99 protein-coding genes, 1 tRNA gene and 1 pseudogene (1 of these 101 cut by a window edge) are annotated in these 115,343 nt (G+C 59.2%); 38 read left to right on the top strand and 63 right to left on the bottom strand.

What is annotated here, in order from left to right:
• Positions 1-11: the final stretch of a hypothetical protein gene (locus tag IB250_RS14590; RefSeq protein ID WP_007935641.1), read on the top strand. The gene continues 220 nt to the left of window position 1, outside the view; only the last 11 of its 231 coding nucleotides appear in the window; its start codon lies off the left edge, out of view; the stop codon is at positions 9-11.
• 23 nt (positions 12-34) lie between these two features.
• On the opposite strand, the gene IB250_RS14595 is transcribed toward IB250_RS14590, so the two are convergent.
• Positions 35-316, bottom strand: coding sequence for a hypothetical protein (locus IB250_RS14595; RefSeq protein ID WP_192344603.1), 282 nt, complete (start codon positions 314-316; stop codon positions 35-37).
• A 139-nt stretch (positions 317-455) separates the two neighbouring features.
• The gene (locus IB250_RS14600; protein ID WP_007900038.1) at positions 456-644 is read right to left on the bottom strand and encodes a hypothetical protein; all 189 of its coding nucleotides are present in this window, start codon (positions 642-644) and stop codon (positions 456-458) included.
• A 280-nt stretch (positions 645-924) separates the two neighbouring features.
• On the opposite strand from IB250_RS14600, the gene galU reads away from it, so the two are divergent.
• Positions 925-1,764, top strand: a complete 840-nt coding sequence (gene galU, locus IB250_RS14605; protein ID WP_007900040.1) for a UTP--glucose-1-phosphate uridylyltransferase GalU — start codon at positions 925-927, stop codon at positions 1,762-1,764.
• A 129-nt stretch (positions 1,765-1,893) separates the two neighbouring features.
• On the top strand, positions 1,894-3,252 hold the full coding sequence (gorA, locus tag IB250_RS14610) for a glutathione-disulfide reductase (protein ID WP_192344604.1): 1,359 nt from the start codon (positions 1,894-1,896) through the stop codon (positions 3,250-3,252).
• On the opposite strand, the gene IB250_RS14615 is transcribed toward gorA, so the two are convergent.
• The gene (locus tag IB250_RS14615) at positions 3,249-4,268 is read right to left on the bottom strand and encodes a DNA-binding protein (RefSeq protein WP_192344605.1); all 1,020 of its coding nucleotides are present in this window, start codon (positions 4,266-4,268) and stop codon (positions 3,249-3,251) included. The genes gorA and IB250_RS14615 overlap by 4 nt on opposite strands.
• A 178-nt stretch (positions 4,269-4,446) precedes the next feature.
• Here IB250_RS14615 and IB250_RS14620 point away from each other — a divergent pair, with 178 nt between their 5' ends.
• The 3 genes from IB250_RS14620 to ahpF all read left to right on the top strand — a co-directional run bounded on the left by IB250_RS14620 (position 4,447) and on the right by ahpF (position 7,776).
• A complete protein-coding gene (locus IB250_RS14620) occupies positions 4,447-5,385 on the top strand; it encodes a site-specific integrase (protein WP_192344606.1) in 939 nt (312 codons plus the stop codon).
• 138 nt (positions 5,386-5,523) lie between these two features.
• A complete protein-coding gene (gene ahpC, locus IB250_RS14625) occupies positions 5,524-6,087 on the top strand; it encodes an alkyl hydroperoxide reductase subunit C (RefSeq protein WP_007900047.1) in 564 nt (187 codons plus the stop codon).
• A 126-nt stretch (positions 6,088-6,213) separates the two neighbouring features.
• On the top strand, positions 6,214-7,776 hold the full coding sequence (gene ahpF, locus IB250_RS14630; RefSeq protein ID WP_192344607.1) for an alkyl hydroperoxide reductase subunit F: 1,563 nt from the start codon (positions 6,214-6,216) through the stop codon (positions 7,774-7,776).
• Between the two features lie 178 nt (positions 7,777-7,954).
• Here ahpF and gloA read toward each other — a convergent pair whose 3' ends face one another.
• A complete protein-coding gene (gene gloA, locus IB250_RS14635) occupies positions 7,955-8,476 on the bottom strand; it encodes a lactoylglutathione lyase (RefSeq protein ID WP_192344608.1) in 522 nt (173 codons plus the stop codon).
• Between the two features lie 156 nt (positions 8,477-8,632).
• Between gloA and IB250_RS14640 the strand changes: the two genes are divergently transcribed.
• The gene (locus IB250_RS14640; RefSeq protein ID WP_412548341.1) at positions 8,633-9,136 is read left to right on the top strand and encodes a DUF4946 domain-containing protein; all 504 of its coding nucleotides are present in this window, start codon (positions 8,633-8,635) and stop codon (positions 9,134-9,136) included.
• 172 nt (positions 9,137-9,308) lie between these two features.
• Here the strand turns inward: IB250_RS14640 and IB250_RS14645 are convergent, their stop codons facing one another.
• The 3 genes from IB250_RS14645 to IB250_RS14655 form a co-directional block, all read right to left on the bottom strand.
• The gene (locus IB250_RS14645; RefSeq protein ID WP_008075430.1) at positions 9,309-9,674 is read right to left on the bottom strand and encodes a histone-like nucleoid-structuring protein, MvaT/MvaU family; all 366 of its coding nucleotides are present in this window, start codon (positions 9,672-9,674) and stop codon (positions 9,309-9,311) included.
• Positions 9,675-9,907: 233 nt separating this feature from the next.
• Positions 9,908-11,443: an EAL domain-containing protein gene (locus IB250_RS14650; RefSeq protein ID WP_192344610.1), complete on the bottom strand. Its 1,536-nt coding sequence runs from the start codon at positions 11,441-11,443 to the stop codon at positions 9,908-9,910.
• A 101-nt stretch (positions 11,444-11,544) separates the two neighbouring features.
• Complete coding sequence (locus tag IB250_RS14655; protein WP_192344611.1) at positions 11,545-12,417, bottom strand: LysR family transcriptional regulator; 873 nt, start codon at positions 12,415-12,417, stop codon at positions 11,545-11,547.
• A 78-nt stretch (positions 12,418-12,495) separates the two neighbouring features.
• Here IB250_RS14655 and IB250_RS14660 point away from each other — a divergent pair, with 78 nt between their 5' ends.
• The gene (locus IB250_RS14660) at positions 12,496-13,443 is read left to right on the top strand and encodes a DMT family transporter (protein WP_192344612.1); all 948 of its coding nucleotides are present in this window, start codon (positions 12,496-12,498) and stop codon (positions 13,441-13,443) included.
• A 248-nt stretch (positions 13,444-13,691) separates the two neighbouring features.
• Complete coding sequence (gene hppD, locus IB250_RS14665) at positions 13,692-14,768, top strand: 4-hydroxyphenylpyruvate dioxygenase (RefSeq protein WP_192344613.1); 1,077 nt, start codon at positions 13,692-13,694, stop codon at positions 14,766-14,768.
• Between the two features lie 169 nt (positions 14,769-14,937).
• Here hppD and rarD read toward each other — a convergent pair whose 3' ends face one another.
• The 3 genes from rarD to IB250_RS14680 all read right to left on the bottom strand — a co-directional run bounded on the left by rarD (position 14,938) and on the right by IB250_RS14680 (position 18,585).
• Positions 14,938-15,825 carry an EamA family transporter RarD gene (gene rarD / locus IB250_RS14670; protein WP_192344614.1) on the bottom strand — a complete coding sequence of 296 codons (888 nt, stop codon included), beginning with the start codon at positions 15,823-15,825 and terminating at the stop codon, positions 14,938-14,940.
• 347 nt (positions 15,826-16,172) lie between these two features.
• Positions 16,173-17,186: an aldo/keto reductase gene (locus tag IB250_RS14675; RefSeq protein ID WP_192344615.1), complete on the bottom strand. Its 1,014-nt coding sequence runs from the start codon at positions 17,184-17,186 to the stop codon at positions 16,173-16,175.
• Between the two features lie 88 nt (positions 17,187-17,274).
• The gene (locus IB250_RS14680; protein WP_192344616.1) at positions 17,275-18,585 is read right to left on the bottom strand and encodes an MFS transporter; all 1,311 of its coding nucleotides are present in this window, start codon (positions 18,583-18,585) and stop codon (positions 17,275-17,277) included.
• A gap of 169 nt (positions 18,586-18,754) precedes the next feature.
• Between IB250_RS14680 and IB250_RS14685 the strand changes: the two genes are divergently transcribed.
• The 4 genes from IB250_RS14685 (at position 18,755) to IB250_RS14700 (ending at position 24,494) form a co-directional block, all read left to right on the top strand.
• A complete protein-coding gene (locus IB250_RS14685) occupies positions 18,755-19,885 on the top strand; it encodes a sugar diacid recognition domain-containing protein (RefSeq protein ID WP_192344617.1) in 1,131 nt (376 codons plus the stop codon).
• Positions 19,886-20,168: 283 nt separating this feature from the next.
• Entirely contained in the window at positions 20,169-21,317 is a 1,149-nt protein-coding gene (locus IB250_RS14690; protein WP_192344618.1) for a glycerate kinase, read from the top strand.
• 323 nt (positions 21,318-21,640) lie between these two features.
• Positions 21,641-23,266 (top strand): methyl-accepting chemotaxis protein, encoded by a 1,626-nt coding sequence (locus IB250_RS14695; RefSeq protein ID WP_192344619.1) that lies wholly within the window; start codon positions 21,641-21,643, stop codon positions 23,264-23,266.
• A gap of 40 nt (positions 23,267-23,306) precedes the next feature.
• Positions 23,307-24,494: a pyridoxal phosphate-dependent aminotransferase gene (locus IB250_RS14700; protein WP_192344620.1), complete on the top strand. Its 1,188-nt coding sequence runs from the start codon at positions 23,307-23,309 to the stop codon at positions 24,492-24,494.
• A 129-nt stretch (positions 24,495-24,623) separates the two neighbouring features.
• Here IB250_RS14700 and IB250_RS14705 read toward each other — a convergent pair whose 3' ends face one another.
• Complete coding sequence (locus IB250_RS14705) at positions 24,624-25,529, bottom strand: amino acid ABC transporter substrate-binding protein (protein ID WP_192344760.1); 906 nt, start codon at positions 25,527-25,529, stop codon at positions 24,624-24,626.
• 49 nt (positions 25,530-25,578) lie between these two features.
• The gene (gene potE, locus IB250_RS14710) at positions 25,579-26,919 is read right to left on the bottom strand and encodes a putrescine-ornithine antiporter (protein WP_192344621.1); all 1,341 of its coding nucleotides are present in this window, start codon (positions 26,917-26,919) and stop codon (positions 25,579-25,581) included.
• 234 nt (positions 26,920-27,153) lie between these two features.
• Here potE and IB250_RS14715 point away from each other — a divergent pair, with 234 nt between their 5' ends.
• Positions 27,154-27,519, top strand: a complete 366-nt coding sequence (locus IB250_RS14715; protein WP_192344622.1) for a histone-like nucleoid-structuring protein, MvaT/MvaU family — start codon at positions 27,154-27,156, stop codon at positions 27,517-27,519.
• 111 nt (positions 27,520-27,630) lie between these two features.
• On the opposite strand, the gene IB250_RS14720 is transcribed toward IB250_RS14715, so the two are convergent.
• Entirely contained in the window at positions 27,631-28,830 is a 1,200-nt protein-coding gene (locus tag IB250_RS14720; RefSeq protein ID WP_192344623.1) for an MFS transporter, read from the bottom strand.
• Between the two features lie 86 nt (positions 28,831-28,916).
• Positions 28,917-29,888 carry an alpha/beta hydrolase gene (locus tag IB250_RS14725; RefSeq protein ID WP_225603533.1) on the bottom strand — a complete coding sequence of 324 codons (972 nt, stop codon included), beginning with the start codon at positions 29,886-29,888 and terminating at the stop codon, positions 28,917-28,919.
• A gap of 284 nt (positions 29,889-30,172) precedes the next feature.
• On the opposite strand from IB250_RS14725, the gene IB250_RS14730 reads away from it, so the two are divergent.
• Entirely contained in the window at positions 30,173-31,090 is a 918-nt protein-coding gene (locus tag IB250_RS14730; RefSeq protein ID WP_192344625.1) for an AraC family transcriptional regulator, read from the top strand.
• Positions 31,091-31,234: 144 nt separating this feature from the next.
• Positions 31,235-31,759 (top strand): cupin domain-containing protein, encoded by a 525-nt coding sequence (locus IB250_RS14735; protein WP_192344626.1) that lies wholly within the window; start codon positions 31,235-31,237, stop codon positions 31,757-31,759.
• A gap of 332 nt (positions 31,760-32,091) precedes the next feature.
• Here IB250_RS14735 and IB250_RS14740 read toward each other — a convergent pair whose 3' ends face one another.
• The 4 genes from IB250_RS14740 to IB250_RS14755 all read right to left on the bottom strand — a co-directional run bounded on the left by IB250_RS14740 (position 32,092) and on the right by IB250_RS14755 (position 36,542).
• Positions 32,092-32,736, bottom strand: a complete 645-nt coding sequence (locus IB250_RS14740; protein WP_192344627.1) for a dTMP kinase — start codon at positions 32,734-32,736, stop codon at positions 32,092-32,094.
• A gap of 255 nt (positions 32,737-32,991) precedes the next feature.
• Positions 32,992-34,275, bottom strand: coding sequence for a salicylate 1-monooxygenase (gene salA, locus IB250_RS14745; protein ID WP_192344628.1), 1,284 nt, complete (start codon positions 34,273-34,275; stop codon positions 32,992-32,994).
• Between the two features lie 232 nt (positions 34,276-34,507).
• Complete coding sequence (gene gfa, locus IB250_RS14750; protein ID WP_192344629.1) at positions 34,508-35,086, bottom strand: S-(hydroxymethyl)glutathione synthase; 579 nt, start codon at positions 35,084-35,086, stop codon at positions 34,508-34,510.
• Positions 35,087-35,201: 115 nt separating this feature from the next.
• Positions 35,202-36,542 (bottom strand): MFS transporter, encoded by a 1,341-nt coding sequence (locus tag IB250_RS14755; RefSeq protein ID WP_192344630.1) that lies wholly within the window; start codon positions 36,540-36,542, stop codon positions 35,202-35,204.
• A 337-nt stretch (positions 36,543-36,879) separates the two neighbouring features.
• Between IB250_RS14755 and IB250_RS14760 the strand changes: the two genes are divergently transcribed.
• Together IB250_RS14760 and IB250_RS14765 are read left to right on the top strand one after the other, a co-directional pair.
• The gene (locus IB250_RS14760; RefSeq protein ID WP_192344631.1) at positions 36,880-37,782 is read left to right on the top strand and encodes a LysR family transcriptional regulator; all 903 of its coding nucleotides are present in this window, start codon (positions 36,880-36,882) and stop codon (positions 37,780-37,782) included.
• 348 nt (positions 37,783-38,130) lie between these two features.
• The gene (locus tag IB250_RS14765) at positions 38,131-42,963 is read left to right on the top strand and encodes a M10 family metallopeptidase C-terminal domain-containing protein (RefSeq protein ID WP_192344632.1); all 4,833 of its coding nucleotides are present in this window, start codon (positions 38,131-38,133) and stop codon (positions 42,961-42,963) included.
• A gap of 62 nt (positions 42,964-43,025) precedes the next feature.
• On the opposite strand, the gene IB250_RS14770 is transcribed toward IB250_RS14765, so the two are convergent.
• The 4 genes and pseudogenes from IB250_RS14770 to IB250_RS14785 all read right to left on the bottom strand — a co-directional run bounded on the left by IB250_RS14770 (position 43,026) and on the right by IB250_RS14785 (position 45,986).
• A complete protein-coding gene (locus IB250_RS14770) occupies positions 43,026-43,913 on the bottom strand; it encodes a DUF2950 domain-containing protein (RefSeq protein WP_192344633.1) in 888 nt (295 codons plus the stop codon).
• A 26-nt stretch (positions 43,914-43,939) separates the two neighbouring features.
• Complete coding sequence (locus tag IB250_RS14775; protein ID WP_192344634.1) at positions 43,940-45,403, bottom strand: DUF3300 domain-containing protein; 1,464 nt, start codon at positions 45,401-45,403, stop codon at positions 43,940-43,942.
• A 28-nt stretch (positions 45,404-45,431) separates the two neighbouring features.
• A pseudogene (locus tag IB250_RS29065) lies at positions 45,432-45,506 on the bottom strand (hypothetical protein); the annotation flags it as partial.
• Positions 45,507-45,530: 24 nt separating this feature from the next.
• On the bottom strand, positions 45,531-45,986 hold the full coding sequence (locus IB250_RS14785) for a YMGG-like glycine zipper-containing protein (protein ID WP_192344635.1): 456 nt from the start codon (positions 45,984-45,986) through the stop codon (positions 45,531-45,533).
• 230 nt (positions 45,987-46,216) lie between these two features.
• Here IB250_RS14785 and IB250_RS14790 point away from each other — a divergent pair, with 230 nt between their 5' ends.
• Entirely contained in the window at positions 46,217-46,870 is a 654-nt protein-coding gene (locus tag IB250_RS14790; protein ID WP_412548342.1) for an MliC family protein, read from the top strand.
• Between the two features lie 9 nt (positions 46,871-46,879).
• Here IB250_RS14790 and IB250_RS14795 read toward each other — a convergent pair whose 3' ends face one another.
• From IB250_RS14795 to IB250_RS14805, 3 genes are all read right to left on the bottom strand, one after another.
• On the bottom strand, positions 46,880-48,022 hold the full coding sequence (locus IB250_RS14795) for a patatin-like phospholipase family protein (protein ID WP_225603512.1): 1,143 nt from the start codon (positions 48,020-48,022) through the stop codon (positions 46,880-46,882).
• 238 nt (positions 48,023-48,260) lie between these two features.
• The gene (locus tag IB250_RS14800; RefSeq protein WP_074876618.1) at positions 48,261-48,896 is read right to left on the bottom strand and encodes a response regulator transcription factor; all 636 of its coding nucleotides are present in this window, start codon (positions 48,894-48,896) and stop codon (positions 48,261-48,263) included.
• Between the two features lie 4 nt (positions 48,897-48,900).
• Positions 48,901-51,177, bottom strand: a complete 2,277-nt coding sequence (locus IB250_RS14805; protein ID WP_192344636.1) for a PAS domain S-box protein — start codon at positions 51,175-51,177, stop codon at positions 48,901-48,903.
• Between the two features lie 230 nt (positions 51,178-51,407).
• Here IB250_RS14805 and IB250_RS14810 point away from each other — a divergent pair, with 230 nt between their 5' ends.
• The 6 genes from IB250_RS14810 to phaR all read left to right on the top strand — a co-directional run bounded on the left by IB250_RS14810 (position 51,408) and on the right by phaR (position 59,110).
• Complete coding sequence (locus tag IB250_RS14810; protein ID WP_192344637.1) at positions 51,408-53,030, top strand: acyl-CoA synthetase; 1,623 nt, start codon at positions 51,408-51,410, stop codon at positions 53,028-53,030.
• Positions 53,031-53,152: 122 nt separating this feature from the next.
• Positions 53,153-53,479 carry a DUF485 domain-containing protein gene (locus tag IB250_RS14815; protein ID WP_046049842.1) on the top strand — a complete coding sequence of 109 codons (327 nt, stop codon included), beginning with the start codon at positions 53,153-53,155 and terminating at the stop codon, positions 53,477-53,479.
• Entirely contained in the window at positions 53,479-55,149 is a 1,671-nt protein-coding gene (locus IB250_RS14820; protein ID WP_192344638.1) for a cation acetate symporter, read from the top strand. The genes IB250_RS14815 and IB250_RS14820 overlap by 1 nt, the downstream gene beginning before the upstream one ends.
• 64 nt (positions 55,150-55,213) lie before the next feature.
• The gene (locus IB250_RS14825) at positions 55,214-56,986 is read left to right on the top strand and encodes an acyl-CoA dehydrogenase C-terminal domain-containing protein (RefSeq protein WP_192344639.1); all 1,773 of its coding nucleotides are present in this window, start codon (positions 55,214-55,216) and stop codon (positions 56,984-56,986) included.
• Positions 56,987-57,114: 128 nt separating this feature from the next.
• Positions 57,115-58,383 carry an OprD family porin gene (locus IB250_RS14830; protein ID WP_192344640.1) on the top strand — a complete coding sequence of 423 codons (1,269 nt, stop codon included), beginning with the start codon at positions 57,115-57,117 and terminating at the stop codon, positions 58,381-58,383.
• Between the two features lie 178 nt (positions 58,384-58,561).
• Entirely contained in the window at positions 58,562-59,110 is a 549-nt protein-coding gene (gene phaR / locus IB250_RS14835) for a polyhydroxyalkanoate synthesis repressor PhaR (RefSeq protein WP_192344641.1), read from the top strand.
• A 35-nt stretch (positions 59,111-59,145) separates the two neighbouring features.
• Here the strand turns inward: phaR and phaP are convergent, their stop codons facing one another.
• Entirely contained in the window at positions 59,146-59,715 is a 570-nt protein-coding gene (gene phaP / locus IB250_RS14840) for a TIGR01841 family phasin (RefSeq protein WP_192344642.1), read from the bottom strand.
• 255 nt (positions 59,716-59,970) lie between these two features.
• Here phaP and IB250_RS14845 point away from each other — a divergent pair, with 255 nt between their 5' ends.
• Positions 59,971-62,436, top strand: coding sequence for a DUF3141 domain-containing protein (locus IB250_RS14845; protein ID WP_192344643.1), 2,466 nt, complete (start codon positions 59,971-59,973; stop codon positions 62,434-62,436).
• 25 nt (positions 62,437-62,461) lie between these two features.
• Here IB250_RS14845 and IB250_RS14850 read toward each other — a convergent pair whose 3' ends face one another.
• The gene (locus tag IB250_RS14850; RefSeq protein WP_192344644.1) at positions 62,462-63,499 is read right to left on the bottom strand and encodes an AraC family transcriptional regulator; all 1,038 of its coding nucleotides are present in this window, start codon (positions 63,497-63,499) and stop codon (positions 62,462-62,464) included.
• A 257-nt stretch (positions 63,500-63,756) separates the two neighbouring features.
• Between IB250_RS14850 and phbB the strand changes: the two genes are divergently transcribed.
• The 3 genes from phbB to phaC all read left to right on the top strand — a co-directional run bounded on the left by phbB (position 63,757) and on the right by phaC (position 67,527).
• Positions 63,757-64,503 (top strand): acetoacetyl-CoA reductase, encoded by a 747-nt coding sequence (gene phbB, locus IB250_RS14855; protein ID WP_192344645.1) that lies wholly within the window; start codon positions 63,757-63,759, stop codon positions 64,501-64,503.
• A 57-nt stretch (positions 64,504-64,560) separates the two neighbouring features.
• On the top strand, positions 64,561-65,739 hold the full coding sequence (locus IB250_RS14860) for an acetyl-CoA C-acetyltransferase (RefSeq protein ID WP_192344646.1): 1,179 nt from the start codon (positions 64,561-64,563) through the stop codon (positions 65,737-65,739).
• Positions 65,740-65,826: 87 nt separating this feature from the next.
• On the top strand, positions 65,827-67,527 hold the full coding sequence (gene phaC, locus IB250_RS14865; protein WP_192344647.1) for a class I poly(R)-hydroxyalkanoic acid synthase: 1,701 nt from the start codon (positions 65,827-65,829) through the stop codon (positions 67,525-67,527).
• Positions 67,528-67,659: 132 nt separating this feature from the next.
• On the opposite strand, the gene IB250_RS14870 is transcribed toward phaC, so the two are convergent.
• Both IB250_RS14870 and IB250_RS14875 read right to left on the bottom strand, forming a co-directional pair.
• The gene (locus IB250_RS14870) at positions 67,660-68,001 is read right to left on the bottom strand and encodes a hypothetical protein (protein WP_192344648.1); all 342 of its coding nucleotides are present in this window, start codon (positions 67,999-68,001) and stop codon (positions 67,660-67,662) included.
• A 146-nt stretch (positions 68,002-68,147) separates the two neighbouring features.
• The gene (locus IB250_RS14875) at positions 68,148-68,552 is read right to left on the bottom strand and encodes a RidA family protein (protein WP_192344649.1); all 405 of its coding nucleotides are present in this window, start codon (positions 68,550-68,552) and stop codon (positions 68,148-68,150) included.
• 144 nt (positions 68,553-68,696) lie between these two features.
• On the opposite strand from IB250_RS14875, the gene IB250_RS14880 reads away from it, so the two are divergent.
• Complete coding sequence (locus tag IB250_RS14880; protein ID WP_192344650.1) at positions 68,697-69,629, top strand: LysR family transcriptional regulator; 933 nt, start codon at positions 68,697-68,699, stop codon at positions 69,627-69,629.
• A 54-nt stretch (positions 69,630-69,683) separates the two neighbouring features.
• Here the strand turns inward: IB250_RS14880 and IB250_RS14885 are convergent, their stop codons facing one another.
• Positions 69,684-69,983, bottom strand: a complete 300-nt coding sequence (locus IB250_RS14885) for a general stress protein (RefSeq protein ID WP_123494700.1) — start codon at positions 69,981-69,983, stop codon at positions 69,684-69,686.
• 287 nt (positions 69,984-70,270) lie between these two features.
• Between IB250_RS14885 and IB250_RS14890 the strand changes: the two genes are divergently transcribed.
• Positions 70,271-70,828, top strand: coding sequence for an ATP-dependent Clp protease proteolytic subunit (locus IB250_RS14890; protein ID WP_123494699.1), 558 nt, complete (start codon positions 70,271-70,273; stop codon positions 70,826-70,828).
• A 32-nt stretch (positions 70,829-70,860) separates the two neighbouring features.
• Here IB250_RS14890 and IB250_RS14895 read toward each other — a convergent pair whose 3' ends face one another.
• The 4 genes from IB250_RS14895 to IB250_RS14910 all read right to left on the bottom strand — a co-directional run bounded on the left by IB250_RS14895 (position 70,861) and on the right by IB250_RS14910 (position 73,151).
• A complete protein-coding gene (locus tag IB250_RS14895; protein ID WP_192344651.1) occupies positions 70,861-71,145 on the bottom strand; it encodes a hypothetical protein in 285 nt (94 codons plus the stop codon).
• Between the two features lie 94 nt (positions 71,146-71,239).
• Positions 71,240-72,070 carry a DUF3618 domain-containing protein gene (locus IB250_RS14900; protein ID WP_192344652.1) on the bottom strand — a complete coding sequence of 277 codons (831 nt, stop codon included), beginning with the start codon at positions 72,068-72,070 and terminating at the stop codon, positions 71,240-71,242.
• Positions 72,067-72,510, bottom strand: coding sequence for a phage holin family protein (locus IB250_RS14905; RefSeq protein WP_123494695.1), 444 nt, complete (start codon positions 72,508-72,510; stop codon positions 72,067-72,069). The genes IB250_RS14900 and IB250_RS14905 overlap by 4 nt, the downstream gene beginning before the upstream one ends.
• Entirely contained in the window at positions 72,510-73,151 is a 642-nt protein-coding gene (locus tag IB250_RS14910; RefSeq protein ID WP_192344653.1) for a hypothetical protein, read from the bottom strand. Before IB250_RS14910 ends, IB250_RS14905 begins: the two co-directional genes overlap by 1 nt.
• 355 nt (positions 73,152-73,506) lie before the next feature.
• Here IB250_RS14910 and IB250_RS14915 point away from each other — a divergent pair, with 355 nt between their 5' ends.
• Positions 73,507-73,938, top strand: a complete 432-nt coding sequence (locus IB250_RS14915; protein WP_192344654.1) for a nuclear transport factor 2 family protein — start codon at positions 73,507-73,509, stop codon at positions 73,936-73,938.
• A 188-nt stretch (positions 73,939-74,126) separates the two neighbouring features.
• Here IB250_RS14915 and IB250_RS14920 read toward each other — a convergent pair whose 3' ends face one another.
• The 10 genes from IB250_RS14920 to fdnG form a co-directional block, all read right to left on the bottom strand.
• Positions 74,127-75,635, bottom strand: coding sequence for a tripartite tricarboxylate transporter permease (locus IB250_RS14920; RefSeq protein ID WP_192344655.1), 1,509 nt, complete (start codon positions 75,633-75,635; stop codon positions 74,127-74,129).
• 24 nt (positions 75,636-75,659) lie between these two features.
• A complete protein-coding gene (locus tag IB250_RS14925) occupies positions 75,660-76,151 on the bottom strand; it encodes a tripartite tricarboxylate transporter TctB family protein (protein WP_192344656.1) in 492 nt (163 codons plus the stop codon).
• A gap of 1 nt (position 76,152) precedes the next feature.
• Positions 76,153-77,118, bottom strand: a complete 966-nt coding sequence (locus IB250_RS14930) for a tripartite tricarboxylate transporter substrate binding protein (protein WP_192344657.1) — start codon at positions 77,116-77,118, stop codon at positions 76,153-76,155.
• A gap of 288 nt (positions 77,119-77,406) precedes the next feature.
• Positions 77,407-77,502 (bottom strand) — tRNA-Sec (locus IB250_RS14935).
• Positions 77,503-77,508: 6 nt separating this feature from the next.
• Positions 77,509-79,428, bottom strand: coding sequence for a selenocysteine-specific translation elongation factor (gene selB, locus IB250_RS14940; RefSeq protein WP_192344658.1), 1,920 nt, complete (start codon positions 79,426-79,428; stop codon positions 77,509-77,511).
• Entirely contained in the window at positions 79,425-80,855 is a 1,431-nt protein-coding gene (selA, locus tag IB250_RS14945) for an L-seryl-tRNA(Sec) selenium transferase (protein ID WP_192344659.1), read from the bottom strand. Before selA ends, selB begins: the two co-directional genes overlap by 4 nt.
• A 71-nt stretch (positions 80,856-80,926) precedes the next feature.
• Complete coding sequence (gene fdhE, locus IB250_RS14950; protein WP_192344660.1) at positions 80,927-81,853, bottom strand: formate dehydrogenase accessory protein FdhE; 927 nt, start codon at positions 81,851-81,853, stop codon at positions 80,927-80,929.
• Between the two features lie 4 nt (positions 81,854-81,857).
• Entirely contained in the window at positions 81,858-82,511 is a 654-nt protein-coding gene (locus IB250_RS14955; RefSeq protein WP_192344661.1) for a formate dehydrogenase subunit gamma, read from the bottom strand.
• The gene (gene fdxH, locus IB250_RS14960; protein ID WP_192344662.1) at positions 82,508-83,452 is read right to left on the bottom strand and encodes a formate dehydrogenase subunit beta; all 945 of its coding nucleotides are present in this window, start codon (positions 83,450-83,452) and stop codon (positions 82,508-82,510) included. Before fdxH ends, IB250_RS14955 begins: the two co-directional genes overlap by 4 nt.
• Entirely contained in the window at positions 83,453-86,518 is a 3,066-nt protein-coding gene (gene fdnG, locus IB250_RS14965) for a formate dehydrogenase-N subunit alpha (RefSeq protein WP_192344663.1), read from the bottom strand.
• 309 nt (positions 86,519-86,827) lie between these two features.
• Between fdnG and IB250_RS14970 the strand changes: the two genes are divergently transcribed.
• Positions 86,828-87,982, top strand: coding sequence for a MalY/PatB family protein (locus tag IB250_RS14970; RefSeq protein WP_192344664.1), 1,155 nt, complete (start codon positions 86,828-86,830; stop codon positions 87,980-87,982).
• 78 nt (positions 87,983-88,060) lie between these two features.
• Here the strand turns inward: IB250_RS14970 and trbK are convergent, their stop codons facing one another.
• A complete protein-coding gene (trbK, locus tag IB250_RS14975; RefSeq protein ID WP_123495383.1) occupies positions 88,061-88,234 on the bottom strand; it encodes an entry exclusion lipoprotein TrbK in 174 nt (57 codons plus the stop codon).
• Positions 88,235-88,429: 195 nt separating this feature from the next.
• Between trbK and IB250_RS14980 the strand changes: the two genes are divergently transcribed.
• Positions 88,430-89,287 (top strand): SDR family oxidoreductase, encoded by an 858-nt coding sequence (locus IB250_RS14980; protein WP_192344665.1) that lies wholly within the window; start codon positions 88,430-88,432, stop codon positions 89,285-89,287.
• A gap of 212 nt (positions 89,288-89,499) precedes the next feature.
• On the opposite strand, the gene IB250_RS14985 is transcribed toward IB250_RS14980, so the two are convergent.
• The 3 genes from IB250_RS14985 to IB250_RS14995 are packed head-to-tail and all read right to left on the bottom strand — an operon-like array spanning position 89,500 to position 90,993.
• Positions 89,500-89,946: a DUF421 domain-containing protein gene (locus IB250_RS14985; RefSeq protein WP_192344666.1), complete on the bottom strand. Its 447-nt coding sequence runs from the start codon at positions 89,944-89,946 to the stop codon at positions 89,500-89,502.
• 7 nt (positions 89,947-89,953) lie between these two features.
• Complete coding sequence (locus IB250_RS14990; protein ID WP_192344667.1) at positions 89,954-90,472, bottom strand: hypothetical protein; 519 nt, start codon at positions 90,470-90,472, stop codon at positions 89,954-89,956.
• Positions 90,469-90,993 (bottom strand): CinA family protein, encoded by a 525-nt coding sequence (locus IB250_RS14995; RefSeq protein WP_192344668.1) that lies wholly within the window; start codon positions 90,991-90,993, stop codon positions 90,469-90,471. The genes IB250_RS14990 and IB250_RS14995 overlap by 4 nt, the downstream gene beginning before the upstream one ends.
• A gap of 172 nt (positions 90,994-91,165) precedes the next feature.
• Here IB250_RS14995 and IB250_RS15000 point away from each other — a divergent pair, with 172 nt between their 5' ends.
• The 3 genes from IB250_RS15000 (at position 91,166) to IB250_RS15010 (ending at position 93,879) form a co-directional block, all read left to right on the top strand.
• Positions 91,166-91,777, top strand: a complete 612-nt coding sequence (locus tag IB250_RS15000) for a Yip1 family protein (protein WP_192344669.1) — start codon at positions 91,166-91,168, stop codon at positions 91,775-91,777.
• A 55-nt stretch (positions 91,778-91,832) separates the two neighbouring features.
• The gene (locus tag IB250_RS15005) at positions 91,833-93,179 is read left to right on the top strand and encodes a cation:proton antiporter (protein WP_192344670.1); all 1,347 of its coding nucleotides are present in this window, start codon (positions 91,833-91,835) and stop codon (positions 93,177-93,179) included.
• A gap of 223 nt (positions 93,180-93,402) precedes the next feature.
• Positions 93,403-93,879 carry a hemerythrin domain-containing protein gene (locus tag IB250_RS15010; RefSeq protein ID WP_192344671.1) on the top strand — a complete coding sequence of 159 codons (477 nt, stop codon included), beginning with the start codon at positions 93,403-93,405 and terminating at the stop codon, positions 93,877-93,879.
• Between the two features lie 133 nt (positions 93,880-94,012).
• Here IB250_RS15010 and IB250_RS15015 read toward each other — a convergent pair whose 3' ends face one another.
• The 3 genes from IB250_RS15015 to IB250_RS15025 form a co-directional block, all read right to left on the bottom strand.
• On the bottom strand, positions 94,013-95,935 hold the full coding sequence (locus tag IB250_RS15015; RefSeq protein ID WP_192344672.1) for a PAS domain-containing sensor histidine kinase: 1,923 nt from the start codon (positions 95,933-95,935) through the stop codon (positions 94,013-94,015).
• 99 nt (positions 95,936-96,034) lie between these two features.
• A complete protein-coding gene (locus IB250_RS15020; protein ID WP_192344673.1) occupies positions 96,035-98,302 on the bottom strand; it encodes a helicase C-terminal domain-containing protein in 2,268 nt (755 codons plus the stop codon).
• Positions 98,299-99,966 carry a VRR-NUC domain-containing protein gene (locus tag IB250_RS15025; RefSeq protein WP_192344674.1) on the bottom strand — a complete coding sequence of 556 codons (1,668 nt, stop codon included), beginning with the start codon at positions 99,964-99,966 and terminating at the stop codon, positions 98,299-98,301. The genes IB250_RS15020 and IB250_RS15025 overlap by 4 nt, the downstream gene beginning before the upstream one ends.
• A 208-nt stretch (positions 99,967-100,174) precedes the next feature.
• Here IB250_RS15025 and IB250_RS15030 point away from each other — a divergent pair, with 208 nt between their 5' ends.
• A complete protein-coding gene (locus IB250_RS15030) occupies positions 100,175-100,399 on the top strand; it encodes a YgdI/YgdR family lipoprotein (protein WP_123494670.1) in 225 nt (74 codons plus the stop codon).
• Positions 100,400-100,555: 156 nt separating this feature from the next.
• Here the strand turns inward: IB250_RS15030 and IB250_RS15035 are convergent, their stop codons facing one another.
• From IB250_RS15035 to IB250_RS15090, 12 genes are all read right to left on the bottom strand, one after another.
• Positions 100,556-101,635 (bottom strand): tartrate dehydrogenase, encoded by a 1,080-nt coding sequence (locus IB250_RS15035; RefSeq protein WP_192344675.1) that lies wholly within the window; start codon positions 101,633-101,635, stop codon positions 100,556-100,558.
• Between the two features lie 40 nt (positions 101,636-101,675).
• Entirely contained in the window at positions 101,676-103,133 is a 1,458-nt protein-coding gene (locus tag IB250_RS15040) for an NAD-dependent succinate-semialdehyde dehydrogenase (protein ID WP_192344676.1), read from the bottom strand.
• A 273-nt stretch (positions 103,134-103,406) separates the two neighbouring features.
• A complete protein-coding gene (gene argE, locus IB250_RS15045; protein ID WP_192344677.1) occupies positions 103,407-104,564 on the bottom strand; it encodes an acetylornithine deacetylase in 1,158 nt (385 codons plus the stop codon).
• Positions 104,561-105,730 (bottom strand): NAD(P)/FAD-dependent oxidoreductase, encoded by a 1,170-nt coding sequence (locus IB250_RS15050; protein WP_192344678.1) that lies wholly within the window; start codon positions 105,728-105,730, stop codon positions 104,561-104,563. The genes argE and IB250_RS15050 overlap by 4 nt, the downstream gene beginning before the upstream one ends.
• On the bottom strand, positions 105,727-107,118 hold the full coding sequence (locus IB250_RS15055; protein ID WP_192344679.1) for an NAD(P)/FAD-dependent oxidoreductase: 1,392 nt from the start codon (positions 107,116-107,118) through the stop codon (positions 105,727-105,729). The genes IB250_RS15050 and IB250_RS15055 overlap by 4 nt, the downstream gene beginning before the upstream one ends.
• Positions 107,100-107,408: a (2Fe-2S)-binding protein gene (locus IB250_RS15060; protein WP_008076598.1), complete on the bottom strand. Its 309-nt coding sequence runs from the start codon at positions 107,406-107,408 to the stop codon at positions 107,100-107,102. Before IB250_RS15060 ends, IB250_RS15055 begins: the two co-directional genes overlap by 19 nt.
• A complete protein-coding gene (locus IB250_RS15065; RefSeq protein ID WP_192344680.1) occupies positions 107,405-109,243 on the bottom strand; it encodes an ABC transporter ATP-binding protein in 1,839 nt (612 codons plus the stop codon). Before IB250_RS15065 ends, IB250_RS15060 begins: the two co-directional genes overlap by 4 nt.
• A 1-nt stretch (position 109,244) precedes the next feature.
• The gene (locus tag IB250_RS15070) at positions 109,245-110,120 is read right to left on the bottom strand and encodes an ABC transporter permease (RefSeq protein WP_192344681.1); all 876 of its coding nucleotides are present in this window, start codon (positions 110,118-110,120) and stop codon (positions 109,245-109,247) included.
• Entirely contained in the window at positions 110,117-111,073 is a 957-nt protein-coding gene (locus IB250_RS15075; protein ID WP_192344682.1) for an ABC transporter permease, read from the bottom strand. The genes IB250_RS15070 and IB250_RS15075 overlap by 4 nt, the downstream gene beginning before the upstream one ends.
• 48 nt (positions 111,074-111,121) lie before the next feature.
• The gene (locus IB250_RS15080) at positions 111,122-112,759 is read right to left on the bottom strand and encodes an ABC transporter substrate-binding protein (RefSeq protein WP_192344683.1); all 1,638 of its coding nucleotides are present in this window, start codon (positions 112,757-112,759) and stop codon (positions 111,122-111,124) included.
• 94 nt (positions 112,760-112,853) lie between these two features.
• Positions 112,854-114,128: an NAD(P)/FAD-dependent oxidoreductase gene (locus IB250_RS15085; RefSeq protein WP_192344684.1), complete on the bottom strand. Its 1,275-nt coding sequence runs from the start codon at positions 114,126-114,128 to the stop codon at positions 112,854-112,856.
• A gap of 45 nt (positions 114,129-114,173) precedes the next feature.
• The gene (locus IB250_RS15090; protein ID WP_192344685.1) at positions 114,174-114,842 is read right to left on the bottom strand and encodes a haloacid dehalogenase type II; all 669 of its coding nucleotides are present in this window, start codon (positions 114,840-114,842) and stop codon (positions 114,174-114,176) included.
• Between the last annotated feature and the right edge of the window lie 501 nt (positions 114,843-115,343).

Below are 115,343 nucleotides of genomic sequence, written 5' to 3' on the forward strand. Positions count from 1 at the left end.
TTCATATGTAGGGCAGGGGAAGCCCATTGGAGCCCTACTTGCAGACCACTACCACACTGCGGTTCTTGTAGTTGCCGATGTCCGCGCCCAAGGTCTTGTCGCTTTCCTGCGGCGAAGGTGTGCCGTCGGTACCGACAATCCGATAACCGGTGCCAGCGCAAGAGGCATCGGCTTTTTCGTAGCAGGTGGCCCAGTCGTTGGCTTTCCCGGAGCAGTCGATGCTCAGGCCTTGTTCGCCATTTTTCAGGTAAGTGGTTTCGGACGTGGCGCAGCCGCTCAGGGCCAGAACTGCAATCAGTGGCAAAAATTTATTCATGTCGTGGTGGTCGTCAGTGATGTTGGCTAAAAGCTGTGACAGCGGCTGCATCGAAAGGTTATAGCGAATGGCCACTTCGTTGCGGACAATCACAAAAAAGCCCTGCGCAAAGGCAGGGCTACGTCGTGTAAGGTTCAGCTCAAGGCTTGTCCTTGCCGCGCCGCTTGGGGCCTGCGGGTTGATCCTGCAACACCGATGCCACTTCAATCGCCAACGCTTCTGTAGGGAACGGCCCGGCAATATTTTCGCCGCCGACGCTGTCTACCCACCACTGGCCGTCTTTTGCCTGATTGATCAGGTACCCATTAACACTTTTTGCTGCCGACATCTATCTGCCTCGTTGGCTGGTTCAATTGCACAATGATAGCGCCAAATGCCCTCAACGGGTGCCTATGGTGTAGGGTAGGGCGGATTGTCTTTCGGATGATGGCCGCGCAAATCTGCCGATCTCTGCTATCTATAAGAGGTTGTGCAATGTATCTGCGGAACTATCCATCAGAATATTTCTCTATGATGGCATCGGTTAGCCAGTGCAGGGCATTGTAAGGTGCCCGCCGCCTGATTAGACTGCGCCGAAACTCGAACACACAGCCCTTTCAAGGACTTATATGATCAAGAAATGCTTGTTCCCAGCAGCCGGTTACGGTACTCGCTTCCTGCCAGCGACTAAAGCCATGCCCAAAGAAATGCTGCCGGTGGTAAACAAGCCACTGATCCAGTACGGCGTCGAAGAAGCACTGGACGCCGGGTTGACCGAAATCTCCATCGTCACCGGTCGCGGCAAGCGTGCTCTGGAAGACCACTTCGACATCAGCTACGAGCTGGAAAACCAGATCAAGGGCACCGACAAAGAGAAGTACCTGGTCGGTATCCGCAAACTGCTCGACGAGTGCTCGTTCTCCTACACTCGCCAGACCGAAATGAAAGGCTTGGGCCACGCGATTCTCACGGGTCGTCCGCTGATCGGCGACGAACCGTTCGCCGTGGTACTGGCGGATGACTTGTGCGTAAACCTGGAAGGCGACGGCGTACTGACCCAGATGGTCAAGCTGTACAAGCAGTTCCGCTGCTCGATCGTTGCCATTCAGGAAGTCGACCCGCAAGAAACTCACAAGTACGGTGTGATTGCCGGTGAGATGATCCGCGACGACATCTACCGCGTTCACAGCATGGTTGAAAAACCAAAGCCTGAAGATGCACCGTCGAACCTGGCGATCATCGGCCGTTACATCCTGACTCCAGACATCTTCGACCTGATCGAACAAACCGAGCCAGGCAAGGGCGGCGAAATCCAGATCACCGACGCCCTGATGAAGCAGGCACAAAACGGCTGCGTCATGGCCTACAAGTTCAAAGGCAAGCGTTTCGACTGCGGTGGCGCCGAAGGCTACATCGACGCGACCAACTTCTGCTTCGAGAACTTCTACAAGACTGGCAAGGCTTACTGATAGCGCCTGAGCTGCTTGTACTGAAAAGCCACCTTCGGGTGGCTTTTTCATTTTCCGGCCCCACATAGTTTGCAACGCTTGCCCAAAGGCCGCTCGCAGGTATGCTGGTGGCCTGCCGAGGAGATAGAAATGGCCTACGATTTTGACCTGTATGTGATTGGCGCCGGTTCCGGCGGTGTGCGGGCTGCGCGGTTTGCGGCTGGTTTCGGCGCGAGAGTCGCCGTGGCCGAGAGCCGCTATCTGGGCGGTACGTGTGTGAACGTCGGCTGCGTGCCGAAGAAATTGCTGGTCTACGGTGCGCACTTCGCCGAAGACTTCGAGCAGTCGCAAGGTTTTGGCTGGACCCCGGGTGAGGCGAAGTTCGACTGGGCGACGCTGATCGCCAACAAGGATCGCGAGATCAATCGCCTGAACGGCATCTATCGCAATCTGCTGGTCAACAGCGGTGTGACCCTGCACGAAGGCCACGCGAAAATCGTCGATCCGCATACCGTCGAGTTCGATGGCAAACGCTACACCGCCAAAAACATCCTGATCGCTACCGGTGGCTGGCCGCAGATTCCGGAGATTCCGGGGCACGAGCACGCGATCAGTTCCAACCAGGCGTTCTTCCTTAAAGAGCTGCCAAAGCGCGTTCTGGTGGTCGGTGGTGGTTATATTGCGGTGGAGTTTGCGGGGATTTTCCACGGGTTGGGGGCCGACACCACGCTGCTGTATCGCGGTGATCTGTTCTTGCGTGGCTTCGATGGTGCGGTGCGCAAGCATTTGCAGGAAGAGCTGTCCAAGCGCGGCATGGACCTGCAATTCAATGCCGATATCGAACGCATCGAAAAGCAAGCCGATGGCAGCCTGACAGCCACGCTCAAGGACGGTCGTAAGCTGGAGGCGGATTGCGTGTTCTACGCCACCGGTCGGCGTCCGATGCTCGACAATCTAGGGTTGGAAAACACTGGCGTCAAACTCGACAAGAAAGGTTTTGTCGAGGTCGATGAGCAGTATCAAACCGCAGAGCCATCTATCCTGGCTCTGGGCGATGTGATCGGGCGAGTACAGCTCACGCCGGTCGCGCTCGCGGAAGGCATGGCCGTGGCGCGGCGCTTGTTCAAACCCGAGCAATATCGTCCGGTGGATTACAAGATGATCCCGACCGCGGTGTTCAGCTTGCCTAACATAGGCACTGTCGGCCTGACCGAAGAAGAGGCGCGGGAGGCCGGGCACGATGTGGTGATCTTCGAAAGCCGTTTCCGGCCGATGAAACTGACCCTGACCGAATGCCAGGAACGCACCTTGATGAAGCTGGTGGTGGACGCCAAGACTGATAAGGTCCTGGGCTGCCACATGGTAGGCCCGGAAGCCGGCGAGATCGTTCAGGGGTTGGCAATTGCCTTGAAGGCCGGCGCAACCAAACGTGACTTCGACGAAACCATCGGCGTGCATCCGACGGCCGCCGAAGAGTTCGTCACCATGCGTACGCCGGTCGCGAGTTAATCGTCCTTACGCGGCGCTGATGCGTCTGGCCCTGTCGCAACGACAGCGGCCAGACGCGCGCTTTCATCCAGGCTTGCCTGCAACTTGATCAGTTCAACTTCCAGCGCCTTGTTGATGTGCGACTGCTCGTCGATGTTCTGCTTGAGTGACTGGCTTTCCAGCATGGCAATGCGCAAGCGTTCCTGGAGGAGGGTGCGTTCGCTGTCGATACGGTTGACCTGTTCCAGCAACTGATCCTGTCGGCTGTTGGTGTGCTTGAGTTGCTCTTGCGACAGGCTCAACTCTCGCAGCGTTCCGCGGTTTTCCGTCAGTAAGCGCTCGTTGTCGCGATGCAGTTGCGTGATTTCATCCTGGCGAACCAGTGCGCTTTGCTGCGCCTGACGCAACTCCATCTGAATCTGCTGAACCTGCCCTTCGTGGCGGCGCTGCTCCTGCTCGCGCTGGTCTTTGACGGCATTGCGGTAGTGTTCCAGCGCCTCACGAGCGTGCAGGTGCTTTTCTTCCAGCGAGCGAATCTGCTCGTCCTTGTCTTGCAAGCGTAATTCGAAATCTGCCAGCGCCTGGTTCAATCCGGCGTTGCGGGTTTGTTCGCTTTGCAGCATGGAGCGGGTGTCATGCAGTTCTGCTGATTCCTGGGTCAGTGCCAGGCTTTGAATTTCGTATTGCTGGTGCAGTTCGGTATTGGCCTCGCGGGCCTCATGCAGTTGGGTTTCCAGCTCTTTTCGTTGTTGCTCGAACTGCGCGCGCGCCTGGTCGATGGGCTCTTGCGCCTGTTCTTTCAGGCGTTGCGCCAGGCGCGACACCAGGCTTGCAAGCTCATCATCGATAGGTTCGGAAGGTGCTTGGGCGGGCTCGGCGCCGTCATCGAGCTCCTTCATATAGCGATGGATTGTGGTTTTTGAACCGGTATTGCCCATCTCGATCCGCACCGCGTCAATGCTGGGGTGCTCGCCCCGGGCGAGGATTGCTGAGCGCGCCGCTTGCACCAGTGCCTTGTTTACGCCGCCACGTGCCATGTGTTCTCCTACGATTTGATACTGTGGTACGTACCACTAATATACGCAATGTACCATGATTCGATTAAAGTTAGAATTCTATGATTTATCATACGGGATATACTGGTATTACCCCGTGTGATGCGCTGTAATCCGGGTTTTCGCCCGCCAGAGCAGTACGTTTTCGAGAACTGAGCCCATGACTGAACTGGATCGCTACCTGCAAGCCGCCACGCGCGACAACACCCGTCGCAGCTATCGCGCGGCCATCGAGCATTTCGAAGTCAGTTGGGGCGGGTTCCTGCCAGCGACCAGCGACAGCGTGGCGCGCTATCTCGTGGCCCACGCAGGCGTGCTGTCGATCAATACCTTGAAGTTGCGTTTGTCCGCGTTGGCGCAATGGCACAACAGTCAGGGGTTTGCCGATCCCACCAAGGCACCCGTGGTGCGCAAAGTGTTCAAAGGCATTCGCGCGCTGCACCCGGCGCAGGAGAAACAGGCCGAACCGTTGCAGCTTCAGCATCTGGAGCAAGTGGTGGCCTGGCTGGAGCAGGAAGCACAAACCGCTAAGGCGCAGGGCGATCAACCGGGTTTGCTGCGGGCCAGGCGCGACACGGCGCTGATTCTGCTGGGCTTTTGGCGCGGTTTCCGTAGCGATGAGTTGTGTCGCGTGCAGATTGAGCATGTGCAGGCCAGCGCCGGCTCAGGCATTACCCTCTACCTGCCTCGCAGCAAGAGCGACCGCGAGAACCTCGGCCAGACGTACCAGACGCCAGCCTTGCAGCGTTTGTGTCCGGTGCAGGCCTATATCCAATGGATCACTGACGCCGCGTTGGTCCGCGGGCCGGTATTCCGGGGTATCGACCGTTGGGGCCATTTGAGCGAGGAGGGCTTGCATGCCAACAGCGTGATCCCGTTGTTGCGCCAGGCCCTTGAGCGCGCCGGTATTGCGGCCGAGCACTACACCAGTCACTCCTTGCGTCGTGGGTTTGCCACTTGGGCCCATCAGAGCGGTTGGGATTTGAAGTCGTTGATGAGTTACGTGGGCTGGAAGGATATGAAGTCCGCCATGCGCTATGTTGAATCCAGCCCGTTTATCGGGATGACCCACATCGCTGAAAAGCCATTGACGCTGTAGATCACGTTTTCTTCTATTAATACTGTCAGCTAATAGCGAAAACCAATCAGCAACATCAGGTTTGCCAATGAGCCAATCGGCGATCGACTGGGTAGGATTCACCTCATCAACTTCTTAACCCCTGACGGAGAGTCATCGATGCCTATCATCAACAGCCAAGTTAAACCGTTCAAAGCTGACGCCTTTAAAAATGGCGACTTCGTAAAAGTGTCGGACGCTGACCTGAAAGGCAAGTGGTCTGTCGTGTTCTTCTACCCAGCTGACTTCACCTTCGTTTGCCCGACCGAACTGGAAGACCTGGCTGACAACTACGCCGAGTTCCAGAAGCTGGGCGTCGAAATCTACAGCGTTTCCACCGATACCCACTTTGCCCACGCTGCCTGGCACAACACTTCGCCAGCGATCGGCAAAATCCAGTACACCATGATCGGCGACCCGACTCACGCTATCTCCCGCAACTTCGACGTGCTTATCGAAGAAGCTGGCCTGGCTGACCGTGGCACCTTCGTGATCAACCCTGAAGGCCAGGTCAAAATCGTTGAACTGAACGACGGCGGTGTAGGCCGTGACGCTTCCGAGCTGCTGCGCAAAATCAAGGCTGCTCAGTACGTTGCTGCTCACCCAGGCCAGGTTTGCCCAGCCAAGTGGAAAGAAGGCGAGGCCACTCTGGCTCCGTCCCTGGACCTGGTCGGCAAGATCTAAGTCTGTGACGCGCTTCATCAGGGCGGAACTCCGCACCTCCTAAGTAAGCTGCACCGCCCTCAAAAACGCCCGGGCGAGATTCGCTCGGGCGTTTTTTTTTCGACACGAATAAAGGAAATCGCCCGTATGTTGGACGCCACTCTTAAAGCCCAGTTGAAATCGTACCTGGAACGGGTCACCCAGCCGATCGAGATCGTTGCATCCCTCGATGACGGTGCGAAATCCCAGGAAATGCTTGCACTCCTGAAAGACGTTGCCAGTCTTTCTACCCAGATTACGTTGCTCGACAGCGGTGACGATGCACGTAAGCCATCGTTTTCGATCAACCGCCCGGGGGCCGATATCAGCCTGCGTTTTGCCGGTATCCCGATGGGCCACGAATTCACGTCCTTGGTGCTGGCTCTGCTGCAAGTCGGCGGCCACCCCTCGAAGGCCAGTATCGAAGTGATCGAACAGATCCGCTCGCTCAAAGGCGAGTTCAACTTCGAGACTTACTTCTCGCTGTCCTGCCAGAACTGCCCGGACGTGGTCCAGGCGTTGAACCTGATGGCTGTGCTGAACCCGAACATCCATCACGTCGCTATCGATGGCGCGCTGTTTCAGGCTGAAGTCGACGAGCGCCAGATCATGGCCGTCCCAAGCATCTACCTGAACGGTGTGAACTTCGGCCAGGGCCGTATGGGCCTGGAAGAGATCCTCGCCAAGATCGACACCAGCGGCATCGAGCGCCAGGCCGAGAAAATCAGCGCCAAAGAAGCCTTTGATGTACTGGTCGTCGGCGGTGGCCCGGCCGGTGCTTCGGCGGCGATCTACGCTGCTCGTAAAGGCATTCGCACCGGTGTGGCGGCGGAACGTTTTGGTGGTCAGGTGCTCGACACCATGGCCATCGAGAACTTCATCTCGGTGCAGGAAACCGAAGGGCCGAAACTGGCCGTGGCGCTGGAAGAACACGTCAAGCAGTACGACGTGGATATCATGAACCTGCAACGCGCCGACAAGCTGGTGCCGGGCAAAAATGGCGCGCTGCACGAAATCCATTTCGCCAGTGGTGCGTCCTTGAAAGCCAAGACCGTGATTTTGGCGACCGGCGCCCGGTGGCGTGAAATGAATGTTCCCGGTGAGCAGCAATACCGCAACAAGGGCGTGGCGTACTGCCCGCACTGTGACGGTCCACTGTTCAAAGGCAAGCGCGTGGCGGTGATTGGCGGCGGTAACTCCGGCGTCGAAGCGGCCATCGACCTGGCCGGTATCGTGTCCCACGTGACCCTGCTGGAGTTCGACGTCCAACTGCGCGCCGATGCAGTGTTGCAGCGCAAGTTGCACAGCCTGCCGAACGTTGCTGTTATCACCAGTGCGCAAACCACTGAAGTGACTGGCGATGGTCAAAAGGTCAACGGCCTGCGCTACAAGGATCGTCAGTCGGACGAGTTGCGCACTGTCGAGCTGGAAGGGATCTTCGTGCAGATCGGTCTGCTGCCTAACACTGATTGGCTCAAAGGCACCATCGAACTGTCGCCGCGCGGCGAGATCATTGTCGATGCCCGTGGTGAAACGTCGATGCCCGGCGTGTTCGCGGCCGGTGACGTGACCACCGTGCCGTACAAGCAGATCGTGATTGCGGTAGGCGAGGGCGCCAAGGCTTCCCTGAGCGCATTCGATCACTTGATCCGCACCTCGGCGCCTGCATAAACGCCGACGCCGAAAATACAAAACCCCATGAGTGATCATGGGTTTTTTTGTGTCTTGCACTGATCGTTCCCACGCTCTGCGTGGGAATGCAGCCCGGGACGCTCCGCGTCCCAAAGCGTGACGCAGAGCGTCACAGGAGGCGTTACCACGCGGGAACGATCATTTCTGTGTGTGGGGCTTACATCGGTGCCGGCTGAATGATTTCTACCCAGTAACCATCCGGATCCTTGATGAAGGCCAGGCTCTTCATGCGGCCGTCGTTCAGGCGTTTCTGGAAATCGCAGCCTAGCGCTTCGAAGCGCTCGCACGCGGCACGAATGTCCGGTACCGAAATGCAGATATGGCCGAAGCCGCGTGGGTCGGTGTTGCCATTGTGGTAGGCGAAATCCGTGTCGTTCTCGGTGCCGTGGTTATGGGTCAGCTCGAGAATGCCGGGGATCGATTTCATCCACTCGGTGCGAGCCGAGGCATCGGCCGGGATCTGGTTTTTATCGACCAGCGCCAGGAAATACAGACTGAACTCGGCTTCCGGAAAATCGCGTTTCTCCACCAGCGAAAAACCCAGGACGCGGGTGTAGAAATCCAGCGACTGGGTGATGTCCTTGACCCGCAGCATGGTGTGGTTGAAGACGAACTTCTGGGTGGCGGTGTCGGGTTGTGCAGTCACACCGGGAAATGTATTGAGTTCGTGCAGGCTCATGGGGCCCTCCGGAAAATCCAAGAATTGTCACAATGATACGCAAGGGCTCCGGCATCGCCAAACCAAAACCGCAGGGTTGCCTGACAGCCGGGTGAGGCTCAGACTTTACGGCTCAATTCGTGAGTGCTCATTGCAATGACCCGATTCTGTCAATCGATGTTCGTCCTGATGTGTCTGCTTTCAGATGTTACCCCCGTTTATGCAGAGGCTCCGGTCGTGATTTGGCCAAGCGGATGGACTGTCGAGGCTATTTCGCAAGATGAGACTAAACTGCAGGTATCCCGGCAACGCGCGGTAAAACACGATCAGGACGGTACGCCGGTGATGGTGATGGAGTTGACCATGACTCAGGTAGAAAGTGGTCATCAGGTGAATCTGGAAGGCGTGCTGCTGGAAATGCGCAAGTCGGTGCAAAAGGACTTTTTTCAGAGTGGGTATCAGAGCGTTTGCACTAAAATTCACCCGACTACCTTAAGCCGGCTATCGGCGCTGGAAACTACCTGCACGATTACGCAGAACGGTCGACATGTGCTGTCTCAAACATTGGTCGCTGCGGTAGACGCCGATAAGGCCTATGTTCTTTCTTATGCGGGGCAGGCAGAGGTTTACAAGGCAAGTCAGGACGACATAGCAGCGGCTCGAAACAGCTTGAAACTTTAGTTTAAGGTTTGCGTATCAGTAGATTTCAGCGGGTTCGGAGTTTTTAGATAGCCAAAGGGATTAAGCATAAAGTTGGACGATATGTAACGAGTTGATCGGCGACTTTCGTTGCATTTAGACGCTGTCTATGAAAAAGCCCTGCAATGCAGGGCTTTTTTATGATCGCGAGTGCTTAGCCTCGCAGCCAGGAATCAACGGTGGCAGCACCGTATTGTTCCTTCCAGGCTTTCAGGCCGCGATGATTGCCGCCCTTGGTTTCAATCAGTTCACCGGTGTGCGGGTTCTGATACACCTTGACCACGCGAGCGCGGCGGGTTTTAGGCGCTGCTGCCTGCTGCAGGCCGGATTTTGCCGGGTTTGGATCGAGGATGGCGATGATGTCGCGCAAGCTCTTGCCGTAGGTTTTCATCAGCCCCTGGAGCTTTTCTTCGAATTCGATTTCTTTCTTGAGCCCGGCATCGTTCTTCAGCGATTCCAACTGCTTGAGCTGTTCTTGAAGGGCCTTTTCAGCTGCACGGAATTCAGCGAGTCTGGACAATATCTTTACTCCAATAGTGTGTTTGGCTGATACCAACCGCAAACAAAGCTATAAGCCAAGAGCCTTGAAGCGACTCGGTGATAATGGCGCACCTGCCAGTTCTGCACAGGCATGAAAAATTGTAGTAGTTAATTGGCCAAGAGTAAATCCTGACTTTTTCTTCATGTAACAAGAGTAGTCTTTTGATTCAATTTGGTGCGCATCTTCATGGCTTCGCCCCTTAGAGCGGTTAGTTAACGATCACTTAATGCTCTAATGAATTCCGCGCCTGGCATCGGCCGACCAAACAGATAACCTTGCAGGAAGTTCACGCCGTGGGCCGTCAGATAGTCACTCTGTTCTACGGTTTCCACGCCTTCGGCGACAATACCCAGATCGAGTTTGGCCGACAGTTCGATGATGCTGTCCAGAATGTGTCGGGACAGGGCGTCAACGCCAATCATGGAGACAAAGCTCTGATCGATTTTCAGAAAGTCCACATTGAATTGACGCAAATAACCCAGGCTTGAGTGACCCGTTCCGAAGTCATCGATCGCGATCATCACGCCCAACTCGTGAAGCTGCTCGAACAATTGCAAGGTGATGGCTGTCGGCTCGATGAGTTCGCGTTCGGTCAGCTCCAGCACCAGGTTGATGCTGCCCGGGGCGAAAGCGCTGAGGAATTCGCGGCAGTCCTCGACCAGTTCCAGATCCCGGCAGTGACTGGCGGTGATGTTGATGCCAATGTGAAATGGCCCGTCGAACGAGGTCGACAGGGGAGCCAGCAATGCGCAGGTCTGTCGCATCAACGAGCGAGTCATCGGCACGATCAGCCCGGAATGTTCGGCAAACGGGATGAACAGATCAGGGCGTACCAGGCCTTCCTTGGGATGTTTCCAGCGCATCAATACTTCGGCGCCGGACCACTGCTTATTGTCGCCATGTACCACGGGCTGAAAATACGGAATGAACTCTGCTGCCTCCAGCGCCCGCTGCATTTCACGGCTCGGCGACATCGAGCGTTTCTGCAACACATGTCCGATCGAGCCGGACACCACACCGAAGAACATCAACAGACTGAACAGCGGCGGGTACTCACTGCGCATGTAACGCCAGGTTTCTCCTTCGGGAAAACCTGCGGCTACGGTAAAGGCATAACGCGAGGACGCCAGCGTGTTTTGCGCCACGGGCAAGGCGGGCAGCGCATCGTCGTGGACCTTGCCGTCGGCCGACAACCAGTGAGGACCGACTTGCAACAACAATAATGTTTTGCGACCGATCAGGCGCAGCACGTTACTCAGGTGATAACCGTCCAGCGTGGTCAATGCGCCCTGGTTTCCTTCGCTCAGCCGATACACCAACAACGCGGTATTGGGCGTGACCGGGTTGCCGTTCATGAGCCATAGCTTGCCTTGGGTGTAATCGTCGGGATTGATCTTTTCCTGATATTCACCGAACAACGAACTGCAATAGAGGTTGGTGTTCCATACAAGATTGGTCGAGCGCACGAATGGTCGGCGGGTGACTTGTTCGCGTAAGGCCAGTTTGACGTCATTGCAATTCTGGCCGGCCAGCGGCAATAGCTCTTGCGCCGCTTGGGCGGTGTTGTCGAGCATTAGCTCGAATTGGCGAATGGCTTCTTCGCCAGTCAGTCCGGTACTTTGCTTGAGCGTACGTTCAGCCTGCAGATAGAGAATGGCGACTCCCAGCAACACCGGAAGCAACCCGCTCAAAACAGTCACAGCGATCCGGGTGCTACGCTTGCGGCGACTTTTGACGTTCAGTGGCATTCGCAAATCCATCGCGATAAAAGAGGGCACTCAAAGACTGGCAGCGCGACACGCCTCCCAGACGAGTTGCCATGATAGTTGGCCGACAGCATTTATGCCGTTCAATGATCATTCAGGCTCGAAGCCAGTTTGATAAAGGCCAGCGTCGCGGGTGATGACTGACGCTGATCGAGCACTGCCAGCCCGACTTGACGGCAGACCGGTGGCGACAGCGGTTTTTTCACGTAGCGGTTGTCGTTGTCGTCAGGCAAAGAGCCTTCGGCGACAACGGTCAGGGCATCGCCACGGCCGACGGTGTCCAGCGTGCTTATCAATTGCGAGCAACGATAACGAATGTTCGGCGTCAACCGCGCCGCATTAAACAGGCGCGAGACCAATTCCGAAGAGCCGGCTTCGGTCAGCACAAAAGGGTCGTGGCATAAATCGCTCAAGCTCAAACTGTCGCGACCGGCCAGCGCATGGTCGGCAGGCAGCAGCGCGACCATCTGGTCTTCGATCAGCCCAAAAGTGTCGAAACGCTCCAGGGGCAACACCACGAAGCCGATATCGATACGCCGTTCTTCCAGCCACTGGATCACCTGGCGATCTGGCCCTTCGTCGATGTGAACCTCGATGCCCGGGTGTGCGGCGCGGTAATGCTGCAGGATTTTCGGCAACAGTTTGATCGATGAAGTCGGGCCGAACGAGCCGATGCGCAGGGTGCCGCGTTTCATTCCGCGGGCATCCGCCGCTTCCTGGCGCAACGTGTTGGCAAGCCCGAGCATCGCCCGAGCACGTAGTAACAGCTGCTGGCCGATGTCACTCAGCTCGACGTGGGACTGATGCCGACGCAGCAGTTCTACACCCAGTTCCTGTTCCAGCGACTTGAGCGCGTGGGACACCGCGGATTGGGAAATCTCCAAACGATGGGCTGCCGCCGTGAAGCCGCGCAGTTCGGCCACCAGGGAGAAAATCTCGAGTTGCGTAAGGGTCATGAGTATTTACTCATTTTACGATGATCTGGCATTAGTCGAATGATACGCCATGTGCCCGATATCTGATGGTGGAGACTTATGACTACGTGTGAACAGACCCTGGTGAATTCTTCCGATGTACCGGTTTATCTGAAACTGGCAGCGGTCACCATGATCTGGGGCGGAACGTTCGTCGCCGGGCGATTTCTGGCCGACAGCCTCAGTCCGCTATTGGCCGCGAGCCTGCGGTTCTTGCTGGCGAGCGTGGCGTTGCTGCTGTTTCTGCTGTTGGCGCGCATGCCTTTGGTGCGCCCCAGCCCTCGGCAATGGCTGCAACTGACGCTGCTGGGTTTTTTCGGGATTTTCTTCTACAACCTGTGCTTCTTTTATGGGCTGCATTACATCAACGCGTCACGGGCATCGTTGATCGTGGCGTTGAATCCGGGCGTGATCGGCCTGGCATCGTGGCTGTTGTTCAAGGAGCGACTGAGCCGAGCGAAAGTGACCGGTATCGCTATCTGCATTGCCGGCGCCAGCCTGGTGATCATCAGCCGCAATCCGCAGTTACTGGCCGGTGGTACTGATGCCTGGATCGGCGATCTGTTGATCTTCGGCTGCGTGCTCGGCTGGGGCATTTATTCTCTGTTCTCCAAAGGCCTGAATCAAACGTTGGGGCCGGTGCAGACGGTGACGTACTCGATTTTGCTGGGCACGCTGATGCTCTGGGTGACCAGCGCCGTGCGTGGTGAGCTGAGTGTCGCGGCTATGGCTGAACTCGGCACGCAACAATGGTTGAGCCTGCTGTACCTAGGCGTACTGGGTTCGGCATTGGCCTATATTGGTTATTACGACGGTATCCGCAAAATCGGTGCGACGCGTTCGGGTGTGTTCATCGCCTTGAACCCGCTGACTGCCGTTCTGTTTGGCGCATTGTTGCTGGGTGAGCAATTGACACTGGTGATGTGCCTGGGTGGCGGGCTGATCCTGGGGGGGATTTTTCTGTGCAACAAACCGCTTGCGCACGCTACAAAAAGGGGGATTTTATAAGAAGGCGGACAAACTGATTTACGCTGTGTAGAATCGGGTTACGCATATAAGAATAATCGTCTTCTGGCAGCAGAAGCCTCGCCCGCAAGAGCCTTGGGTCGACAATGAAGAGTTTTGGGTTTCAATTGATCTACGGTGACTTCCTCGCCCGCAGCGTGCGGGGCATCTCCTGCGCGCCACCCGCCGGTCTCAGCATTGCTAGCAACTAACGATCCGTTAATTGACAAGAAAATGATGAGGCGCCAACCATGGCAGATTTATACGAAAACCCAATGGGCCTGATGGGCTTTGAGTTCATCGAATTCGCATCGCCGACCCCTAACACCCTGGAGCCGATCTTCCAGATCATGGGCTTCACCAAGGTCGCGACCCACCGTTCCAAAGACGTGCATCTGTATCGCCAAGGCCAGATCAACCTGATCCTCAACAACGAACCCAACAGCGTGGCGTCGTACTTCGCGGCCGAGCATGGCCCGTCGGTGTGCGGCATGGCGTTCCGCGTCAAGGATTCGCAAAAGGCTTACAGGCGTGCCCTGGAACTCGGTGCCCAGCCGATCCATATCGAAACCGGTCCGATGGAGCTGCACCTGCCGGCGATCAAAGGCATTGGCGGCGCGCCGCTGTACCTGATTGACCGTTTCGGCGAAGGCAGTTCGATCTATGACATCGACTTCGTGTTCATCGAAGGCGTTGACCGCAACCCGGTCGGGGCCGGCCTGAAGATCATCGATCACCTGACCCACAACGTGTATCGCGGTCGCATGGCTTACTGGGCCAACTTCTACGAGAAGCTGTTCAACTTCCGTGAAATCCGCTATTTCGACATCAAAGGCGAATACACCGGCCTTACCTCCAAGGCCATGACCGCGCCGGACGGCATGATCCGTATCCCGCTGAACGAAGAGTCGTCCAAGGGCGCCGGGCAGATCGAAGAGTTCCTGATGCAGTTCAACGGGGAGGGCATCCAGCACGTGGCCTTCCTCAGCGATGACCTGATCAAGACCTGGGATCACTTGAAAAGCATCGGCATGCGCTTCATGACACCGCCGCCGGACACCTACTACGAAATGCTCGAAGGCCGTTTGCCGAACCATGGCGAGCCGGTCAACGAATTGCAAGCGCGGGGCATTCTGCTGGACGGTTCGTCCGAGTCGGGCGACAAGCGTCTGCTGCTGCAGATCTTCTCGGAAACCCTGATGGGCCCGGTGTTCTTCGAATTCATCCAGCGTAAAGGCGACGATGGCTTCGGCGAAGGCAACTTCAAGGCACTGTTCGAATCCATCGAGCGTGACCAGGTTCGTCGGGGTGTGCTCTCTACCGATTAACCCGGTTCAGGCGTGAAAAAGCCCGGTCAGCAGCAATGCTGGCCGGGCTTTTTTTGGATCATGCAAAACCATTTTTGGATCATGCAAAAACCCTTGTAGGAGCGAGGCTTGCCCGCGAAGGGGACGTTGAGGACGCTAAAAGCTTCGCGGGCAAGCCTCGCTCCTACAATTACATCGGCCGGCGTCGTTGCCGGACCAGATGCTTGAACCCTTCAAACACCAACACCAACACCGCCAACCAGATCGGAATATAGGTCAGCCATTCGCCGGCCTTGATACTTTCCCCCAACAGTAACGCAACGCCGAGCAACAGCACCGGCTCTACATAACTCAACAACCCGAACAGGCTGAACGGCAGCAACCGACTGGCAATGATGTAGACCACCAGCGCCGAAGCACTGATCACCCCGAGTATCGGGATCAACAGCGACAGCCACGGATGTTGATCAAACACGTCGAAACCTTGCTCGCCGCCCTGCACGAACCAGAACGCCACTGGCAGCATCAACGCCATGTCCAGCCAGAGCCCGCCAAGGTTGTCTGTCGCCAGGCGTTTGCGCAGGATGAAATAGATCGGATAGCCGACCACCACCAGCAAGGTCGCCCAGGAAAAACCGCCGACCTGATACAGCTCGTTTAGCACGCCGAGGCTGGCGAAGAACACGGCGATTTTCTGCAGATAGGAAAGGCGCTCGCCATAGACGATTCGCCCGGTCAAGACCATGGACAGCGGCAACAGGAAATACCCCAGCGACACGTCGAGGCTATAACCGTTGAGCGGTGCCCACATGAACAACCAGAGTTGCAGGCCCAGCAGCACTGCGGAGCCAACCAGCCCGACAATCAGCTTCGGCTTGCCAGCCAGCCGCCGAACAATCTCGACCACGCGCTTCCACTCACCGGACACCACCATGAACACCGTCATGCACGGCGCGGTCAGCAGCATCCGCCAACCGAAGATTTCTACGCCGCTCAAGGGGGAGAGCAGCGATGTGTAGTAATACATGACGGCAAACAGCATCGAGGCTGTAACCGATAGAGCGATACCTTTAGACAAACTGTCCTCGCGGGATGAAGGTCAAACGGGGCGCGCAGGATACGTGGTTTTTGTGTTGAATATTGGCCGAGTGATCAATATTTACAACATCCTGGCTGATCCTCAGCCAAAGCATAGTCAGCACACCGACACTCAACCTGTGGGAGCAGGGTCATACACAATATTTGCGGTCGACACAGAACCCTGTGGGAGCGGGCTTGCTCGCGAAAGCGGTCTACCGGCCAACATCAATGCTGAATGTGAAACCGTCTTCGTGAGCAAGCCCACTCCCACAATAGGCCGTGATCGCCAACAGATCTTGTAATCGACACAAAACCCTGTGGGAGCGGGCTTGCCCGCGATAAATCTCAAGCCGTATGCGGTTTACGCCCCGGCACAAAATGGCTCACGTCATTGAACCCTGGCGTCGACGCGTGCCCTGGTGTCACCAGCGAATCAATAAACGCCTCGTCCTCCGCCGTGATCTTCACCGCCTGTGCCTTGGTGTACGCATCCCACTGTTCCTCAGTGCGAGGCCCGACGATGGCCGAAGTCACAGCGCCATTGTTCAGTACCCAGGCAATCGCGAACTCGACGATACCCACGCCACGGCCCTGCGTGTATTCCTGGATCTGTTGGGCAATGCGTAACGACTCCACCCGCCATTCGGTTTCCAGGATGCGTTTGTCCTGACGGCCCGCGCGGCTGTTGGCGTCCGGCGTCACGTCGGGCGCGTACTTGCCGCTGAGCACACCACGCGCCAGCGGGCTGTATGGCACCACACCGAGGCCATAGTTTTGCGCGGCAGTGATCTGCTCGGTTTCCGCCTGACGGTTGACGATGTTGTACAGCGGCTGGCTGATGACTGGCCTGTCGACACCGAGTTTGTCGGCGATGCGGATGACTTCGACAATACGCCAGCCACGGTAATTCGACAGGCCCCAGTAGCGGATCTTGCCCTGGCGGATCAAATCGCCAATGGCGGACACCGTGACGTCCAGCGGCGTGTTGTGGTCTTCGCGGTGCAGGTAATAGATGTCCAGATAATCGGTGCCCAACCGCGTCAGGCTGGCGTCGATGCCATTGAACAGGTGCTTGCGACTCAGGCCGCTGCGGTTCGGCATACCGTCCACCGGTCCGAAGCCGACCTTGGTGGCCAGTACCCATTCCTGCCGCCGACTGGCGATCGCTTCGCCGACGATCTCTTCGGAACGGCCGTTGGTGTACACGTCCGCAGTGTCGATGAAGTTGATGCCCTGGTCCCAGGCCTTGTCGATGATTCGCAGGGAATCTTCGGTGCTGGTCTGCTCGCCGAACATCATGGTGCCCAATGTGAGGGTCGACACCTGTAAACCCGAATGACCCAGCGTGCGATAGCTCATGACGAAATCCTTTTACCGCTCAGAAAGCCCTAATCAAATACCAGAACCGTGACTGGGAGCAATCGGAATTATCAGGCCTGATTGCCCTTTAAACCCGCAACGTCCGCGTCATGCGCAACGCCAGCAAACTCCCACAAACAATCACACCCGCCAGCAGATACAGCGCCACATTAGTCGACCCGGTGCTGTCCTTGACCCAACCCACCAGGTACGGGCTAAGAAAACCCGCCATCTGCCCCATGGAGTTGATCAACGCCAACCCACCGGCAGCCGCACCCGCGCTGAGCATGGCGGTCGGCACGGGCCAGAACATCGGCAGGCCGGTGAGGGCGCCCATGGTGGCGATGGTCAGCCCGAGAATGGCAATGGCGGGGTTGGCAGCGAAGTTCACCGCAATCAACAGACCCACCGCGCCCATCAGCATCGGCACTACCAAGTGCCAGCGGCGCTCTTTGCGCAAGTCCGCCGAACGACCGACCATCAACATGAACACCGCCGCCAGTAGATACGGAATCGCACTGAGCCAACCAATCACCAGGTTATCGCTGAAACCGAGGTTCTTGATGATCGACGGCAACCAGAAGTTGATCGCGTAGACGCCGCTCTGGATGCAGAAATAAATCAGGCCGAAGGCCCAGATCGCCGGGTTCTTGAACACCGCCAGCAGGGAATCAGTGGCGGTTTTCGGTTTGCTGGCCAGGTCTTGCGCGTGATCGGCCTCAAGCACCGAACGCTCGTAGGGGGTCAGCCACTTGGCGTTGGCGTAACTGTCGCTGAGCAGGAAGTAGGCGAGGGTGCCGAGGATAATGGTCGGAATACCTTGCAGCAGGAACATCCACTGCCAGCCGGCCAAACCGGCCTGGCCGGCGCCGAAGTGGTTGAGAATCCAGCCGGAAAACGGGCTGCCGAGCAGGCCGGACACCGGGATCGCCGACATGAACAGCGCCATGATGCGGCCACGACGGAACGTCGGGAACCATTGCGAGAGGTAAAGCACCACGCCCGGAAAAAACCCGGCTTCGGCCGCACCGGTAAACAGGCGCAGGGTGTAGAACTCGGTCGGTGTGGTGACGAACAGCAGGCAAGTCGAGAGCGTGCCCCAAGTGATCATCATCAGCGCGATCCAGCGTCGCGGGCCGAATTTGGTCAGGGCCAGGTTGCTCGGTACGCCGCACAGTACGTAGCCGATGAAGAAGATCCCGGCACCGAGGCCGTACACGGTTTCGCTGAATTTCAGTGCGTCGAGCATCTGCAGCTTGGCGAACCCTACGTTCACCCGGTCGAGGTAATTGAACAGGTAGCAGATGAAGATGAAGGGGATCAAGCGCAGGGTAATGCGTTTGTAGACGGCGTTTTTGTCGTCAGCGGTGGCCAGGGTAGCTGCGGCGCTCTGTGACATGGCGGGCTCTCTCTTTATTATGATTTTTTGCGACGCAAGGGTAACGTTGATCGCCCAGTGAGTCTCGGCCACCCCTTGGGTGGTTGTCTTTGTGCCTGAGCACAGGGTTTATGACCAAGGCCTGTGCGGGTGAACAACCCGTTCCATCACGTTTTCAAGGAACCGCGCTATGTTCGAACTCGATCACGACCTGGCCCAGGACATCGTCGACCGGGCGATGGCCATCCTGCCGTACAACGTCAATGTCATGGACAGCCAGGGGCTGATACTCGGCAGCGGCGAACCGGAGCGCATCAACACTCGCCACGAAGGCGCGCAATTGGTATTGGCCAACGGGCGCGTGGTCGAGATCGACGCGCAAACAGCGATTCACCTCAAAGGCGTGCAACCGGGCATCAACCTGCCGCTGTTGCTCGATCAGCGTTTGATTGGTGTTCTGGGCATTACCGGCGAACCCGAGCAATTGCGCACCTACGCCGAGCTGGTGCGCATGACCGCCGAGATGCTGGTGGGCCAGCGCAATCAGCAGGCCGAGCAGCAATGGCGGCGCCAGCGTTGCGATGATCTGCTGGCGCTGCTGCTCAGCGAGGCGGGGGATTCGCCGCGATTGCTCGACGAAGCGCAGCAACTGGGGCTTAAACCGCAGTTGACGCGGGTGCCGTATCTGTTCGAGTTGGGCCTGGAACACGGCCCGGGGCAGACCGTCGAAGCGCTCAGCGCCTGGCTGATGTCACGTTATCCGGACAGTTGGTGCGTAAGCTCGGCCAAGTCTTCGTTGCTGTGGTGCCGACCGGCGACGCCTGCGATCGAGAACGATCGGTTGCTGGAAAAGCTCGATGGTCTCGGCTGGAACATTTTGCGCATTGCCGTGGGTGGGCAGGCCGATGGCTTGTCGGGATTGCGCCGTTGCTATCGCCGGGTCGGTGATCTGTTGGCCTATGGACGCGATGTGTTGCCGCATTCGCGCTTGCTGACGCTGAATCGTTATCGGCTGCCGGTAATGCTCTGGCGTCATCGCAACGACGATGCCCTGGATGAACTGCTGCGGCCGCTGCGCAAAGTCATCGCCAAGGATGGCAACGGCCAACTGCTGGCGACCCTGCGCAGTTGGTGCGAACACGACGGCCAGAGCCAGGCTTGCGCTGAGGCGTTGGGCATTCATCGCAACAGTCTGCGTTACCGCATGGAAAGGATTGCCGAACTCAGTGGCGTCGACCCGCTAAAGCTGGACGGAATGCTCGCGCTTTACCTTGGTGTCCAGCTCCTGCCCCAAACCGAACTGCCAAGCGCAATCCCGTAGCACCGTAGCAGCTGTCGAGCTTGCAAGCTTGCGAGGCTGCGTTCGGCGGCGAAGCCGTCGTCATTCCAACCAACAAAGTTTCCCTGATACACCGCGGTGCATGATTTCACGACGGCTTCGCCGCCGAACGCAGCCTCGCAAGCTCGGCAGCTGCTACGACGAGAGGTGTGTGCAGAGGGTTTTGTGAAAATGAACAATAATCCTCTTGACCGCTTGTGCAGCGGACCGGCGTTATTGTTCATGGCGGCTGGCAGCATGGACGCATTGAAACTGGAGAATTCGCATGAAAATCGTCATCGCCCCCGATTCGTTCAAGGACAGCCTGAGTGCTCAAGGTGTGGCCGAGGCCATTGCGCTGGGGCTGGCGGAAATCTGGCCGGATGCACACTTGATCAAGTGCCCGATGGCTGATGGCGGGGAAGGCACGGTCGAATCGATTCTGGCCGCATGCGACGGCGAACTGCGCCGTACCCATGTTCGCGGGCCGCTGGGTGCCACGGTCGATGCCGCGTGGGGCTGGTTGCCACAGAGTCACACCGCGATCATCGAAATGGCCGAGGCCAGTGGCCTGCAACTGGTTGCGCCGAACCTGCGCGATGCCTGCACCAGCAGCACCTACGGCACCGGTGAACTGATCCGCGCGGCGCTGGATGCCGGCGCGCAACGGGTGATCCTGGCGATTGGCGGCAGCGCCACCAACGACGGCGGCGCCGGGGCGATGCAGGCCTTGGGTGTGAAACTGCTGGACGCTCAGGACCAAACCCTGGTGCCGGGTGGCCTGGCCCTGGCGCAATTGGCCCGCCTCGATCTGAGTGAGATCGATGCGCGTCTGGCCAAGGTGCGTTTCGACATCGCCGCCGACGTCAATAACCCGCTGTGCGGCCCTCATGGAGCCTCAGCGATCTTCGGCCCGCAGAAAGGTGCAACACCCGAACAGGTCGAGCAACTGGACCAGGCCCTCGAGCACTTTGCCGAACTCTGCGCACAAGCTTTGGACAAGGACGTGCGCGACGAACCGGGCAGCGGCGCAGCGGGCGGCTTGGGGTTTGCCGCCAAGGCGTTTCTCGGTGCGCAATTTCAGGCCGGGGTGGAAGTGGTCGCCGAATTGGTGGGGCTGGCCGAGGCGGTCAAAGGCGCCGACCTGGTGATCACCGGTGAAGGTCGTTTCGATGCCCAGACGTTGCGCGGCAAAACCCCGTTTGGCGTGGCGCGCATCGCACGCCAGCACGGCGTGCCGGTCATCGTCATCGCCGGCACCTTGGGCGAGGGGTATCAGGCGCTGTACGAACATGGCATCGATGCGGCCTTTGCCTTGGCCAGCGGACCGATGACATTGGAGCAGGCCTGCGCTGAAGCACCGCGTTTGTTGCGTGATCGCGCCCGTGATATTGCGCGGGTGTGGCGGGTGGCGGCCCGCAAAACCCAGGACTGACACAAATTCCTGTAGCAGCTGCGGAGCCTGCGAGGCTGCGTTCGGCGGCGAAGCCGTCGTAGATGCAAGGTTTCCCTGACACACCGCGCCGCATGATTTCACGACAGCTTCGCCGCCGAACGCAGCCTCGCAGGCTCGGCAGCTGCTACAAAAAAAATTTCACTAACCCACTGTAAAAAACCTCAACCCCGGCCGATACAGCTAACAGGCGCACACAAACCTATTACAACAGTGGCGCCAAACTGAAAGGTGCGCGCGCCATCGCCCGCCCGAACAGTGATCCCCGCAAGGATGCTCGCCGCCTCAATTACCGAGATCATCCTATGTCACTGCGTAATCTGAAAATCGCGCCTCGAGCTTTCCTGGGTTTCGCCTTCATTGCCTTGCTAGTGATCGTGCTGGGTGTGTTTGCGGTGAACCGCATGTCGATCATTCGCCAGGCCTCTGTCGATATGGAAATGACGCAGTTACCCAGCATCGGGTTTCTGGGTAACGTGACAGAGAACGTTCTGCGGCTGCGGATTCTCTCGTTCCGCGTACTGGTCAACCGTGATCCGGCGGCGTTGCAGGAAGCCCAGACCCGCATCGGCGTGCTCGTCGACAAAGTGCGCAGCGCCCAAGCCAGCTATGCCGCCTTGCCGGCCGGCCCTGAAGAAGCCGCGCTGTATAAAACCTTCGCGACAACCCTCGACAACTACATGCAGGCCCAGAGCCAAATGCTGGACCTTTCGCGGCAGAACAAACTGGAGGAGATGCGCGCCCTGATCAATACCCGGATCAAGGAAGGCACCGATCAGATGGGCGAGCAACTGAACAAACTGGTGGCGCTCAACGCCGCCGATGCCAAAGCCGCGTCGGCCAAGGCGGGTGAGCACTACAGCGAAGCCTTTGTCGGCATTGTGACGGTGGCGGTGATGGCTTCGTTGCTGACCGTGCTGTTGGCCTGGCTGTTGACCCGCAGCATCCTCACACCGCTGAACCGTGCGGTGCTCGCGGCCGAAACCATTGCTGGCGGCAACCTGAGCAAGGTCATCGAGGTCGACGGCAACGACGAACCGGCGCGTTTGCTCGGCGCCTTGGCCGCCATGCAGACCAACCTGCGCAAGACCATCGAACAGATCGCCGGCTCCGCGACGCAACTGGGTGCTGCCGCGGAGGAACTCAGTACCGTGACGCAAGAAGCGTCACGGGGCCTGCAACAGCAAAACAACGAAATCGAACAGGCGGCCACCGCCGTCAACGAAATGACCGCCGCCGTGGAAGAAGTGGCGCGCAACGCGGTGTCGACCTCCGAAGCCTCGAACCAGTCGACCCAGGCGGCTCGCGAAGGTCGTGACCGGGTGGTGGAAACCGTCGACGCGATCCAGACCATGACCCACGACGTGCAAAACACCGCGTTGATGATCGAGGGCCTGGCGACTCAGGGCCGGGACATTGGCAAAGTGCTGGACGTGATTCGTGCCATCGCCGAACAGACCAACCTGCTGGCCCTCAACGCCGCGATCGAAGCGGCCCGTGCCGGGGAAGCCGGGCGTGGCTTTGCGGTGGTGGCGGACGAGGTCCGGGCGTTGGCCCATCGCACCGCGCAGTCGACCCAGGAAATCGAGAAGATGGTCGCCGGCATCCAGAACGGCACCGGCGAAGCGGTCTCGTCGATGCAGCAAAGCAATCAGCGCACCCAAAGCACGCTGGAAATGGCTCGTGCGGCGGGTATCGCCCTGGAGCAGATCACCCAATCGATTCAACTGATCAACGAACGCAACCTGGTGATCGCCAGCGCCTCGGAAGAACAGGCTCAGGTGTCCCGTGAAGTCGACCGCAATCTGGTGAACATTCGCGACCTGGCCACTCAGTCCGCCGCAGGTGCCAACCAGACCAGTGCAGCCACCCACGAACTGTCGCGATTGGCGGTTGATTTGAATGCGATGGTGGCGCGTTTCGTGATTTGAGATAGGGTTGAAACTGGAACTCGCGCGTTAGGAGAAGTACATGCGCTATTCAGCCTTGACCCAACGAATCGATGGTGACGGAGCCGCAGCCTGGAAGATTCATGATCGAGCGCTGGAATTGCGCGAGCAGGGCGTCGACGTGTTGCTGCTTTCCATTGGCGACCCGGATTTCGACACGCCGCTGCCGATCATTCACGCCGCCATCGATAGCCTGTTGGCCGGTGACACCCATTACTCGGATGTACGCGGCACCCGCGCGCTGCGCAGTAGCATCGCCAGCCGTCATCAGCGGCGCAGCGGCCAGTTGGTAGATGCCGACCATGTGATCGTATTGCCTGGCGCGCAGTGCGCGGTGTATTCGGTTGCCCAATGCCTGCTCGACCCTGGCGATGAAGTGATCGTCGCCGAACCGATGTATGTGACCTATGAAGGCGTGTTCGGTGCCTGCGGAGCCAGCGTGGTGCCGGTGGCGGTGCGTCCGGAAAATGGCTTTCGGGTTGAACCGGCGGATGTCGCGGCGCTGATCACCTCAAAAACCCGCGTTATTTTGCTCAACAGCCCGAATAATCCCTCCGGTGCCAGTCTTTCGTTGAAGAGCTGGCAAGCGTTGGCAGCGTTGTGTGTGCGGCATGACCTTTGGCTGATCAGCGACGAGGTCTACAGCGACCTGTTGTTTGAGGGCGAGCACATCAGCCCGGCCAGTCTGCCGGGCATGGCCGAGCGCACCGCGACGATCAACAGTCTGTCCAAATCCCATGCCATGACCGGCTGGCGGGTGGGCTGGATGATCGGCCCTAAACCGTTGGCTGAACATTTGATGCATCTGTCGCTGTGCATGCTGTTCGGCCTTCCGGATTTCGTCCAGAACGCCGCGCAAGTAGCGCTCGATAAAGACTTGCCGGAAGTGGCACTGATGCGCGAGGAATATCGCCAGCGTCGCGATCTGGTGTGCGCAAGGCTAAGCGGTTGCCCGGGTATCCGGCCGATCAAACCGGATGGCGGGATGTTCGTGATGGTCGATGTGCGCCAGACCGGGCTCGGTGCGCAAGATTTTGCCGAGCGTTTGCTGGAAGGGTACGGCGTGTCGGTGCTGGCGGGCGAAGCCTTCGGGCCGAGCGCGGCGGGGCATATTCGCATTGGCCTGGTGGTGGATCAGGTGAGGCTGGCGGATGCGTGCCAGCGGATTGCATCGTGTGCGGCGCAGTTGCTGCAGGTGCGACGAGCCTGATCGATTTGTGTTGAGTTTGATGGCCTCTTCGCGGGCAAGCCTCGCTCCTACACGGGATTTTGTGGCGTTCACAAAACCGCGCGGGAGCGGGCTTGCCCGCGATGGTTATTGTACTTTTCAGGATTGCCTCTACGGTATCGCATAGACCTTGAACAGCTTTTTGTCCGTGTCGGTAATGCCTTCCAGGTAGGTGTCGTATGCCTGCTCGACCTCGCCCGATCGATACATTTCACTTAGCGCGGTGTCGACCAGCAAACGGAAATCTTCATCGTCTCGATCCACCGCCATTGCAGTCGGCGAGTACTCAAAAATTCGATCCAGCAGGACCAGATTCCCTGCGGAATAGTTATTGGCGAGGAGATTCTTCAGCATCATGCGTTCGGCGAAGAAGGCATCAGCTTTGCCTTCGGCGACCAGTTTGAGGCCCGCTTCAGTGTTCTCGACTGTGACCAGGGTGGCCACCACACCGAGTAATCGCATCTGTTGACGGATCCATGCCTCGGTGACGCCACCTGCGGTGGCGGCATAGGTTTGGTTGGCCAGCCCATGATTGATGGTCGCACGCCAGGTCGGTCCGGTATGGGCTACTTTGCCATTAAGTACATTGAGCAACGCCTCAGGCGCTTCCTGGCGCACCACTGCCGAGAGGCCGGCGGTGTAGATCGGAACCGAGAAGCTCACACGCTTGCGTCGCTCCAATGTGGGGGGCGTCGGCGTACAGAGGATGTCGATCTCGCCCGAGCTCACGGCACTCATCTCGTCGTTGACGGAGACGGGGCGGTAACGTACCTGCATCGCGGGCAAACCCAGTTCGGTCTTGATTTTGTCGGCAACCTTCAGACAAAGCTCGATCGCATAACCGCTGGCTTTGTCACCTTCCTGGACGCTAAAAGGTGCGAAGTCCGGCAAGTAACCAAGGGTGAAGGTATTGCTCGCCTGCACGCGTTCAAGGGTATTGGCATCAGCCAGTACCGGCACCATTGTGAGCAGGCAGACGAACAGCAAGTTAGTGGCTTTGGTCAGTTGTACGTTCATATCCTTGGCGCCCCGCATTCGGATGTCTGTGCTGTCTTGACGATTACAGCTAAGGATTGCCCGCCCTGGTCTGAGCGGTTGGAGACGCATCGACAAAACGCTTGGAGAGGAAGCCATAAAGCAGGTAGCCGAATGTAAGGACAATGAGTCCACCGAAAACGGCATCTTTGCCGCAGGCATAAAGGGCGTACAACGAATAGGCCACGGCGATCAGTAATAGCGTCGTGTTGCGTGTGTAGACCCCCGTACTGACTTTGGCTTTGTACATCATGACCAGCAGGCCGGTGGCGGCTGTCACGTATGGGATCAGGTTGGTCACTGCCGCCAGGCTGACGAGCTTCCCGAACTGGGCGCTGGCATTGGGCGAGATGGTCGACAGTGCCATCAAGGTCTGCAAGACGCCGCAGACGATCATGCCGACAATGGGCGCGTTCTGTGTGCTGACCTTGCTGAACAGTTTCGGAAACATCCCTTGGTCAGCGGTCATCTTGGCCGTTTGCGCCAGGGTGAACTGCCAGCCCAGCAGCGAACCGATACAAGCCATCACTGCCAGCGCCATGACAATGTTGCCGACCACGGGGTTGAACATATGTGCATAGACGAGCGCGAAGGGCGCCGAAGAGTTGGCCAGTTCGGCATTGGGGATGATGCCCTGAATGACCGTAGTCGACAGCACATACACCACTGCCGCACCCAGCGTGCCGAACAGGCAGGCCAACGGTACGGTGCGCTTGGGATCTTCCACTGCATCGGAGGCCTGTGCCGCCGACTCCATGCCAAGAAAAGCCCACAGAGTAAGGGGAATTGCCTTACTGATGGCGTCGGAGATCGGCAGGTTGTTCGGATTCCAGGCGGCAATCAGCAAATCGGGCTTGAACCAGAACCAACCGATGATGCTCAAGCCTGCCACCGGGATGATCACCCCCCACACGGTAATCGCGCCGATCTTGCCGGTGATACCGGGGCCACCGAAGTTGGCCACGGTGGTCAACCAGAGCAGGCCAACCGTACCGATGAACAGAGGAATGGCGCCACTGCCCAGCCAGGGCACGAACGATGTCATGTAGCCCACCGCGGAGATGGCGACGGCCACGTTGGCGATGCCCAGCGAGAGAAAGTACAGATACGAACAGAGGAAGAAGCCTGATTTGGCGTGCGCCTCTTCAGTGTAGGCAGACAACCCGCCTGAGCGCAGGCAGTAAATGCCGCACTGGGAAAAGCAGTAAGCGATGGCCATCGAACCGACGGCAGTGACGATCCATGACAGCAACGAAACAGCCCCGAGTTGGGCCATGCTCGTCGGCAACATGATGATGCCCGATCCCATCATGTTCACCGTCACCAGAGTGGTGAGCCCCATGAGGCTCATTTTCTTGCTTGAGTCGGCCATCGGGAACTCCTTGATCTGCTCAACACATTGACCATAGCCCTGATTGCCATGCTCAACGTCGGGAAATAGCCCATCGAACAGATTTATCGCCAGTTAGTCTCATCGAAGATGGCTTTTGGGATTCTGAACAGCAAAAAGAAATGGTCGACAGGGTATGACTCCATTGTAGGGGGGACTTTTCTTTAGCTGGCTCTGTCACATGTACATACATACAAAACAGATATGAGGTTTTACATGTCCAAGCTTGCAGAGTTCCGTGAACTGGAAAAACATCTGGCTAAACAGCTCCAGGTGCTCGAGGCAATGAAAGGTGATGCAGGCCTTCAAAAGGAAATTGATTTCGAAAAGAAGCTGCGTGATTTGCTAGCCAAATACGGCTATAGCCTGAAAGACGTGATCAATCTTCTTGAGCCACAAACTGGTCGTCGCGCATCAGTAACCGCGCCGAAATCCGGCACACGCAAGCCGCGCCAGGTGAAGATCTACAAAAATCCAAACACCGGCGAAGTCGTCGAGACCAAGGGCGGCAACCAGAAGAGACTGAGGGAATGGAAATCCAAATTTGGCTCTGCCACTGTCGAGTCCTGGCTGACCAAGTGAGTTTGATTTGTAGGAGCCAGGCTTGCCGCACCGCTGGCTCCTACATGTCCGATCCATCGTCACTTTCTCACCCGAAACCACAAGATACGCCTTGGCGTTTCTTGTGGTATTTCAAGCGATGCTCGTCGCGGCAAGAGGCTCCCGCGATGCTGCGCGTGCAGCCAGGAAGGCAAAAACGGCCGCCACGCCCAGCACAGTGGCACTCAACTCGAAGGTCGCTCGATAGCCGCTCAAGTCAAAGACCAGCCCGCCAACGGTTGCGCCAGACGCAATTGCCAGCTGGATGATCGCCACCATTAAGCCGCCTCCCGCTTCAGCAGCGTCTGGCAACGTTCTCGCCAGCCATGTCCACCATCCCACGGGCGCAGCAGTCGCAACCAGTCCCCAGAGGCCAAGCAAAACAGTCGTGGTAGCCGCCGAGCTGCCGAATGAAACAAGCGCCAGTGCAATCACCGCCATCAAGATCGGGATGACGATGAGGGTTCGATGCAGGCCATTTTTCAAGAACGCTTCAATCAGGAAGGTTCCTGCGAGGCCCGCAATACCCAGGACGAGCAACATCAACGACAGCATGGAAACACTGACGTACGTGACCGTTTCAAGAAACGGGCGCAAATAGGTAAACAGCATGAACTGGCCCATGAAAAACACGCTGACCGCCACCATGCCTAACGCGACCGGCGTGCGTTTCATCAACTTGAAGACGTTGCCAGTGCCTGAACCGCTTTGCGATTTCATCGGTGGAAGGCTTAACAACAGCCATACACAAGCGACTATCGCGACTGGGATGACGCACAAGAATGCACCGCGCCAGCCAATCAGGGCGCCGAGAAAACTGCCCAGTGGCGCTGCAATAACCGTCGCCAAAGCGTTGCCGCCGTTGACGATGGCCATTGCGCGAGTGATCTGGTCATCGGGCACCAGGCGCATGGCGGTTGCCGCCGACAATGACCAGAATCCACCTATCGCAACACCGATCAGCGCGCGGCCGGTCATGAACACCCAGTAGTTCGGGGCGAACACGACCACTGTTCCAGAAAGGATCATAAGCAGTGTCAGTGAAAGGAGCAGCGGTTTGCGGTCGACCCGCGTAGCCACCGATGCGATCAGAAGACCGGTGAACAAGGCAAACAGCCCCGAAACGGAGATTCCCTGGCCGGCTTGTCCCTCGGTGACCTGAAGATCTGCGGCAATCGGTGTCAGCAGGCTGACGGGCATGAACTCCGATGCCACCAGCACGAAGGCGGCGAGGGACATGGCGAATACGGCGCCCCATGATTTATGGGGCACAGGGAGGAGGTGATCAGTCATTGGTTGAATCCTGTATTGCGAGAAGCGTCGTAGCCCCGAGGACGAGGCTAGGAGAGAAGTGATGCCCGGCCAGGGCACCGATCAGGCTACTTCAGGTTGCTTTTGAAGAACGTGGTCAACTTGGCGAATGGAATGAGATTGACCCGGTCGTAAAGATCCACGTGTCCGGCATCTGGAATAATGAGCAACTCTTTAGGCTCGGCGGCCCGCTTGTAGGCGTCCTCACTGAACTCGCGTGAGTGTGCCTGGGCGCCGGCAATGAACAGCAGCGGGCGAGGGGAGATAGTCTCGATGTCATTGAACGGATAGAAGTTCATGAACTTCACGTTGCTGGTCAGCGTCGGCATGGTGGTCGTCTGCGGCGATGCGCCGGCCGGAGTGACTTCGCCTCGGTGGGTGCGATAAAAATCGTAGAACTCGTCACCCACGGCATTGCCGGTCAGTTTGAGTGGCGTGCCGCCGGTGTAGCGGATTTCGCCACCCTGGAATTCGGCATAGCGCTGCTCGGTGGCGTCGCGAATGATCTGCCGGCGTTGTTCCGCAGTCACTGCGTGTTTGAGACCGTTACGGTTCGCCGCACCCATGTCGTACATGCTGACGGTGGCGATGGCCTTCATACGCGGATCAATCTTGGCCGCACTGATAGCGAAGCTGCCACTGCCGCAGATACCGAGGACGCCGATTCGCTCAGGATCGACAGTTGGGTGAGTGCCGAGAAAGTCCACGGCGGCACTGAAGTCTTCTGCGTAAATATCGGGCGAGACGGCCTGGCGAGGCGTGCCCTCGCTCTCGCCCCAGAAGGATAAATCCAGAGATAGGGTGACAAATCCTTGTTCGGCCATTTTGGTGGCGTACAAGTTCGCACTCTGCTCTTTCACCGCCCCCATTGGATGGCCGACGATGATGGCGGCGTTCCCGGATTTGGAGGCGAGGTCTTTCGGGGTGAACAGGTTGCCCGCTACCTTCATACCGTATTGATTCTTGAAGGTGACCTTTTCAACGGCCACTTTCTCGCTTTTGTAGAAGTTGTCCGCACCGTTTGACATATCGGCTCCCATTGAAGAAAAAGAGGTAGCGAGAAGCCCCAGGGCAAGAAAAATTCCTTTCACCGGATAGTCCTTTCGATTGAGTTGTAGTTTGCTGGAGTGTTTTGACTCAGTGCTTAATCAGCCAACATGGGAGATTCCTCAATGGGTATATCGAATGAACATTCTCCGGTTCTGCCCATACTCCCTGTAGTGCATTGCGCTGGATTACTTGCCTGATTCTATGAGTCTCTGTTTTTTTGCAGGACGGTCGTGAACTGGCGAGTTAGAGTTCAGCGAAGAGGTACTAGACGAACATGACGATCAAACACGGCACCGCACCGCAACAGACATCAGTGCAAGAAACGCTTGCGCAGATCATCGGCGCGCAGATCCCGAAACCAGGTGATTACGCAACGCCCATTACGGGCCTCGGCTTCTTCAGGCGCGAACATCCATCGCCGCCCGTCGTCTGCATGGTGGAGCCAAGCATCATCCTCGTCGCCCGGGGTGAGAAACAGCTCTGGGTAGGCGGCGAAGGCTACCCGTATGACACGTCGCGATTTCTGATCACCTCATTGGACTTGCCTGCCAATTCGCAAGTGCTGGCGGCAAGCCCGGAACAGCCATGCCTGGGACTCACTTTGAAGCTCGATCTGCGTATGCTGGCTGAGCTGATAGCACAAAGTGACCTACCGCCAATCCGGGATCGGTCAGTTGCGAAGGGGGTAGGAATTGGTTCAGTGACCCCTGCAATGCTGGCGTCATTCGAGCGCTTATTGGCACTGCTCGATGAGCCAGAGTCCATTCCTGTTCTGGCCCCCTTGATTCAACGCGAGATTCACTACCGTCTCTTGCAGAGTGATCAGGCGAGCCGGCTACGACAAATAACTTCTGTCGATGGCCAAGGTTATCGGATCGCCAAAGCTATCGATTGGCTGAAGTTGAATTACACCTCAGCGCTTCGCGTCGATGAACTTGCGGCCCGAGTGCAGATGAGCACTCCGACCTTTCACCACCACTTCCGTCAACTCACCACAATGAGCCCCTTGCAGTACCAGAAATGGCTGCGACTGAACGAGGCGAGGCGATTGATGCTCAATGAACACCAGGACGTATCCAGTGCGGCTTACAAGGTTGGATATGAAAGCCCGTCCCAGTTCAGCCGCGAATACAGCCGTCTGTTTGGCGTACCTCCCAAGCGGGATATTGCGGTGTTGCGAGGGCAGGGGTAGCTATAGCGTCAAGCTGACGAATTGCGTTTGCTTACGCTTTTTAAACGCTATCGAGATAAAACGACTAAACAACCATTTAGCATAGTTATAATCTATCGAATAGACTTACATAATAGTTTAAGTGTTTTAAGGAGGGCGATCCACATGACCAACAGTGAGCTCAACATTCAAATTCCCAACGCTGAAGCAGTCATCGCCGCATTGGCTCTGGAGCCTCACATGGAAGGCGGTTTCTACCGAAGAACCTTTCAATCTGATCACCACGCTATGGTCGAGATCAATGGTGGTCAACGTCACTTGATGACTTCAATTTATTACTTGCTGACCAAGGATTCGCCTATAGGTCATTTTCACTTGAATCAATCGGACATCGTTCATTACTACCATTTGGGAAGCCCGATTCAGTACAGCCTGATTTTTCCAGACGGCACGTTGAATACTGTGGTGATGGGCAGCGACGTTATCGCCGGGCAGTGTTTGCAGCTGCATGTACCTGGTGGCGTCTGGAAAGCTTCGCAACTGATGAATGGTTTAGCGGAATACGGTTTGATCAGTGAAGCGGTTTCACCAGGGTTTGATTTTGCAGATATGGAGATGGGTAATCGACAGAAACTCAGAGAGCAGTTTCCCGAGCATTCGGAGCTGATTGGGAAGCTGACCCAAGGATGAGGGGCCTGGGTGAAATGAGGGCTTCAAAATCTGCGTGCAACCGGGCCAATCTTGAAACATCATGTTACGTGTAATGTATATTATGTTAAATGATGTGTCAGAGCGGAACTTCTACCAAAGGTTCTTTCAAGCTACCAATCCCCGATCCCTGTTTGAGCCAACTCTATACCCCGGTTCCAGCAATCGACGCTCGAACCGTCTGATCATGTATGACCCACCCCGGGAAGCTTTGGCTCTGAGTTCGATGACAGGCACCCAGATCAAAGCATCAGCCGGCTACCGCTACAGCGACAAATCACTCCTTCGATCCTGCTAATGATCTATAGCTACGGCTATCTCAACCGCATCAAGGCCGGCGCAGCTAACTTCGCCTGGACGCTATAGATCTCAGAAATCACCTGCATCGTTGCGTCTTCGATCGTTCCTTCATTACGGCATAAAACCCAGCCGTGATCTGCAATCGCTTGCTCGAACGCCTTGGTACAAGCGATCTGTTCTTCCAGCTTATGGATCACCGTACTGCTCAGCCCACGCCGTCGTGCCGCTGCCCTTGCCCATGAAATTTCAGGGGCGGTGACAACCCCGACATGCAGGTCTGGCACTCGCACGTTTCGATCAATGTTTAACTGTAGAATTTCTGCAAACGGGACTATCCGGCGAAACGCGGCATCAGACGGGTACCAGCGATCGATCAAGATGATGCTGCCTGGTGGCTGTTTAGCCAGCACGTGTTGGGAAATCCAGGTACGGCTATCAGCAAAGCGCTCACAAACCTCCAACTCCAAATCCCGGGAGGGATTTCTGACGAGTTTGTTCACGAGGGCCATTGTTTCACCCCTACAGGGATCGCTTTTACTCTCACAAAGTCGGATCACCTTTTTATTGTCTGCCCTCAGTACTTTCGTAACGGCCTCCAACAGTGTGGTTTTGCCGGCACCCTTGGGCCCATCTAGAGAAACAAACAGCGGACGATTCATTCTTCACATAACGATTGATATACGGTTTTTTTTGCCCTGTTCGTTCGCTGGAATCGCTTGGCGCGACTATGCGAATCGAGTGGAGGGTCCTTATGAACTGAACACTCTAACCGTCGCTCTCAGCTTTCGACAGGCGATGCGCCGAAATTGTGGAAGTTTCTGTAAAAATCCGAGTCTCAGAGCGGTGGGAACGATTAAAGTCGCTTATCCAGCCGGCGCATTCTTGTCCCACCCCGTGCATACCCGGGCAAATCACTAAGCCAGTACTTTCCAGCCCAGTTGCTCACGAGCCTCTTGCAGGTCGGATTGCAGATCGTGATCCCACAACCAGTCGAAACGCTCTGCCAGGGTTTTGCTCAGCAGCTGCTCGTCATCGGCTACCACCGGATCACGCAGCTCGTAGAGTTCGCCGGCTTCCCAGGAGGTGCGTTGCACACGACAGGCGCGTGGACGACGGATCGCGTCATAGACCTCAAGCACCGCTTGCGGCCGACTCGCCAGAACCTGTGGGTCTGCCAGCAGTCGGGCCAAAAGCCAGGCATCTTCCAACCCCTGCCCTGCGCCGGCGCCCTGGTGCGGCAACATGGCGTGGGCCGCATCGCCGATCAGACCTACGCGGCCGTGCACGTAGCCCGGCAGCTCTTCGAGTTCGTGCAGAGCCCAAAGGGTCGGCGCTGGAATGCACTCGAGCAGCACCCGTGCGGCATCGCCCCAGTCGGCGAAGGCGGCAAGCATTTCTTCCTGGCTGGCATTACGAACCCATGGGGAATCGCTCGGCCAGGATGGGTCAGGCTGACTGCGATCGGAAATGAACGCCACGATGTTGATCAGCCGGCCTTGTTTAACCGGGAATGTGAGGATGTGTGCGTCGAGCCCCAGATACATCTGCGGGACGTCGACCAAGTGTTCATCTACACCTCGAGTACGGTAGGCAGCGCGCAACTGTTCGCTGTCGATCATCCCGCGGTAAGCACAAGTACCACTGAAGCGCGGCGTAGCCAGGGGCTGTCCGAGGCCTTGAAGAACATGATCACGAATCGAAGACTTGATACCGTCAGCAGCGATCAACAGGTCACAGCGGTGCTCGCTGCCATCGGTGAACAATACGCGGGCCTGTTCGGCATCCTGCTCCACGCTCACCGCGCGCTTACCGAATTGGGCGATTCCCTCTGGTAACTGGCTGGCCAACGCGTCGAGAAAATCCGCACGATGCACTGAAGACTGCCCTACCCCTTCAGCCAGGCTTGCGCCGAGGTAACCGGCATCCTCGCCGCGGCGCCATTCGAACCAAATATCCTGCCAGGGATCAAGCGTGCGGTCGGCGATCTGCCGGTAGGGTTCGGCAATACCCAGGCCGGCGATAGCACGAACGGCGTTGGCGCCGAAGGAAACACCTGCACCGACCTCGCCAAAGGCGGGGGCCGATTCGAACAACTGCACGCTGAGATGGGAGTGGCGGCACAGATCCAGTGCCAACGCCACCCCGGCGATACCACCGCCGACAATACCGATGTGCAAAGTAGATTGAGAGGTTTGCATAGCAAGGTACCCATGAGGCTGATTGTTATTGGAGTAACTGAATCATCGCCATCTGAGCGCTATTGATAAATACCGTAACTCTCATACTCAACATTACGAATGTGAATATTGTTCGCCGAAAAATGCTGCTTGAGCGCAACGCCCTTCACCTGGAACGGATCCAGGTGAAGGGCATTGCACTCATGGTTCAGCCAGGGTGGATCGTGCCGAACAATACATTCGGCAAATGGGTTTAACGGGATGCGAGAACACCATTCAACTTCGCCACTTGCGTAGCCAATGCGTCCATCAGATCTGGCGACAAGCAGTCATAAGGTTCCAAACCGAGCGCGCGCAGTTTTTCGCGAATCTCCTTCATGTCCTCCGGCGGAGTGCCGGTTTCGATGAGCGACGAAACGAAGGCTGCAAAGCCCGGTGCAGCCCACCCTTTTTGCGGAGAAAGCTCGGTATGCACGAAGTCCAGGCCGTAGAACGCATGGTCTTTATTTTCGATGCGGCCGAACATATGCGCATGGCACTCTTTGCAAGCATGTCGTTGAATAGTGGCGCGCTCGTCAACAATGACCAGCTTCTCAGCGTTCGCGATGACGCTGACTTTATCGCGAGGAACAACCGCTACGACCGCGAATTTCGCACCTGCGGGTTTCCAGCACTTGCTGCAGCCACAGGCATGATTGTGCAGAGTCTGAGCGTCAATCCTGATTTCAACCTTGTCGGTCGGACACAGGCATTGCAGGGTACCGCCAGAGAAATTTGCAGCGCTTGGCGCTATGCCGTTATCCAGTGAAGGATGAAGCTTCAAATTGCTCACGATAAACCTCCAGTATCAGGGAGTATTCGAACTGGATCTGGAGCCTGAGCTCCAGGGCGCGGATCAGTATTTGATAGTGCCTTCATGCATCAGATCGAAGGCCTCATTAATACGTTCAAGTAGTATGGTATGAGTGACGAAGGGAGCCAGATCGATTTCGCGCGTTCTGGATCAGAAAGACCAGAATGGCTATTGCCCCTACCAGCCCCGGTATAGCGAAGATGAGAAAACTCGCCTGCAGCGGTAACGATGAGGCATGCAGTGCGCCGCCCAGCAGAGGACCAATGATGGCACCGGTGCGCCCTACCCCCATCGCCCAACCGAGGCCTGTAGCCCGGATCTGCGGCGGGTAATATTGCACGGTGCAAGCGTTGGCCAGGATCTGTGTGCCAATGGTGCACGCACCGGCAACGGCGATGAGCAAATAGAGCACAGGTAAAGGGGCCTTGAGTGCGAGCAGGCTCAGGGCCAAAGCACCGCAGCTGAAGAAGACGAACAAGACCTTGGCGATGCCTATTCGATCACCCAGCCACCCGCCGGCCACCGCGCCGATAATCGCACCAAGATTCAGCGCCACCAGAAACGCCAGGCTCGAGTTCAAGCCGTAACCAGCGGCGCTCATGAGTTTCGGCAACCAGGAACTCAATGCATAAACCATCAGCAGGCAACAGAAAAACGCCAGCCATAGCATGAAGGTGCTCAACTTGCGCCCCTCTTGGAACAACTGCGCAATCGACGCGTTTGTGCCTTTAGCGACTGTGTGATTCAACTGATCGGTTGCGCTGGGCACATAACTCGGTACGGCCTGCGTCAGTAATATCCGGGCCTTGATCGTCTGACCCGTTCGTAGAAGGAAATCCATCGATTCAGGCAACTGCCGTATCAAAAATGGCAACGCCAACAGTGGGATCAAGGCCACATAGAACACCGCTTGCCATCCCCACTGAGGAATCAACACCATGCCCAAACCCGCAGACAGCATCCCTCCTAGCGAGTAGCCACTGAACATGAGGGCGACCAAGGTGCTGCGGGATTTCCTGGGTGCGTACTCGTTCATCAACGCGACAACGTTCGGCATGACCCCGCCAATCCCCAGACCGGCAACAAACCGGCACAACGCAAAAGCCTCCGGGCTCTGCGCCAAGCCGTTGATCGCGGTGACACCACTGAAAAGAGTTACGCACATCATGATGGTTTTACGTCTGCCTATCCGGTCCGACAATGATCCGAAAAACAGCGCGCCCAACATCATTCCCACCAGCGCACAACTACCCAGCGCTCCCGCCTGTAATGAGCTCAGCCCCCACTCGGCCATCAGTGAGGGCAACACAACCCCATAGATGACCAGGTCATAGCCGTCGAAGATGATGATGAGTGCGCACCAGAACAGTACGCGCGCATGGAAGGCGTTGAAACGTGCCCCGTCAATCAGGGCTGATACATCGATCGTACGCATGGCATCGCTCTTTTTGTCATTGTTATAGAGCCGGAGGTTCAGATGCCTCCGGGAGTTGCGCAGTGCCCAACTCGCTGGCCGACGTGCTTGAGGATTGGGCATTGAAGCGATCATGGCCAAGGCATCAACCGTGATAAATGCAGTGATCCGAATACCTATTATTTCGAACGTGAATAAAGATCGGACACGAGCAAAAGCCAAGCGACCCTTACAATGGACGCGACGGTTTAGCACTTGATAGGCTTGTGATTCTTGCAGCGGCCATTTCAGAGCGGTGCAGACCCAACGACGGGCAACGGTTTATTGCTCTGGTATGAGCCAACCTGCACGAGGCGTTATGGAATTACGTGAGCTGGATCTCAATCTGCTTTTGGTGTTCAACCAACTGCTGATCGACCGCAGGGTTTCGACTGCGGCGGATAATCTTGAGCTGACCCAGCCCGCGGTCAGCAACGCGCTAAAGCGGTTGCGTAGCGCCTTGAACGACGAACTTTTCGTACGCACCTACCAGGGAATGGAGCCCACGCCTTACGCCCGGCAGCTGGCTGAGCCGATTGCGCAAGCCATTCAAACATTGCGCGATGCACTTAGCCGGCAGGACACGTTTGACCCGCTTAATAGCAATCGAAGATTCACCATGGCCATGACGGATATTGGTGAAATCTACTTCATGCCGCGGCTGATGGATGCGCTGGCTGAACGCGCTCCGGGTTGCTCGATCAGTACGCTGCGCAACAACACCGATACCCTGGCCGAAGGGCTGCAGAACGGTGCTATCGACCTGGCCGTCGGGTTACTTCCTCACCTTCAAGCCGGTTTTTTCAAGCAGCGCTTGTTCCACCATCGCTACGTCTGCATGTGCCGCAAAGGCCATCCTGCCACCCGGGAACCGTTGACGCTTGAGCGTTTTTGCAGCTATGACCACGTTCGTGTTGTAGCGGCGAACACAGGACACGGCGAAGTTGATACGTTTCTCGCACGTGCGGGCATCGAGCGAAATATCCGTTTGGAGGTTCCGCATTTCGTCGCGATAGGCCACATACTTCAACGTACGGACTTGCTGGCAACTGTGCCTGAACGATTCGCCACCAGTTGCGAACAACCCTTCGGACTCGCCGTTCTACCGCCGCCCCTGGAGTTGCCGAAAATCGAGATCAATCTGTTCTGGCATACCCGATACAACAAGGATCCGGCCAATCGCTGGTTACGCCAGCTCATGTTTGAGCTGTTCTCCGATTGAATATCAAGGTCGACCCGCAGGAACCGAGTTCCAGGTTTGATTTGATTGAATGAAGAAGCCGCCTTCCTGAAGGCGGTTTTTTTTGCGACGAGCCTAAGCGAACCTGAAAAATCGCCTTCGCGAGCCCGCTCCCACAGGGCATCACTCGCCACCTAAGCAAACGTCAACAGAACGTTACTTTTCCGAAATGCCTCAAAAAACCACGTAACCGTTAATCAGTTAGTCCGGTTTTTTGACGCTCCCCCGATGCGCGGTAACAACTTTTGCCCTCCGCTGGGTCATAACACGGTAGCTGTCGATGGAATATTGGCATCTTTCGAGGTTTTCGCCTGATACGGAGATAAGCTCATGATTTTCAATGTACAAAATTTTGGCGCCAAAGGAGATGGCATCACTGACGACACGGCGGCGATTCAAAGTGCAATTGATGCGGCGGCCGCTGCAGGCGGTGGGCAGGTGTATATGCCGACCGGAACCTATATCGTTTCGGGGGGTGAGGAACCCTCCGACGGTTGCCTGATGCTCAAGAGCAACGTCTACCTGTACGGCGACGGCATGGGAGCAACCACCGTCAAGGTGGCTGACGGCTCCGACACCAAGATCACGGGGGTCATCCGCTCCGCCTATGGCGAGGAAACCCATGACTTCGGCGTCAGTAACCTCACCATCGACGGCAACCGTGACAGCACCACGGGCAAGATCGACGGTTGGTTCAACGGTTACATTCCTGGCGAAGCAGGCTACGACTCCAACGTCACCCTCGACAGCGTCGAGATCAAGGATTGCTCCGGGTACGGTTTCGACCCCCACGAGCAGACCGTCAACATGGTCATCAAGAACAGTGTGTCCCACGGCAACGGCCTGGACGGCTTCGTGGCTGACTTCCTCAGCAATAGCACCTTCGAAAACAACATCGCCTACGACAACGATCGCCACGGTTTCAACATCGTTACCAGCACCCACGACTTCACACTCACCAATAACGTCGCCTACGACAACGGCGGCAATGGCATCGTGATCCAGCGCGGCAGCGAGGACATCCCCTCCCCCAGCAACATCACCATCATCGGTGGCGAGGTGTACGGCAACGGCGCCGAAGGGGTGCTGATCAAAATGTCCAGCGAGGTGACGGTCAGCGGCGTCGACATTCACGACAACGCCAGCGCCGGGATACGCATCTACGGCAGTAACCACGTCGAGATCATCGACAACACGCTCAACAACAACTCCCTGGGCAGCCCCGTACCGGAAATCATTATCCAGTCCTACAATGACACCCTGGGTGTGTCCGGCAAGTACTTCAACGGCAGCGATAACACGATCCAGGGCAACATCATCATCGGCAGCGACCTGTCGACCTACGGCGTCGCCGAACGCAACGAAGACGGCACTGATCGCAACGCCATCATCGGCAACACCATTAGCCACACCAGCAACGGTGCCACGCTGATCTATGGCGACGGCAGCTACGTCAGCGCCACGGTGCCGATGACCACCGTGCAAGGCACGGCTGGCAACGACACCCTGCTGGGCAGTGCCGCCAGCGAGATTTTCTACGGCGTTGCCGGCAACGACACCATCAATGGCGGTGCCGGTGGCGACATTCTGGTGGGTGGTGCAGGTATCGACAAACTCACCGGCGGTACGGGCGCCGATACGTTCCGTTTCGTCGCTCAGTCCGACAGTTACCGCAACGCAACCACAAGCTTCGATGACACCATCACCGACTTCGATGTCACCCAGGACACGATCGACCTCGCCGGCCTCGGTTTCACCGGTCTTGGCGATGGCCATGGCGGCACCCTGCAGGTCAGCTACAGCGCCAGCAGCGACCGCACCTACATCAAGGACTACGATGCCGACGCCAGCGGCAATCGCTTCGAGCTGATTCTCTCTGGCAACCTCGCCAGCACCCTCACCGCCAGCAATTTCATCTTCAATCGTGTGGTCACCGGCACCAGCGGCAGCGACTCGCTGCTGGGTAGCGATTCTGCCGACACCCTCCTCGGCCTGGCGGGCAACGACAACCTCAGTGGCGGTGCGGGCGACGATAAGCTCGACGGCGGCGCCGGCATGGACACCCTCACCGGTGGCGCTGGAGCGGACATCTTTGTGTTCTCCAATCGCCTGGACAGTTACCGCAACTACAACACTGGCGGCGCCAACCTTGGCGACCTGATCACCGACTTCGATACCACCGCCGACAAAATCGACCTCTCGGCCATGGGTTTCACCGGCCTGGGGGATGGCAAGAACAACACCGTGTACGTGGTGCTCAACAGTGCCGGCACCAAGACTTACATCAAGTCCCTGACCGCCGACGCCAATGGCAACCGCTTCGAAGTGGCTTTGGACGGCAACTACCTCAACACGCTGACCAGCGCCAATTTCGTGTTTGCCACTTCGCCAACGGTCAACCATGCGCCGGTGGTGGCAACGGCGTTGCTGGATCAGAACGCGACCGAAAACACCCCGTTCAGCTACGCGGTGCCGGCCACCAGTTTTACCGATCCGGATAACGACAGCCTCAGCTACACCGCGACCCTGGCCGATGGCAGCGCCCTGCCCGCATGGCTGGGCTTCAACGCCACCAACCTGACCTTCACCGGCACGCCAACCAGCACCGCGTCCGGCAGTTACAACGTGCTGGTCAAAGCCACGGACCCGGCCGGTGCATCGGTCAGCGATAGCTTCGCCCTGGTCGTGGCCGATGCCCCCGCCAACACCATCACCGGCACCAACAACGCCGAAACCCTCAACGGTACGGCGGGTGCGGACCTGATCCTCGGCCTCGGTGGCAACGACACAATCAAGGCCGGCACCGGCGCGGACATCGTTGATGGCGGCGCCGGACGCGATTCGCTGTACGGCGGCGACGGTGCCGACATTTTCCGCTATACCAACGTGCTCGACAGCTACCGCGACTACGACACCGGCGGTGTCACGGTCACCGACACGATTTATGACTTCACCATAGGCGTCGACAAGATCGATGTTTCGGGCCCGGGCTTTGTAGGCCTCGGCGATGGCCGCAATGGCACGTTGTACATCACACTCAACGCGGCCGGCGACAAGACCTACATCAAGTCCGCCGTAGCGGATGCCGATGGCAATCGTTTTGAAATCGCCCTCAGCGGCAACTACCTCAACACCCTGACCGCCAGCGACTTCGTATTCGGCGAGAGCGTCCAGCAGGACATCCTCTACCTGCCCACCCTCGGCCAATCCAATGCGCGCCTGCTGCGCATGACGGAGGACGACAATCAGTCCGGCACCTCGATGCTGGTCAACGACCTGGACCGCTATACCCCCTATGACGTGCGCAGCCAATTCACCGATGCCAATGGCAACGGCATCGACATCGCGGTGGGCGGCAGCACGGTTACCGGCCTGTCGACTCTCAGCGCTGAGGAACTCAAGTTGTGCTGGTGGCTGACCGACACCAACCAACCTGGCGCTGCGCTGTTGCGCGCCGTGACGCTGCTGCGCGACCAGCTCACCGAACTGCAATCGATCGATAACGTCACCATGGGCATCGTTTGGGGCCAGGGCGAGGAAGCCGCCCAGGAGATCGCTCGCGCCACGGACAAAGCAGCGGCAGCAGCGGCCTACAAGGCCGCGACCCTGAAGGTGTTTGATTACCTGCATACCCAGTTCGGCAACTTCAGCGTGTACTTGATGGAAACAGGTCACTACGAGCAGGACGCGGCACGTGCCCGTGGTTATTCGGAGGAGAAAATTGCCTCCATCGTCGAGGGGGTTGGCTATGTCCGCGCCGCCCAGGAAGCCATCGCCGCCGAGCGCGCCGACGTCAAGCTGGCGGTGGACTACACCGACCTGCCCTTGCGCCACGAAGTCGATCCGCAGGCGTATCCCGACGACGTCTGGCACCTGCACGAGGAGTCGGCGGAGATCGTCGGCCAGCGCCTGGCCGACTACATTGCCAATGACCTTGGCTTCCAGGGCAACCCCAACGACAACAATAGCGTGCAGGACATTTTCGACAACGCTCAGAACATGATTTCCGGTACCGACCAGGCGGATACCCTGGTGGGCAGTTCGGGCAACGACACACTGGATGGCAAACTGGGCGCCGACACCATGACCGGTGGCGATGGCAACGACATCTATGTGGTCGATAACGCGTCCGACCGAGTGGTGGAAACCAACACCTCGACCTCACAGATCGATACGGTGCAGGCCTCGATCAGCTGGACCCTGGGTGCCAACCTCGAGAACCTGGTGCTCACCGGTGTGTCGGCCATCAACGGCACCGGCAATGAGCGGCACAACTTCATCACCGGCAATGCCGCCAATAACGTGCTCAATGGTGCCGCAGGGGACGACAGCATGAGCGGCGGCGATGGCAACGACACCTACTATGTCGATAACGCCAACGACACCGTGATCGAGATCAACAGCAATGCGGCGCCGGGAGGGGTCGACAGTGTGCACAGCAGCCTGGCGGCCTACACCCTCAGCAACAACGTCGAGCATCTGTATATCGATAGCACTGGCGCCGCCAATGGCACGGGCAACGCGCTGGACAACACACTGTTCGCCGGAGCCGGGAACAACGTGCTGGATGGGCGCGATGGCAATGACACGGTGTCCTTTGAACGGGCCCTGTCCGGCGTTACCGTAAACCTCTCGACATCAGCGCAACAAAACACCGTGAGTTCCGGACTCGACACCTTGAAATTCTTCGAAAACCTGACGGGAAGCGCCTACGCCGACAGTCTGTCGGGCAACAGCGCTGCGAACGTTCTGAACGGTGGTGCGGGCAACGATGCGCTGGTGGGCGGTTCGGGCAACGACCGGCTAATCGGCGGTGCAGGCACCGACAACCTCACCGCTGGCACTGGCGCGGATACCTACGCGTTTGGTGCGCTGTCGGACATGGGCATCGGGGCTTTGCGCGATGTGATCAACGGATTCAAGAGCACTGAGAGCGATCTTCTGGATTTCACCGGCCTGGACGCCAACCCGCTGACCACCGCTGTCGACGCCTTCACCTTCGTCGGCAGCAATGCCTTTGACCCTGCCGACGCCACCGGCCAACTGCGCTTTGCCGATGGCATTCTTTACGGCAGTGTCGATGCCGACGCCATCCCGGAGTTCGAAATCCAGCTGGTGGGTGTCCAGGAGCTGCACGCCAGCGATTTCACAGCCTTGGGTTAGGCTCACATCCCCGGGAGCGGGCTTGCCCGCTCCCAAAGGGGTTTTGCAGTACCCAGGTAGATCTACTCTTGATCTACAGTAACCACCTTCCAACTGTCATCTGGATCAAAGCGTTTCATCGACTGCGCCAACTTGTCACCACCGGGTCCCAAGTCTTTTTCGAACACCTGCCCTTCATGACTGATCATGAAACTCATCACCCCGGTGTCGGCGTATTTCGCCGGCCAGGCGATCAGTGCAAAGCCACGGATCATCTTGTCACCGATGAGGTAGCTGTAGGCACCGCCCGGTGCTGAAGGACCTTGGCCATCAAGGATGCGAAAGTGATAACCCTGCCAGTCTTCGCCGGCAATGGTTTTGCCGAACAAGGGACCCAACGGGCTGATCTGACCGCTATCGTCATCCTCCCAATAAAGTCCGTCGTGCTTGCCGGCGGCGCTGAAGATTTTTTTCGCGTAGGCGAGCGCGCCGTCACCGTCACGATCCACGGATGCATATTCCATCTGGACGTCGTGATAAGTCAGCACTGATTGCAACGCGGCGAGTTCGTTGCGGCCAATTCGACGTGCGCGGACTTCGGCGCTGCCGGCGTCGATGTCGAAGCGCCAACCGTTCGCGGCTCTTATCATGGGGATAGGCAATGTCCAGTGGTCACTGCCAACCGACAGGACCGCCTTGCTATCGCTGGTTTTTTCAATGGCGTGTTGCTCGCGATACTGCTTCAAAAACGCATCCACATCACTGCGCTGCACGCCTTCGCGCGGGATGAAACTGCGCCATTCATTACCCAGCAACTCTGCCAAGCGTGCCTGATCGGCATGTTCCGTACCCAGCGCTTCGACGAACGCCTGGGCCGCCATTTCCGGGGTTGGAAATGCCTGCTGTGCCGTAACCATGCACGACCACGTCAAGCCGGCAGCGATCGCCATGACATGAAGGCGCAAGCCCATGAGAGCCTTCACTCGAGCATTGTTTTTCAACGACGGCCCCCTCTTTGACGCGCGGGTGGACTGGACGGCCGACTGACCTGATGGCCGGTTGGACGCGAGGCACTGGGGCGCCGGGCGGATGCCTGGCTGGCCTGGCCACGACTGGCTTGTGCGTTGGCTTGGGTTGGCGAGCGCACGCCGGCGAATGCATTGTTGCGCGCACTGCCGGTACTGGCAGCCGGCCGTTTTTGCGCAGTCTGGCGCCCTTGCAAATCGCCTTGTCCGCGCTGATTTACCTGAGCGGTCTGTTTCCTGGGAGGCTGACTCTCCCGAGTAGTTCTGGCTGTGCCCTGGCTCCTGTCAGACGCTTTCGGTCTGTCGGTACCGGCTTGCATCCGATTGCCGGGCGCGGTTGCGGACTGGGCTTTGCGCGCCGAATCACGGGCTTCGCGGTTGCTGGTGGCAGGTCGCTCGATACCGTGCTTGTCCATTGAACCTCGGGCTTTTTCACGAGCCTGGGCTCGCTGAGCATCGTCCCCTCGATAGGCTTCACGCTGACGGGCACCGTCCAGTTGTCGGCCGTACTGTTCGCGGCTCTTACTGTCTCGGTAGGGAACGCCATCGCGATGAACAGCGTTGTGCTGCCATTTGTTCTGATTCCGAGTGATCTGGTTGTTGCGATTGATGTTGTTGTAGCGGTCGACGTCAATGTCGATGTCGTTGTTGCCCCAGTCACATTCACCCCATAACGAGCCGATGATAGCCACACCGGTACCAAAGGCCAGCCCGGCCATCAATGCCGAACCGGGGTAATAGGCCGGCGGCGGTGGATAGTACACGGGAGGCGATGCCGGATAGGGCCAGGTGCCGTAGGTTGTTGTCGGGTTATAACTGGGTACGTAAACCACCTGCGGATCGGAGGGCTGAATGATGATCGTGGAGGTGCTGCTGGCCGGAGCCGGAGCCGGAGCTGCCGGTGCCGCAGCCGCCTGCACCGTCACGTTTTGATATTGGTTGCTCTGCAGGTTGCCTGCTGCCTGGGCCTGATGACGCAAGCGTTGTACGCCCCCCATGACATCGTCGGGCTGCGCCAGGAAGGCATCACCCAGGCGTTGCACCCAGACGGGATCCTGTCCCAGCGTTGCCATGACTTGAGGGAAAGCAACCAGCGCCTGCACGCTCGGATCCCAGGGCTGGTTGGCCACTTGTTTGACCGCATCATCGCCCTTGGCGTCCGGGTGTGCTTTAGACCAGGTGACCGCTTCGGCGATTTCCCCGGGGTAGGTGGTGGCCATCAGCACCTGGGCCAGCAGTGGGTCCGGGTAAAGCGCAATAGGAGCCAGCATTTGATCCAGCTGCTCCTGGGTAAACACGGCATCTTTGGCCGCCGCGGTGACGGGCACTGTATCGACAGTGCTTGTGGTCGCGCTCGCATCCAATGGCTGCGCCAGGCAGGAAGATCCGCTCAAAAACAATACAGCTGACACTGCGTAGAACAATGGAATGCGCATTGCACCCCCTCTGTGGTCAGGCAGGCTTGAGCGCCTTGATCGTTCCGCCCTTCCCTGCACCGTCGCGCCCGTCAAAGACGATACAGATCTTCATGCTCTTGGCTTTCTTCAAGCCTTTAACGCCAGTTCAAGGGGTGATCTGATAGCCCCGTTGCTGCATGCAACTGTTGTAGGCGGAAGCAGTAGCCGCCGGTTCTGCCCGGCGATCCTGGCGACGATCCTGACGTTGCCGAGATCCACCTACAACCGCACCTGCCACCGCCGCATCCTTGGCCTGGTTCTGTCGATATTCCTGTTTAACATCGTCGTCTACCTTGTCATAAAGCTCGTCATGCTGACGACCGCGTGCTCCGGCAACCGCCGCACCTGCTACTGCGCCAGTAGCGGCACCACGGGCACGTCCACCTGATTGAGACGTCGTGCTGGTGCTTGTCGCACTCCCGGCTTGAGCCTGGCATGAGCTTATGTCCTGCTGAATCATTTCGGGGGACTGCCCTTTGAGCGGCGTTACGGTCTCGGCTGAAGCGCAAAGGCAAAATACCGAGACAATCGTAGCCAGACAGGGGGGGATGGATTTCTTCATAAAGCCTCCACTGTTATCAGTGTGCTTTGGATATTTGAGTCTAGTTCAGCGTTTGGCGACTAACCCTGGAACAATGTTCTTAGAGTGCAACTTCTAATTCCTTTTGTACGTGTGCCCCCTCGAATTGGTGCGGCAATTTTTAAGCACTGACTTACACTGCGATACACCCAATGCGAACAAATGACTGTTCAACGGATCAATAGATCCCACAGCAATCCGGGTATCAGGTAATGAATCAGCCCAACATGAAAACGCTCACGTGCCTGTTCGCTGCCAGCGTGTGCGCGGCGACGAGCACCTGTGCAAATGCTTCGCCCATCTTCCACACCAGTTTCGACTGCGCCACAGCAACGGCGTCGGTCGAAAAGCTGATTTGTCGCGACCCACAACTGATGCAGATGGATATCGAACTGACGCGTCTTTATCGCCTGGCGCTCACGGATGATCATTCAGTACCGCGTCCGGACAAAATCATGATCGACCAGCAGTTCTGGATCGACGCCCGCAATCAGTGTGCCTCCGACCCTGCGCCCAAGGCGTGTACGATCCGACAGTATGCCGAGCGCGCGCACCAGCTGCGTCAAGGCTCGGTCATTGCGAGAACCAAGGATCCAGACAGACTCACCGAAGGCCCGCTGGCGTTTCGGTGTACAGGGTTTAATGCGCTGCTTGCCGCCACCTTCTTTAACACCCAGCCTGGTGTCGTGTACCTGAAATGGGCGAACACCTCGATCACCCTAAGCCAGGTGCAGAATGATTCAGGAACCCAATACACCGGCAAGGATTCCCAAGGGAACTACAGCTTCTGGCAAGACGGCAACGCGGTGCTTTTCCAGAAGCCAGGCTCAGGGGAAATGAGTTGTATGCTCGAGCCTGTCAGCTGAGACCGTCTCTCACGTACTCGGCGATTTATGCCACGGATAGCCTTTGGCACTGAGTTCAAAGGCGTATTTGAACAAGCGCTTCATGTACTCGCCATCGAATTTATGGAGGCGAGGAATGCGGAAATCGGAGCCGATGTACGCCAGATTGAAGTCCGCCCCATCCTGCTGGGCAATTCGGTAAATTCGGTCCAGATCGCTGATCCCCTGAGTCTGGATCAATGCGCTGATGGCTCGACCGCCGATGCTCAAGGTTCGGCGCTTCGTTCCGGACCATTGCAGTTCCAGTTTGCCGTTGCGAATCACATAGAAATGCCGTTCACGACGCAAACGCGCCCCGGGCACCTGGTTCAGCGCCATCACGGTGCCGGGTGGGTAAAGGAACACCTGCGTCAGGACACCTCCGTCCACGTGCATTTCCTGAAACGGGTGGCCGTTAACGTCCACATCAATCATGACGGGTGAGACGGCACCGGGAATACTCATCGACGCGACCATGATGTTGCGAAACAGCTCAAGCGCTCCCGGTACCTGGCTGGAGGCAATAGCGCCCATGTTCCAGGTGACCGGGCGCCCTGAATCAAGGTCGGTGGTACCGATCATCAGGAGCCGTCCCTTGGCGTATTCCGAGGCGATCGCCGCAAGAATCTCGGCATTGACGTGCTGTGCAATGAGCCGCGACAGTGGCTTGCTGTGTGCCAAGCCATCGCTGGTAAGACGGGTCAGCAAATTGCGCGCATGGAAAATGTCTTTTGGGCCGACTGCATTGCAGATTCGCACAATGACATCGTCGTACTGGGGCCCCAGGTAGGCAAACGGGGCGACCAGGGCGCCAGCGCTAATACCGGTGACGACTTTGAATACAGGTCGAGTCCCATGCCGGGTCCATCCCGCAATGATGCCCCCGGCGAATGTGCCAGCGTCACCGCCACCCGAAACGGCCAGCAAATTTGCCCTCGGCAAGATGTCATTCGGTAGCCCTGCGCGGGCGAGTGCCTCAGCCTCTCGAAGGTTGGCCTGGCTCACATCCCGAATGAACGGCGTCAGGTCCTGGTCCAGCCAGTAGCGAGCATCTGGAATGCCCGGGATCAGCGCTTTTTCCGTTAACGTTGGCGGCACCGCATCACGGCGTTGCAGGCATGCTTGACGCAACATGTTCAGGGTTGAGGCGCCAGGTCTGAGCGGGAATGGTTTCAACACGCCTCCTCCGGCCCCTGCAATTGACAGCGCCCGTCACGCACACTCTACACACCAATGACCAGTCTCAATGGCGAGTGGCCTGAACATCTTTCATGCTAGCGCAAGCAAAGGCAGCCATGGGGTTGGCGGGACGTCCGGTCTGTCCTGCGGCTGATCCTCCCCCCCCATGGACGATCATTAGAAACGCCAGCAATCAGCGCAGCTTCAGCGGATCGACCAGTTCAGCGGCGATGGCCATGCCCACCAGGTCCGGCAAGGTATTGGCCTGCATGCGTTTCATCACCCGCGAACGATACAGATCGACGGTTTTCGCACTGACGCCCAGTTGCTCGGCGATCTCGCGGGTGGTGTAACCCTGGACCAGCGGCAGCAAGACATCGCGCTCCCGTGGGGTCAGTGTCAGCAAGCGCGCCTGCAAGGCTTCGTGCCCCTGATTGCCCGAGCGGTTTGCCGCGCAGTTGCTGAGCGCCTGTTGCACGCTGTCCAGCAGCAATTGTTCGTTGTAGGGCTTCTCGATGAAGTCATGGGCGCCCGCCTTGAAGGCGCGAACCACGATCGGCACATCTGCGTGCCCGCTGACGAAAATGATCGGCAGGTTCAGCTCACGTGCGCGCATTTCTTCCTGCACATTCAAACCGCCCATGCCGGGCATACGAACATCGAGCAGCACGCAGGCATCAAGACTGGCATCACAGGCATTGAGAAACGCCACGCCACTGGTAAACGGCAAGGCTTTGAGCCCTACCGATTCCAACAACCAGACGGTTGAATCGAGCATGCCTTGGTCATCGTCGACCACATACACCACGTGCTCCGTCACACCTGCCATTACGTTATTCCTGTTGTTGTTTTGTTGGGCCGGCCAGCGGCAAACGGCAGCACATCAGCAACCCGACAGGTTGGCGTCGGGCCTGTAACTCGCCACCAAAACCTTCGATGATGCTGCGGCTCATGGACAAGCCGAGTCCCAGGCCATCGGCCTTGCTGGTATAGAACGGGGTAAAAATCTGCTCCAGTTCAGGCTCGCTGACGCCTGGCCCCTGGTCTTGCACACTGATTTCCACGGTTGTACCAGCGCCCTGCCCCGCAGCCATCACGATCAGCGAGGGTTGCCCCGGATGTTGTTCGCGGTTGGCATCGATGGCATTTCGCAAGAGATTGAGCAGGACCTGCTCCAGCAGCACTCGGTCGGCATAAATCGGCGGCAGATTATCCGGTAGGCGATCCTCGATTGTCACTTGGCAATTGCTCGCCTCCCAGGCACATAAACGCACGGCCTCGCGGGCGACGTCGGTGAAATTCAAGGCCTGCATCCGGCGTTGCCCCTTGCGCAGAAACGCCCGCAAACGTCTGATCACTTCTGAAGCATGCGTGGCGTGATGGGTAATGCGCTCCAAGCCTTGCGCCACTCGGGCGGCAGCCTGGGGATTGGAATCCAGTGTCTGTAAATAGCGCTGGCTGGCATTGGCGTAATTGACCACCGCCGCCAATGGCTGGTTGATTTCGTGAGCGATGCCCGAGGCCAATTCACCCAAGGTGACCAACCGCGCGGTGTGCGCCAGTTCGTCCTGATGGCGGCGCTGTTGCACTTCACGTAGTTCACGCTCGGTCATGTCCCGCGCCACCAACGAGTAATAGCGCTCGCCGCCGGCCGAACGGTGCGCCAGCAGCACCAGCGATACCGGCACTGAAGTGTCGCCTGCCGGTGGCTGCAATCGCGCATCGGTGCTCCAGACACCGTCGCGCTCGGCACTGCTCCAGCCATCACGCTGCAGGCGTGCCAGGTCGCCGCTGGCGAACAACGTTGCCAGGGCTGGCATCGGTTGTTGCTCGTCGATCCCGAGAATGCGCCGCGCCGCTGGATTGAGGTAAGTGACTTGCCCCTCGGGGTCGATAAACAACACAGGATCGGTGTTGGCCTCGACGACTTCCGCCAGCCGTCGCTTGTTCTCCTCGGCATGCACCCGTGCGGTAATGTCCCGGGACACGCTCACCACTTCCACCACCGCCCCGGTATAGGTCTCACGAATCGCCCGGCTCGCGGTTTCAAACCACAGGTAATGCCCATCCCGATGGCGAATCCGATACGTCATCGTGTGATAACCGTCCTGCTCCAGGGCATCCCGCGCGCGCTGCACCAGGCTGGCCAGGTCCTGACCATGGAACAAGCCTTGGGCCATTTGCCCGCGCAACTCCTCCGGCCAGTAGCCGAGTAGTGTCCAGGACGCCGGCGAGGCGTCGAGAAAGCGCCCGTCGGGTGTATGCCTGGAAATCAGGTCGGTGGTGTTTTCAATGATCAGCCGGTACAGCCGTCGTGCCGTGGCCGCTTCACGCTCGGCCAGCACTTGTGCTGTGGCATCGCGGCACCGGGCGAGCACACGGTTGTCCTGGGGATCGGGGATAAACGTCCAGATCAGGATCTGCGCTTCGAACTGGGCTTCGACCCCTTCGATGGCGCGTTGCTGGTCCAGGCAGGCGTGTACCAGCACCCGGTGATTGACCGGCAGAAAACCCAGCACATCAGTCAGCGGCTTTTCGGCGAGCAGTGCCAATAGCGCGGCATTGAACTCCAGCGGTCGGCCCTGTGCATCGAGCAACAGGCTCGGTTGCGGGTCGTGCCCCAACAGCGGCGAGCCGCGCAGCATGCCGTTGACGCTGCTCAGCAACGTCGTCAGCAAGTCCTGCACCCAACCCAGCCAGTCAAGACTCACGCCCTCGCACACTTCCACCAGCAACAAACCCGCCTGCCCCGGTTGCAACGCCAGATCAAACACCTGGCCATGGCTGATAGCGGCCCGGCGCAGTCGGCCGGCCAGCCAACAATCGAGTTGACGTACTTGAGCCAGATCCAGCCGCCCCGCTTCGGCCAGCCGATCAAACAGCCGCTGATCGCTGGCCAGCGAAGGGTCACCCAGCCCCGGCGGAAAATGCTGGGCGGCGCCCTCGTGGCTGTAAATCCGCGCATTGGCTTGCCAACTCAGATAAACCGCCCGGCGCACCTCAGGGCAATCCTGCAGCGCACGGCACAACGCATCGGCCCGGGCGGCCAGGGACACACCCTCGCGCTGCAGGCGCAACCAGCTGTGCAATCGAACGGGAGTCAGGGTCATCACAGGTCCGCTTCGTTGGGGAAGCCAAGGATATACCGGCCTTGGCGGTGTCACTGTATTCATTTAGATCTGCAAGAATCAAATATAGTACATATTCTATATTACGTAGGTTGTACTTCCATATCGCTAGCTGAATGTTATATAAAGCAGGCCGGACATAAAAGGCGACCTCAGCGGCTACGCTGCAAGGTCACCTATAGAGCTAACAATCAGCCACCGAGTACCCGTACATGTCGATCTATGAACAAGGGCTAGGCCCTGCGGCTGTCAACCATATTGCCTTGTCTCCGCTCAGCTTCATCGAGCGCACCGCCAGCGTTTACCCACACTATCCCGCCGTCATCCATGGCTCGATTCGCCGCACCTGGGCGCAGACCTACACCCGCTGCCGCCGTCTGGCCTCGGCGCTGGCCGGTCGCGGCATCGGCAAGAACGACACGGTGGCGGTGATGTTGCCCAACATTCCCGAGATGCTCGAAGTGCATTTCGGCGTGCCGATGATTGGCGCGGTGCTCAACCCGCTCAACGTGCGCCTGGATGCCGAAGCCATCGCCTTCATGCTGCAGCATGGCGAAGCGAAGGTGCTGATTACCGACCGTGAGTTCCATGATGTGATTCACGCCGCAATCGGCATGCTGGATCACCCGCCATTGGTCATCGACGTTAATGATCTGGAATACGGCGAAGGCCAGGCTGTCAGCGAGCTGGACTATGAAGCGCTGTTGGCCGAAGGCGACCCTGCTTTCGCCTGGCAGTGGCCCGATGATGAATGGCAAGCCATCTCGCTGAATTACACTTCCGGCACCACCGGCAACCCCAAAGGCGTGGTTTACCACCATCGCGGTGCCTACCTGAACTCATTGGGCAACCAGATGACCTGGGCCATGGGTAACCATCCGGTGTACCTCTGGACCTTGCCGATGTTCCATTGCAACGGTTGGTGCTACCCGTGGATCATCACCGCCATGGCCGGTGTGCATGTGTTTCTGCGCCGCGTCGATCCACAGAAAATCCTCACGCTGATCCGCGAGCATCAGGTCACCCATCTGTGCGCTGCGCCGATCGTGCTCAATGCCTTGGTCAACATGCCGGAATCGGCTAAAGCGGCGATCGATCATCCGGTCAACGCAATGGTCGCCGGTGCCGCACCGCCGGCCAAAGTGATCGGTGCCGTGGAACAAATGGGCATCAAGGTCACCCACGTCTATGGCCTGACCGAAACCTATGGCCCGGTGACACTCTGCGCCTGGCATGCCGAGTGGGATGAGTTGCCGCTGGACGAACGGGCGCAAATCAAATCCCGTCAGGGCGTGCGCTACCCGACGCTCGAAGGCGTGATGGTCGGCGACTCGAAGACACTGGAGCCGACCCCGCGAGACGGTCAGACCATCGGTGAGATCTTCATGCGCGGCAACACCGTGATGAAGGGCTACCTGAAGAACCCGACCGCCACAGCCGAAGCGTTCGACGGCGGCTGGTTCCACACCGGCGACCTGGCGGTGTGTCATCCCAACGGTTATGTCGAGATCAAGGATCGACTCAAGGACATCATCATTTCCGGCGGCGAGAACATTTCCACCATCGAACTGGAAGGTGTGCTCTATCGCCATCCGGCCGTCATGGAAGCGGCCGTCGTCGCCCGTCCCGATGAGAAGTGGGGTGAAACGCCCTGTGCCTTTATCACATTGAAGGCTGATCACCAGGACGTTCGCGAGGCCGACATCATCAGTTTCTGCCGCGAACACCTGGCCGGTTTCAAAGTCCCGCGCACGGTGATTTTCACCCTGCTGCCGAAGACTTCAACCGGCAAGATCCAGAAGTACGTTCTGCGCGACAGGGCCAAAGCGCTCTAACCGAATCAACGTCGTACCCACCAAGCGGCAGGTGTTTTACCTGCCGCTTCGGGCTCGTGCAGGCTGAATTTGGCCCTGCCCCTGACCTACACACTGATAACAAAAACAATGTGGAGCCACCCATGATCGACATTCATTCAACCGATACCCAACGCTGTGAACGCATTCGGTCCAACCCGAAATTCATTCAATTGGTGAGCAGCCGTTCGCGCCTGGCCTGGTCGCTGAGTGCTGCCGTGCTCGGCACTTACTACGCGTTCATGCTGGTGGTGGCGTTTGCCCCGCAGTGGCTGCACGCGCCGATCGCCGAGCATCGGATGTTGACCCTGGGCATGCCGGTGGGCGCGGCGATCATCATTTTTTCCTGGCTACTGACCGGTTGGTACGTCTACAGCGCCAATACGCGTTTCGATGCACTGGGCGCCGCCATTCTCGAGGAGAGCAAGTGATGACTCTGCTGCGTAAACTTCTCCTCGCCGCTGCCGGGCTATTGCCGACTTCCGTTGTGCTGGCTGCGCCCACGCTGGGTGCAGTGGAAAAACAGCCGCTCAACCTGCATGCGATCGGCATGTTCTTCGTCTTCGTGCTGGGCACATTGGCCATCACTTGGTGGGCCGCGCGGCAAACCAAATCCACTTCGGACTTCTACACCGCGGGCGGTGGCATCACCGGGTTCCAGAACGGTCTGGCGATTGCCGGCGACTACATGTCCGCCGCCACGCTGCTGGGGCTGTCCAGCCTGGTGTTCGCCAAGGGCTACGATGGCTTCATCTATACCATCGGCTTCTTTGTTGGCTGGCCGATCATCACCTTCCTGATGGCTGAGCGCCTGCGCAACCTGGGGCGCTACACCTTTGCCGACATCGTGTCCTATCGCCTGGACCAGAACAAAGTGCGGATCTTCGCCGCCTTCGGTTCACTGACGGTGGTGTGTTGCTACTTGATCGTGCAGATGGTCGGTGCGGGTCAGTTGATCAAGTTGCTGTTTGGCCTCGACTACCCGGTAGCCGTGGTGATCGTCGGCGCGCTGATGCTGGTGTATGTGATTTTCGGCGGCATGATCGCCACCACCTGGGTGCAGATCATCAAGGCTGTGTTGCTGCTGGCTGGCGGCACGACCCTGGCGTTGATGGCCATGTCGCAATTCGGCTTCAGCTACGAAACCCTGGCCAGCAAAGCCGTCGAAGCCCATGCCAGCGGCTGGAACATCATGGGCCCCGGCTCAATGCTCGCCGACCCGATCAACACCGCTTCGATGTCGCTGGGCCTGGTGTTCGGGATTGCCGGCCTGCCGCACATTCTGATGCGTTTCTTCACCGTGCCTAACGCCAAGGAAGCGCGCAAATCGGTGTTCTACGCCACCGGTTTCATCGGCTTCTTCTTCCTTGTGGTATGCACCCTGGGCTTCGCCGCGATGGTGATCATCGGTACTGACCCGCAGTACTACGTCAATGGCGAAGTCGGCGGCACCTTGATTGGTGGCGGCAACATGGTCGCCATGCACTTGGCCAAAGCGGTCGGTGGCAATCTGTTCTTCGGTTTCCTCTCGGCCGTGGCCTTCGCCACCATTCTGGCGGTGGTTTCCGGGCTGGCCCTGGCCGGTGCCTCGGCGATTTCCCACGACCTCTACGCCACGGTGTTCAAGAAGGGCAAAGCCAGCGAGAAACAGGAAATGCGCGTAACCCGCATGGCCACCGTGGGCCTTGGCATCATCGCGATTCTGCTGGGCATTCTGTTCGAGAAGATGAACGTCGCGTTCCTGGTGGGCCTGACCTTCGGCATCGCCGCATCGACCAACTTCCCGGTGCTGATCATGGCCATGTACTGGAAAGGCTTGACCACCAAAGGCGCAATCATCGGCGGTTTCGCCGGGCTGATCTGCGCGCTGGTCCTGGTGATCCTCTCGCCAGCGGTCTGGGTCACCGTGCTCGGCCATGCACAGGCCATCTTCCCGTACGACCACCCGGCGCTGTTCTCCATGCCACTGGCGTTCTTTGTGATCGTCGCCGTATCCAAACTCGACCGCAGCGTGCGGGCCGACAAGGAGCGTGACGCTTACGCCGACCAGTTTGTCCGCGCCCAGACCGGCCTCGGTGCCGCCAGCGCTTCCAGCCATTGAATGAAAGGGCACGGCCTGCTCAAGCGGCGCCGTGCCCATCGCACACCCTTTTGAGGTTCACGTTATGCCCGAATTCAACGCCCCGCTGCGCGACATGCGCTTTGTGCTGCATGAAGTGTTCGATGCCCCGGCCTTGTGGGCACGCCTGCCGGCCCTGGCCGACAGTGTCGACGCCGCCACCGCTGACGCCATTCTTGAGGAGGCGGCCAAAGTCACCTCGCACCTGATTGCGCCATTGAATCGCAGTGGCGACGAGGAAGGCGCCCAGTGGGTCGACGGCCAAGTCAGCACGCCGATCGGTTTCAAACAGGCTTATGCCACCTACATCGAAGGCGGCTGGGTGGGCCTGTCGGGCAACGCCGATTTTGGCGGCATGGGCATGCCGAAGATGCTCGCCGTGCAGTTCGAAGAAATGCTCTACGGTGCCAACGCAAGCTTCGCCCTGTATTCGGCGTTGAGTTCCGGCGCCTGCCTGGCGCTGGATGCCCACGCCAGCGACACCCTGAAAAACCTCTACCTGCCGCCGATGTACGAAGGCCGCTGGGCCGGTTCCATGTGCCTGACCGAAGCCCACGCCGGCACCGATCTGGGGATTATCCGCACCCGCGCCGAACCCCGGGCCGATGGCAGCTTCAGCATCACCGGCAGCAAGATCTTCATCACCGGTGGCGATCAGGACCTGACCGAAAACATTGTCCATCTGGTGCTGGCCAAACTGCCGGACGCACCGGCGGGGCCGAAAGGCATCTCACTGTTCGTCGTGCCCAAAGTGCTGGTCAATGCCGACGGCTCCCTCGGCGATGCCAATGCCGTGAGTTGTGGCTCGATCGAACACAAGATGGGCATCAAGGCCTCGGCCACCTGCGTGATGAACTTCGACGGCGCCAGCGGCTGGCTGGTCGGCGAAGCCAACAAAGGCCTGGCGGCGATGTTCACCATGATGAACTACGAGCGCTTGTCCATCGGCATTCAGGGCATTGGCTGCGCCGAAGCGTCCTATCAGAGCGCCGTCGCCTATGCACGTGAACGGGTTCAGAGCCGCGCGCCGACCGGTGCCATTGCTCCGGACAAAGTGGCTGACCCGATCATCGTCCACCCCGATGTGCGCCGCATGCTGCTGAGCATGAAAGCCATGACCGAAGGCGGCCGCGCGTTCGCCAGTTATGTCGGCCAGCAACTCGATCTGGCGAAGTTTTCCGATGACGTCCAGGAACGGGACAACGCGCAAACCCTGGTGGCGCTGCTCACACCGGTGGCCAAGGCGTTCTTCACCGACACCGGCCTGGAAAGCTGCATCAACGGCCAGCAAGTGTTCGGCGGCCATGGCTACATCCGCGAATGGGGCCAGGAACAATTGGTCCGCGACGTGCGCATTGCGCAGATCTACGAAGGCACCAACGGCATTCAGGCCCTGGACTTGCTTGGACGCAAAGTGCTTGCCGATAAGGGCTCCGCGCTGCGCCAGTTCACCGGTGAGATCCGTCATTTCGCCCATCAGCCCGACGCGCCCTTCTCCGCTCAACTGTTCGATGCCGTGCAGCGTCTGGAAGACCTGAGCGACTGGCTGCAGGACCAGGCCGCGACCAATCGCAACGAAGTCGGCGCCGCGTCGGTGGAGTATTTGCACCTGTTCGGTTACGTCGCCTACGCCTGGCTCTGGGCGCGAATGGCGCAGGTTGCCAAGCAAAAGCTGCCCGAAGACGAAGGGTTTTATGGCGCGAAAATCGCCACCGCCGACTTCTACATTCACCGCTTGCTGCCGCGCATTTTGAGCCTGGAGCAATCCATCCGCGCGGGCAGTGCCTCCCTGTTTGGCCTGAGCGCCGAACAGTTCTAACGATTGAACCGCACGCGGCGCCACGCTCCTCTCTTTTTGGCGTTCGCGTTTTTTATTGATAAGCCCTCGCCCACCTGGCGAGGGCCGCGGGACCTGTCTTTCCATAATAAAAACAAAGGGGCTTCACCATGGACCGCAACACCCGCATCCTCGCTACCCGATTATTGCTGGCCGGCGGCGTCATCAGCCTCTCGGCCCCCGCCGCTGCTGACTTTGTCAAAGACAGCAAGGCCAGCCTGGAGCTGCGCAACTTCTATTTCAATCGAGACTATCGCCAGGACAACGCCGCGCAATCCAAACAAGAGGAATGGGCGCAAGGTTTCCTGCTGCGCTATGAATCGGGATTCACCGACGGTTTGATCGGCGTGGGTGTCGATGCCATTGGCCTGCTCGGCGTCAAGCTCGATTCCAGCCCTGATCGCGCAGGCTCCGGCCTGCTCAAACGTCACCGCGACACGAGCAAAGGTGCACAGGACGAGTACGGCGAACTGGGCCTGACCGCCAAAGTGCGTGCCTCGAAAAGCACGCTGAAACTCGGCACGCTGTTGCCGAAACTGCCTACGGTACTGGCCAACGATTCACGGCTGTTGCCACAAACCTTCAAGGGCGGCCAGTTGACGTCGCTGGAACTCGAAGGCCTGACCGTGGATGCCGGGCGACTGACGCAGGTCAATCAGCGCGACTCCTCGGACTACGAGGACATGGGCATCACCCGCACCGGCGCTAAGGGCATCACCACACGTCATCTCGACAGCGACAGTTTCGATTTCGCCAGCCTGAACTACAAATGGACCAGCAACTTCGCCACCGGCTACAGCTACGGTCACCTCGACAATTTCTACAGCCAGCACCTGGTCAACCTGACCTACGTGTTGCCGGTGACGACGGGCCAGTCACTGAAGACCGATCTGCGCTTCGCCCGTTCCACGGACGATGGCGGCAGCAATGTCGATAACAACGCCATCGGCGCGATGTTCACCTATAACCTCGGCAGCCATGCGTTGGGTCTGGGTTACCAGGGCATGAGCGGCGACACCGGCTACGCCTACGTCAACGGCACCGATGCGTTCCTGGTGAACTTCGTGCAGATCGGCGACTTCGCCAGCAAGGATGAAAAGTCCTGGCAGGCGCGCTACGACTACAACTTTGCGGCCATCGGCATTCCGGGCCTGACCTTCATGACCCGCTATCTCACCGGCGACAACATCGATCTGGGCGGCAACCGCCCAGAAGGCAAGGAATGGGAACGTGATACCGACATTGGTTATGTGGTGCAGAGCGGGCCATTGAAGAATGTCGGGGTGAAATGGCGTAACGCGACAGTTCGCTCGGCCAACTTCGGCAGCGACCTGGATGAAAACCGCCTGATCGTCAGCTACACCTTGCCGATCTGGTAAGCAAGCCCTCCTCTCCTGATCATTCCCACGCTCTGCGTGGGAATGCAGCCCGGGACGCTCCGCGTCCCAAGAGCGGACGCAGAGCGTCCGAGGATGAATTCCCACGCGGAGCGTGGGAACTATCGGTGCGCAGAGCGTGGGAACGATCATCCTCGGCAGTGGGCCAGAGTAGGTTAAGATGCCGACAAACCAGGCCCGCCGCGAGACGCCCCGCATGACTGATACCACCCCACGCCTGATCAAGAAGTACCCCAATCGCCGACTGTATGACACCCACACCAGCAGTCATCTGACGCTGGCGGACATACGCCAGTTGGTGGTCGACAAAATTGCTTTTCAGGTGGTCGATGCCAAGAGCGGCGAGGATCTGACGCGCAGCATCTTGCTGCAAGTGATTCTGGAAGCCGAAAGCGGCGGTGAGCCGATCTTCACCAGCGAGATGCTGATGGGGATTATCCAGTTCTACGGCCCATATCAGGGCGTACTCGGCAGTTACCTGGACAAGAGCATTCAGACCGTAATCGACATCCAGTCCCAGACCGGTGCGCAATCATCCGAGGCCTGGAGCACCTTCATGCATCAGCAAGCGCCGGTGATGCAGGATTTGATGCGTCAGTATGTCGATCAGTCGAAGGCGCTGTACCTGAACACCCAGAACCTGTTCGGCATGTTCGGCGGCAAGCCCGGTGCCGATGGCGGAACGAAAAAAAATGGCGATGGGGAATAAACCCATCGCCATTGGTACCGCTGGCCTGACGTGACTTACTTGTTACCGCTGTTAGGCTTGGCGCTAGCTTCCGGGGCCGCTTTAGTGCCCGCGGCAGTCGCTGCATCGAAACCACTCTGAGCCACATCGGCAGCCTGTTTTACGGCTTTCTGTGCGCTTTCGAACACAGTGCCGGCATTCGCCAGGCCCGACTTGAACGCGGCCACAACAGGCTCGGAGCCGGCCGGTGCATTCTTGCTGATCGTTTCAACGAACTCATGCAGCTGCTGGGTGCCCGCTTCGACCTGACTCGAGGTCAATTTGGCGATGTCCGACTGAGTACCCACGATCAATGCTTGCACCTGACGATTGAACTCGACCAGGCGTTCGGTTTGCGCACCCGGCTGGGTGAAAGAAGCCTGCAGCTCGGCGAAGCCTTGTGGATCACGGACGGCCAGCAGCTTGCGAACACCTTCGAAGTGCTCTTCGGTGGAGTCGCGCAGTGCCTTGAACTGCAACTGGCTGAGCTGTTCAACGCTGGCGAACACTTTGCCGCTGATTTGCTGCAAAAGGTCGAGGTTGGCTTTCTGAGCGGTTTGCAGTTTTTCCGAATTGAAAAAAGACATGCTTGAATCTCCTGGTACTGGAAGGCCCTGATGAGCCTGAGGACGCGATAGCGATCCGGCCAGTCATCGCGTTAGCCTTGATATTGCAGTGCACAAAACTATTTGGCAACGCCTATTTTTGTGCGGTGCAAAATAAACATTGCTAACGCCCTCCTTATTCGCTGTAGACTCCAGCTCATCGAACGGCCCGCCTTGCCCTCTTTAATTAAAGGGTTCAGATGCGCAGGTTCCCATGCATAGCAGCAGGAGATCACCATGGGTCAGGAAGTAAATATTGCGCTGCAAGATGAAGAGCGTAGCGACCCCGCCGGCTTGTTCGAACACCTTAATCATCTGCAACGCCTCAATACCCATAACGTCCTCGACGCCGTGCAGAAGCGCCAGGCAAAAACCTTCGCGTCATTAAGCCTTGGGCAACTCAGACAGCCGACACCGGCTGACTGGCAGGAATACTTCACTGACCTTGGCCAGCGCAGCGTGCTGTTCTGGGACACCTTGCGTCAGCGCGGCGACAACACCCTGGCCCACGAACGCGCCGGGTATCCGCTGCTGCTCAAGTTCAATCATGAAACGCTGGTCGCTGGTGAAGACCTGCCTCGTGCGGTCAACTATTCGTTGTTGCAAATCCTCGGCGGCCCGGGGCAACAGATCGACAGCAAAAAACAGCCCGTGATCATCATTGACCCCCGCGGCGGTCACGGCTCGGGGATCGGCGGTTTCAAACAGGATTCGGTCATCGGCGAAAGCCTGAGAGCCGGCCATCCCACCTATTTCATCGCCTTCAGTCACTCGCCACGCCCAGGGCAAACCCTTGCCGATATCACAGACGCCCAGGCACGGTTCATCGAGGTCGTCAGCACCCGGCATCCGGACAGCGCCAAACCTGTCGTCATTGGTAACTGCCAAGCGGGCTGGGCGTTAATGGGCCTGGCGGCCACTCGGCCAGAGTTGCCGGGGCTGATCATCGTCAACGGTGCGCCGTTGTCGTACTGGGCCGGCGTCAATGGCCACAATCCGATGCGCTACACCGGCGGTTTGCTGGGCGGTGGCTGGATGGCACGCCTGGGAAGCGACCTCGGTAATGACCGCTTCGACGGCACCTGGCTGGTGAGCAATTTCGAAAACCTGGACCCGGCCAACACCTGGTGGGGCAAGTACTACCACCTGTTCAGTGAAGTCGACAGCGAGGCCGCACGCTTTCTGGATTTCGAACGCTGGTGGGGCAGCCCGACCCTGCTCAATAGCGAAGAAATCGAGATGATTGTCGACGACTTGTTCATCGGTAATCAGCTGTCCGGTGGCCTGGGGCGCAAGAGCAGCGGGCTTGACCTCAAGTTGATCGAGGTGCCGGTGGTGGTGTTCTGTTCCTATGGCGACAACATCACCTCCCCGCAGCAGGCGCTGGACTGGATCACCGACGTCTATCCCAGCGATCTCGCGTTGCAAAATGCCGGACGCACCATCGTTTACCTGCGACATGCGAGCATCGGTCACCTGGGTATCTTCGTGTCCGGTGACGTGGCGCGGCGTGAGCACCGTGAGTTGCTGGGTGCGGTCGATGCGATCAATGCGCTGCCGTCCGGGCTCTATGAAATGCTGATCGAAGACCTGCCGGAGCACTCGGCGACGCCGTATGCCGTGCGTTTCGAGTCCCGGCGTATCGCCGACATTCATGGCCAAGTGCAGCCGCCCCGTGATGACGATCGCGAATTCGCACTGGTGCAGCGCGCCTCCGCCATCAACAACAACGTGTACGACGAATTCATACGCCCGTGGTTGCGCCAACTGATCAACGAACCGAGCGCCGAACTGCTGCGCCGCGCGCACCCTTTCCATCAGCAGCAAGTGGCCTGGAGCAGTTTGAACCCGGCGCTGTGGTGGCTGGCTGGCAGTGCCGCCCAAGTGAGCAAGGATCGTTACCCCGCCAGCCAGAACAACCCGTTGCTGGCCTGGCAAGAACTGTTTTCCAACCAGGTGCAGGACGCCTTGAACGGCTATCGGGACCTGCGTGATGCGGCTCACGAAATGTGTTTCTACGGCGTGTATGGCGTGCTCAATAGCCTCGCTGGCAACGCACCCGGACGAAATCTGCAGGAACACGCCAAGCAGCACGACCAGGTTCTGATCGAGCGCCTGCAGGATGCCCTGCCCCTTGGCGGCCTGATGGAAGCCTTGATACGTATCCTGTTCCTGCTGGGCCGCGACAGCGACGAACCGGGCAAGGAAAGCGTCGAAAAATTGATCCTGCAACTGCAGGTGCTGCTCCAGGACTACAGTGCCAAGCCGCTTGATTTGCGCGAAACCCTGCGCCTGCAAAAACTGCTGGTCGCCACCCTCCCGCAAGAAAGCCTGCACAGCCTGCCCTTGATGCTGGTTGAAGTCGAAGAGCGCCAACAAGTGCTGGCGGCCGTCGCCAATTTGCTGCCGGAACTGCTGACCAGCGGCGCAAATAACCCATGCTGGTGTGAGCTGCACACACTACTCGACGTTCCGCTGCCAGGTTTCAGCCTGCCCCAACCACCTGGTGCGGCCGACGCCATCGAAGTGAAAGTCCCGGCGATAACGCCAGAGCCGATCAAGCAAGCCATCCCGGTGCTCATCCCTGAGCCGATCAAGCAGAAAATCCCCGCAGTGACCCCACACCCCATCGTCAAGGTGGCGAGTCCGGTGCGCAAACCTGCCAAGGGCAAGAAAGCCGTAAAAAAACCTCCGATGAAATAGCGTTGAACGCTGACGGGAGGCGGTGTCAGACCGGCGCGGCTTCCTCGATTGCCAACGATTCATCGGCCCGATACTGACCGGGTGTCATGCCAAACCAGCGGCTACAGGCTTTGTTGAAGCTGCTGTGATCATGAAAACCAAGGAGATACGCGACATGCTTCATGTTGAAGTGAGAATGGCGCAGGTAGAAGTCGGCCAATTGCCGGCGCACAGCGTTCTGCACGTCCTTGAATTGCGTCCCTTCCTTTTCCAGCGCGCGTTGCAGTGTGCGCTTGCTGACGTTCAATGCCGCCGCGATCGACTCCATATCGCATTGCCCCTGGCCCTGACTCAAGCGCTCGGTAATCAGCGCGCGAATCCTGCCGACGATGCAAAAACCAAACAGCAGATCCAGTTGCGCCTCGGCAAAACTGTCATGCAGCACCGCCAGCGCTTCGTTGGCCATGCTCAACGGACGCAGCAGCTCCTGCCCATCAAACAAAATGCTGTCGTAAGCCGCGTCGAAACGCAGGTCGCAGCCAAACAACCGTCGATGCTCGGAGGTGTCTTCAGGTTCGGGATAGGTGAACTCCACACTCAAGGGTTGCGGTGAGTGACCGCCCGCCAGCTTACGGCAGAAGCCCAGCAACGAAGCCAGCGCTGCATCGGTGTATTGGCGAGGTTTGACCGAACCTTTTTGTTGATGATCGAGGCCGGAAAGTCGGTAACCCTGCTGTTCCGATGTAAAGAAAAGGCTGAATCCGGTGCCAATCAACGGACTGAAACGAACCAGGCGCTCAAGGGCTTTTTTCAGATTCAGGCTGGACATCATGGTGTAGCCGACGATCTGAAAGCTACCGGGGTGGAAGCTTCCATAGGCCTCCAGGCCGATGTCCGGATCGCCCGAGGCCTGAGCGGCCAGATCCCATAATCGATAAATCGCCCTTCGCTCGCAAAACGCTCCTGGTTTGTTCGCAAGCTTCATGTCTAGTCCAGCCTCCCGACACAGACTGGCAACATCCAGTCCTTGAGCCGAGAGCGTATTTACCAGCACGCTGGCATAGCCTGAACTCATTCTATACATGGCGTCCTCAATGACCTGTGGAACCGAACATCCTGTCCGGAGCCATAACTGATCTGCGATGAATCAAAGACTAACGGGTTCTTCAGTGGCCAATATTGATCCCAGTATAGGTAACTGGCGTTTTTCGCCACCCGTCATTAACCGGGGCATGGCACCGTTGGACACCAGACAGTCACTTCTCAACACTTCCGCACGCCCGGTCAATACCGAACAATCCCCCCATCTTGCAACGCAAAACAAAGAAAGGAAGGGATTGTATGAAGTCGCTTGGTCGTATTGCGTTGGTCACGGGTGGTATGGGTGGGATTGGCACTGCGATAAGCCAACGCCTGTACAAGGAAGGATTCAAGGTCATCGTCGGCTGCAGCTCGGATTCCGCCCGCAAGAACGAATGGATCGCCACCCAACTGGCGGCGGGTTATGAGTTCGAATGCATCTTCGGCGACATCACCGATTGGGAATCGACCCGCAAGGCCTTCGAGATGGCACGAGAGCAATTCGGCCCGATCGATGTGCTAGTCAATAATGCCGGCATCACTCGGGATGCCTCCTTTCGCAAACTCACTCCAGAAGACTGGAACGCGGTGATCGGGACCAACCTCAGCGGCCTGTTCAACACCACCAAACAGGTGATTGAAGGCATGTTGGCCAAGGGTTGGGGTCGGGTCATCAACATTTCGTCGATCAACGGTCAGCGCGGCCAATTCGGCCAGACCAATTACAGCGCGGCCAAAGCCGGCATCCATGGCTTCACCATGGCACTGGCCCGGGAAGTCTCGGGCAAGGGCGTGACCGTCAATACTGTATCGCCCGGCTACATCCAGACCAGCATGACCGCGGCCATCCGCCCGGACATTCTCGACACCATGATCGCTGCCACACCGGTGGGGCGCCTTGGTCAACCCGAAGAAATCGCTTCGATCGTCGCCTGGCTGGCGTCCGATGAATCGGCCTACAGCACCGGTGCCGACTTCTCGGTCAACGGCGGCATGAACATGCAGTAAGCCTGTCAGGGCATGTATGCCCTGCTCCCGCGCCACAGAATTTTGATGAGGTCATGCATGAACGAAGTCGTAATCGTTGCCGCTACTCGCACCGCCATTGGCAGTTTTCAAGGTTCACTGTCCGCCATTCCAGCCACCGAATTGGGCGCGGCGGTGATTCGTCGCCTGCTCGAACAGACCGGGATCGACGCTGCGCAGATCGATGAAGTCATCCTCGGTCAGGTGCTGACTGCAGGCTCCGGGCAAAACCCGGCACGCCAGACCGCGATCAAGGCCGGCCTGCCCCATACCACCCCCGCCCTGACCCTGAACAAAGTCTGCGGTTCAGGCCTCAAGGCGGTCCAGCTCGCGGTCCAGGCGATCCGTTGCGGCGACGCCGAACTGGTGATTGCCGGCGGTCAGGAAAACATGAGCCTGGCGCCCTATGTTCTGCCCAAGGCGCGCACCGGTCTGCGTCTGGGTCATGCGCAACTGCAAGACAGCGTGATTCAGGATGGTTTGTGGGATGCCTTCAACGACTACCACATGGGCATCACTGCCGAGAATCTGGCGAATCAATACAGTATCAGTCGCGAAGATCAGGACGCCTTTGCCGCGGCCTCGCAACAGAAAGCCGCCGCGGCCATCGAGGCGGGTTACTTCAAAGGTGAAATCACCCCGATCCTGATTCCCCAGCGCAAGGGCGAGCCGCTGGTCTTCGACACCGACGAACAGCCGCGTCCGGACAGCACGCTCCAGGCACTGGGCAACCTCAAACCCGCGTTCCAGAAAAACGGCAGCGTCACCGCGGGCAACTCGTCGACCCTCAATGACGGCGCCGCCGTGTTGATGCTGGCAAGCGCCGCCAAAGCCCTGGCGCTGGGCTTGCCGGTGCTTGCGCGCATCAAGGCCTATGCCAGCGCCGGAGTGGACCCGTCGATTATGGGCATCGGCCCGGTGCCCGCTACCCGTCTGGTCTTGACCAAAGCTGGCTGGAGCCTGGACGACCTGGACCTGATCGAAGCCAACGAAGCGTTCGCCGCGCAGTCACTGGCCGTCGGCAAGGAACTGGGCTGGGACATGAACAAGGTCAATGTCAATGGTGGCGCCATTGCCCTCGGGCATCCGATCGGCGCATCAGGCGCGCGGATTCTGGTGTCGCTGGTACATGAACTGATCCGTCGCGATGGCAAAAAAGGTCTGGCCACCTTGTGCATCGGTGGCGGCCAGGGCGTCAGCCTGGTCATCGAGCGTTAGAAACACAGGCTGGTTGGTGACGCGGCGCCGAAGTCCGGCGCCGCGGTTTTTTTCTGCCCGGTTTTATTCATGTGGGCAAGGAGTTCCATGGACAACGCGCATACCTTAAACACACTCTGGTCGGGCCAGGTTCCGTTCATTGCGTCCTTTGCAGTGCAACAATTAAAGCTTTGGGTCAGCACCAATCCCTGGTTTACCGGGCAGGATTACAACGCCTGGTTCGAGCTGCCACGCGAAACCCTGGACAGCCTCCAATCGGACTATCAGCAACAATGGTGTGAACTCGGCCAGCGTCTGTTGACCGGTCAGCCCTTCAGCTTCGAAGATCGACGTTTCGCCAGCGGCAACTGGAGCCAACCGCTGTTCGGTTCCCTCGCGGCGTTTTATCTGCTCAATGCCGGTTTTCTGCTGAAGCTGCTCGATCAGCTGCCGATCGACGGCAAGAAACCGCGTCAACGCTTGCTCTATCTGGCGGAGCAAGCCATCGCCGCCGGCGCGCCGAGCAATTTTCTGGCCAGTAACCCCGATGCGCTGCAACGGGTCGTTGACACCCAAGGAAGCAGCCTGCTCACAGGCCTGATGCACCTGGCCAGCGACCTGCAGGAAGGCAAGATGCGCCAGTGCGACGCCGGCGCGTTCAAAGTGGGCGTCGACCTGGCAAACACCCCCGGTGAAGTGGTCTTCGAGAATGAACTCTTCCAGCTCATCCAGTACTATCCGCAAAGCGAAACCCAGTACCGGCGCCCGGTATTTATTGTTCCTCCGTCAATCAACAAGTACTACATCCTCGACCTGCGCCCCGACAATTCGATGGTTCGCCACCTGCTGCTGCAAGGCCACCCGGTATTTCTGATGTCGTGGCGCAACTTCGACCAGGAACATGCCGGCACCACCTGGGATGACCTGATTGAAACCGGGATTATCAAAGGCCTGCAGCTGACCCGTGAAATCAGCGGCGAGCAACGGCCCAATTGCGTGGGATTCTGCATTGGAGGTACGTTGTTGAGTTCGGCGCTGGCCGTGTTGGCGGCCCGTGGCGACAAAGAGATCGCCAGCGTAAGCCTGCTGACCACCTTCCTCGACTACCTCGATACCGGCCCCATCGACATCTTCGTCGACGAGCAATTGGTGGCTTATCGCGAGCGCACCATCGGCGGCCTCAACGGCCCCATCGGCCTGTTCAAGGGCGAGGACATGGGCAATACATTCTCGCTGCTGCGCCCCAATGACTTGTGGTGGAACTACAACGTCGACAAATACCTCAAGGGGCAAAAATCGATACCCCTTGACCTGCTGTTCTGGAACAACGACAGCACCAACCTGCCCGGGCCGATGTACTGCTGGTACCTGCGCCATACCTATCTGCAAAACGATCTGAAATCCGGCGAACTGGATTGCTGCGGGGTCAAGCTGGACCTGCGCGCCATCGATGCCCCGGCGTACATCCTCGCCACCCATGACGACCACATCGTGCCATGGAAAAGCGCCTACGCCAGCACCCAGCTACTGTCTGGAACCAAGCGTTTCGTGCTCGGCGCCTCAGGGCATATCGCGGGGGTGATCAACCCACCGGCCAAGGAAAAACGCCATTACTGGACCAACAATCGCGTCACCAAGAACCCTGAAACCTGGTTCAAGAATGCCCAGCAGCATCCGGGCAGCTGGTGGAACGACTGGTTCGTCTGGCTGGCCGAACACGCCGGGGAACGCCAGCCTGCAGTGCTGAGCACCGGGAACGCGCAATACCCGGCACTTGAGTCGGCTCCGGGGCGTTATGTGATGCAATGACAGGAACCCGTACGGGTAAATGGGCGGCTCAACTATCTACACGCAAAAAAAATCCCGTGACCGAATGAGGCACGGGACAAAAATGGGTTGGTTGCGGCCAACCAAAGGAGCATTTTTAAAAGCGGTTACCGGTTACAGGCATTCCTGCGCGGCACGTTCGAAACTCGAAGGCATGAAGTTCGATGCCAGCAAGTGGCGCTCATACAAAAACACCTTGCCGCCCTTCGGGGCCTTGTAGGCTTCGAGAACGTTGTCTGCCGCGACTTTGCTCGGCACCACGATCCGGTAGCTGCGCTGGGTTTGCGAGACCGTCGGGTTCAGTGCGCTGCCCTGCAACTTAGGTATCACGCAGTCGGCGTACTCGGCAGGCGTTTTTTTCGTCTGGAAGGTCAGCGTCGGGTCGTTCGGTGCGGAGGCGCAACCGGCCAGCAGCAAGGTGGCGAAAGCCATGACAGGAACAAATAAAGGGCGCATCGGTGAAGTCCTGAAAATAAAAAGTCTGGTTCATTGAGCAGCGTCTTCGATGGGGGCGATTTTCCGCCTTTGCCCAACAAACCAGAACTTGCGTTTCTCGATTGTCACTATTACTTGAACCGATAGTTGCGCGGCGCTATCGCGGGTCAGCTCCTGACGGTTTCAGGAAGCTTGGCGATCACCTTGATCTCGAACTCAAAGCCATACAGCCACGTGACCCCGACAGCAGTTAACGTCGGGTGCGGTGCGTTACCCCAGAACTCCGGCACAACCTTCCAGATCCTCTCGAACTTCTCTTGCGGATCGACGATGAAGACCGTTATGTCAATCACGTCGTCGAAGGTGCAACCGGCAGCGACCAGGATCGCGTTCAGATTGTTGAACGCGAGCCGAACCTGCGTCTCCAGGTCGGGCTCGGGTGAGCCGTCTTCGGTGCTACCGACTTGCCCCGAAACGAATAAAAAGCCATTGGAACGGATAGCCGGCGAATAGCGATTGCGCTCGTAAAGCGCTTGGCGTCCGGGCGGAAAAACAACATCACGCTTGGTCATACAGTGCCTCCTTCAACGGATCAAAGCCGACCCGCAATTAATGATGAAAGAGACTTTAAGGACTTGTGCCTGCCCGATAAACGAGCAACTGTAGACATCACTGTTTGTAAAACCCAAACAATCCAATAGATATCCGGGGCAGAAATGGACCGTTTCGATGCGATGCAGGCGTTTGCTCGGGTGGTGGAAACGGGCAGCTTCACCAAGGCGGCCGAAACACTGCATATGAGCAAGACGACTGTGACGCAATTGGTGCAGCAGTTGGAGGCCCGGTTACGCGTCAAATTACTCAACCGCACGACGCGCAAGGTCAACGTAACGGCCGACGGCGCCGTCTATTACGAGCGCGTCGTGCGGTTGCTAGCCGATATGGACGATGCCGAGACCAGCCTGTCCAGCGCCTCGGCCCTGCCCCGGGGCCGGCTGCGAGTGGATGTGCCCAGTCCGTTGGCCAGCATGATTCTGGTGCCGGCGTTGCCTGCGTTTCATGCTCGATATCCTGACATCCAGATCGACATGGGCGTCAGCGATCGCATCGTGGACATGATCGATGAGCATGTAGATTGCGTTGTGCGCGGCGGCGAACTAACCGATCAGTCTCTGATGGCCCGGCGGGTAGGCGAGCTCCAGCTTGGAGTTTATGCGGCACCGAGCTACCTGGAACGCCTCGGTACGCCGTCGCATCCGCAAGAGCTGGAAGATTCGCATCATCGTGTCGTCGGTTTCCTGTGGGCACGCACAGGCAAAGCCGTGCCTTATGCCATGCGCAGCAACAGCGAGAGCGTCCATATCAAGGGGCGCTACGTGCTGGCGGTCGACGATGGCAATGCCTACATCGCGGCCGGTCTGGCCGGCCTCGGAGTTCTTTGGCTGCCAGACTACATGTCCAAAACCTACGAAGCACGCGGCGAGTTAGTCCGTTTGTTCGAGGATTGGCGCCTTGATCCGATGCCGATCTACGTGGCCTTTGCGCCGAACCGGCATATCAGCTTCAAGTTGCGCGTATTCATTGATTGGGTCGCTGAGCTGATGGCACAGCATGCGCCTATCATGATTCGTGAGGCGTCGGGAATCTGACCTGGATAAAACCAAGCCCCGCCATAAGCGGGGCTTGATGTATTTCACACGGCATCAGGGTTTACGCCCGCCGCCGGGAGTTTGCCCTCCTCCTTTTTTGTCTGCGTCAGACATTTTCTCTCTGTCTTCGACCAAGTTGCCTTGGCGCCCCGCTCCCTGTCCACTGCCGGGACGATTGGTATCGCTGGATTGACGGCCCCCTGAGGCCTGTCCACCTTTTTTGCCAGCGTCGGAGGGACGTTGCGGATCATTCATCATCCCGCCGCCCGACTCCCCGCCTTTTTTGCCGGCTTCTGAGGCTTTTTGAGGGTCGTTGGCAAAATTGCCAGGGTTCTTGTTACCGGTGTTAGCCATTTTCGTTCTCCTCATTGTTTCTCGCGAACCTTTCTAGGCTCGTCTTATTCCGAGGTTTTCCTGGATTGAAAGTTTGAACTGATGCGGCATTCTTGCGACCAACGGATTAGGGTTATTAGTTCCGGAAAACTCCTGCCGCGGCGACTAATGGGGGTGAGTCAAAAGAGTATAAAAATGGGCTTTGCTTATACAAATTCATGAAAGAAAAGAGCGGTGAGGTCTGGCATCATTCAAGCAGTTGCACTGAATCATCAGCTCTCTAATTTATCCTGTATGGAGGTACGTCGATGACAGAGCACATCGTCCACTTTCATTGCCAGATTGATCAGGGCACGATGGAACGCTTCAGGGACTGCTGCCTCGACGCCATCGACCAGGGCGCCTCCTCCTTGCTGCTGAATCTCTCCACCAGCGGCGGCAGCACCAACTTCGGCTTCGCCCTCTACACCTTCCTCAAATCCCTGCCGGTGCCGCTGTGCGCGATCAATGCCGGCAACATCGAGTCGATGGGCATTATCATGTACCTGGCCGCCGGCCGACGGATCACCGCGCCCCATTCGCGGTTTCTGATTCACCCGATGAATTGGTACTTCCCCCAAAGCTCGGTCGACCATCAACGCCTGCGCGAATACCTCTTGAGCCTGGATAACGACCTCGCGCGTTATGTGCAAATCTTTGCCCTGGAAACCGCCAACGCGGATACCAAACTGGACATTTTTCATTGCCTTTCAGCGGAAGAGAAGGTCATTGCGGCGCATGAATCCCTGGCCTACGGAATCGCCCACGAAATGCATCAGATGGTGTTTGCCGATAACGTCAAACACTGGAAAATCAGTGGCGGCTGACGCACGTTCGAGACGGCCCCGATACCGATACGTCAGGTGCCCGGAATGGGATGAATATCCAGGGGCATTCCGTCACTCAATGTGAGTTTCAAATCCTTGATAGTGCCGGCCACACGGTCCTTGAAAACCGGCTCGCCCTCGGGATCAAGTACATCGTAGATAAAGCGATTGCCCTCAAGCCAGCCGATGGCCGTTTGCAGTTCGGGCGTGAGGTAATACTTGCCGTCCAGAAAAAAACCGGCAAACGGTTCTACCCTTTCGCGGTTCTCGATTTCGTAGCGCACACCTGAGGTCATGCCTGTGGATTCATCAATCATGATGCGTACCTCGTCATGGTTGTTTCAAGGCGTCGACAAACCGGGCTCGACGGGACGTCTGTGCCTCAGACCTCCCGTCGAGCCCGGATACCAGTCAAGAAGTTCCCAGCCCACGGGACAGATCGGCCGGGGTTTCGGACGCGGTCTTGCGCATCTCGCCCGTTTCTCCCGCGATTGCCTCGTGGGGCTCTGTGGTTTCCATCACCTTTTCGCGCACCGCCTCATAGCCCTCCCGTGCTTGCTGTTTGACCTTGCTGGTGAGGCTTGCGCTGGTCCTGCCCAGATAACGGCGCTCCGTCGCGGTGGTTGGTAGCGCAGCGCCCAGCAACGCTCCCACCGCTATACCCATCGCCGCCATCAGCAGTGGTTGCTCCTTGAGCAGATGACTGAACTGGTCGCCCATTTCATGAGTCCTGCGCGTCAGGCGATCAGTAGTGTCATGGACGGTGTGACTGAGCTGATCGGTCTTCGCATGCAGGCTGTCGCTCAGGTGCGCGGCCTTACCCTTGACCGCCTGATAGCTGTCCTTGAGCGAATCAGTGGTGTCGCGCAGACGCTGTCGCGCGCTGTCCAGCCCCTCAGAGAGCCCTTCACCCAAGTCATCGGCCCAGTCGATATCCGGCTCCGGCTCGACGCGATATTCCCTGGTCGTTGGCGGACGGTTCTGGCTCATCATCAACCACATCAGCCCGACCGAGGTCAGCACCGCGGGCACGGGATTGTTGCGCACGCTGGTGCCCAGATTGGTCAGGAAAGTCGAGCCGTTGCTTTGCATCATCAGCAGCGCCTGATCAAACATCTGGCCGGGGGTAAACTTGCTTTCTAGCGCGTCGACGATATGCCCGATGTTTTCCCGTTGCGCATCGATTTCACGCTCGATGGTTTCCGGACTCTTGGCCGCTTCGGTTTCGAATTCTCGCTTCATGACACTTTCCTCCGCAGGGCTTCCTGGTCTTTATTCAGCGCGTCCAGGGTGCGATCAGGCTTGAAGTGGGAAGGCTCGAATTGTTTTTTGCCTGCCTGCAGCATCACGAACCCGATGACCATCACCACGACGCCAACAATCAGCGCAGCCAGCCAGGGCGCCATCACCAGGCTCAAGGCATAGACCACCGCCATCAGCACAATGATGAACCCGGCGAGCAGCACAATGGCGCCGCCGGCTACCCCGGCAATCCCTGCTTTCAACGTCGTCAGGCTGGCCTGCAATTCCACCTTGGCCAACGCCAGCTCCTTGGTGAATAACGCCGGTACTTCCCGAGTCAACTGCCGCAATAAACCAACCACGGAAGCGTCATGATCAGCCGTCGTGACAGACGGTGTGACGGGTGGTGTGGGTTGCAGTTCTGGATCGTTTCTGTTCATCACCGTTCTCCTGTGAAGGGGCTGGACCCCGGCATTGAGGAACTGTCGCCACGATGGTCGGGCGCGCTCGGCGAGGACGGCGTGATGCCAGTGGCCAAGCCGGGAGACAAATCGCCTGCGGATGGCATCGATGTTTCATAAAGTCCTTGCGAGCCATCGCCAGTGAACGTGGGTGTGCTGCTTTGGGCCGCGAACTCACGATCGGTTGTTGTCGGCAGGGTCGTCGTGCCCGCTTTCAGGAACCGCGACAGACCGAACCCCACCGCGATGCTGCCGACAATGAATAACCCCGGATTGTCACGCGCCAGATCAGCGCCATCGTGCAGAAGTTCTTCGGCACTTTTGCTGCGCAGTTTTCCCGCCAGGCTGCTCATGCTCTCGGCCATGTCCGCCAGGTAATCGGACATCCCAAACGTATCGTTCGTCCGGATCTCGGAAACGACTGACTGGGCGCCTCTGGCCAATGCTTCAATCTGGTCCGCTGCGGTATCGCGGTACTGGCCGAACTGCTCATCGGCCTGATGCCGCGCACCGCCTATCGCGTCGGTAACCTCCTCCTTTAAATGCTGAAAGTTTTGTTCGGAGCCTGCGGGATCCCGAGGGGCATCCGGTTGTCCGGTTCTGCTGTCTGGAATAGTCATGTCATCCCTCGCCTTCGTAATGAACACGTCAGGAAGTGGCCGCGGTATGTCCGCGGTGGTGCTTCATTGCAGATGACGAGGGTGTCTGGCGGGGAGTTCCAAGCAGATGATGAAGTGATAAAAAACGCGCTCGCGGGAGCGGAACCTGTGGGAGCGGGCTTGCTCGCGAAAGCGATGTGTCAGGCGACATCAATGTTGAATGTGACGCCGTCTTCGCGAGCAAGCCCGCTCCCACAGGATTGCGTTTCATTGACTGGGTGGATGCATCTCGCAACAAAAACCTGCTAAGTTGTACGATGACAGACGAGACGCCTATCTCTCGTCTGTCATCTCCATAACAACAAGGAAAATACCCATGAAAAAAACGAAATTGCTTATCGGCTTCTTGTGCCTCTTCAGCGGCTATGTGATGGCAGCCCCCTCCTCGGGCGAAAAGGATGTCGCCGTAGCGGTAGACCATCTGACTCAAGCGATGCTGCACAAGGATATTCCCCAGCTGAATGCGCTCACCGCTGAAAACCTCACCTACGGCCATTCCAGCGGGAAAATCCAGGACAAGAAAGCGTTCATCGCCGACATCGAAACCGGAAAAAGCGCTTTCAAGACACTGGAGATGCAGGGCCAGACCATCACACTCTCAGGTGATGTGGCATTGGTCCGGCATCATTTTTCGGCACAAGCCATCAAGGGTGAAGAGATCGTCCCGACGGAAATCGAGAACTTCCAGATCTGGCAGAAACAGAAAGGCAAATGGCTACTGGTCGGACGACAAGCGTTTCGTTTCTGAAATTGAGGGTGTCGATGATCGTTCCCACGCTCTGCGTGGGAATGCAGCCGGGGACGCTCCGCGTCCCTTCCGGAGCCGAACGCGGAGCGTCCGTTGAGGCATTCCCACGCGGAGCATGGGAACGATCTACGTGGGGATTCTTGAGCTGCTCCTAGGGCAAAGCATCATCAAACCGGCTCGCGAAGCCCTCAATCATCCTCATGCAATTTGATGCCGCGTTTATGCAGCACGTACGGAACCAGCAACACCAGCAGCGTCAGCACCAGGAGCGAAGCCGCGATGGGTTGCGTCACAAATATCATCCAGTCGCCCTGGCTGATGGACAAAGCATTGCGCAGTTGTTTTTCCGCCATCGGGCCCAGCAGCATGCCGACGATCACCGGGGCGACCGGGAAATCGAAACGGCGCATCAACACCCCCGCCCAGCCGATGCCCAGCATCAGAAACAGGTCGAAAGTCGAGTGGCGCATGCCGTATACGCCGATGGTCGCGAACACCAAAATGCCGGCGTTCAGGTACGGTCGTGGAATCTGCAAGAGTTTGACCCACAGGCCCACCAACGGCAGGTTCAGCACCAGCAGGATGGCATTGCCGATGTACAGCGAGGCCACCAGCGTCCAGACCAGTTCACCCGAGGTCTGGAACAGCAGCGGCCCCGGTTGCAGGTTGTAGTTCTGGAACGCAGCCAACAAGATCGCCGCCGTGGCGGAGGTCGGGATGCCCAGGGTCAGCAATGGCACCAGAGAACCGGTCGCGCTCGCGTTGTTGGCCGCCTCCGGCCCGGCGACACCTTCGATAGCGCCCTCGCCTTTGCTGGCGGCAAACTCTTTCGGGTACTTGCTGAGTTTGCGTTCGGTCGAATAAGACAGGAACGTCGGAATTTCCGCACCACCGGCCGGAATCGACCCGAAGGGAAAACCGATCAAAGTGCCCCGTAGCCACGCGGGGATCGAGCGTTTCCAGTCGGCGCGGGTCATCCACAACGAGGTCAGGCGATGTCGGCTGCCCGTTTCTTCCTTTTGGTAGAGCACGCTATACAGGGCCTCACCGACGGCAAACAAGCCGACCGCCACCAGCACCACTTCGATGCCATCGACCAGTTCGGGCACCTCCATGGTGTAGCGGGCAATGCCCGAGGTCGAGTCCAGGCCGATCAAGCCGATGGTCAGCCCGATGCCCAACGAGACGAAGCCGCGCAGCATCGACGCACCGAGCACCGCCGACACCGTGGTGAAGGCCAGCACCAGAATCGCGAAATACTCCGCTGGCCCGAACTTCAGCGCCAACGTCGCAACAAGAGGGGCGAACAAGGTCAGCAAGATCGTCGCAATGGTACCGGCCACGAATGAACCGATAGCGGCCGTCGCCAAGGCCGGGCCCGCCCGCCCGTTGCGCGCCATGAGGTTGCCTTCCAGGGCCGTGACCATGGAGGACGACTCCCCCGGGGTATTGAGCAGAATCGAGGTGGTGGAGCCGCCAAACTGAGCACCGTAATAGATACCGGCAAACATGATCAGCGCCCCGGTAGGATCGACTTTGGCGGTGATCGGCAGCAGCAAGGCCACCGTCAGCGCCGGCCCGATTCCCGGCAAAACACCGATCGCGGTGCCCAGCAGGCAGCCGATAAAACCCCACATCAGATTGATCGGCGCCAACGCGGCACCGAAGCCGCTTGCCAGACTCGAGAGAATGTCCACCTTGTCGACCTCCTACGGCCCGGATCAGATCCAGGCGTTGATCAAGGGCGGAAGGGAAACCCCTAGCCCGGCGGTGAAAAGCCAGTAAATCGGCAGCGTCAGGGCGATGCCGATGGCCAGGTCCCGCACCGGGCTACGACTGCCAAAACCCCGTGCCGAACAGGCAAACAGCAATGAGGCGGCCAATACGAAGCCGATGTAGGTAATGAGCAAGGCAACGCCCACAAGCCCCGCCGTGACCCAGGTCGCCCCGGCCTTGCCGCCGGGCTGAGCCTGGGTGGTTTCGTGATCGTCGCCAAGGTTGCGAAAACCACCGGTGAGCGCCTGATAGCAAATCAACAGACCGACGACGCCCAGAAACGCCGCGACGGCGTAGGGGTAGACGTACGCCGCCATGATGACGAAGCCCATCTCGGGAGGAAACCGCGAGGCGCCGAACGCCAATACCGCGCTGATGGCGACGACACTTAAGCCAATTGCCAGTTGGGTCGGCATGACTTTCCAGCGCCCGGCCATCTCAAAGCAGCCCGACCTTGACCAGCATCGCACGCAGGCGCCCGTGCTCTTCTTCGACGAATTTACCGAAATCATCCCCGGTCAGAATGCTTGGTGACCATGCATTGGTTTTTACGTTTTCTTGCCAAACAGTGCTTTTGGTGGCGGTCAGGACGGCTTCGGTCAGTTCTTTGCGCTGTTCAGGCGTAAGGCCCGCTGCGCCGTAAACGCCACGCCAGTTGCCGATCGTCACGTCATAGCCACTTTCTTTGAGAGTCGGTGCATCGATGCCTTCTACACGTGTGGGCGCGCCGATGGCGAGTAAGCGGAATTGTTTGGACTGGACGTATTTGGCAAGCTCGGCGTAGCCGCCGGTGATCACCGTGATGTGGCCCCCCAGCGTCGCGGCGACGACCTCGCCGCCACCGGCGAAGGCCACGTAATTCACCTGGTTGACGGGGACGTCCATTTTGCTCGCCAGTTCGGCGATGCCGATGTGGTCGATCGACCCCTTGGAGCCGCCACCCCATTTGATACTGGCCGGTTTGGCTTTGAAGTCTTTGAGCAAGTCGTCCAGGGTTTTGTACGGGGAGTCGTCACGCACGGCAATCACGTTGTATTCGGTAAACAGCCGGGCGATCGGCGTCACGTCTTTCAAGGTGATTTGCGGTTTGTTCTGCTCGATGGCCGCGACCATGATCGCGCCGACCACGATCAGGGCATTGGCGTCGCCCTTGGTGCCGTTGGCAAATTGCGCCAACCCCAGGGTTCCACCTGCCCCGCCCTTGTTTTCGAAGGTTGTGGACTTTGCTGTTTTCGCCTCGACCATGGCTTTGCCCAGGACCCGTGCGGTCTGGTCATAACCGCCACCGACTGAACCTGGGGCCATGAACTTGACGGTGTCCAGCGCAAAAACCGGTGAGGCGAGCGCGGCGGCGGTAACTAAAACGGCGAGGTTGCTGCTGAATCGACGGGCCAATGCAAACATGAGTCGTCTCCGGATAGCTGTTCTTGTTGTTTTCGATCAGGGAAGAGCCCCTGTTCGTTGAACATGCGTCTGGAATAAGCGTAGGTCATAGTTGTGTTTGTTGGGGCGCTTTCAATGGGGTTCCTAACGCAAGTCAATTATGAATGCAGAACCTGTGGGAGCGGGCTTGCTCGCGAAAGCGGTGTATCAGGTGACATCAATGTTGACTGTGCCGCCGTCTTCGCGAGCAAGCCCGCTCCCACAGGGATTGTTGCGTTGCCGGCCCCCTGTGTTCTACCGCGCAATAAATGGCGGAAGGCAGCCGGAGTCGAACCTGCCCGGGAACGGATGCCGTCCCCAACCGGGTTTGAAGCCCGGCCGCGCCACCGGGCGCGATTGCCTTCCTTGAACTCAGTTTGTTGCTGGCTGAGCCAGTGCATTGTCGAGCCGAATGTGGCGTCGGTCGCCAAAGCGTCGGGTCAGGCCGATTCGGTCGAAGTACTCCAGAATCTGAATACTGCGTTTGCGCCCCAGGCCCACGGCATCGCGAAACGCGGTGACCTGTATCACCGGGTCATCGCTGGCCAGTTGCACCAGCATAGCCGCCAATCGACGCACCAGCGTCTCGGTATAAAACAAGTCACGAACCACTTGATGCACCAGCCCCAGCCGCGCCATCTTGCGCAGCAGCATGCGCACGGCAGCCTCTTCATGGCCCGTCGCTTTTGCCAGATCACGCACCCACGGCGGATCGAAACCCGCTTGCTCAAACAGCGGCTGTAGCTGTTGCCACAGGGTTTTGTCGTCCTCGCTCAAACGCACTTGATGATCGGGCAAATGCAGCCATGGGCCGCTGGCGACGATCGCGCCGCTGGCCAGCAATTCATCGAGCAGACTGATAAAGGTCGGCCGCTCCAGCGCGGTGCCGGCGAAGCGACGCAGGCGATCCCTGTCTGGTCCCATTTGATCCGGTTCCAGTTGATGAAAGCGTGCGAGCTGTTCTAGCAGTGGCGCTTTCAGGGCTTCCCAGCGGGCAGCGCTGAACAGCAACGGCCCCTGCCGCGTATCGATCAAGCGCACGTCATCGGTCAACACCCACGTGTTGCGCGGACAGTTGAACTGGCGTTCCAGGCGTTGCGGATCGAGCCCTGTGTCGCTGTTGGCCAGCAGCGTCGGCAGTGCGTCTTCCAGACTGGTCGTGGTGGCCAGCGCTTGTAGCTGCGCCAATCGCTCGGGGCTGCGGCGGTGTCGGGCCGGGGCGAACGGGTCGAGCACCCGGCCACCGCCGAGGGTGCGTTGGGCGCTTTGATCGCGCAGGATCAAACGGTCGCCCTTCACCGCCAGCACCGGCGCATTCACCAGCAGTTGCGCGAACATCTGCTCACCCGGTGCCAGGCTGGCGCCCTCCAGCAAGGCCACGCGCCCGGTCACGTCCTGAGTACCGAGATGCACATGCACTGGTTGAAAGTGCTCGAAACTTCGCGCTTCGCTGGTCAGCAAGGTCATCTCGATATCCAGACGCTGGGTCGGCGCATGCAGCCACTCGGCCAACAGCCAGTGGCCACGGTGAATTTGCTCGAGGGCCAAACGCTCGGCACTCAGGTTCAGCGCGACTCGTTGCCCGGCCGTCGCGCTGTCAGCCGCCTGATTCTGCGCATGCAGGCCTCGCACCCGCACGGGTTTGCCCAGCGGACTCAACATCAGCGTATCGCCCACGGCCACCTGGCCAGACAACGCGGTGCCGGTCACCACGATACCGGCGCCGGCCACGCTGAAAGCCCGATCAATCGCCAGGCGAAAACCGCCGCGGGTACTGCGTTGAAGCACCTCATGCTGCGCCTCCAGCAATACCTGACGCAGTGTCTCGATACCCTCGCCGGTCACACTCGACAGGGCAATTTGCGGCGCGTCGGCATAAGGTCCGGGCGCCAGTAATGCTTCGATCTGCTCACGGACTGCCTGCACACGCGCCGGATCGACACGGTCGCATTTGCTGATGGCGACCAGTGCCCGAGGGATGCCCAGCATTTCGACAATTGCCAAATGTTCGCGGGTCTGCGGCATGACGCCGTCATCAGCCGCCACCACCAGCAACACCAGATCAATGCCCTGCGCCCCGGCCAGCATGTTGTGGGTGAAGCGCTCATGACCGGGCACGTCGATAAAACCGGTCAGGGCGGCGCCCGGTTCCAACGCCGCGTAGATATAGCCGAGGTCGATGGTCATGCCGCGTTCACGTTCTTCCCGGCGACGGTCGCCGGCCTGGCCGGTCAGTGCCTGGAGCAAGGAGGTTTTACCGTGATCGATGTGCCCCGCCGTGCCGACAATCACCCGTCCCGGCCCTCCTCCTGCAATTGATCGAGTTGAACCAGCCACGCGGCTTCGTCGTCGAGTTGGCGCAGGTCCAGCCAAAGCGCATCGCCGTCGATGCGCCCCAGCACGGGAATCGGCAGCCGACGAAACGCGGCCTCCAGCCCCAGCAATCGCCGCCCGCGCAGACGTTTGGAAACGTTGGGCCGCAGGCATAACGCGGCGCTGGGCAGTCGCGCCACCGGCTGGCTGCCGCTGCCGATCATGCCCAGCGCCGCCACCGCGCTGACGCTCCACCCCTCACCCAACACCTGCGCCAGTGACGGTTGCAGGCGTTCGGCCTGGGCATGAATGTCGGCTTGGGGCCGGGTCAGCAGACGCAGACTCGGCAGGCGCTCGGCCAGTCGATCAGGATCGCGGTACAGCATCAATACCGCTTCGAGGGCCGCGAGAGTCAGTTTATCGACCCGCAATGCACGCTTGAGCGGGTTCTTCTTGATCTTGGCGATCAGGTCTTTGCGCCCGACTATCAACCCGGCCTGGGGACCGCCGAGCAATTTGTCGCCGCTGAAAGTGACGATGTCCGCACCATCGAGCAACGCCTGACGCACCGTCGGTTCGGCGGGCAAGCCCCAGCGAGTCAGGTCTAGCAGGCTGCCGCTACCGAGGTCTTCCAGCAGCGGCAGCCCGTGACGGTGAGCCAGCTCCGCCAATTCAGCCGTCGGCACCCGGGCGGTGAAACCTTCGATGGAATAGTTGCTCGCATGTACTCGCATCACCAGGCCACTGCGCGGGCCAATCGCAGCCTCGTAATCGCGGGCATGGGTGCGGTTGGTGGTGCCCACTTCGTGAAGCCGCACCCCGGCCCGGGCCATGATGTCGGGGATGCGGAAGGCACCACCGATTTCGATCAGTTCACCACGGGAAATGATGCCTTCCTTGCGTGCGCCCAGGCTGTTGAGCGTCAGCAACACGGCGGCGGCGTTGTTGTTGACCACGGTCACCGCTTCGGCACCGGTCAGCTCACGGATCAGGCCTTCGATCAAATCATCCCGGTCGCCGCGCTTGCCGCTGTGCAGATCGAATTCCAGATTGAGCGGATAGCGGGCAGCCAGTTGAACGGCTTCGATAGCCGACTCCGGCAACAACGCTCGACCGAGGTTGGTATGCAGCACCGTGCCGGTGAGATTGAACACCCGCCGCACCTGACTGCGATGCTGGTTCGCCAGACGCTCACCCGCCCTGCCCGCCAATACATCGGGGGCGATTTCAACGGCATCGAGTTCACCCTTGAGCACCGGTTCGCGCAAGTCATCGAGCAGTTTTCGCAAGCCGGCTAGCAGCGCGTCACGCCCGTAACGCTCGACCAGTGGTTGGCAGGCGGGATGGCGCAGCAAGCTGTCAATGGAGGGCAGCCGCAAGGTGTGGCTGGCGGAAGGTGCGGACATCAGAGCTCCCGGAAACGAGTGACCGTCGCGTCTGAGTGTAGCCGCTGAGTTCACGGCTCAAAGGGAAAGGCTCAGTCGCCTCCCGGTGCCAGCATTAGATTGGGCGACAGGCGCTGGTAGCCTTCCTGCTCCAGGCGCATGTCCAGCATCAGGCTGGACAGGTCTGCCGAGAGCGCTTCGGCTTCGGCATCGTTTTCCAGGTAGATCAGTTTCAGATAGCTGTTGCAGCCGGGGCAGACTTCCGCCCGCAGCGGTGCCTGATTGGCAGCATGCCGGTCATCCTCGAAGCTGACGTATTGAAGCCCCTTGCTCTGTTCGCAGTACACGCATTTGACCCGCACCGCATGCCATTCGCAGGCGCACAACGAACACACCAGATAACGCAAACCGTTGTATTTGCCCCGATGGCGAATCACCCCGGCCATCGCCGGCGAACCGCAGGCCGGGCATTGGCTGAGGCTGTCGCCGCGTTTGAGTTCAAGGTTGGGTGAACTCAGCAGCCAATGGCTCCAGGCCGCTTGCAGCGCTGCACCGAGGAACGGCACCAGTTCTGCCGGCAGCATTGAATACTGGCCGCTGACCAAGGCAATCGCCCAGGCTTTGAGCTGCCCCGGGTTGGCACTGCGCAACGTCGCCACGGCGTTTTCTACCGCTGGTTGTGGCGGTGGCTGATAGCGTTGCAACAAGGCTTCAAGAAAGGGTAGCCAAACATTTTCACGCACCAGACTGTCGGCGGCGAACGGTGGCAAGCCATGTTCCACGCACACCCGAAGACGTTCGGGATCGGGCATGGCGGCCACGGGCGGATCGTCCATCAGGTGCTGCTGAACGTGACACAGTCCGGCAATCAAGCGCAGATAGTCCGCCATGGGATGCCCATCGGCCAGGCGTTCCAGACGCAGCGCGCGCAAGGTGAACAGGTTGTTCGGTGGCAGGTACAGAAACGGCGGTGAACTTGCCGCCGCTTCTATCTGCCCAGGCTCAAGGATCGTGGCCAAGGGGTCATCCTTTTTTGCTGATCGGTCGCTCAGGCGTCTCGTCTCGGGTCACTTCCTGGTACCAGAGCTCATGGTGTCTTCTCGCCCAGGCGCGGCTGACCCGACCACGCACCATGGCGTGGACCGAGCCGCGAATCCAGATACCGGCATAGACGTGGACGATGATGCTCAGCACCAGGATGAAGCCCGCCAGTGCATGCAGCAGCATCGCCCAGCGAATACCGGTGATGCCGAAGTACGCGCTGAACCAGGCACGCCAGATCACCAGCCCGCTGAACAACAGCACCAGCATGCAGATCAGCAACACCCAGAACAGCAGCTTCTGCGCCGGGTTGTACTTGCCGATCGGCGGCACGCCCTCCTCTTCGTTACGCATGACAGTCCCGACGCGCCTGAGCCACAACCGGTCGTTGGCGCTGAAGTAATTCGCCCGCCAGAAACTGAACACCAGGCCGAGGAACAGCACAAACATCGCCACGCCCATGTACGGATGCAGAATGCGCGTCCACGAACCACCGCCAAACAAGTTGCTGAGCCAGAACAACCCCGGATGAAACAAGGCCAGCCCCGACAGCGCGGCCGCGAGAAACAGAATCGCCACCAGCCAGTGATTGGTGCGCTGGTTGGCGGTGTAGCGCAGGATCGATTTGTCGTTCATGGCCTGTCCTCCCCGCCGGGTTTCGTCGGATCAAAGGTGTGCACCGATGGATCGAACTCGTGCACCGCCGGGTCGAGGGTGACTGGATGTTCGTCCTCCTCGACCAGTTGTGGCCCGACACGCACGTAATGGAAGAACCCGGCCAGCACCGCCGCGCCCATGGCCAGCAACGCCAGGGGTTTGCTCAGGCCTTTCCACAGGTCCACCAGCGGGCTGATCGCCGGGTGATCCGGCAACCCGGCATACAACCTGGGCGTGTCGGCATGGTGCAGCACATACATGACGTGGGTGCCGCCGACACCTGCGGGGTCATACAAACCGGCATTTTCGAAACCGCGACTCTTGAGGTCGACGATACGTTCGGCGGCGTGTTCTTTCATGTCTTCCTTGCTGCCGAAAACGATGGCGCCGGTCGGGCAGGTTTTTACGCAAGCCGGTTCCAGCCCCACCGCCACCCGGTCCGAGCACAGCGTGCATTTATAAGCCTTGTGATCCTTTTGCGAGATACGCGGAATGTTGAACGGGCAACCGGTGATGCAATACCCGCAGCCGATGCAGTGGTCCTGATCGAAATCGACGATGCCGTTGGCGTGCTTGATGATCGCGCCGGGGCTCGGGCATGCCGCCAGGCAGCCGGGCTCGGCGCAGTGCATGCAGCCGTCCTTGCGAATCAGCCATTCGAGGTTGCCAGCGTCGGTTTCATGCTCGGTGAAGCGCATCAAGGTCCAGGTGTCTGCGCTGAGGTCTTGAGGGTTGTCGTAAGTGCCGAGGTTGTGACCGACGTCGTCGCGCAACTCGTTCCATTCCGAGCAGGCGACCTGGCAGGCCTTGCAACCAATGCACTTGGTGGTGTCGATCAGCTTGGCCACTTCCTCTTGCGTGCGCACCGAGGGCGGCATCGTGGTGGTGGCCGAACGGGCGATGATGTCTTGGCTGGCCATTTAGACTTTCTCCACGTTGACCAGGAATGACTTGGATTCCGGGGTCTGTGTGTTGCCATCGCCGAGGAACGGCACCAGGGTGTTGGTCAGGTAACCGTGACGGGTGGCGCCGGTGAAGCCCCAGTGCAACGGGATACCGATCTGGTGCACCACCTGATTGTTGACCTGCAGCGGACGAATCCGCTTGGTCACCACCGCCACCGCTTCGATATGCCCGCGCTTGGAACTGACCCGCACCCGGTCACCGGCCGCAATGCCTTTCTCCTTGGCCAGCACCTCGCCGATTTCGACAAACTGCTCAGGCTGAGTCACGGCATTGATCGGGCAATGCTTGGTCCAGAAGTGGAAGTGTTCGGTCAGCCGGTAGCTGGTCGCCGCATAAGGGAAGTCCTTGGCCTGCCCGAGGGTGTCCCAGACGGAATCGAAGACCCGTCCGGCCGGGTTGCTGGTCGCCTGCTTGTTGTTGGGGTGCATCGGATTGATGCCAATGGGCGTCTCGAACGGTTCATAGTGTTCCGGGAACGGTCCTTCGTTCATCTTGTCGAGGGCGAAGAAACGCGCCACGCCTTCGGGGTTCATGATGAACGGGTTCATCCCGGCTTCCGGCGGCACATCGGCCTTGTAGTCGGGCACATCGGTGCCGGCCCAGACCTTGCCGTTCCACCACACCAGCCGTTTGTTTGGGTCCCACGGTTTGCCTTGAGGGTCGCAAGAGGCGCGGTTGTAGAGAATCCGGCGATTAGCCGGCCAGGCCCAGGCCCAGCCCAGGTTCTGCTTCATGCCGAAAGGATCGCTGTTGTCACGCCGGGCCATGTTGTTGCCCTGCTCGGTCCAGCTCCCGCAGAAGATCCAGCACCCGGACGCCGTGCTGCCATCGTCCTTGAGTTGGCCGAAACCGGACAGCTGCTGACCAGCTTTGACCACCGCGCCCGAGGCGTCAGTGACATCGGCGACGGCGTAGCCGTTGAATTCCCGGGCCAGCTCTTCCGGCGTCGGATCATCCGGTACCTTGTAGGGCCAGTCGAGCTTGAGGATCGGCTCGGCCCAGGCACCGCCATTGGCCTGGTAACGCTTGCGCAGGCGCAAGAACAACTCGGCCATGATCTTCACGTCCGTGCGCGCCTGCCCCGGGCCATCGGCACCCTTCCAGTGCCATTGCAGCCAGCGACCGCTGTTGACCAGCGAACCGTTTTCTTCGGCGAAACAGGTGGTGGGCAGACGGATGACTTCGGTCTGGATGCTGGCCGTTTCCACGTCGTTGTAAGGACCGGCGTTGCGCCAGAACTCCGAAGTTTCGGTGGCCAGTGGGTCCATCACCACCAGCCACTTGAGTTTGGCCAGCGCCTTCATCACCCGGTTTTTGTCCGGCAAGGCGGCGATCGGGTTGAAGCCCTGGCACATGTAGCCATTGACCTCGCCCTTGCCCATCATGTCGAACATTTTCAGGATGTCGTAGCCGGGAATGTCCAACTTGGGCAACCAGTCGTAACCCCAGTTGTTCTCGGCGGTGGCATTGGCGCCGTACCAGGCTTTCATCAGGCTGACGTGAAACTTGCCGTAGTTCTGCCAGTAGGACATCTGCCCGGGACGCAGCGGCTTGAGTGCGCGCTTGGCGATGTAGGCGCTGTAATCCTGTTCGGCCTCGGCCGGCAGGGTCAGGTAACCGGGCAGCAGGTTGGACAGCAAGCCCAGGTCGGTCAGGCCCTGGATGTTGGAGTGCCCGCGCAGGGCGTTGACGCCCCCGCCCGGCATGCCGACGTTGCCCAACAGCAGTTGCACCATGGCCGCGCTGCGGATCATCTGCGAGCCGGTCGAATGCTGGGTCCAGCCTAGCGCGTAGAGAATCGTCATGGTTTTGCCCGGTTGCGAGCAGGTGGCGATCTCTTCCCAGATTTTCTGCATCGCGTCCACGGGCATGCCGCAGACCTGACTGGCCAGCTCCAGGGTGTAGCGGCTGTAATGCTGCTTCATTAATTGGTAGACGCAGCGTGGGTCTTGCAAGGTCGGGTCGACTTTGGCGAAACCGTCTTCGCCGATTTCATAGCCCCAGCCAGACTTGTCGGTGTAGATGCGCTTGCTCGCGTCGTAACCGCTGAACAAGCCGTCCTCGAAACCGTAGTTGGCCTTGACGACGAACGACACGTCCGTATAGGCACGCACGTATTCGTGCTGGATCTTGTCTTCAGTCAGCAGGTAATTGATCAGCCCGCCCATGAAGGCGATGTCGGTGCCGGTGCGGATCGGCGCGTAATAGTCGGCCACCGAGGCGGTACGGGTGAAACGCGGGTCGACCACAATCAGCCGCGCCTTGTTATGGGCTTTGGCTTCGGTCACCCATTTGAAACCGCAAGGGTGCGCTTCGGCGGCATTGCCACCCATCACCAGAACCAGATTCGCGTTGGCGATATCGGTCCAGTGGTTGGTCATGGCACCACGGCCATACGTCGGGGCAAGACTTGCCACCGTCGGGCCATGTCAGACACGTGCCTGGTTATCGAACCCCAGCATACCGAGACTGCGAATCACCTTGTGGGTGATGTAACCCGCTTCGTTGGACGATGCCGAGGCCGCGAGGAACCCGGTGCTCAGCCAGCGGTTCACCGTTTGCCCCTGAGCGTTCTTCTCGATGAAGTGGGCGTCGCGGTCGGCCTTCATCAAGTCGGCGATGCGATCCAGCGCTTCATCCCAGGAGATTCGCGTCCACTCCGTGGTGCCGGGCTTGCGCACCTGCGGATACTGGAGACGGCTGGGGCTGTGAATGAAATCGAGCAGGCCTGCGCCTTTGGGGCAGAGGGTGCCGCGATTGACGGGGTGGTCGGCATCGCCTTCGATGTGGATGATGCTCTGGGCGACATTCTTCGCATTGTCGCCCTGGCTGTACATGATCAAGCCGCAACCGACCGAGCAATACGGGCAAGTGTTGCGGGTTTCATGGGTATGGGCGAGCTTGAAATGACGCACTTGTTCGGCGAAAGCGGGCGTCGGGGCCATGCCCAGCGCGCCGAGGCTTGAGCCCGCAAGGCCGAGACCAGCGACCTTGAAGAACTGACGACGGTTGAGGTCCATCGTGCACTCCTGATCAGGTGGAAACCCGGTACATTGGCCGGGTTTTTCTGGACGATCACGGTGACGGCAACGGAACTACCGCCACTTTAAACTGTAGACAATGCTGTTTTGTGCTGTGTGAAAACCGACAGTCGGATACCCGCAAGCCAGTAGGCACACAGTTGAGGGAGCGAGCCTGCTCGCGATGGCAGAGTGTCAGGCGACATCGATATTGAATGTAAGGGCCTCATCGCGAGCAAGCTCGCTCCCACAGGGTTTGGCGCTTATCATGGCCACCGGATTAACCCCCTGCCTTTTATGAGACTGAGCATGACTTTCGATTTTGATCAGGTGTTCGACCGCCATGGCACCGGCAGTACCAAATGGAGCCGCTACCCGGCCGACGTGTTGCCGATGTGGGTCGCCGACATGGACTTTGCCGCGCCACCAGCGATCATTCAGGCGCTGCAAAAACGCCTGGAACACCCGATGCTCGGTTACAGCGTGGCTCAGGATGACTTGCGTGACGCCATCGTCGCCGACCTGTGGAGCAAGTACGCCTGGAGCGTGCAACCTCAGGAGCTGATTTTCCTGCCGGGTATCGAGTCGGGGTTCAACATGGCCCTGCATGCGCTGGTTCAGCCGCAGCAGAACGTGGTCGTGCAGACGCCAAACTACCCGCCGCTGCGCCATGCGCCGGGCCACTGGCAGCTGAACAAAGTCGAACTGGATTTCGACGCGTTGGCCGATGGCACCTATGCCACGCCACTCGATACCTTGCGCGAAGCGCTGCAAGGGGGCGGCGCGCTGCTGCTGAGCAACCCGCATAACCCGTTGGGCAAGGTCTTCCCGCGCGAGGAGCTGCAAGCGGTCGCCGACATTTGTCTGGAGCAGGATGCCTGGATCATCTCCGACGAGATCCACTCCGAGTTGTGCTTCGACGGGCGCGTACACATTCCGACCGCCTCGCTCAGCCCGCAGATCGCCAAGCGCACCATCACCCTGATGTCGGCGAGCAAGGCTTACAACATCGCCGGTTTGAAGACTGCGTTCATGATCATTCAGGACGCGGCACTGCGTCATCGGGTCAACAGCGCTCGCTGCGGCATGGTCGACAGCGTCAACCCGCTGGGCCTGGAAGCCACCCGCGTCGCCTACAGCGAAGGCGGCCCGTGGTTGACCGAGCTCATGGCCTACCTGCAAAGCAATCGGGATTATCTGGTGGAGGCGGTTCGTACGCGGTTGCCGGGTGTGACCATGAACATCCCTCAGGGCACTTACCTGGCATGGCTCGACTGCACGGCGCTGGGGCTGGATAACCCGCAGCAGTTTTTCCTTGAACAGGCCAAGGTCGGGCTGAGCGCAGGGCTGGATTTCGGCGATCACGCCCGGCAGTTCGTGCGTCTGAACTTCGGCTGCCCGCGGGCGCTGCTGGAAGAAGGGATCGCGCGGATGGAGCGTAGTTTGCGTAACCGCCAAGCCTGACGCCCCAGGTTGACACCGAAAACCCGATGCCTGCGCATCGGGTTTTTTATGGGCGATAGGCGCAGCATCGAATCCTGTTCAAGGCGTTATGCGCTCCAAGCAAGCCTTGATGAAGGCTTCCCGCTTCTGATCGTCCGGCAGCTTCATGAAGTTTTTCGGCTCGCAATTTTTCTCGTTCACATCGTATTTGTTTTCGCAGCCAGCGAGACATGCCAACGAGAGTGCCAGTGCAACGAGCGATTGAGTATTCATGAGCAATTCCTCATCGAGTTTCTTGCATCGCATTGAGCCTAACTCATGAGTTGAGTGTATGCAGGAACAACGAGCTCTCCTCCTGCGCCAAACCCGTCGGAAGTCCAACCGAACTCAAGTCAAAAGAGCGGGGTCAACCCTCAACGAGCGCTGGTACCGCTTGAATCTTTTGCCTTGAACAGAGGAGATTTTCCGATGACTGACTATCCAAAACCACCCTTCCCGAAACAAAGCCAGCCAGTCCCCGGAGTCCAGATGAAAATGGACCCTTACCCGGATTGTGGCGAGCAGAGCTACAAAGGTTCGGGTCGGCTGGAGGGCAAGATTGCCCTGATCACCGGTGCCGACAGCGGCATCGGCCGTGCGGTGGCGATTGCATTCGCCCGGGAAGGCGCGGATGTGGTGGTTGCCTACTTGAATGAAACTGAAGATGCGCAGGAAACCGCGCGCTGGGTCGAACAGGCTGGTCGCCAATGCCTGCTGCTGCCCGGCGATGTGGCGCAGAAAGCGCACTGCAAGGCGCTGGTGGATAAAACGGTGGAGCGCTTTGGCCGAATCGACATTCTGGTCAACAACGCCGCCTTCCAGATGACCCACGAAAACATCGAGGACATCCCGGACGAAGAATGGGTGATGACCTTCGATGTGAACATCACGGCCATGTTCAGGCTCTGTCAGGCCGCGTTGAAACACATGAAGCCCGGCAGTTCGATCATCAACACCAGTTCGGTCAACTCCGACATGCCCAAGCCGACATTGCTGGCCTACGCGACCACCAAGGGCGCGATTGCCAACTTTTCCGCCGGCCTGGCACAGATGCTGGGCCCAAAGAACATCCGGGTAAACAGCGTGGCGCCGGGGCCGATCTGGACGCCGTTGATCGTCTCGACCATGCCCGAGGAAGACGTGCAAAACTTCGGCTCGCAAACCCCGCTCGGCCGCCCCGGCCAACCGGTGGAAGTCGCGCCGATCTATGTGCTGCTGGCCTCGGATGAAGCCAGCTACATCACGGGGCAACGGTATGGCGTCACGGGCGGAAAACCGATGCTTTGACCTCAAGCAGCTGGCGTCGCCTACGCTCGCCCCGTAGCAGCTGCCGAGCCTGCGAGGCTACGTTCGGCTGCGCAGCAGTCGTGAATCCGGCTCACGCGGTTTGTCTGATGCACCGCAGATTCTGGTTTTACGACTGCTGCGCAGCCGAACGTAGCCTCGCAGGCTCGACAGCTGCTACAACCGAACGCAGGTTTGGCAAGGATCGCGGTGAGTCAGTGCTCTTGAGCAATCACCGAAATCTTGCCATTGCGCTCGATGATGGCGAATTTGATCTGCTCAAGGGTTTCAATGCCCTGGCTCGATCGCGCAGCCTCCATGACATCCGCTTCCACCAGTCGCGCATGGCGCAGGCGCTCGTGCAGGATCTTGCCGTTTTCAACAATGATCGTCGGCCCGCCATCAATCAGCCGTTGCACCCATTGCGAGCGCTGTTTGAGCAGTGAAAGGCCGACGTCAATGGCAATCAGCGTAACGATCACCAGCATCGAATTGGTCAGTGAAAAATCATTGCCCAGCAGCGCTTGTTGGGTCGCCTCGCCGATGATCATCAGCAGTACGAAATCAAACGTCGTCAGTTCGGCCAGCGAGCGCCGACCGGCAATTTTGAACAGCACCATTAACGCCAGGTACATCACGGCCGCGCGCAATACCGAATCCATAAGTCACCTAAGGGAAAATGAATTGATCCACCTTGACGGGGGCTGCACCGGGCGAGGCGATATGGCTGCGAAACAGGCCCAGCCCCTCGCCACGCAAAGTCAGGTAAAGACTCGCCTGCCCTTGCGCGTCCGTTTGTACCCACAGTTTCATGCCCTGCTCGCCACTGAGTGCACGCACAGGTTCCGGGTGCAGGGTTTCGATTTCGAAGCCCTCCAGCAGTTTCCCGGTCAGTTCCAGTTCAACCGTGGCATCCGGCCGGCCGATCACACTGACCTTCATCGGATTGGTCGAGCCATGACGGTGGAACATCTCGTACTCCACCCGTACCTTGCCATCGCTGCCGTGAACGTCTTGGGAGCTGAGCGGGCCACGGGAAAACAAGCCGAGCAACGCCAACACCACCAGCAGCACCATTACGTACCAGCCCCAGCGCTCGAATCGCCAGACCTTTACCTGATAGGCCATGTCTTCGCGCACCGGAAAATCGCGGCTGTGGTATTCGGTGCGACGGGATTGCTCGTTCATTGATTTACCCGATCTTGTTCACCGGTCTTGTCACAGGCCAGGGCACGTTTATGAAAAAACGAGATCCGCTTCAAGGCATGTTCGGCGGCCAGTAACTGAACTTTGCTGCGGGACCCGAAAAAGCGATGCTGTTGAGTGAAAACACGCTTTCCTTGCTCAGTCTGATAAGCCCAGGCAAAACAGATGGTGCCGGCCGGAATCCCGTCGACATCCTCCGGCCCCAGGATACCGGTGGTGGCCACGGCGACGTTGGCGGTGCTGTCGAGCAAGGCGCCCAGGGCCATTTCGCGAGCGACTTCGCAACTGGTCAGGTTGAAGGTTTCGATCGTATGGGGGCTGACGTTAAGTAACCGTTGCTTTGCTTCGGAGGAATAGACCACGTAACCGCTCTCGATCAGGTCGCCGCTGCCCGGCACTTCGGCCAGCAAGGTCACGATCTTTCCGGCGGTACAGGACTCAGCAGTGGTCAGTCGCAGGTCGTGTTGGCGCAAATATTCGACGACGGTTTGGCTGACGTTCATGACCAGGCACCCAGACAAGAGTAACTGCTCGGTTGACCTTCGCCGTTTGTAAACATTCCCTGCAGCCGACCGCTCTTGAGGCACCCGATAAAAAATGAACCCCCGGCGACGGATGCACCTCAATACTTTTAGGGGACCCCTATGCCGGGCCGCTCGCTATCTGGAGGTCGACATGTCCGCACCCTTCGTCAGGCTGTTCACTCAGCCCAATTTCGTCTGGACAGATATTCGTAAAGAAGAGGAAGCGAATCCGCGTCATTACCTCGCTCATTTACTGTTGCTCGCCTTGATTCCCGCCGTGTGCCTGTTTATCGGGACCACCTACGTCGGCTGGAGCCTGGCCGAAAACGAAACGGTCAAACTCAGTGCCGCCAGCGCCCTGCAACTCTGTGGGCTGCTGTACCTGAGCATCATCGTCGGCGTGGTGCTGATGGGGCTGTTCATCCGCTGGATGTCGCGCACCTTCGACTCACGCCCCACCGTCAATCAGTGCATCGGTTTTGCCGCCTACACCGTCACTCCGTTCTTCCTTGCAGGTATTGCCGGGCTCTATCCGAGTCGCTGGCTGGCGATCACCGTGCTGGGGGCCGCCTCCCTCTATTCAACGTTTCTGCTGTTCGTCGGTTTGCCGATCTTCATGCACGAGCGCAAGGAGCAAGGTCTGCTGAATGCGGCGAGCGTATGGGGCGTCGGGCTATTGGTGCTGGTGACTATTTTGGTGGAGATGATTCTGCTCTGGTTCAACTACCTGGGACCTGAGTACCTGCGCGTGACTGGCGTTTGATTTTCCTGAGTCCGCCATCCGCCGACGATCGGCGGTACACCTCCGAGAACCGGGCATGAGCTTTATTGTATGGGTGGCGGTGTTGGGTGCGGTGCTGCTGACCCTGGCACTGACCTCGTCCTATCTGCGCTGGATGCCGGTGACCACGTCGGCGGTGTGCCTGGCGCTGGGCGTGGCGATCGGTCCGGGTGGCCTGGGCTTGTTGAAGCTGGACATCAAGGACGCGGCGATCTGGATGGAGCACCTGACGGAAGTCGCGGTGCTCTTTTCGCTGTTTGTCTGCGGACTCAAATTGCGCCTGCCGCTGAAGGATCTTCGATGGCGGGTGGCGTTCGGCCTGGCGGGACCGGTGATGATCCTGACCATCATTGGCGTCTGCCTGCTACTGCATTACGGTTTTGCCCTCGCGTGGGGGCCGTCGTTGCTGATCGGGGCGATTCTGGCCCCCACCGATCCGGTACTGGCCTCGCTGGTGCAGGTCAACGACGCCAGGGATTACGACTCGGTGCGTTTCGGGCTCTCCGGTGAAGCGGGCCTCAACGACGGCATCGCCTTCCCTTTCGTGATCCTCGGCTTACTGTTCGTGCAGCAGGGCGGCAACAGCGACGCCTGGCTCGGTGAGTGGGCATTGAAAAGTGTGCTGTGGGCCGTGCCGGTCGGTTTGTTGACCGGTTACTGGATGGGCCACGGCATCGGTCGCTTGACCTTGTCGATGCGCATCCGCAATGCCGACAGCACCATTTCTCCCAACGATTACCTGACCCTGGCCCTGATCGCCCTCGCTTATGTCGCGGCCGAAGAGATCTATGGCTATGGCTTTCTGTCGGTATTCGCCGCCGGCCTGGGGTTGCGACAAGCCGAAGTCAAATCCACCGGCGACGCACGGATCCCCGCTGAGCATCTGGTGCAACCGGTGGTCGGCCACCAGAACGTCGAACCTGAGGCTGCCGTCCACGGAGACGTGGCGAATCTGCCAGAAACCCAAGTCGCGGCGGGCATCATGATGGGCGACATGCTGGCATTCGGTAGCCTGGTGGAACGGGCCATGGAAGTGTTTCTGGTCACCCTGCTGGGCGTGGTGCTGGTGGGCCATTGGGACTGGCGAGCGTTGGTGGTTGCACTGGTGTTGTTCTGTGCCATTCGCCCCTTGTGTGTATGGCTCATGCCGTGGGGGCGCTTGCTGGACGGTCGCCAGCGGCTGTTGATCGGCTGGTTCGGGATTCGCGGGATCGGGAGCTTTTATTATCTGTTCTACGCCTTGAATCACGACCTCGGTCCGGCGGCAGCGACGCTTTGCACCGACCTGACGTTGTCGGTGGTGGCGCTCAGCATTCTGGCGCATGGCATCAGTACTCAACCGATGCTGGCCCGTTATGAGCGGCGCAATAAACCGGACGCCTGACACCTTCTCAGGCGAGGCAATCGTTCGGTCAACCTGCATTGAACAGCAACGGATATTCATGCAGGTTGCACGACAAACGTTGTTTCAAGTCGATTTCAACCCACTGTTTTTACTGGCTTTTTATTGGATATTGAAACAGGCACGGGAAATGCTCCAACAGTGTGAGCGACAACGGCAGGAAGACCGTTTGCGCCTGACCTGTGACTAAACGAGAGGTTTGACCATGAACGCCATTGACCTGTTGAAAGCCGACCATGAACGCGTGAAAGGCATCCTGGCCCAGTTGAGCGAGTCCACCGAGCGTGGGGTTAAAAAGCGCACCGAGTTGCTGGCCAAACTGGAAATGGAAATCAAGATCCATACCCGTCTGGAAGAGGACGTCTTGTACCCGGCCTATAAAAAAGCCGGGGGCAAAGAACAGGACGTGATGTATTACGAAGCCAAGGAAGAACATCGCACCGTCGATACGCTGGTGCTTCCGGACCTGAAAACCACTGACCCCTCCACTCTCGAATTTGCCGGTCGCGTGAAAGTGGTCAAGGAGCTGCTGGAACATCACATTGAAGAAGAGGAAAAGGAAATGTTTCCTCAGGCCAAAAAACTGCTGGGCAAAACGACACTCGACGAATTGGGTGCAGAAATGGAAAGCCTGAAAGCACGCTACAAAAAAGAACTGGGCGCGCCCAATCTCGCTGCTTGAGGGGTTGGCGAATAGCAAAGGCCCGGCGAATGACGGGCCTTTGATTAATTTGAGTCATAAGTGTGCCAGCGAAAGTCTGTTGGTTGCATTCGCCTGTAGCAGCTGCTACTGGCAGACCTGGGCATGGCGACTATCACTTCATCGCCAAGGCAATGACTTCCACCAGATTAAGTTGGGTAAAGGGCTTGGACAGGCGTGGAAGTCTGGCTGCGAAGCCTTCCAGGCGCTCCGCATAACCGGTGGCGAGGATGATCGGCAGGTGTGGCCTTATCACCCGAATAGCCTGTGCCAATTGCGCGCCACTCATCTTGGGCATGACCATGTCCGTAATGACCAGGTCAACGTCGTGCTCGCTGTCGAACAGCTCCAGTGCCTGTGCGCCGGACGCTGCACTGATCACCCGATGGCCCAGGTCCTCAAGCAACAGGCTGGTACTGGTCAACACCAGACTGTCGTCGTCCACCACCAACACACACAGACGAGGCACTCGCGACATGGCGGCCTCTTCAATAGCGGGTTCGGTGGTCGAGTCGGCTAGCGCAACGGGTAACCAGAGTTCGGCAGTGGTGCCGACGTCCTTCTGGCTTTTGAGGATGAAGCGTCCACCCAGTTGTTCAGTAAACCCGTGAACCATCGACAACCCCAGGCCTGTGCCTTTGCCGACGCCTTTTGTGGTGAAGAAAGGGTCCATTGCCGACGCCAGGGTAGCGTCATCCATGCCCTCCCCTATATCCGTGACACTCAGGCAGACATAGCGGCCTGGCGTCAGGGCTAATTTCGCCTGATCGCAGATCTCTTCTGTCTGCGCACTGATGACAAGTTTCCCACCGTCGGGCATGGCATCGCGGGCGTTGGTCGCCAGGTTCAGTACCGCCAGTTCGAGCTGATTGACGTCGGCCATGACCGGTTCAAGTCCAGGCGCAAAGCGCGTTTCTATGCTCACCGCCGGCCCCAGAGAGCTGCGCAATAGCCCGGTAATCCCCTGTATCAACGTCGGGATTTCGACGGATTCAGTCTTGAGCTCCTGACGCCTGGCAAACGCCAACATGCGCTGGGTCAGGGAAACGCCGCGCAAGGCGCCTTGAGTGGCATTGTCGAGCAAACGGGTAATTCTCGGGTCGTCTGCCGCACGTTTGCGAACGACTTCCAGATTGCCAAGGATAACGGTCAGCAGATTATTGAAGTCGTGGGCAATCCCCCCGCTGAGCTGACCGATAGCCTGCATTTTCTGCGCCTGAAACAACGCTTCGCGGGTTTTTTCAAGGGCTTGCTGGGCTTGGGTGACCTCGGTGATGTCCCGAGTGATCTTGGCAAACCCCAGCAACGTGCCGGTGTCGCCCCAAATCGGATCGACTACGACATGCGCGAAAAACCGCGTACCGTCCTTGCGCACGCGCCAGGCCTTGTTTTCGAATCGCCCCTCGCGCGTAGCAATCTCCAGCGCCCGTTGCGGTTCACCGGCTTCACGGTCTTCAGGGGTGTAGAACATCGAGAAATGCCGGCCGATCACTTCTTCGGGCCGGTAGCCCTTGATTCGCTGAGCCCCCAGATTCCAGTTGGTCAAACGTCCATCCGGGGCGAGCATGTAGATGGCGTAGTCGGTGACGCTCTGCACCAGCAGCCGGAACTGCTGCTCACTTTGCTTGAGGGTTTCTTCGGCCATTTTGCGGTCGGTCAAATCCCGGGTGATCTTGGCAAAACCCAACAACTTGCCCGACGGATCGAGAATGGGATCGATGATGACGTGGGACCAGAAATGCGTGCCGTCCTTGCGAACCCGCCAGCCTTCACCCTCGAAACGCCCTTCGTGAATAGCGGTATCAAGGGCGCGCTGAGGTAAACCGGCCTTGCGGTCCTCTTCGGTATAGAAGCGCGAGAAATGCTGGCCGAGAATTTCCGCTTCCTCATACCCTTTGAAACGCTTGGCGCCAGCGTTCCAACTGGTGATGATGCCATCAGGGTCAATCATGTAGATCGCATAGTCGACCACGGCATCGATCAGCAGACGAAAACGCATCTCCTCGATGGCATTGGTCTTGGTCCGGTCATCGCTCATGGATCCCTGTCCTTATTGTTGTTCTTCTGGAGTATGCGACAAACCACTCGTTTGGAAATTCAAAAAAACCAATACGTGATGAGAACACTACTCAACAGGCTAAAAAGGCGCCGATTTCATCGACCACCAGCGCGGCAGCAATTGCTTGACCTTGCTCTCGCCAAACCGGTCATCGATCAGCATCACCACCCCTTGATCCTGCTGAGTGCGGATCACCCGCCCCGCCGCTTGCACGACTTTCTGCACGCCAGGAAACAGGTAGGTGTAGTCATACCCGGCACCGAAAATCGCCGCCATGCGCTGTTTCATCTGTTCGTTGACCGGATTGAGTTGCGCCAGCCCCAAAGTGGCAATGAATGCACCAATCAATCGCGCGCCGGGGAGATCGATGCCTTCGCCGAATGCTCCACCCAGTACCGCAAAGCCGACGCCCTGACCATGGAGGGTGAACTGATCGAGAAACGCCTGACGCGGCCCTTCCCCCATTCCCCGGGACTGCGACCACAGCGTGATGTGCGGATGCCGTTCGGCCAGCAACTGCGCCACTTGCTGCAAATAATCGAAGCTGCTGAAAAACGCCAGGTAATTACCGGGGCGCCGGGTGAACTGTTTGGCGATCAGTTCGACGATGGGTTCAAGGGACGCCTGTCGGTGGACAAAGCGGGTCGAAATCTGGCTGACGATGTGCACTTGCAACTGTTCGGCGCTGAACGGCGACTCCACATCAATCCAGACTGTATTCGCCGGTATTCCCAGCAAATCGGCGTAGTAATGCCGAGGGCTCAGGGTGGCGGAAAACAGCACAGCGCTACGCGCAGCAGTCAGGCGCGGGCGAATGAAAGCGGCGGGCACCACATTGCGCAGGCACAGTTGCGACAGGTTGCGCTTGCGCTCGAGGTCGCGCTTGCTGATGTCGAACAGAAAATGCTCATCGAACAGTTCAGCCACACGGCCGAATTGCAGCATGTCGAAGTAAAAATTCTGCAACCCGTTGTCCAGGCCCTGAGGGTGATCATTCAGGTAGTCGCCGATGCTCGCGCAGCATAAGGACAGCGCCTGAAGCAGCTTTTCCGGGGCTTTGTCGTAGGCTTGATAGGGGCTCAGCTGCTGATCATGCAGGGCATTCCATTCACGATTGACCCGTTGCAAGGATCTCTTCAGTGGCTCAGGCGCGGTTTTTCGCACGCTGTTCAACGTCGCCTGGTCGAGGCTGGCGCTGTACATCTGCCGGCCGCGTTCCACCAGATTGTGGGCTTCGTCCACCAGCACCGCGACTTTCCAGTTATTGGCCTGGGCCAGTCCGAACAGCAACGCACTGAAGTCGAAATAATAGTTGTAGTCGGCGACCACTACGTCCGCCCAGCGGGCCATTTCCTGGCTGAGGTAGTAGGGACAAACCTCATGCTGCAGGGCAACCTCGCGCAAGGCGCTCTGGTTTAGCAGACTCAATTGGCTGGCGGCCTGACGTGCGGCCGGCAGACGATCATAAAAACCCTGGGCCAACGGGCAGGACTCGCCATGGCAGGCCTTGTCCGGGTGCTCGCAAGCCTTGTCCCGGGCGATCATCTCGAGGACTCGCAATGGCGGAGCGTCGGCGCTGTCGAGGATGACCTGCGCGGCGTCCAGCGCCAATTTGCGCCCCGGAGTTTTCGCCGTGAGAAAGAACACTTTGTCCAATTGCTGTGGCGCCAAGGCCTTGAGCATCGGGAACAGCGTGCCAACGGTCTTGCCGATGCCGGTCGGTGCCTGGGCCATCAGGCACTGACCGGTGCTGACCGCCTTGAACACCGACTCGGCCAGATGCCGTTGCCCGGGACGAAAATCGGCATGGGGAAATGCCAGCTGTTGTGCCGCCAGATTGCGCCCTTCGCGATGGGCCATTTCCTGTTCGGCCCAATGCAGGAACAATCCGCAATGGTGTTCGAAAAACAGCTGCAATTCGGCGGCGCTGAAGGCCTCGACCAGACAGGTTTCTTTTTCGCTGACGATATCGAAGTACACCAGCGCCAGATTAATCTGCTCCAACTGCAGTTTCTGGCACATCAACGCGCCGTAGATCTTCGCCTGCGCCCAGTGCAACTGCCGGTGATTGGCCGGTTGCTTGCTCAGGTCGCCACGGTAGGTTTTAACTTCTTCGAGGCAGTTTTGCACCGGATCGTAGCCGTCCGCCCGGCCCTTCACCGTCAAGGTTCGATACTGGCCCTCCAGCGCGACTTCATTCTGGTAACCCTCGCTGCGCCGTGACGCCACGGTGCGATGCCCAACGATGCCTTCCAGCGCGGTTGGCGACGGGGTAAAGCGCAGATCGAGGTCGCCGACCTTGGCGGTGAATTCACACAGCGCCCGCACCGCAATGCTGTAGCTCACGCGCCCTGCTCCGCCCATTGCACGTAGCACACGGCAATCGGCATCTGGTGTTCGTGACAGAACTCCAGCCAGCGCAATTGATTGTCTTGTAGCCGATCGCCGGGGCCTTTGACTTCGATCATCCGGTAGGTTTTGTCTTGCGGCCAAAACTGAATCAGGTCCGGCATACCGGCGCGGTTGGCCTTGATGTCGAGCAGCAGTCGATTGAACCAGTGCTTGAGGTGTTCGGCGGGCAGACAGTCGAGCGCCTGCTCCAGCAGTTCCTCGCTCAGCGCGCCCCAGAATACGAACGGCGACTGCACGCCCCACTTGGCGCTGTAACGCTCGCGGACGGTTTGCACATAACGCCCGTCATCAAGTTCGGCGAGGCAGGCCTGGAACAGCTCCGCGCGCCGCGCATGAAAGTCTTCGTTGAGCAGGTCCACCGGACCGCGCTGGAACGGGTGAAAAAACGCCCCCGGCAACGGCGCGAAGATCGCCGGCCAGCACAGCAGCCCGAACAGCGAGTTGATCAGGCTGTTCTCGACGTAATGCACCGGCGCCGAATCGTCCGCCAGGTGCGCCTGAACGTAAGACTCCACCGACAACGCCGGATCGTGCCGGGGCAGTTGCAGGTCCAGACGCTGCATGGCCCGAGGGGCTGGCCGCTTGATCGGCGGCCCGCCCAGTTTACGCCGCAGTCTGGGCAGCACACGCGATAGATGCTGATGCTCGGCAGCGCTTTCAGGGGCTTGCTCGGCGTGGATGGCCAGGTCCATCGCCAGTTGGTATTCAGCACAGCGCTCCAGCACGCGAATCAGTCGCAGACGTGCGCCGGGGTAGGCGCATTCGCGGTAGAGGTTCAAAGCGGTGGAAAAATCCGCGACGCGCTCGCAATGCTGGCCGATCTGGAACAACAGTTTGCCGCGACGTTTTTGCAACCAGGGATTGTCGAGCTGCAGCCCGTTGATCTGCTCGACAATCGCCGTCACGTCTTCACCGACCTCGAAACGCTGCTGGCAGCTGTGCAGGAACAGACAGGCGTCGACGTCCTCGCGACTGCGCAAGCCGCGGGACTCGGCACAGAACTCGACTTTTTCGTAGGTAAAGATGCCCAGGTCGGCCAGCACGAACTCCGACCAGTCCTGGTAAAGATTGCCGAAGAACATCAGCCGCAATCGGTCGCACAGGCCCATGACGGTCAGGCTGAACAATCGATCATTCAGTGCCGGACACCATTGGGCAAAACTGTGTGCTTCGGGAAACTGCTCGCTCAGGGCCGGCAGCCAATCAGTCTTTTTGCCTTTGGGCTGATCGATGGCGCCGCCAAGGCACTGGAGAATCTCGGCCTTGAGCAACACCTCGAACAAGTCCTCGATGTGCAATGGCGACTGCTCATCGATCCAGCCCGATGCCAGCAACGGCGCCGCAGCGTTGTCGATGTCGCCGATCTCGACGTAACTCAGTTTGCCGGCCCTGAAATGCACACCCTTGCGCATCACCAGTCTGACCAGCAAGGCTTGGGACTCGCGGGGCAATCGATTGAAGTCGCGGATGAAATCCTGTTCATCGAGGCTCAATACATCGGCATAACGATGTTCAAGCCAATCAAGCACTTGCATGAAGTTGTTCAAGTAATAGAACGGATCATCGAGAGGATTTACAATCACGGGCAATAGGGCCATGGCAAACGAGTACTGGTTATGCGTACAGATACCAGCTATGCCCCACCCGGTGCAAACGGAAAAGGATCAGTGGCGACGCTATCCGACAATTTTCGGGTGACCATCGAACTTTCTGCCATTCCATCGCACCAACCGCGTTAGAGGCACAGTGACGATTGACCTCAAGCGAGGCGTTCGCGCTGTTTTTATTGAGTAAGGAGAGGTGTGTATGAAGATCAAGACTCTGGGTTTGCCCTTGGCGGTAGCGGCCTTTCTGGCCCTGGCCGGTTGCTCGACGCCAACGGTTGTTACCCTGCAGAACGGCACTCAGTATTTGACCAAGGACATGCCAAATACCAAGACCGAGGACGGTTTCTTTGAGTTTGAAGATATTTCCGGGGCGAAGGTGAAAGTCCGGGCCGATGACGTGGCCACGGTTCGCAAGGAAGACTGATCTCCTTAACGGGCTAAACGACGAATATCCTGTGGGAGCGCTTGCCCGCGAAAAATTCATCGCGGTTTGTCAGGTATTACGCGTCATCGTTCTTCGCGGGCAAGCCACGCTCCCACAGGTTCTGCGTTTTAACTTACCGGCATTAGCGCTGCCCGTTTAAAGCGCTTGTGCAATCGCCTTTCCGACCTCCTGGGTCGAGCCCTTCCCGCCCAGATCCGGTGTGATCGGCCCCTCGGCAATCACCCGTTCAATCGCCTGCAGAATCCCGTCGTGCGCGGCGCGATAACGCTCATCGCCATTGCCCAGAAAATCCAGCATCAACGCACCGGACCAGATCATGGCGATGGGGTTGGCGATATTGCGCCCGTAGATGTCCGGGGCCGAGCCATGTACCGGCTCGAACAGCGACGGAAAACGCCGCTCGGGATCGAGGTTGGCCGACGGTGCAATGCCGATGGTGCCGGCGCAGGCAGGTCCCAGGTCGGACAGGATGTCGCCGAACAGGTTCGATGCCACCACCACATCGAACCGGTCCGGTTGCAGCACAAAACGCGCGCACAGGATGTCGATGTGTTGCTTGTCCCAGGTGATGTCCGGGTACTGCGCGGCCATCAACGCCGTGCGTTCGTCCCAATACGGCATGCTGATGGAAATCCCGTTGGACTTGGTCGCCGCCGTCAGGCGCTTGCGCGGTCGAGTTTGGGCCAGGTCGAAGGCGAACTTGAGAATCCGGTCCACGCCACGCCGGGTGAACACCGACTCTTGCAGCACGAATTCATGCTCGGTGCCTTCGAACATCTTGCCGCCGACCGATGAATACTCGCCCTCGGTGTTCTCGCGGATCACCACGAAATCGATGTCGCCCGGTTTGCGCCCGACCAACGGGCACGGCACACCGGGAAACAAACGCACCGGGCGAATGTTCACGTACTGGTCGAAGTCGCGGCGAAACTTCAGCAGCGAGCCCCACAGGGAAATGTGATCCGGCACCTTGTCCGGCCAGCCTACGGCGCCAAAGTAAATCGCGTCGAAACCCTTGAGCTGCTCGAACCAGTCATCGGGCATCATCTGCCCGTGTTCCAGGTAGTAATCGCAGTGAGCCCAGTCGAGTACTTCGATGCTCAAATCGAGCTGCCACTTTTTTGCGGCCTGCTCCAGTACCCGCAACCCTTCCGGCAGGACTTCCTTGCCGATGCCATCGCCGGCAATCGCGGCGATTCTGAATGGTTTACTCATTTATCATGCCTCGCAAAATGGCTGTGCAATCGTTGCCGGGCTACAGCCCGCCGATGTGGAAAGCTTTGACTTCAAGGTATTCATCCAGGCCGTACTTGCTGCCTTCACGGCCAAGGCCCGACTGTTTGATGCCGCCGAATGGGGCGACTTCCATGGAAATGATTCCGGTGTTGAGGCCGACCATGCCGAACTCCAGCGCCTCGCCGAAGCGCCATGAGCGACGCAAGTCCTGGGTGAAATAGTAGGCGCCCAAGCCATAAGGCGTGGCATTGGCCAACGCTAGCGCTTCGGCTTCATCGGTGAAGCGCATCAACGGCGCCACCGGGCCGAAGGTTTCTTCGTTGGCCAAGAGCATGCCGGCGTGGGTGTCGCCGAGGACGGTCGGTTGCACAAACTGGCTGTCACCCTCGGGAATGCCACCGCAGAGCAACCGCGCGCCCTGGCTCAGGGCATCGTCGATGTGTCGCGCGACTTTGTTCACCGCCGCCGGGTTGATCAGCGGGCCGATGGTGACGTCGGCGTCCAAACCATTGCCGACTTTGAGTTTGCCCACCTCCTCCACCAAACGCTGGGCGAAGCGCTCGTAGATGCCGTCCTGCACCAGGATGCGGTTGGCGCAGACGCAGGTCTGCCCGGCGTTGCGGAACTTGCTGAGCATGATGCCGGCCACGGCCTGTTCCAGGTCGGCGTCGTCGAACACGATGAATGGCGCGTTACCGCCCAGTTCCAGGCTTAAGCGCTTGATGTGTTCGGCACTCTGGCGCATCAGCAGCCGACCGACAGCGGTGGAACCGGTGAAGGAAATCTTGCGCACCGTCGGGTTGCCGGTCAGCTCTTCGCCGATGCCCGCAGGCATCCCGGTCAACACGTTGAACACCCCGGCCGGGATGCCGACGCGCTCGGCGAGTACCGCCAGGGCCAGGGCCGACAGCGGGGTCAGGTCCGAAGGTTTGACGATGATCGGGCACCCAGCCGCCAGCGCCGGCGCGCACTTGCGAGTGATCATCGCGTTGGGGAAATTCCACGGGGTGATCGCAGCGCACACGCCCACCGGTTGTTTGAGCGTCAGTAGGCGCCGGTCGCCACTGGGGGTCGGCATGGTTTCGCCGTAAACCCGGCGGGCCTCTTCGGCGAACCACTTGACGAAGCCGGCGCCGTAGCGGATTTCGCCCTTGGCTTCGTTCAGCGGTTTGCCCTGCTCGCAGGTCATGATCAAGGCGAGGTCGTCGAGGTTGTCGATCATCGCCTGATACCAGCGCTCCAGCAGCGCCGCACGTTCCGCCGCCGGGCGTGCACGCCATGCAGGCCAGGCGCGTTCGGCGGCTTCGATGGCACGCCGGGTTTGCGCGCCTTGCATGGCCGGGACTCGGGCGAGCAATTGGCCGGTGGCCGGGTCGATGACGTCCAGGGTCGCGGCGTTATCGGCGCCGATCCACTGCCCGTCCACATAAGCGAGTTCTGCCAGAAGGCTGGGGTCTTTCAAACGATTCTTGAGCATGGTCGAGTCCTGATCCGAGACATTTGCAGTCTAGGGAGATGCCACGGATGAGGATGCTGAAAGCGTCTGATGGGCAGTGTTGGATGCTGAAATTTGCGGTGGGACGGCAGGCTCTACCGAGGGGGTTCATGACCTTTCAGACAAACACAAAACCCTGTGGGAGCGGGCTTGCTCGCGAAGGCGTCCTTCCAGTCAATATAGATGTCGCCTGACACGACGCCTTCGCGAGCAAGCCCGCTCCCACATTTGATCTCCATTTGCTACAAGACCTGATTACAGTTTCAAGGAACCGAGCAGGCCATCCAAAAACCGCTCCCCAGCCTCCATCTGGCTGAACTCGATGAACTCGTCCGGCTTGTGCGCCTGTTCGATCGAACCCGGGCCGCAAACCACCACGGGCACATCCAGACGCTGCTTGAACAACCCGCCCTCTGTGCCAAACGAGACTTTGGCAGTACCGGTGTCCGGGGCGGCGAAGTTTTTCAGGAAACGCACCGCTTCGACGCTCGGGTGCGTATCGAGGCCCGGATAAACGTTCAGGGTTTCGATCTCGATGTCCGCCACGCTAGACAGCTTTTTCGCCTCGCGCACGATCACTTCGGCACGCTCACGCATCTGCTCCAGGAACTGCTCCAGATCGTCCGCCGGCAAGTTACGCACCTCGAAATCCAGGGTGCACAGGTTCGGCACGATGTTCAGCGCCTTGCCGCCGACAATCTGCCCGACATGCACGGTGCTGTAAGGCACGTCGTAATCCGCATCCTGCGCGCCCTGCGCTTGCAGTTGCTGCTGGCTCTGACGCAGTGCCGCGATGAAGTCGCAGGCCAAGTGAATCGCATTGACCGAACGCGGTGCCAGCGATGAGTGTGCTTCCAGGCCGCGACAGTAGGTGCGGTAAGAGCCCTTACCCTTGTGCCCCAGCACAAACTGCATGTTGGTCGGCTCACCGATCAGGCACAAAAACGGCCGCACCGGCACCAAGTGCAGCACGTCGAGCAAACGTCGTACACCCACGCAGCCGGTTTCTTCGTCATGGGACAGGGCGATTTGTAGCGGTCGGCTCAAAGAATGGTCGGCGGCATCGAGCATGGCGTCGATCGCCAAAGCAATAAACCCCTTCATGTCGCAACTGCCACGGCCGTAAATCCGGCCGTCCTGCACCGTCGCCTGAAACGCTGGAAAGGTCCAGGCCTGCCCCGCTGCCGGCACTACGTCGGTGTGCCCGGACAGCAAAATCCCCGGCAATTCCTTGGGGCCGGTGCTGGCGAACAGGTTGGCCTTTTTGCCTGTCTCGTCCTTGACGATCAGCGACTCGATGCCCTTGCTCAGCAACAGGTCGCGCACGTACTCGATCAGGGCCATGTTCGACTCCGACGACACGGTGTCGAAGGCCATCAGGCGTTTTAGAATGTCCAGTACACGGGGTTTCATGAGGCCCTGCTCCTTTGCTCAGTTGTCCGTTGCTCGGCTGAAGCGGCGAACCGGCGGATGGAGAACGGCTCGATCGAGGTACTCGTGCTGCCGGTGCTGATCAGTTCCGCCATCACGTCGCCGACGCCGGGGCCGAGCTGGAAGCCGTGGCCGCAGAAGCCGAACGCGTAGTACAAGCCGTCAACGTTGCCGCTCGGCCCCATCACCGGCAGGGAATCGGGCAGGTAGCCTTCGATGCCGCTCCACACGCGAATGATGTTCAGGTTGCCGACACCCGGCAGCAGGCGACGCATCTGCTCCATCTGATTGAGAATGCTGCGCGGCTCGACATAGGCCCGGCGGTTGAGCATGTCCGGTTTGCTCCGGTAACCGCCGCCGATGATGATGTTGCCGCGCGGGATCTGCCGGAAGTAGATCACTTCCTCGGGAATTTTGGTGTACACGCCGATCACCGTCGGCAAGGTGTAGGGCACCGGTTCGGTCACGGCCATTTGCGGGCCGTGGGTGTCCAGCGGCACCGGTTCGCCGAACTGCGCCGAGAGTTTCTGGCCCCAGGCACCGGCCGTGATCAGCAAGCGCTCGGCGCTGAACTGACGGCCATCGGTGGTGGTCACCGTGAACTCGCCGCCGACCTTCTGCACGTCGGCGACTTCGGTCTGTTCTTCAATCCGCGCACCGAGGCGGCGTGCCGCTCGGGCAAATGCCGGTGCCGCCAGACGTGGATTGGCATGGCCATCGTGGGGCGCGTAAGAGCCGCCCTTCACCTCCGGCCCGAGGAACGGAAAGCGCTCGTGCAGCTCGGCGCCGCGATAGATCTTCAAGTCCAGTTGCGCCGCCTCGGGCGCTGCCGCGTAGGCTTCAAGCTCAGGGATTTCGTCTTCGCGATAACACACGCGCATGTGCCCGCTGGCGATGAATTCCAGGTCGTCATCGATCAGTTCCGGCAGACGTTTCCACAGCGCCCAGGAACGGTTGGCCAATTCCAGTTGCCCGAGGAAGCGTCCCTGACGCCGGACGTTGCCGAAGTTCACCCCGCTGGCGTACTGACCGATCTGGTCGCGTTCCAGCAGAATCACCGACTGCCCGCGCTGGCGCAGGAAAAACGCCGCCGCCGAGCCCATCAGGCCGCCGCCGACAATCACGACATCGGCTTTGTGTAGCGTCATGGCGACACCTCCTCGGTGAGCATCGAAAGGGGTTTGACCGGCGCCTGGCCGCGTTGCCGACCGACCTGTTGCACGCTGACGCCCGCGGCGGCGGCAATCACTTCGGCCCCGGCCTGGGAGCAATAACGGCCCTGGCAACGGCCCATGCCGACCCGACTGAAGGCCTTGGCCCGATTGACTTCACAGGCGCCCTTCTCGCTCACGGTGCGGCGCAACTCGCCGGCGCTGATCATCTCGCAGCGGCAGACGATGGCTGAATCCGGTAGCGCTTTGGCTTGCGCCGCAGGCCAGGGAAACGCCTGGGCCAGGCCGAGGCGAAACTCATCCATTACCGCCAGCGCATGCCGTTGTTCGTCGCGCAATCCGATGTTTACCGGTTGCTGCAGATCCTCCAACAACGCCATCGCCACCAGTCGCCCGGCGTGCTCGGCGGCATCGGCGCCACGAATCTTCGAACCATCCCCGGCGGCATACACACCGCTGACCGAGGTCCGGCCCGCTTCATCGACGGCCAGCCACCATTGGCTGGAAGCCTCATCGAAGCGCATGCGGCAACCGGCCAGGTCTGCCAGTTGGGTTTCCGGGCGCAAGTGATAACCCAGGGCCACGGCATCGCAATCGATCGTCAGGGTTTCGCCTTTCGCCGTGCTGATCCGCACACCACTGACCCCGTTGGCGGCATCGCCCAGTACTTGCAGGGGGGTGATCCCCAAGTGCACCGGGATCTTCGCCCGGTACAGCTGCGCGAGCAGTTTCATCCCGGTAAACAGCAACCCCGGCCGCGCCAACAACTTGGGCAAGGCGCCGATGCGCTTGCTGATTGGCGAGGTATCGAGCACCGCCGCAACCGTGGCGCCTGCTTTGACGTATTGGCTGGCAACCAGATACAGCAGCGGCCCGCTGCCCATGAACACCACGCGATGGCCGATGGACACCGCCTGGGATTTCAGTGCGATCTGCGCCCCGCCGAGGCTGTAAGTGCCCGCCAACTGCCAACCTTCAATCGGCATCAAGCGGTCGGTGGCGCCGGTGCACAGGATCAGTTCGTCGTAATCTACCGTCGAGTGCTTGCCCTGGCTGACGCAGCACAATTGCCCCGGCGTCAGGTTCCACACAAGGGTGTCTGGGCGGTAGTCGATCTGCCCGCGCAAACGGTCGAAGCTCTGATGCAAATCCTTGGCCTTGGCAGCTTCGGTGCCATACAAGGTGACGTAATCCCGGGTAAATCCTTCGGGCTGGCGACGGTAGATCTGCCCGCCATCCCGGCGATTCTCATCGATCAGGATCGGTTTGAGGCCCGCCACCAACAGTGTTTCAGCACAACGAATGCCGGCCGGCCCGGCGCCGATGATAACGACCCGATGAGTGCTCAGCCGTGCAGTGGCCATATCGCCTCCGGTTGTGTGGTGACGATGTCCAGCCCTTCGCGGACTTCATTGGAGCAGGCACGCAGGCGTTCGCCGCTGCGGGTCCAGACCCAGCAATCCTGGCAGGCGCCCATCAGGCAGAAGCCGGCGCGACGGCCCGAATCGAATTCCGATTGGCGCAACGCGTTGCCTTGGGTCAGCAACGCAACCATTAGCGTGTCGCCCTGTAATGCCTCGATAGGCGAACCGTCCACCGTCAGTTTGACGGTCGGCCGGCCCTGCTCGGCCAGCCTCACAAAACGCCCCTTCATGCGTAGGCTCCCAGGCTCATGGTGGTTAGGTCCCGCTGAGTTTTCAGCAACTCGGCACTGTCGTGATGGCAAAGGATTTCGCTGCCGCCGTCGATGATCCGCCGGTTCGGCGCGGTGCGATTGCACAGGCCGTCGACCCGCACCGGGCAGCGACTGAGGAAGGTGCACAGCTCTGGCACATTGGCCTTGGCGCCGATCGGCGGCAGCGTGCCGCAAGTGGTGCCGCAGTTTTCCAGCCAACCCTGTCGCAACTCCGGCACCGAATGGATCAACAGGTCGGTGTAGGGATGAAACGGTGCCTGGGCAAACGACTGCCGACTGCCGGCCTGGACCTTGTGGCCGCTGTACATCACCACAATGTCGTCGCACAGCGCCCGCACCGTGGAGATGTCATGGCTGATGAACAGATACGAGACGCCCAGTTGCTGGCGCAGATCGCGCAGCAGTTCGAGAATCGCCGCGCCGACCACGGTGTCCAGCGCCGAGGTCACTTCATCGCAAAGGATCAGGTCCGGTTTCGCCGCCAGGGCCCGCGCCAGGTTGACCCGCTGCTTTTGCCCGCCGGAGAGTTCATTCGGGCGCCGTTCGGCCATGGCTCGCGGCAGGCGCACCAGGTCCAGCAGCTCGCCGATACGCTCGCGCAACGCGGCGCCCTTGAGGCCGAAGTACATCTTCAGCGGACGACTCAGAATGGTGCCAACACTGTGCATTGGGTTGAGCGCGGTGTCGGCGTTCTGGAACACCATCTGAATCCGTCGGAATTGCTCGTCAGTACGCTCGGACAAACTGCCGCCCAATGGCTGGCCATCGAACGTCAGGCCGCCCAATGCGGGCGTCAGCAACCCGGCCACCACCCGCGCCAGGGTCGACTTGCCAGAACCCGACTCACCGATCACGCCGATGGCCTGGCCCCGGCGCACAGTCAGGTCGATGTCTTCCAGCACGCGGATTGCCGGCATGCCTTGCATATTCTTGTTGCCATAGCCGGCGGTCAGCCCCTGGATGGTCAGCAGCGGCGTTTCTTCGGCGATGCCGCAAGGCGGGCGAATTGTCGTGTCCGGGCGGGCCGCCAGCAGCAGGCTGCGGGTGTATTCATGGGCCGGGGCTTTGAGCAACGGCGCGGTGGCGCTCTGCTCGAAGATCTGACCGCCGTTGAGCACCACAATCTGATCGGCCATTTGCGCTACGACCGCCAAGTCATGGGACACATAGACCGCCGTCGCGCCACGCTCGCGGACCACGCGCTTGAAGGCGCGCAGCACGTCGATCTGGGTGGTCACGTCGAGGGCAGTGGTTGGCTCGTCGAGCACCACCAGCAATGGATCGCTGATCAGCGCCATGGCCGCCATCACCCGTTGCAACTGCCCGCCGGACACCTGATGCGGATAACGCTGACCGATGTGATCAGGGTCCGGCAGGGCCAGGTCGCGGAACAACTCGATGGCTTTGGCTTCCAGCACGGCCCGGGCCAAACCGTGAATCAAGGCGCCCTCCACCACTTGGTCGATAAGCTTTTTCGCCGGGTTGAACGCGGCGGCGGCACTCTGGGCGATATACGAAACGCGGTTACCGCGCAGCCCCTGCAGCTCGCTTTCGCTCAACGCCAGCATGTCGTGTTCGCCGACCTGCACCACCCCGCCCGCCAATCGACAGCCGCGCCGGGCATAGCCGAGCAGCGCCAGGGCGATGGTGGTCTTGCCGGAGCCGGACTCACCGATCAGCGCCAGCACTTCACCTTTGGCCAGGGAGAAACTCACGCCCTTGACGATTTCCACCTCGCCGCGCTCACCACAGGCGACCACGCGCAGGTCTTCGACTCGAATCAAATCACTCATCTCAATGACCTCCCGCACGTCGACTACGCCGTGACGAGAGTCGGTCGATGAACAGATTCACACCGATGGTCAGGGTGCCAATGGCCAGCGCCGGAATCACAATGGCCGGCGCGCCCTGATTGAGGCCGCCGATGTTCTCGCGCACCAATGAACCAAGGTCGGCATCCGGTGGTTGCACACCCAGGCCAAGGAAGCTCATGCCACTGAGCAACAGCACGATGAAACCGAAACGCAGCCCCAGATCGGTCAGCACCGGGTTGAGCATGTTCGGCAGGATTTCCACGCAAGCGATATATAGCCGGCGTTCGCCGCGGGTACGGGCTACTTGCACGTACTCCAGCGCTTCGATGTTCACTGCCATGCTGCGGGCAATGCGAAACGCGCCCGGAGTGAAACTCAGCACCGCGGTGCAGATCAGCAACAGCACCGAGGAGCCGAAAGCCGAGACCATGATCAACGCCAGCATCTTGCTCGGGATGGAAATAAAGGCATCCATCAAACGGCTGATCACCTCGTCCAGCCACTTCGGCGAGACCACCGACAGCAACGCGCATCCGGTACCCAGTGTGCTGGCCAGCACCGCTGAAACCAGCGCCAGGCCCACGGTGAACCGCGCACCGACGAGAATGCGGCTGAGCATGTCGCGGCCCAGGTAATCGGTGCCCAGCGGGTAGGCGGCACTGAGGCTGTCGAAGACGTTGTCGGAGATCACTTCGCCTACCGGGTGCGGCGCCAGCCAAGGGCCGAAGATGGCCACCAGCAACCAGATCACACACATCGCAGCGCCGACCAGACCGAGCCACGACGGCCCATGGGAGACCTTGCCCAGCGCCAGTTCGGGGCCGGCAGGCGCCGATTTCGCAATGAGATCGTTCATTGGTTTCTCAGCCTCGGATTGGAAAGAATCGCGCACAGGTCGGCAATCAGCACCAACCCCAGGTACGCCGTACAAAACAGCATGGTGCAGGCCTGAACCAGCGCCATGTCGCGGTTGGTCACCGCATCGACCATCAGGCTGGCGATGCCGGGATAGTTGAAGATCGTCTCGACGATCACCACCCCGCCCAGCAGGTAGGACAGGCTCAAGGCGATGGCATTGGCAATCGGCCCGATGGCGTTGGGCAAGGCATGGCGCAGTACGATTCGCATCGGGCTCACGCCTTTGAGCCGGGCCATTTCCACATAGGCGCTGTCGAGTTGATCGATCACCGCCGCCCGGGTCATGCGCGCCATTTGCGCAACAATCACGCAGCACAGCGTCATCACCGGCAAGGCGTAGGTGCGCAGAAATTGCAGCGGTGAGGTGATGTCGCTGGCATAGGACAACGCCGACAGCCAGCCCAGGTTCACCGCGAAGATCAGCACCGCCAGGGTCGCCACCAGAAACTCCGGCACCGCGACCAGGGCCAGGGTGACAAAGCTGAGGAAGCTGTCGATGCGCCCGCCCCGGCCCATGGCCGAACCGATGCCGAGGATCAGCGCCACCGGCACCGACACCAGCGCCGTGACGGCCGCCAGCATCAGTGTGTTGGGCACCCGCCCGGCCATCAGCTCGCTGACCGGCATGGCATTGGACACCGACTGCCCCATGTCACCACTGAGCAGACTCATCAACCAATGCAGGTAACGCACCACACCGGGTTGATCCAACCCCAGCTTCAGGCGCAAGGCCGCCACCTGTTCCGGCGTGGCGAATTGCCCGAGCGCCTGTTGCGCTGCGTCCCCCGGCAGTACCGCCGTAATGGCGAAAACCACCATGGACACGATCAACAAGGTCACGACCGCCGCGCCCAGGCGCCGGCCGATCAACCACAGTGTGTTGCTATTCATTGCCCTACCCTCATGCAATATCCCCGCGTTACATGCTTGTGCAGCCGATCAGGCATCCAGCCAGACCTGCTCGGCGAACATGTAGCCCATGAAACCGCCGAGGGGGTTGCTGCCGTAGCCCTTGATGCGCTGGTCGACGCCGTCGATGTTGCTGATGAACACCGGCACGCCGATGCCGCTGTGTTCATGCACCAGGGTCTGCATGTCGGCGTACATCTTGCTGCGCTTGGCGTCGTCGGTTTCACCGCGGGCGAGCATCAGCAACTGGTCGAACTGCTCGTTCTTCCAGCCCGACTCGTTCCATGGCGCGCTGGACTGGAAGAACTGCGAGAACATCACGTCGGCGTTCGGCCGCGGGTTGATGTTGCCGAAGCTCAGCGGGTGCTTCATCCAGTGGTTGGACCAGTAGCCATCGCTGGGCAGGCGGTTGACGTCGAGCTTGAGCCCGGCCTGCTTCGCCGATTGCTGCAACAGCACGGCGATGTCCACCGAACCGGTCGCGGCGGGCGATGCCACCAGCGGCATGCTGATACTTTCCATGCCAGCCTTCTTGAGCAGGAATTTGGCTTTTTCCGGGTCGTAGACCCGCTGCGGCAGGTCGGCGTTGTAATAGCGCGAACCAGGGGAAATCGGATGGTCGTTACCGACCACGGCAAAGCCACGGAACACCGCGGATTTGACCTGTTCACGGTCTAGCAGGTACTTCATGGCCTGAGTGAATTCGGCGCTTTTACCCGGCATCTGGTCCTGACGGATGATCAAGTCGGTGTAGTTGCCCGACGGCGCATCGACGACCCGGTGTTTGGCGCTGGCCTTGATCCGCGTGGTCGAGCGCGGGTTGACCTCGTTGATCATGTGCACGTCGCCCGACAGCAGCGCGTTGACCCGTGACGGTTCGTCGGCAATGGCGATGAATTCGATCTCGTCCAGGTACGGCAGGCCCGGTTTCCAGTAGCCGGTGTTACGCGCGGCAATCGAGCGCACGCCCGGTTTGAATTCCTTGACCTTGAATGGGCCCGTGCCGATGCCCTGGTTGAAGTCGGTGGTGCCTTCGGGAACGATCAACAAGTGCGACACCGCGAGGATCGACGGCAGTTCGGCGTTCGGCGCGCTCAGGCGGATCTGCACTTCGTGGGTGCCGGTGGCCTTGATCTCTTCGAACTGCGCCATCAGCGGCATGACCTTTGAACCGGTCAGTGGGTCCTTGTGGCGCGACAGCGAGAACACCACGTCGGCGGCGCTCAGGGTCTTGCCGTTGTGGAAGGTCACGTCCTTGCGCAGGGTGATGATCCACAGCGTCGCGTCGGTGTTGTCGATGCGCTCGGCCAGTTCCAGTTGCGGCACCAGGTGGCTGTCGAAACGGGTCAGGCCGTTGTAGAACATGAAGTGGCGCACGTAGTCGGTGGACAGCGCGCCCTTGGCAGGGTCCAGGGTATCGGCGGTGGAGCTGGACATGCCGGCGACGCGAATCCGCCCGCCCGGCTTGCCTTTGCCCGGGGTCGCCGCTTCTTCGGCGAAGAGCTTGCCGGCGGCGCCGAACAGGCTACCGGCGCCCGCTGCGGCGACACCCGCCACGCCGAGCATCTGCAAGGCGTTGCGGCGCGACATGCCGCGATTGAGGCCTTCGAATACCCGCAGGCTTTCCTGGCCGGAAATCAGTGTCGAGTCGATTTTGTTGTCAGTCATATCAGTTGTACCTGTCGAAAAAATGAGGCTCGAGTGCTCGCGGTTAACCGGAGCGTCCTGGAAACGCAAACGACGGTGACGCCACAACATCAACTCAATGCAAATAGTCCTGGAAGCGGTAATAAGCGCCCACGAATGGCAAGAACCACGGCTTGCCGAAATGCCCGGGAATCGCCGGCCAGTCGAGTTCGCGCCAGGGGTTGGCCTCGACGTTGCCGGCCATCACCTCGGCCATCACCTGGCCCATGTGCACCGACATCTGTACGCCATGGCCGCTGTAGCCCATGGAGTGATAAACCCCGCCGTGCTGACCGGCCCGAGGCAAGCGATCGGACGTCATGTCCACCAGTCCGCCCCAGCAGTAGTCGATCTTGACGTTGGCCAACTGCGGGAACATCTGCACCATCGCCGCTTGCAGCACCTTGCCGCTCTTGGCGTCGGACACGCTGTCGGACATCGCAAACCGTGCACGCCCGCCGAACAGCAAGCGGTTGTCCGGGGTCAGGCGAAAGTAGTTACCGATCATGCGGCTGGTGACATAGGCGCGCCGACCGGGCAGCAGCTGATCGATCAGGAACTGTGGCAGCACCTCAGTGGCGATCACGAAACTGCCGACCGGCACGATCCGCCGCCGATACCAGCCCAGGCCGCCGTGCTGACAGGCACCGGTCGCCAGCAATACTTGTCCGGCGTGCAGCGACCCCTTGGCGGTGTTGACCCGATAGCCGCCGGCCTGGGCTTTCCAGTCCGTTACTGGCGTGCCTTGATGGATCAACGCGCCATGACGCGCCGCCGCCTCGGCCAGCCCCACACCGAAGCGCCCGACGTGCATCTGCACGCAGTTGCGCTGCAGCAAGCCGCCATGGAACTGGGCCGAATTCACTTCAGCGCGGGTCTGTGCGGCGGATAGCAACTCGACCTCGGCATCGACTTCCCGGCGAATCAGTTCGCAGGTACGCGCCAGGCCTTCGTAGTGCATCGGCTTGGCCGCCAGTTTGAGCTTGCCGTTGCGCTTGAGGTCGCAGGCGATCTGCTCCTGCTCCACCAGCGACACCACACTCTGCACTGCGCTTTCATAGGCCTGGTAATAAGCGCGGGCCTTGTCGGCACCGAGGCTGGCGCTCAGCCCGGCGTAGTCCTGCGCAACGCCGGTATTGCACTGGCCGCCGTTGCGCCCGGAGGCTTCGCCGATCACCCTTCCGGCTTCCAGCACCACCACACTGGCGCCCTTTAGCGCCAATGCCCGAGCCGCCGCCAGGCCGGTGAAACCACCACCGACGATGGCCACGTCGACCTGCCCGGGCAATGCACCGGGCTGAGCACCGGTAAACGCCGGTGCGGTGTCGAGCCAGTAGGATTCACTGCCCATGTCTAACCCGCCTATGCCAAATGAAGAATGCCGTTACCGTTCGACTCAGAGACCGACCAGCGCCGCCAGCCCACCGATGTCGGTGATCTGCTGGTAGCCGTAGAAGGCATTGGCCGGGACTTCGTGGCCACGGGCGACGAAGGCCTTGTTCTTGATCTTCATGTCGTGGGCCGGCATCAGGTCGTAACGGAAACTGGAAGACACATGCAAGATGTCTTCCGGGCCGCAGTTGAGGTTGTCGAGCATGAACTCGAATGCGGCCAGACGCGGCTTGTAGGCTTGGGCCTGTTCGGCGGTGAAGACTTTGTGAAACGGCGCGCCGAGTTTGTCGACGTTGGACATGATCTGGCTGTCGCTGGCGTTGGAGAAAATCACCAGAGGAATCTTGTCAGCGATTTTCGACAGGCCGGCCGGCACGTCCGGGTGTGGGCCCCAGGTCGGCACGGCGTCGTAATACAGCTGACCTTCGTCACGGTATTCGATGCCCCAACGTTTGCAGACTCGTGCCAGTGCGGTCTTGAGGATTTCGTCATACGGCATCCAGTCCCCCATCACTTGATCCAGACGATAGGCGGAGAAATCCTTGACGAACTGATCCATCTGCTCTGGCACCACGCGATCGGCGAACAGTTCGCGAGTCATCGTGCCCATGTGGAAATTGGTCAGCGTACCGTAGCAGTCGAACGTAATGAATTTGGGGCGAAGAAAGCTCATTGAGTGCGGTCCTGAAGTTCGTTGAGGTCATGGCGCGACAGGCATTCGCTGCGTCTCGGGAGCGGCGATGCAACGCTGCAGCACACGGTCATTACAACACCGTGAAACCAGCAGATGGCGTTAAAAGCGACCTCTGCTTGATACAAACCACCGTTTTAGCCACCCCCCTCAGCAGACTTTGCGGCTCGCTCCAGCCTTGGGCAAACCCCGTATTTGTGCGCTTTTATGGACCTTGATGGCTGCGCGAGGCTCAAAAACGCCCGCATTCACGGCAGAACCTGCGCCGGGCTGAACGAAAACGGGCGCGTCCCTAAGGAAGCGCCCGTTTGGGTGCGGTTGAATCACTTGACGACTGCTTGCCCCTCCCCGTAGCAGCTGCCGAGCCTGCGAGGCTGCGTTCGGCGGCGAAGCGTCGTGAAATCAGCTATCGCGGTGTATCAGGAAAACCTTGCATCCCGGGTTTGCGACGGCTTCGCCGCCGAACGCAGCCTCGCAGGCTCG

This window comes from Pseudomonas sp. PDM09 (assembly GCF_014852305.1).
Lineage (GTDB): Bacteria > Pseudomonadota > Gammaproteobacteria > Pseudomonadales > Pseudomonadaceae > Aquipseudomonas.

Excerpts from the sequence above, each read along its gene's own strand:
- IB250_RS14910 (WP_192344653.1), bottom strand. The coding sequence starts at position 73,151 with ATGACTATTCCAGACAGCAGAACCGGACAACCGGATGCCCCTCGGGAT.
- phaP (WP_192344642.1), bottom strand. The coding sequence starts at position 59,715 with ATGTCTTTTTTCAATTCGGAAAAACTGCAAACCGCTCAGAAAGCCAAC.
- IB250_RS14970 (WP_192344664.1), top strand. The coding sequence starts at position 86,828 with ATGACTTTCGATTTTGATCAGGTGTTCGACCGCCATGGCACCGGCAGT.
- selA (WP_192344659.1), bottom strand. The coding sequence starts at position 80,855 with ATGTCCGCACCTTCCGCCAGCCACACCTTGCGGCTGCCCTCCATTGAC.
- ahpC (WP_007900047.1), top strand. The coding sequence starts at position 5,524 with ATGCCTATCATCAACAGCCAAGTTAAACCGTTCAAAGCTGACGCCTTT.
- IB250_RS14660 (WP_192344612.1), top strand. The coding sequence starts at position 12,496 with ATGACTACGTGTGAACAGACCCTGGTGAATTCTTCCGATGTACCGGTT.
- IB250_RS15075 (WP_192344682.1), bottom strand. The coding sequence starts at position 111,073 with ATGAATAGCAACACACTGTGGTTGATCGGCCGGCGCCTGGGCGCGGCG.
- IB250_RS14595 (WP_192344603.1), bottom strand. The coding sequence starts at position 316 with ATGAATAAATTTTTGCCACTGATTGCAGTTCTGGCCCTGAGCGGCTGC.
- IB250_RS14690 (WP_192344618.1), top strand. The coding sequence starts at position 20,169 with ATGAAAATCGTCATCGCCCCCGATTCGTTCAAGGACAGCCTGAGTGCT.
- IB250_RS14695 (WP_192344619.1), top strand. The coding sequence starts at position 21,641 with ATGTCACTGCGTAATCTGAAAATCGCGCCTCGAGCTTTCCTGGGTTTC.
- IB250_RS14795 (WP_225603512.1), bottom strand. The coding sequence starts at position 48,022 with ATGTTGCGTCAAGCATGCCTGCAACGCCGTGATGCGGTGCCGCCAACG.
- IB250_RS14830 (WP_192344640.1), top strand. The coding sequence starts at position 57,115 with ATGGACCGCAACACCCGCATCCTCGCTACCCGATTATTGCTGGCCGGC.
- IB250_RS15070 (WP_192344681.1), bottom strand. The coding sequence starts at position 110,120 with ATGAACGATCTCATTGCGAAATCGGCGCCTGCCGGCCCCGAACTGGCG.
- IB250_RS14845 (WP_192344643.1), top strand. The coding sequence starts at position 59,971 with ATGGGTCAGGAAGTAAATATTGCGCTGCAAGATGAAGAGCGTAGCGAC.
- IB250_RS14880 (WP_192344650.1), top strand. The coding sequence starts at position 68,697 with ATGGACCGTTTCGATGCGATGCAGGCGTTTGCTCGGGTGGTGGAAACG.
- IB250_RS14740 (WP_192344627.1), bottom strand. The coding sequence starts at position 32,736 with ATGAATCGTCCGCTGTTTGTTTCTCTAGATGGGCCCAAGGGTGCCGGC.
- IB250_RS14875 (WP_192344649.1), bottom strand. The coding sequence starts at position 68,552 with ATGACCAAGCGTGATGTTGTTTTTCCGCCCGGACGCCAAGCGCTTTAC.
- IB250_RS14850 (WP_192344644.1), bottom strand. The coding sequence starts at position 63,499 with ATGTATAGAATGAGTTCAGGCTATGCCAGCGTGCTGGTAAATACGCTC.
- hppD (WP_192344613.1), top strand. The coding sequence starts at position 13,692 with ATGGCAGATTTATACGAAAACCCAATGGGCCTGATGGGCTTTGAGTTC.
- IB250_RS14930 (WP_192344657.1), bottom strand. The coding sequence starts at position 77,118 with ATGTTTGCATTGGCCCGTCGATTCAGCAGCAACCTCGCCGTTTTAGTT.
- galU (WP_007900040.1), top strand. The coding sequence starts at position 925 with ATGATCAAGAAATGCTTGTTCCCAGCAGCCGGTTACGGTACTCGCTTC.
- IB250_RS14915 (WP_192344654.1), top strand. The coding sequence starts at position 73,507 with ATGAAAAAAACGAAATTGCTTATCGGCTTCTTGTGCCTCTTCAGCGGC.
- IB250_RS15085 (WP_192344684.1), bottom strand. The coding sequence starts at position 114,128 with ATGGGCAGTGAATCCTACTGGCTCGACACCGCACCGGCGTTTACCGGT.
- phbB (WP_192344645.1), top strand. The coding sequence starts at position 63,757 with ATGAAGTCGCTTGGTCGTATTGCGTTGGTCACGGGTGGTATGGGTGGG.
- IB250_RS14755 (WP_192344630.1), bottom strand. The coding sequence starts at position 36,542 with ATGCGTACGATCGATGTATCAGCCCTGATTGACGGGGCACGTTTCAAC.
- IB250_RS14800 (WP_074876618.1), bottom strand. The coding sequence starts at position 48,896 with ATGGCAGGTGTGACGGAGCACGTGGTGTATGTGGTCGACGATGACCAA.
- IB250_RS14640 (WP_412548341.1), top strand. The coding sequence starts at position 8,633 with ATGTTCGTCCTGATGTGTCTGCTTTCAGATGTTACCCCCGTTTATGCA.
- ahpF (WP_192344607.1), top strand. The coding sequence starts at position 6,214 with ATGTTGGACGCCACTCTTAAAGCCCAGTTGAAATCGTACCTGGAACGG.
- IB250_RS15090 (WP_192344685.1), bottom strand. The coding sequence starts at position 114,842 with ATGAGCTTTCTTCGCCCCAAATTCATTACGTTCGACTGCTACGGTACG.
- IB250_RS14885 (WP_123494700.1), bottom strand. The coding sequence starts at position 69,983 with ATGGCTAACACCGGTAACAAGAACCCTGGCAATTTTGCCAACGACCCT.
- IB250_RS14705 (WP_192344760.1), bottom strand. The coding sequence starts at position 25,529 with ATGAACGTACAACTGACCAAAGCCACTAACTTGCTGTTCGTCTGCCTG.
- IB250_RS15060 (WP_008076598.1), bottom strand. The coding sequence starts at position 107,408 with ATGAAGGGGCGTTTTGTGAGGCTGGCCGAGCAGGGCCGGCCGACCGTC.
- IB250_RS14860 (WP_192344646.1), top strand. The coding sequence starts at position 64,561 with ATGAACGAAGTCGTAATCGTTGCCGCTACTCGCACCGCCATTGGCAGT.
- IB250_RS15005 (WP_192344670.1), top strand. The coding sequence starts at position 91,833 with ATGAGCTTTATTGTATGGGTGGCGGTGTTGGGTGCGGTGCTGCTGACC.
- IB250_RS14725 (WP_225603533.1), bottom strand. The coding sequence starts at position 29,888 with ATGGGAGCCGATATGTCAAACGGTGCGGACAACTTCTACAAAAGCGAG.
- IB250_RS14685 (WP_192344617.1), top strand. The coding sequence starts at position 18,755 with ATGTTCGAACTCGATCACGACCTGGCCCAGGACATCGTCGACCGGGCG.
- IB250_RS14735 (WP_192344626.1), top strand. The coding sequence starts at position 31,235 with ATGACCAACAGTGAGCTCAACATTCAAATTCCCAACGCTGAAGCAGTC.
- IB250_RS15030 (WP_123494670.1), top strand. The coding sequence starts at position 100,175 with ATGAAGATCAAGACTCTGGGTTTGCCCTTGGCGGTAGCGGCCTTTCTG.
- IB250_RS14765 (WP_192344632.1), top strand. The coding sequence starts at position 38,131 with ATGATTTTCAATGTACAAAATTTTGGCGCCAAAGGAGATGGCATCACT.
- IB250_RS15010 (WP_192344671.1), top strand. The coding sequence starts at position 93,403 with ATGAACGCCATTGACCTGTTGAAAGCCGACCATGAACGCGTGAAAGGC.
- fdxH (WP_192344662.1), bottom strand. The coding sequence starts at position 83,452 with ATGGCCAGCCAAGACATCATCGCCCGTTCGGCCACCACCACGATGCCG.
- IB250_RS15065 (WP_192344680.1), bottom strand. The coding sequence starts at position 109,243 with ATGAGTGATTTGATTCGAGTCGAAGACCTGCGCGTGGTCGCCTGTGGT.
- IB250_RS14985 (WP_192344666.1), bottom strand. The coding sequence starts at position 89,946 with ATGGATTCGGTATTGCGCGCGGCCGTGATGTACCTGGCGTTAATGGTG.
- phaR (WP_192344641.1), top strand. The coding sequence starts at position 58,562 with ATGCCGACAAACCAGGCCCGCCGCGAGACGCCCCGCATGACTGATACC.
- IB250_RS14700 (WP_192344620.1), top strand. The coding sequence starts at position 23,307 with ATGCGCTATTCAGCCTTGACCCAACGAATCGATGGTGACGGAGCCGCA.
- IB250_RS14790 (WP_412548342.1), top strand. The coding sequence starts at position 46,217 with ATGAATCAGCCCAACATGAAAACGCTCACGTGCCTGTTCGCTGCCAGC.
- IB250_RS14770 (WP_192344633.1), bottom strand. The coding sequence starts at position 43,913 with ATGGGCTTGCGCCTTCATGTCATGGCGATCGCTGCCGGCTTGACGTGG.
- IB250_RS15035 (WP_192344675.1), bottom strand. The coding sequence starts at position 101,635 with ATGAGTAAACCATTCAGAATCGCCGCGATTGCCGGCGATGGCATCGGC.
- IB250_RS14655 (WP_192344611.1), bottom strand. The coding sequence starts at position 12,417 with ATGACCCTTACGCAACTCGAGATTTTCTCCCTGGTGGCCGAACTGCGC.
- IB250_RS14760 (WP_192344631.1), top strand. The coding sequence starts at position 36,880 with ATGGAATTACGTGAGCTGGATCTCAATCTGCTTTTGGTGTTCAACCAA.
- trbK (WP_123495383.1), bottom strand. The coding sequence starts at position 88,234 with ATGAATACTCAATCGCTCGTTGCACTGGCACTCTCGTTGGCATGTCTC.
- IB250_RS14925 (WP_192344656.1), bottom strand. The coding sequence starts at position 76,151 with ATGGCCGGGCGCTGGAAAGTCATGCCGACCCAACTGGCAATTGGCTTA.
- IB250_RS15050 (WP_192344678.1), bottom strand. The coding sequence starts at position 105,730 with ATGACGCTACACAAAGCCGATGTCGTGATTGTCGGCGGCGGCCTGATG.
- IB250_RS15000 (WP_192344669.1), top strand. The coding sequence starts at position 91,166 with ATGTCCGCACCCTTCGTCAGGCTGTTCACTCAGCCCAATTTCGTCTGG.
- IB250_RS14820 (WP_192344638.1), top strand. The coding sequence starts at position 53,479 with ATGACTCTGCTGCGTAAACTTCTCCTCGCCGCTGCCGGGCTATTGCCG.
- IB250_RS14775 (WP_192344634.1), bottom strand. The coding sequence starts at position 45,403 with ATGCGCATTCCATTGTTCTACGCAGTGTCAGCTGTATTGTTTTTGAGC.
- IB250_RS14815 (WP_046049842.1), top strand. The coding sequence starts at position 53,153 with ATGATCGACATTCATTCAACCGATACCCAACGCTGTGAACGCATTCGG.
- IB250_RS15080 (WP_192344683.1), bottom strand. The coding sequence starts at position 112,759 with ATGACTGACAACAAAATCGACTCGACACTGATTTCCGGCCAGGAAAGC.
- gorA (WP_192344604.1), top strand. The coding sequence starts at position 1,894 with ATGGCCTACGATTTTGACCTGTATGTGATTGGCGCCGGTTCCGGCGGT.
- salA (WP_192344628.1), bottom strand. The coding sequence starts at position 34,275 with ATGCAAACCTCTCAATCTACTTTGCACATCGGTATTGTCGGCGGTGGT.
- IB250_RS14715 (WP_192344622.1), top strand. The coding sequence starts at position 27,154 with ATGTCCAAGCTTGCAGAGTTCCGTGAACTGGAAAAACATCTGGCTAAA.
- IB250_RS14650 (WP_192344610.1), bottom strand. The coding sequence starts at position 11,443 with ATGCCACTGAACGTCAAAAGTCGCCGCAAGCGTAGCACCCGGATCGCT.
- IB250_RS14990 (WP_192344667.1), bottom strand. The coding sequence starts at position 90,472 with ATGAACGAGCAATCCCGTCGCACCGAATACCACAGCCGCGATTTTCCG.
- IB250_RS14620 (WP_192344606.1), top strand. The coding sequence starts at position 4,447 with ATGACTGAACTGGATCGCTACCTGCAAGCCGCCACGCGCGACAACACC.
- IB250_RS14905 (WP_123494695.1), bottom strand. The coding sequence starts at position 72,510 with ATGAACAGAAACGATCCAGAACTGCAACCCACACCACCCGTCACACCG.
- IB250_RS14900 (WP_192344652.1), bottom strand. The coding sequence starts at position 72,070 with ATGAAGCGAGAATTCGAAACCGAAGCGGCCAAGAGTCCGGAAACCATC.
- IB250_RS14870 (WP_192344648.1), bottom strand. The coding sequence starts at position 68,001 with ATGCGCCCTTTATTTGTTCCTGTCATGGCTTTCGCCACCTTGCTGCTG.
- IB250_RS14680 (WP_192344616.1), bottom strand. The coding sequence starts at position 18,585 with ATGTCACAGAGCGCCGCAGCTACCCTGGCCACCGCTGACGACAAAAAC.
- IB250_RS14810 (WP_192344637.1), top strand. The coding sequence starts at position 51,408 with ATGTCGATCTATGAACAAGGGCTAGGCCCTGCGGCTGTCAACCATATT.
- gloA (WP_192344608.1), bottom strand. The coding sequence starts at position 8,476 with ATGAGCCTGCACGAACTCAATACATTTCCCGGTGTGACTGCACAACCC.
- IB250_RS14615 (WP_192344605.1), bottom strand. The coding sequence starts at position 4,268 with ATGGCACGTGGCGGCGTAAACAAGGCACTGGTGCAAGCGGCGCGCTCA.
- IB250_RS14895 (WP_192344651.1), bottom strand. The coding sequence starts at position 71,145 with ATGATTGATGAATCCACAGGCATGACCTCAGGTGTGCGCTACGAAATC.
- phaC (WP_192344647.1), top strand. The coding sequence starts at position 65,827 with ATGGACAACGCGCATACCTTAAACACACTCTGGTCGGGCCAGGTTCCG.
- IB250_RS14720 (WP_192344623.1), bottom strand. The coding sequence starts at position 28,830 with ATGACTGATCACCTCCTCCCTGTGCCCCATAAATCATGGGGCGCCGTA.
- IB250_RS14980 (WP_192344665.1), top strand. The coding sequence starts at position 88,430 with ATGACTGACTATCCAAAACCACCCTTCCCGAAACAAAGCCAGCCAGTC.
- argE (WP_192344677.1), bottom strand. The coding sequence starts at position 104,564 with ATGAAACCCCGTGTACTGGACATTCTAAAACGCCTGATGGCCTTCGAC.
- IB250_RS15040 (WP_192344676.1), bottom strand. The coding sequence starts at position 103,133 with ATGCTCAAGAATCGTTTGAAAGACCCCAGCCTTCTGGCAGAACTCGCT.
- IB250_RS14995 (WP_192344668.1), bottom strand. The coding sequence starts at position 90,993 with ATGAACGTCAGCCAAACCGTCGTCGAATATTTGCGCCAACACGACCTG.
- potE (WP_192344621.1), bottom strand. The coding sequence starts at position 26,919 with ATGGCCGACTCAAGCAAGAAAATGAGCCTCATGGGGCTCACCACTCTG.
- IB250_RS15025 (WP_192344674.1), bottom strand. The coding sequence starts at position 99,966 with ATGGCCCTATTGCCCGTGATTGTAAATCCTCTCGATGATCCGTTCTAT.
- IB250_RS14785 (WP_192344635.1), bottom strand. The coding sequence starts at position 45,986 with ATGAAGAAATCCATCCCCCCCTGTCTGGCTACGATTGTCTCGGTATTT.
- IB250_RS14600 (WP_007900038.1), bottom strand. The coding sequence starts at position 644 with ATGTCGGCAGCAAAAAGTGTTAATGGGTACCTGATCAATCAGGCAAAA.
- IB250_RS14955 (WP_192344661.1), bottom strand. The coding sequence starts at position 82,511 with ATGAACGACAAATCGATCCTGCGCTACACCGCCAACCAGCGCACCAAT.
- IB250_RS14730 (WP_192344625.1), top strand. The coding sequence starts at position 30,173 with ATGACGATCAAACACGGCACCGCACCGCAACAGACATCAGTGCAAGAA.
- IB250_RS14825 (WP_192344639.1), top strand. The coding sequence starts at position 55,214 with ATGCCCGAATTCAACGCCCCGCTGCGCGACATGCGCTTTGTGCTGCAT.
- IB250_RS15055 (WP_192344679.1), bottom strand. The coding sequence starts at position 107,118 with ATGGCCACTGCACGGCTGAGCACTCATCGGGTCGTTATCATCGGCGCC.
- IB250_RS14675 (WP_192344615.1), bottom strand. The coding sequence starts at position 17,186 with ATGAGCTATCGCACGCTGGGTCATTCGGGTTTACAGGTGTCGACCCTC.
- IB250_RS14890 (WP_123494699.1), top strand. The coding sequence starts at position 70,271 with ATGACAGAGCACATCGTCCACTTTCATTGCCAGATTGATCAGGGCACG.
- IB250_RS14805 (WP_192344636.1), bottom strand. The coding sequence starts at position 51,177 with ATGACCCTGACTCCCGTTCGATTGCACAGCTGGTTGCGCCTGCAGCGC.
- IB250_RS15015 (WP_192344672.1), bottom strand. The coding sequence starts at position 95,935 with ATGAGCGATGACCGGACCAAGACCAATGCCATCGAGGAGATGCGTTTT.